The following is a 114,336-nucleotide window of genomic DNA, read 5'->3' on the forward strand; positions in this document are numbered from 1 at the left end:
GGTAATACGGTGGCATCGGCTTCTATTGGCATAATCATTGCGTTCATATGCCTCGCATTTTTTGCCTATTTCATCTACCATGTCGCCACATCCATTCAGGTCGGCAAGCTGATTGAGAGGCTTGCTGACGATGCATTGGATGTGATTAAGAAGGAAAAAGAAAGGTATGAGCAGGATGACCGTGTATCCCTGCTGCAGGTCCGGCCGTCGGTTGTCATTGAAGCAAAGGCTGTAAAGGCCAGACGGTTTGGCTATATTCAGTATATTGATGAAGGCATGCTGATGGAGCATGCCGCTGAACAGGGAAGCATCATTGAGGTTCTCAAGCCAATCGGCCATTTTGTTACGGAAAAACATGATCTGCTTTGTGTCCACAATCAGGAAGAAATACCGGAAGGCCTTGAGGATGCTGTTATCGTAGGGACAGAGCGGACCACTTATAGTGATGTGGAATTTGGCCTGCAAAAAATTGCTGAGGTGGCCTTGAGGGCGGTATCACCGGGAATCAATGATCCCAATACAGCCATCCAGTGCATCAATTATTTAAGTGTCTGCCTGTCTGCAGCCAGCCATTTAAACGGGGAGGTTAAAGCCATCTCTGATGATGAAGGAAGAATGAAGGTTATCATTCCGCATCGGCCATTTGAAGATCTTTTGAATACTTCCTTCAGGCAGATCAGCTACTACGCGAAAGATGATTTTTCAGTCATGCAGGCGATTTTTAAGGCGCTTGAAGAAATAGGCTCAGGCTGCGGCCCGGCAATACGCAAAACCCTTGATAAGTTCGCAGATTATTTGAAAGAACAAGTAGAAACGGCTGCACTCACCAAAACCGAGAAGGATGAATTGTATAAAGTCTGCCTGGTTGAAGAATGATGGGGGAAAGGCAGGTTTCTCGGCTGCCTGTTTCGAAACTTGGAAAGAATACGTTAAATAATAAAGTTTATGGGGACACAATCCGTAAAAGGATTGGTGTCCCTGTTTTTGTTGCAGCAGTTTCTTGGTTAGCATGACAGGAATTTTCTGAAATAAAAGAAATTATTTGCTAGAATAGATGAAGAGCTTTTTCAACTCATAGGAAGAAATTAACAGAAAAATAATAATACATGTTCTTCTAAAAATAGGATGGAGGTATAATTATGTGGTTTATACTAGGAGCTGCTGCCATAGCAGCAACCTTTATAAATCTTTATATGTATATGACAGGCAAAGATTACAAATTTGCGATGGCAATGGGATTATCACTTACTGCTTTGACACTCTGTGCACAATACAGCGCTGTATCTAATTGGGTAAACAGTGAAGATTGGCCGGCTTTAATGGATGTTGTACCTACTATGGAGAAGGCGTTGTGGGTTTTGACGATTATTTCTATTTTGCTGAATATAGCACCTACACTTCTAGAGCTGAAAAAGAAAAAATAATTACCTATTGCTGTAATTACCAGATTACTAGTCCACAAGGCTGCTTGATTTCGACTTGCAAAAACATCATCAATGCATTTATGAGAAGGGTTGGTTTATATGAATTCATTGCTTCAGATGGGAGCAAATGCAGTTTTAAGTTCTCCAAAAGGAACTGTTACTGTCAACTACGAAATGTCCAATATGATAGATATTTCCTTAACCGCTTTCCTGCTGACTGATTCAGGCAAGGTACAGGGAGACAGCGGGATCATTTTTTATAATCAGCCGAAAAGTCTGTCTGGAGCCGCTGCTCTTATTCCGTCTGTGAATGTGGGTCAGACAAAGGTACATAAACTTGAGTTTGATATGAGTAAACTGCCTGCAGGGATTGCTAAAATAGCCATCACGCTAACCGAGGATAATCATACCGGCTTTTCCAATGTGAGGAATTTAAAGGCGGAGATCAGTGCGGGCGGGGAATTGATTCAATTTGTCCCATCTGTTTTTAAAAATGAAAACGGAATAGTAGTACTGGAATTGTATGTAAGAAACGGCCAGACAAAGGCAAAATCAGTGTGGCGGGGATTCGATTCAGGCCTTGAAGGTTTATGTAAACTTTACGGTGTTGAGGTTGAAGCTGAGGAGCAAAAACAGCCTCCTGCACCTCAAGCTGTTGAAAAACAAGCTTTAAAAGAACCTGCTAAAACACAATCAGTCCCTGAAAAGAAAAGCAGCTTAAATACTCTGCCGCCGATAAGCCTTGAAAAAGCAAAAGGGAAAATAAATCTCGATAAAGGCCAGAAGCCGGTGTTAATTGAGAAAACACCTGAAATTACGGCGACAGTCTCCTGGAAGACAGGGACGGATTATGATATCTATGCTCTGGTTTATACAAAGAATGGCAGGCAGATAGATGTAGCCATGTTCGGGGCCCAGGGGACACCGCCACTCAAGAGGTTTGGCAATGGAGCAGTAGAGCATATGGGGGATGTGGGAAGATTCAGCGGATCCACAAAGAAAGAAGTCATTAAATTGAGGCTGACCAATGATATTCTGGCAGTGGTGCCTGTTGTATATTCAGCTCAGTCAAATGGAACAGGGTCATTCTACAGATACAAGGTATCCATGAGTATTGATAACCATAGCGGAACTTCTGTTACCATTTCCTCCAAGAATGCGAATAATAATGACACGATCTATACCTGTGTGCCCGGAATACTCCATAATACCGACGATGGAGTGATTATAAGCCCATTAGAGCTTTATAGTGCACCCAACTCTGAGTATAGACCCAGACTAGTAATGGGAGCTTCGAATATGGTAGAGGTTTTGATGGATCAGGGGCCGATTAATGATTATAAGTAGGGGAAAAAAAGAGCCAAGGGGTCTGTCCCCGTGGCTCTTACTTAATCGCCTTACTGACCTTCAATTTCTTCCCCTTAACCGTGGCATTCTCCATAGCCTGCAGAACCAGCGATCCTTTCCCATTCAGAATATCAACATATGACATCTGATCATGGATGGTGATGATGCCGATATCGTCTGCTGTGACTCCAGGGATTTTGGCGATGGTTCCGACAAAATCAACGGCACGGATTTTCTTCTTTTTACCGCCGGTAAAGTGGAGCTTCATGATATCCTGGTTGATTCGGGCTGTTTTATTATTTCTGACGACCCGCCTGCCGCTGATTTTTTCTTCGAAGGCAGCTTTTCCGGCAGCAACATCCTGCTGGCTTGGTGCTTCTATGACAGGAATCTCAAAGCCGATGTATCTTTCAATCGCTTTAAGGAATTTTTCTTCAAAAGGTGTGGCAAACGTAATGGCTTTGCCTTTGTTTCCGGCGCGGCCGGTTCTTCCGGTCCGGTGCACATAGCTTTCTTTTTCCATTGGGACATCATAGTTAATGACAAGGCTCACATTATCAATATCAATCCCTCTGGCAGCTACATCGGTGGCCACAAGATAGCGGTAGTTCCCCATTTTAAAGCCTTCCATAACCGCAAACCGGTCTTCCTGCTCCAGTCCGCCATGGAGCCTCTCACTGGAATATCCAGCACCATCCAGTTCAGTGTACACTGTATCAACATGTTCTTTAGTCCGGCAGAAAATGAGGCAGCTGTCAGGATTTTCTGTAACTGTGATGTCTTTAAGGAGCGAAATCTTATCTTCCTGCTTTACTTCCATTAGGAAATGTTCGATCGTCTCAGCGGTTACCCCGGTTGATTCAATCTCAACGTGAACAGGGTCTTTCATATATTCGTGGCAAAGAGCTTCAACATCTTTAGGCAGGGTAGCAGAAAAAACCATGGTCACCCGGTCTGAAGGAAGCTCTTTAATGATGGCTTCCACTTCATCGATGAACCCTCTATTAAGCATCTCATCCGCTTCATCGATGATCAGATACTGTATTCGATCCAGGACGAGCGTTTCCCGGTCGATATGGTCCATAACCCGTCCTGGCGTCCCAACGACCACATGCGTTTTCTGCTTCAATTCTTCCTTTTGCTTTGTAAAAGGTTCTTTTCCGTAGACGGCCGCTGCTTTGATGCGTTTGAAACGGCCGATATTCGTAATATCTTCACGAACCTGAACGGCGAGCTCCCTTGTTGGGGTAAGGATCAAAGCCTGCGGGCTTTTTTCTTCCCATTCAACCATATCGCAGACAGGAATACCGAAGGAGGCGGTCTTCCCGCTTCCGGTTTGAGCCTTCACCACAAGATCCTGCTTTTCCATCGCCAATGGAATGACCTTGCTTTGTACCTCTGTTGGAGATTCGTATTTTAACACACCCAGTGCCCTTTGTATTTCTTCGCTTAAATGATAATCCGCAAAACTTTTACTCATTATTTAACCCCGTTTTTTTGTTTTTTCGTCATATGGATAGAATTCTCTTTAAGAAGTATTGTATGCATGATCAGATATGGTTCATTATACTTGAAAATTGCTGGACAAGATATAAGAGTCCAGCCCCCTCAACTCCGCCCCGCGGAAAGCGAAGTGTCTGGAGCGGAAACCATCAGCCCTCATTAGGAACACAACAACGAATAGAGGAACAAAAAGAGTCAACGTTTACTTAAAGATACTTTATAGACAGTATCCCCTGTAAAAAAGTTCAAGAACTATTCGCAAATCGAAGAATCTATGATAGAATTAAAAAGTTATAGAGGATGAAACGTTCATTGATGTTAGTTAATTAACATTGACTGTACATCCTGTTCTTTCATTTCGTATGAAGCGGGAAGGTTTGCTGGTATTACATAATGCTAAGCTTTCAGCCCACTGTAAAACGGTACATGCAAATGCATGGGGCCTTTTTATAGTGGGCTTTTTTTGTGTTCTCGTTCATATGCCCTTTAATACGGCAGGCTGGTTCTAGAGAGATGGTCCTAAGAGGCAGCCTTATGCCTTATGTATTGTGGACCATAAAGACAATAATTGGGGGAAGAAATATGGCATTTCATAGTTCACAGCAGATCGCCGAAATGGCGGTTGAAGCTGGGGTGAAGAAGGCTACCATGCGGCCGGCGCACACACTCATTTTAGGATTTTTAGGTGGAGCTTTTATTTCTTTAGGTTTCTTATTATATATCCGGGTTGTTGCTGACCTGCCGCATGAATGGGGCACTTTCAGCTCGCTTATTGGCGGAGCCGTGTTCCCGGTAGGGTTGATGCTGATCATTATTGCCGGCGGAGAATTGCTGACAGGCAATATGATGGCACTGCCGCTGGCTGTGATGGCGAAGCGCGCGACGTTTAAGCAGCTGGGCAGGAATTGGCTGCTGGTTTTGGTTAGTAATTTTATTGGTTCAATCTTTGTAGCTTATTTCTTTGGACATGTTGTTGGAATGACGGAAACAGGTGCATTCCTGACTAAAACTATAGCAGTTGCGGGAGCAAAAATAGATCAGGCATTCTGGCCGACTCTAATATCCGCTGTTGGCTGTAACTGGCTCGTTTGTTTAGGCATCTGGCTTGCTTTCGGAGCTGATGATATCGGCGGTAAGATTCTTGCGATCTGGTTCCCGATCATGGCATTTGTTGCCATCGGCTTCCAGCACGTTGTAGCCAATATGTTTATCATTCCTGCAGCCATCTTTGCAGGGAGCTTCACATGGGCTGATTATGCTGCAAACTTTGTACCGGTTGCCATTGGAAATGCCATTGGCGGAGGAGTCTTCGTAGCATTGGCTTACTGGATGGTTCATAAAGATTCTCTTCAATCATCTATGAGAGCAAAATCAAGTATTAAGAAAGCCAGCTGATAATTACTCTTGTTTTTTGGATAGATTTGTTTTTTTACTAAGGAGGCTTTACCGTGGGGGAAAAAGTGAATGTTCTGATCAACGGAACAGCACACCAGGTTGAAGAAGGAACTCGTATTTTAGATTATCTCATGCAGCAGGAAATCGAACATCCGCATATATGCTATTCCGAGGTTCTTGGACCGGTACAGAGCTGTGATACTTGTATGTGTGAAGTGAATGGCAATCTGATGCGTGCATGCTCTACAGTTGTGGAAGACGGCATGGACATTGCCACCTCGTCTGAAATCGCCAAAGGCGCCCAAGAGGAAGCAATGGACCGTATTTTAGAAAACCATCTGCTGTACTGCACTGTATGTGACAATAACAATGGCAACTGCCGTGTACATAACACAGCAGAAATGATGGGGATTGAGCACCAGACGCGTCCGCATCGTTCTAAGGGCTATGAAGTCGATATGTCTCATCCGTTTTACCGCTATGACCCTGACCAATGTATTCTGTGCGGCCGCTGTGTGGAAACATGCCAGGATCTTCAGGTAAATGAAACGCTGACCATTGATTGGGAAACAGGGCAGCCGCGCGTATTATGGGACGGAGGAAAAAGCATCAATGAATCCTCTTGTGTTTCCTGCGGACAATGTGTATCTGTTTGTCCTTGTAACGCATTGATGGAAAAATCAATGCTTGGAAACGCTGGCTTCATGACAAGCATGTCTGATGACCTGCTTACTCCTATGATCGACCTTGTAAAAGCAGTTGAGCCGGATTATCAAACAATCATGGCCGTTTCAGAAGTAGAAGCAGCCATGCGTGAAACAAAGATCGAGAAAACAAAAACGGTTTGTACTTTCTGCGGTGTCGGCTGTTCATTTGAAGTTTGGACAAAAGACCGTGAAATCCTTAAAATTGAACCATCAGAGAATGCGCCGGTCAACAGCGTTTCTACTTGTGTAAAAGGCAAGTTTGGCTGGGACTTTGTCAATTCCCAGGAACGTATCACTTCACCATTGATCCGTAAAGGCGATGTGTTTGTGGAAGCGAGCTGGGATGAAGCTCTTTCTGTTGTGGCCAAAAACCTCGGAGAAATCAAAGATACTTACGGAAGCGATGCATTAGGTTTCATTTCTTCATCTAAGATCACAAATGAAGAAAACTATCTGATTCAGAAGATGGCCCGCCAGGTGTTCGGAACACATAATGTCGACAACTGTTCCCGCTACTGCCAGTCTCCTGCGTCATGGGGACTGCAGCAGACAGGAGGCATCGGCGGCGACTCTGGAACGATCCAGGATATTGCAGGTGCAGGGCTTGTCATCCTGGTAGGCTGTGCTCCGGCAGAAGGACATCCGGTCCTTGCGACACGCATCAAGCGTGCGCAGAAGCTACATGGCCAGAAACTGATCACAGTGGATGTGCGCAGGCATGAAATGGGTGACCGTGCCGACTTGTTTGTACGTCCAAAGCAGGGTACTGACTTTGTATGGCTTTCCGCTGTCACAAAGTATATGATTGACCAAGGCTGGCATGATGCGAAATTCATCACAGAACATGTGAATCAGTATGATGAGTTCTTGAGCATGATCGAGTCTTATACACTTGAAGAAGCTGAAAGCATTACAGGCATTTCTGTTGCAACATTAAAAGAAATGGCTGAAATGATCCGTGACGCAGATGGAACAGTCGTCTGCTGGGGAATGGGTGTAACACAGAATATCGCCGGCTCCCACACTTCTGTTGCCATTGCGAACCTTCTTCTGGCAACTGGAAACATGATGCGTCCGAATGCTGGTGCCTATCCATTGCGCGGACATAATAACGTACAGGGTGCTGCCGATATGGGAACGATGCCTAATATTTTCCCTGGCTATCAGTCTGTGACAAATAAAGAATTACGTGAGAAATTCGAGAAAGCCTGGGGCGTGGAACTGCCTGAAAATCCAGGGCTTGATAATATTGAAATGCTCGGTGAAGTGGATAAAGGCAATCTGAAGGCAATGTTTGTTGCCGGTGAGGATATGGCATGGGTTGATGCTGACTCTAACCATACACAGGCAATGCTTGCGAAGCTGGACTTCCTTGTGGTGCAGGAAATCTTCCTGACAACAACAGCCCAATTCGCTGATGTGATACTGCCGGGTGCTCCTTCTCTTGAAAAAGATGGGACATTTACAAATACTGAACGCCGCGTTCAGCGTCTATACAAAGCATTAGAGCCTATGGGCAACAGCAAACCGGACTGGTGGATCCTTACTCAGCTGGCTAAAAAGATGGGCTATGACTGGAACTACTCTCACCCTAGCGAAATTTTTGACGAAATGGCAAGCCTGACTCCATTCTTCAGCCAGTGCAGCTATGATGTTCTTGAAGGCTGGAACAGCTTCCACTGGGGATCTCAGGATGGATCGAACACACCGCTTCTTTTCCAGGACGGCTTTAACTTCCCTGATAAAAAAGCACGCTTCGGATTGTTTGACTATGTACCGCCTGCTGTATTCCCGGATGAGTTCGATCTATCACTGGATAATGGACGACTGCTCGAACATTTCCATGAAGGAAACATGACTCATAAATCAGAGGGACTGAACTACAAATTCCCTAAAGTGTTCGTTGAAGTATCGCCTGAACTTGCAAAAGAACGCGGCGTAGAAGAAGGCTCGATTGTACGCCTGATCTCGCCATATGGTGCGATCAAGCTGCCGGTCCTTGTAACCGATCGCGTTGTTGGAAAAACGGTCTATGTGCCAATGCACTCTTCAAGCCATGAAAGTGCGGTCAACCTCCTGACTGGCGGTGCGGTTGACGTTGTGACACATACACCTGCTTACAAGCAAGTGAAGGTGCGGATGGAGATCCTCCAGCTGAATGGAGAGAATCCTCTTCCGAAGTACAATCCCCGCTATGCGACACGCACACCGCAAATGGGTCTTGAAATCTACCGCAAGTGGGAACGCGGTGATTATGTACCGCTCAGCACTGTCAACGAACATGTCTTCCCTGGTACCTATGACAGGAGGAATGCCTGATGGCAAAACCGATTAGCATCATTCAAAAGACAGAACTGACAGAAGAACAATTGAAGCAGCAATCCCTGGAGAATCTTCTCTCCGGGATTGCGGAAAATAAAGATTCCCTGCTTGAGACATTGGCTCTCTTGCAGGAATTGCATGACAGCGGGATACTGGATGCTGCCGGAAGCCTTCTGAAAGCAAAAGAGCATGCTGCACATGCTGCAATCGGCCAGCTCACACGCGAGCCTGTCACAAACATGATCAATAACGCAATGGCAGCAGGAGGCATCCTCACCCAGCTTGATCCAGAGACAACAGCCAAGCTGTCAAAAAGCTTGATAGCAGGAATGAAAAAGGCTGAGCAGGGATTAAAAGAGGATAGCAAAATCGGGATTTTTGACTTAATGAAGGCCTTAAAAGATCCTGACATCAACCGTGTGCTCGGATTTGGATTCAATCTATTAAAAGGTATGGGGGAAGGCTTAAAAGAATAAGCCTGAATCCTGGCCCATTCATTTTATAATGAATGGGTTTCCTTTTTTATAACAAACTATGTGTATCAATAGGAGGGACAGATCATGGCAAAGAATCTGGAGCATCAATTCAGTATGCTTGTCCGTGAAATCCGAAAAGAATACGTTGGAAATGGGCCTAAAGAAATAACCACCAAGTTCATTGGCTCCTGGGCTGTCAGTGAAATGAGAGGGAATCTGACCAATGTGGAAAAGTTCATGATCACTTCGGCACAAGGGGAAGATATGGTCCATGAAACGAGAACAAGATTTGTAAAAGAAATCTACAAAAAGCCGGAAGTCCAATTAAAATTTGAAAACCTGATGGACGCCAGAGTGATCAGGCTGTTTTCCGATATTAATATTAAAGAAGATATCGCCATGACTGTATTTGTCTTTGACCGGCCGATTGAGGGGAAACAGGGGAAACAGCTTTGAATTCTGTTCATTTGCGGCGTCATACCAGCTTGTGAATTAGACGATTCATGAATGGCATCTCAGCGTTCTTACAATGAGAGAGATAATCGATTTTCTGCAGAGGTTTATGAATGACAATTAAAAGAAATTATAAAGCTTAGAGGCTTTCCAAATGTTGATTGGACAATCGGGAAGCCTCTTTTTATTGTGCTTTTTTTGGGATTGAAGAAGGTACGGCTTTAATTTCTTTATTATAGGCAAATGCCCATTAAGCTAGTAGAATGGAATGGCTGGTTTTTAGTGCTAAGAAATCCTCACGAGGAATAGGCTGATTTATATAGCACAGATCATACTGCGGACATGCGCATAGCCGCTGCAAGGGGGAACATAATGAAGATATTTCTGATCATCAGCCAGCTCATTTATGTTATTTGCCTTATTCCCTGGTTTCCTATCTGGGGCTTGTCATTTATGAGTTTTGACAGTGGGATCGCCCTTGGAAACAGTGCGTTTGTCATAGGCATCGGGCTGTATCCTGTGGCTGTTATTGTGTGTTCCATTCTGGGCTGGGTGCTTCGCGGGCGCAATAAAAGGCTTGCCATCATCTTTAATTCTGTTCCGATGATCTGGATTATCGGTTTTGGACTGCTGATGATCATCATTTGAAGAGCAACTCCATTGAACCGGGATAAAGGCCGTTCATGCAGGCTGCTGCCCGATTAACAAGGTCAAAGGTTTAATAAATAGGAACGAGGTAAAGCCTGCCAGTAAGGGAGAGGTTTTGCCTCGTATTTTATTTTTACCCGGATTATAAGCTGTGCAGGAATGATAAAATAGAGCTATAAATAAATAGCTCATGGAAGGAAGTGCGGAAGATGGATTTCGAAACAGTCATGCAGGAGCTTGAAGCCCTCGGCAAGGAACGGACAAAGAAAATATACCTGTCCAATGGCGCCCATGAGCCTCTCTTTGGAGTCGCGACTGGGGCTATGAAGCCGATGGCGAAGAAAATAAAGATCGATCAGAAATTAGCCGAAGAACTCTACTCGACAGGAAACTATGATGCCATGTATTTTGCCGGCATCATTGCAGATCCGAATGGTATGATGGAGGCTGATTATGACCGCTGGATCGATTCTGCGTATTTTTATATGATCTCAGACTATGTAGTGGCAGTCACTTTGTCAGAGTCAGAGATCGCTCAGGAGGTTGCAGACAAATGGATTGCCAGCGGTGACGAGCTGAAGATGTCTGCAGGCTGGAGCTGCTACTGCTGGCTGCTGGGGAACCGGAAGGACCATGAATTTGAGGAAGAGAAGATCTCCAGTATGCTTGATCTTGCGAAAAAGTCTATCCATGACGCGCCGGAAAGAACGAAATCTTCTATGAGCAACTTCATATACACTGTCGGGCTTTCCTATTTGCCGCAGCATGAAAAGGCGCTCGGGACCGCACAGGAAGTTGGTGTGGTAGAAATGAAGCGGGAAAATAAAAAGAACAGTCTGCTGAATCCATACGAAAATCTGCAGAAAGAAGTAGATAGAGGACGGCTTGGCTTTAAGAGGAGATATGTCAGGTGTTAGGCTATTGCTAAATCCTGCCCAAACCCGCAGAATGTACCTAACAGACTTCTACTAACATAAACTGGATGTGATCTATTGTTTACTGGCATAATCCCGGCTATTCGAAATATGAAAGATTTTGAGCATGTATTGAAGAGGGATCATGAGCATATCATTCTTCTGGAGACGCGCCTGTCGCAGATCGAAAGTGTGGTCAAGTATGCGAAGCAGAGCGGGAAGAAGGTGTTTGTGCATGCGGATCTCGTTCAAGGGCTGAAGGTGGACGAGTATGGGATTGAATATCTGATCAATAACGTGAAGGTGGACGGCATCGTCTCTACCAGGGTTAATGTCATTTCTTTGGCGAAAAAGCACAATGTCATTGCGATTCAAAGACTGTTTGCACTGGACAGCCATGTACTGGAGCATAATGTCAGGATCAGCCGCAAAGTCAAACCGGATTATATCGAGGTTCTGCCCGGCATCATCCCGGGCATCATGGAAGAAATTCATGAGAAAACAGATATTCCGCTGATTGCAGGGGGACTCATCCGTACCGAAGAGGATATACAAAGTGCTTTGAATAACGGAGCATCTGCCGTCACCACCTCCAATCGGGATTTATGGTGACAGGGCCTTTTTCCTTATTTTAAAATAGAACATTGTTCAGAAAATTGTCGAATTATGTTGACAACGTTTTCATTTGAATTTACACTAGGGATAAGTTAATAACCCGTGACGAGATGAGGAGACACATTAAATGCCTTGAATTCAGGATTCAGGGGTGTTTAATGTGTCTTTTTTGTCTTTCCGATCTGGTTATTTAGGCAATATATCTTGAATATCAATAGGTTAAAAGGGGGATATGAGATGAATAGAGTAAAGAAGCCGGTCGTCTTATTAGTGATTTCTTTGCTGTTAATTCTTGCTGGAAGCTTTGGTGCTTCCCAGTTTAATAGCTCGAGCGGGGATGTGGATGTCTCACGCATTTATTTTGATACACCAAGAGGGGAGCTTTCAGGTCTTCTGTATAAGCCGGATGGTGCAGATCAGGAAGCAAGGCCAGCCATCGTGGCTACGCACGGCTACCTGAACTCTGCAGAAATGCAGGATGCACAGGCTATCGAAATGTCAAAGAGAGGTTACGTAGTCCTCGCCTTGGATCAGTATGACCATGGCCATTCAACAGGCACAATGGAAAAGCCGGTTCCATTCTTCTCCTTCTGGCCGCATGCGATCTATGATGCTGTCCAGTATATGTATGATCAGGATTATGTCCTGAAAGATGAAAACGGCAATGGCATCATTGCAGTTTCCGGCCACAGTATGGGCGGTTTCTCTTCCACCCATGCCGTCATGCTGGATGAAGTGGATTTCCAGGAAAGCGGCATCAGGAAAATCTACAGCTCCCTTACAATGGGGTCTGACTATCAATGGCTGAAGTCTCTCGGCTATACTATAGAAGATATCAACAACTCTTATGGGCCCAGGCCTTCCGGAAAAATTGCCGGACAGTATGATGAATTCTTTTTTGATGCAGAAGCAGCAGCTGCCGGTACGCCTGTAGTGAAGAAAAACTATGCTGCAACAGAAGAAGGCATGAGCTTCCTGGGCAACCCGGAAAAGCCTGAGGCTGGGAAAGTGTATAAGGTGAACGGCGGAGAAAGAATCATTTATCAGCCAAATGAGACACATCCTTGGAATCATTTCTCCAAAACGTCTACAGGAGATGCCATCGATTTTTATGATAGGGCATTTGCCGGCTATAATGGTTCATTAACAGTGGATAGTGATGGGCAGACATGGATGTTTAAAGAGTGGTTCTCTTTTGTCGCCCTGATCGGATTCTTCCTGCTGTTTGTGCCAGTTGTGTCCTTATTATCAAGGCTGCCGTTCCTTAACAGCATCTATACCGGCAGGCCAGAGCCGCTTCCTGCTCCAAAGACAAACGGCGCGAAGCTGGCAGGTTTGATCCTGATCGTAGTCGGGGGGCTTTTCCCTGCCTTATTCTTCTCCGCACTATATGGAGGAGATGTCTACGGAATGAGATTACTAAGACAGATCAGTATGATTTTCATTGCCCTGTCTGCCATTGTCCTGATTTCTTCTTTTGTGAAAAAATCAGAGCGCAGCATCAAGACAGTTTCTGCTATCATGCTCGTTCTAAGTGTGATTCAATATATCTATCTAAGGCTGCAGGATAAAATGCTTGCCACAACAGAGCTTTTTGGCGCCCCGACTGTGAATCCAGTTCTGTATTGGGCGATCAATGTGGCAATCATCACACTGATGATGATGGTCGGCTACCATTATGTTGCGAAAAAACCTGAAGGTGCTGCCATTAAGAATTATGGCGTGAAAGCAAGCGTCAAGTCAGTTATTGCTTCGCTTGTCACTGCCATTGCAGCTGTTGCGATCGGCTACGGGGTTCTTTATCTGATGGATGCCCTTTTCCAGGTAGACTTCCGCATTTGGACATTCGCTGTAAAAACATTCGAAGGCCAGCATCTGGCAGCACTGCTGAAATATGCACCATTATTCCTGATCTACTACTTTGTTGTCGGCCTGTCCGTCAACATGAATACAGCGACTGTGAAGTATAATGGATGGAAAGGCTATCTCATTTCTGTCTTCCATTTCATCGGCGGGCTTGTTCTTTACCTGGCCTACCATTACGGCTTGTTGTTTACGACTGGAACGGCCGGCTATCCGGGCGAATCGCTTTCTTCCATCATTGTAATTGGCCTGGTGCCAGCCCTTCTCGTAGCGGCGCTGTTTAACCGCTACTTCTATAGGAAAACAGGAAATGTCTATGTGGGCGCCTTCATCAATACTTTGCTGATGACACTGATCACACTGGCAAACACAGCGCTTTACACGATCTTTTAATAGTCTGCAAAATATATAGAGAGCAAGGGGCCTATCTGCCCCCCGCTCTTTTTTATCAAGCGGAGGGAGGAATATCTATGGGGAAATACATCTTGGCACTTGATCAGGGCACAACCAGTTCCCGTGCCATATTATTCGATAAAAACGGTGAGATTGTGGAAACGGCTCAGCAGGAATTTGAGCAATTTTTTCCAAAGCCAGGGTGGGTTGAGCATGATGCCAGCGAAATCTGGACCTCGATCCTTGCCTGTATGGCATCCGTCCTGCGGAAGGCTGATGTGGGACCGGAGGAAATAGCGGGCATCGGCATCACGAATCAGCGTGAAACCGCGGTTGTCTGGGATAAGCACACGGGGAAGCCTGTTTACCATGCCATCGTCTGGCAGTCCCGTCAGACAGAGCCTATTTGCCGCGACCTGCGGGAGCAGGGATATAATGATCTGTTCAATAGTAAAACCGGTCTTCTTCTGGACCCTTATTTTTCAGGTACAAAAGTAAAGTGGATTCTTGATCATGTGGAAGGTGCAAGAGAGAAGGCAGAAAACGGCGATCTGCTGTTTGGCACCATTGATACTTGGCTGGTATATAAGCTTTCCGGGGGGAAGGTTCATGTGACTGATTATTCCAATGCCTCCCGGACCTTGATGTACAATATTTATGATTTGAAGTGGGATGAAGAGCTTCTTGACATCCTGACTGTACCAAAAAGCATGCTTCCTGAAGTCCGCCCATCTTCTGAAGTGTATGCCCATACAGTGGACTATCACTTCTTCGGGCATAATGTCCCGATTGCGGGCATCGCCGGCGATCAGCAGGCCGCTCTGTTCGGCCAGGCCTGCTTTGAAAAAGGGATGGCGAAGAACACTTACGGAACCGGCTGCTTTATGCTGATGAATACCGGTGAAGAACCTGTTAAATCGAGCCATGGGCTGCTTACGACGCTTGCATGGGGCGTGGATGGGAAAGTTGAATATGCACTTGAAGGCAGCATCTTTGTAGCGGGGTCGGCCATCCAATGGCTGCGCGACGGCATGAGGATGATCGACAGTGCTTCAGCCAGCGAGCAGTATGCACTGAGGGTCGATTCTACAGAAGGCGTCTATGTGGTCCCTGCCTTTGTCGGACTGGGGACACCGTATTGGGACAGCGATGCCCGCGGTGCGGTTTTCGGCCTGACCAGGGGGACGACAAAAGAGCATTTTATCCGGGCGACCCTGGAATCGCTCGCCTATCAGACAAGAGATGTGCTGGACAGCATGGCTGCAGATTCCGGTACAGAGGTGAAATCCCTGCGGGTAGACGGCGGTGTGGTCAAAAATAACTTCCTGATGCAATTCCAGAGCGACATCCTCGGCGCCCCTGTAGACCGCCCGGTTGTCAATGAAACGACCGCACTGGGGGCTGCTTTCCTAGCCGGCCTGGCTGTATGCTACTGGTCCAAAAAAGAGGAAATCACAGCACACTGGAAAAAGGACCGCACTTTCACGGCAGAAATGGCCGAAGAGACGCGCGAAGAACTCTATAAAGGCTGGAAAAAAGCTGTGGCGGCCACCCGTGAGTATAAATGAAGTCAATTTCCATAATGTGCCACAAAACGATTGGAATGCTTTAATTTTCAGCTTTATTATGGTATACTAAAAACAAGTTAATATATTTGGATGGAGAACTCGAGAGACCACATCGCTCTATTTTTCGGCAACGAAAAGCAGGGCTGATTTGTGGTCTCTTTTTTTGTTTTTCGGGTATGGGACTTATAGAGCTTAAAAAACAAGACAGCTCCTCATAGGCTGGAGCCGGGCTGAAACATGAATATGATGATCCTGAAGGGACTGATTTGATGAAATTCACCAACTTACAAAGACATGATATAAAGGGAAAAATACAGAAGGGGCCATTGGACCTTCTTGTCATCGGCGGCGGGATTACAGGCGCTGGAATCGCGCTGGATGCCGCCCTGAGAGGGATGAAGGTGGCTGTCGTTGAAATGCAGGACTTTGCTGCCGGTACATCCAGCAGAAGCACAAAGCTTGTCCACGGCGGACTGCGCTACTTGAAGCAATTTGAAATTGGGGTTGTCGCAGAAGTCGGCAAAGAGCGGGCCATTGTGTATGAGAACGGGCCGCATGTCACCACACCGGAATGGATGCTGCTTCCGTTCTATAAGGGAGGCACTTTCGGACCATTCACAACGAATATCGGCCTGAGGGTATATGACTTCCTTGCCGGTGTCAAAAAGGACGAAAGAAGAAAAATGATGAAGCCGGAAGAAGCCCTGAAGCGGGAACCGCTGTTAAAGCGCGAGGGGATGAATGGCGCAGGTTATTATGTTGAATATAAAACAGATGATGCCCGCCTGACTCTTGAAGTCATGAAAAAAGCGGTTGAAAAAGGGGCGTTTGCACTCAATTATATGAAAGTCACTGATCTTGTCTATGAAAACAGTGCAGTGGCAGGTGTGAAAGCGGAAGATCTGACCGATGGAACGGTACAGGAAATCCGGGCAAAGAAAATCGTCAATGCAGCAGGCCCATGGGTAGACACACTGAGGGAAATTGACCATAGCAAAAAAGGCAAATCGCTGCAGCTGACGAAGGGGATCCATCTTGTATTCGACGGCAAAAGATTTCCGCTGAAACAGGCTGTGTACTTTGACACGCCTGACGGCCGCATGGTCTTTGCCATCCCGCGTGAAGGCAAGACTTATGTAGGCACCACAGATACGGTCTACAAAGGGAATATTGCCCATCCAAGAATGACGGTGGCAGACCGGGATTATGTCCTTGGTGCGATTGACTTCATGTTCCCTGATGTGAAGATCACGGCTGATGATGTGGAATCAAGCTGGTCCGGATTAAGGCCGCTGATTCATGAAGACGGGAAATCACCTTCTGAAATCTCGCGCAAGGACGAAATCTTTGTGTCGCATTCCGGATTCATTTCCATCGCCGGCGGCAAACTGACAGGCTACCGGAAAATGGCGGAAAGCATCGTCGATCTAGTGGCAAAGCAGCTGGGTGAAGAAGATGAAGCAGACTATCCTAAAACAGCCACGATGCACCTGCCAATATCGGGCGGCGATGTGGGCGGTTCTGAAGGATTTAAGTCATTTATGACAAACAAAGTGAGCGAAGGAAAAGAGCTGGGCTTGACCGAAGAAGCAGCAAGGAAGCTTGTTCAGCGCTATGGCTCCAACGTGGACATCGTCTTTGATATCTATAAAAACGGCAAAGAAAAGGCTTTGGCAGAAAATCTTGATCCAGTCGTCTACGCGGGCTTAAGATACAGCATTGACTACGAAATGGCCTACAAGCCTGCCGACTTCTTCATCAGAAGGACAGGGGCCCTCTTCTTTGACATCGGGTGGGTCCGGGAACATAAGGATGCTGTGATCATGTTCATGAAAAAAGAATTCAGCTGGTCAGAGGAACAGGCAGCAGCTTACACAGAAGAGCTGGATGTACTGATTTATGAGGCCTCACATCCAATTGAAAAGGAAGAATTTTAAATAGAGACCAAAAAGGGCCTGGTCCCAGCTTAGTAAAGCTGGGACCAGACCCTTTTGATTTTTCGGCAAATCAATTAAAGGCAAATTCCCTTTTGACATGATGGCGCCCTATAGGCACTACAGATGGGCATCCTGCAACAGGGTCTTCTACAACCGTACAGTGAAGGCCGAAAATATCTTCGATCAATTTGCTTGTAATAACCTCTGATGGCGCTCCCTCTGCCACAAGCTTTCCTTTATCGAGAGCAAAAATATGGTCTGCATAACGGGCAGACAGGTTGATATCATGAAGGACCATGACGATTGTCGTTCCGTGCTTCCGGTTAAGGTCTGTCAGCAGGTCGAGGATCTCGACCTGGTAGGTGATATCCAAGTAGGTTGTCGGCTCATCCAGGAACAGGATGTCAGTCTGCTGTGCCAGCGCCATGGCAATCCAGACACGCTGTCTTTGGCCGCCTGAGAGTTCATCGATATGGCGGTCGGCAAATTCAGTGATCTTCATCAGCTCCATGGCTTCAGCAACAGCTTCATAATCCTTCTTAGTCCAGCCTTTCAGAAAAGACTGGTGCGGGAATCTTCCGCGTCCAACCAGGTCTGCAACCGTTATTCCCTCAGGAACAATCGGTGTTTGAGGAAGAAGCCCGAGGACCCGGGCCAGCTGTTTTGGCGGAATTTTATGAATGGGCTTACCCCCCAGGGTAACCTGCCCGGAATCAGGTTTGATCAGCCTTGCCATTGTTTTGAGCAGGGTCGATTTACCGCAGCCGTTGGCACCGATGATGATGCTTATTTGGCTGCTGGGAATGCTGATGCTTATATCATGCAGGATGGTTTTCTGATCATATCCGGCAGTGACTCCTTCAGCCCGGAAATCATGTGTCGGTTTCATTATAAATCACCCTTTCGATTCATTCGGATCAGCAGGTAGATCAAATATGGGGCACCGATAATGCCTGTGATCACACCTACAGGATATCTGGCATCGAATGCGAACTGTCCGATAAGGTCTCCTGCCAGTACTAAAATGATGCCGACAAGGCCTGCCGGGACGATGCTAGAGAATCCAACCCCCACCAGCCTCTTGGCAATGGGCCCGGAAAGGAACGCGATGAATGCGATCGGTCCTGTGGCCGCGGTAGCTAATGCAATGATCAGCACTGAACTGATGATGAGCATCAATCGCGTCTTATTGGTATCTACCCCGAGTGAGGTGGCTGCCTGTTCCCCAAGCTCCAGCATATCCAGCCTTTTCCCGAGCATCATGATGATGGGGGCAAAGATCAGGACTGTAATCATGAGCGGATAAAGATCTTCCATTTTCGCCCCGTTCAGGCTCCCTGTCAGCCATCTCATGGCAGCAGGGAGGTCATTCTGCTGGCCAATCAGCAATAAGTAGGATACGGCAGCATCAAGCATGGCCTGGATGCCGATCCCGATCAGGATTAATCTGCCTATTGAGAAAGAAGAACCTTTTGATAATAGAAAAATAACAGCCACTGCAGTAAGCCCGCCGATAATGGATGCGATGGAAACAAAGGTATCGCTCGCGTGGAGGACGGTGATGCAAAAAACCGCAGCGGCGCTGGATCCGGCTGTTATGCCGATCACATTCGGGTTTGCCAGGGGATTGCGGAGCATCGTTTGGAAGACATGTCCCGCAGCGCCAAAAGCAAACCCTGTAAAAACACCTGCAATCATTCTCGGGAAGCGTATGGTGCCCACTGCAAATGAAGCGCCTTTTACTTTTTCGCCCATCAGCACGCTGATGACATCTGAAACAGGATAAATCGTGTTTCCCAGCATAAGCATGGTCCCGCAGAGGGAGAAGGCGATCATGGCAAGAAGCGAAGTGACAAGAACAAACCGGCGTCGTCTCTTTAGTCTGCCCATCATAATAAGATTCATGGATTCATTCATCATAACGCACGCATTTTCGCTTTCATAGTAATTAAGATCAATATAGGAGCCCCGATAAAGGCTGTAACAACACCGACTTCAAGCTCTCCCGGACTTCCCAGTACCCGGCCGCACACATCTGCTATGGTTAAGATGGCTGCGCCTGAAAGAGCAGACATCGGGATGACAAACCGCAGATCCGGGCCGATGACGAGCCGGATCAGGTGTGTGGCCAACAGGCCGATAAAGCCGATGGGGCCTGCCAGCGCTGTCGCCGCACCGCATAAAAGGACGCCGCCAAAGGCAGCGGAAAGCCTGAGGGTTCCTGTCCGGACTCCCAGCCCCTTGGCGGCTTCATCACCTAGTGCCAGTGCATTCAGTCCTGGAGCTGTAAAGACGGCAATCAGCAGTCCAATAATAAGAAAGGGTATGAAAATGGAGACAGAGTTCCAATTTCCTGCCCCGACACTGCCCACCTGCCAGAATCTGAACTGATCCATCACGTTGGAGCGGGGAATCATAACCGCCATCACAAGGGATGATAACGCAGCACTTGTGGCAGCACCCGCTAAAACGAGCTTAAGGGGCGTGGCACCGCCACTCCCCATTGAACCAATTCCGAATACAAAAATGGCAGTTATGAATGCACCAGCCAATGCAAGCCAGATATACTGGCCAGCACTGCCTATATCCAAAAAGGAAATTCCGCAGACAACGAATAAGGCTGCCCCTGTGTTGACTCCCAATATGCTTGGGTCTGCAATTGGATTGCGGGTGACCGACTGCATGAGGGCACCGGAAACTCCTAATGCCGCTCCGCACATTAAGCTGAATACAGTCCTGGCAATTCTTTGGCGCACCACATTTGCTCCATGGCTCTCTGCTTCCGGATGGAATAAGCCGTCCATCAGATCATTCCATCCCACAATGCGGGATCCAAAAGCAAGTGAAGCCAATACGCATAAGCCGAGCAGGACCATAGAAAGGACCAGCACCATGATGAAATGCTTCGGCAGATGCAGCTGCTTATTTTCTGAAACGGAAGTATGATTCATTTTACTGAACTTTGCCTGCAGCTTCTGAAAGCAATGTCAGATACTCGTCAATGGAATATTCAATCGAGAGCGGGCTCGGTGTACCTGCTGCTGCAAGCGGAGTGTTATCTCCGATGATGACAACAGAGCCTCTTTCTACTGCAGGGATTTTTCCAAGGATAGGATCAGCCTGCAGGGCTGCAAGAGTTTCATCATTTCCATAAGATACGATAATTTCAGCATCGTTCAGCATATCTGCATTTTCGGCACTTACTTCGATATAGAAGCTGTTTGGATCAGTCATTTGGCTTGTGAGACTTTCAGGATATTCCATCTCCAGCTCAGAAAGGAATGCACCGCGCGGATCTGCTGGAGAGTAGATATAAAACTTGGACAAATCAGAAGCATCAAAGCTTACGAATGCAGCCTTCTTCCCTTTGACCTCCGGATGTTCGCTCACTTTATCTGCAATCAGTTTTTCTGTATCGGCAATCAGCTGCTTGCCTTCTTCTTCCATGCCCAAGCCCATTGAATTATAGGTTACTTGCTCGCGCCATGAGGCCACCCAAGGGCTTGTCTGATAGGCAACAACTGGGGCAATTTCGCTTAGTGTATCATATTCTTCCTGAGTGATGCCTGAGTATGCGGCAAGGATCACATCAGGGCTTACATCAGCAATGGCTTCGAAATCAAGGCCGTCAGTATCCTGGAAAATAACAGGGGTATCGGCATCAAGTTCTTTCAATGCATCCGCTGTCCAAGGCAGCATCCCGCTGTCATCCTGAACACCATAGTTTGCAGCAGAGAAGCCTACAGGCACCACGCCTAGAGCAAGAGCGACGTCATGGTTCGACCATGCAATCGTAGCAACGCGCTCAGGTTTTTCTTCTATAGTAGTTTCGCCAAAAGCATGTTTGATTACGATTGGATACTCAGCAGAAGCTTCTTCGGATTCAGCCTTATCTGTGTTGGAATTCCCGGCAGATTCTGAGTTTCCATTTGATTGATCATCTGAACAGCCAGCTAATGCAAAAGTCAGCAAAGCGATCAGGAATGTTGTAAAAATAGAAAATCTTCGTTTGGCATTCATCTTGTTTTTCCTTCCTTCTCTGAACGTAATTGATAATAATTATCACTATCATTAATTTATATGGTATGGATGATGATGTCAATAGAATATTTAGAATTCAGAAAACTGGGAGGAACATTGTATAGCAGGCACAGTTGATTCAGGATCCTGTGACTTTGCTGTGCTTTTAGGATTTTTCAAAAGGCAGCTTGCACCCATAGCATGCGCTGTTGGGCTTCTAGTTATGATGAAGGGCTGCATAAAGCGGCAGCCGGCGGTTTATGCTTAATTTCTATTGAAATGGATGAGGTTTTTGCCGATATTATGAAGCAGGATGAAAATAGCAATAGGCTGATTTTCTAGGCTGCCATGCCTCTTCTTAAAAAGGGACTGGCTGGAGTGAAGCTGACGGGAGTGAAATAGTATTGAATAAGTGGATTGCAGGGCTGGTGCTGATCCTGGTTTTTTTGGCCATCGGAATGTTCATCAATGAAACGGAGACAGGGACTTCCCCGAAAAAAGTTCTATATGTGTCGCCGGACGGCAGCGACAAAAATTCGGGAAGCAAGCAAAAGCCTTTAAAAAACATACAAAAGGCAGCTGATTCAGCAGAGCCGGGAACTGTCGTTTATGTTAGAGAAGGTATTTATAAGGAGCAGGTTGTTATCAGGGAATCCGGATCCAAGAATGCGCCTATTATGATTAAGTCATATAAAAAAGAGAAAGCAGTATTGGATGGAACAAGCCTTAAGGCAAACGGGGACAACCAAGGTCTGATATCCATCCATAATAAAAGTTATATTACGATTGACGGGTTTGAAGTCAGAAACTATAAAACAGCGGAAGAAGATTTGGTGCCGATCGGCATCTCTGTCAGCGGCAGCGGAAAGGGTATCCGGATTTTGCGGAATCATGTTCACCATATTGAGACGCTACATGAAAACGGCAATGCCCACGGGATTGCAGTCTATGGAACAAAGGCGCCGGAAGCTTTTGAAGATATAGAGATCACGGGGAACCTCGTAGAGGACTTAAAGCTTGGCTGGAGTGAAGCAATTGTATTAAACGGGAATGTGAGCCATTTTAAAGTGACCAAAAATATCGTCAGGCAGAGTAATAACATCGGAATTGATATGATCGGATATGAAGGAACATCGCCCCGGGAGGCTTATGACCAGGCCAGGAATGGACTTGTCAGCCATAATACCGTCTGCGGGATATCGAGCTACGGCAACCCTGCATATGGCCCCCATTACACAGCCGGCGGCATTTATGTGGATGGAGGAAAGGATATAACAATTGAGGAGAACCGGGTCTATCAGAATGATATCGGCATCGAAGCAGCCAGTGAACATAAAGGGAAGTCGACAAGCGGGATAAGTATCCGCAAAAATATAATCTTTGAAAATAGAAGTGCCGGCATTGCCATAGGCGGGTATGACGAGGAAAGAGGCAATACGGTTAAATCCAGCATTACTGATAATGTACTGTATAAGAATGACAGGGAATATCAGGATGGCGGGCAAGTGCTCATTCAATACAATACAAAACATAATACAATCAAGAATAATATCATGGTTGCGGGTGAATCGGGACTTTTGATCAGCAGCCCTTTCAGGAAAAGTGAAGGCAACAGCATCAACCATAATATGTATTATGTTAGCGGCGGAGAAAAGAAAACACGTTGGATCTGGGAAGAAAAAGAGATCTCCGGATTCAGTGAGTATCAAAAGAAAAGCCGGCAGGACGGCAATAGTGTGTTTCAAAAACCGGAATTTATAGATGAAGGAAAGAAAGACTTCCGTCTGGAAAAATAGGCCTGCACTGCAGGTTTTTTTATTTTGCTTCCAAGCAGCACTTAGCATCTATGCAATGACCAATCATCAGATGCGGCCCGGAAAAATGGCATCGGGCACCTGGCAATGGGGCTCCAGTCTTGGAAGAAGGAACTTGGATGCCAGGACCCGAAGTTAGGGTGTTGCGCATACGTATGCTAAAATACTGATAGAGGGTTATTTTATACAGATCAGTTATTGTTTACAGGAGAAATAAGGGGGGATTTGAAATGAGACAGGATCAATTCTTGCTTTATGATCATAAAAAACAGATCAGTCTAAAAGCGGAGCGGGCAGCATTCTATCTGCAAGGTCAGATAATTGAAGCGTTCAGTGAAAAGAATGAAGTTTATTATCTTATCTTTTATAAATATCATTTCCTGTCAGCGGTGAAAACCACGAAACTCCGCCGCCATTCTTACATTGAGCACGCCTTTAAAAAAGGCATAGTCTTCGAAAGTCCCCACCCGCTTATTAAAATACTGCTTTCTTCTAATCACCCTTGCCAATGCATCAGCTTTAAGCAGCTGCTAAAAAAGCTGGAAAGGCAATACACCCCCCAGGAAAAGTCATTTATTCTTACCTTTTTCGAATCACTGATACCCAAAAGGGATCTGTTCAATGAAATTAAATCCGTCTATTATGAATACCGCCGCAATGGAGACTATTTTTCAGGCTATCAGATGATCCGCCTGATCATGGAGTTTGCCCCAAAAACGAGTCTGGCTGTTTCGCATAGCAATGATATGATCTTCAGTAAATATGCCTGGCAGTACAGTGAAAAGCCTGAGAAACTGTTTGCCAAAGATCCCATCTTTGCAGAAAAAACACTCTATTCCCAGAGGGAGGACGAAGTATGCTTCCAGCAGCTTATTGACCGGCTGGAAAAAGAGTCCCGCTGGATGGACCTCATCGCCTTATCCATACAAAAACTCATAGCGTCACCTTCACCTGACTGCTATGCCCATCTTTTAAGATTGCTAGCTCAGCATACAGAAATAGATTCCCTCCACATTCAAGAGTCCTTATCTTTTCAATTGCCTGCCTTCCTTCCATTGCAAAAGGATCTATTAGAAAAATATATACAAAACCATGCTGCTGATAAAGTTTTCAAACTGATGAAAACCAATGCTTTTCAGCTGGATGATTCTCAGATATATGCCGTTGGGGAAATGCTGGAAGAGTGGGAGCCGGACACTCAGCCTGTCCAGCCTGAACTGCTGTATCCCCTCATCAAGCGATATATCAGCAGATTCCCTGAAAAAGCTGACAAGCTCCTTAAAAAGTTTGTCATATCGCTGCTGAATACTCATGAGCTGCCATATATCCAAAATTGGCTGAAGCCATTAAAAGACAAGAATAAGAAGCTGGCGATAGTTGAAAAAATTGATATGATGCAAAAGCTTTATGAAGATCCCGATGATATGCAGCAGCTTGGGGAGCTGTATTTTGAACTGAGCCAGCTGGATAAAGCGGTTGAATGCTTCAGCTGGGAAATGGAGCTGAAGCCCGCTGATCCGAGACCTCTGCAATGGCTGGCGAAAACCTACCATGAAAAAGGGATGGACTACGAATCAGATGCCTATCGCCAGCTGTGTATCCAGCTCCAGAAAAGGGCTTGAACCAGCCAGTGCCTGCCGCTGATCCCCTAATCCAAAAAGGTGCCTGCCCCATCAGGGGGCAGGCACCTTTTTGGAGAGCATCTACTCTTCCTTTTTTTCATCCTCAGACTTTGTCAGTTCAAAGATCTCCCTTGATTCAAAAAGATCGATGACTTTGTTGAGCCAGGTATAGTATTCAATGGCGTAAGTGATCTTTTGAAGATGGTTTTCGGCTTTCTTTACCGTTTCATCATCTTCTGTATGTGATAGGACTTCTTCGAGGTCCTTAAGTGATCTAAGCGAGGCATCCAGGTTCATCTGGGTTCCTTTTCTCCATTGCGTACAAAAGCGATCGATGAAATTCTGGTACCAATCCCCTTTGACCTGGTATAAATCTTTTCTTTCTCCTTTTCGCCAGACCTTTTCAACCATATTTAATTCCAGCAGGGTCCTGACACCAGTGGACATACTGGTTTTGCTCATTTCGAGCTCTTCCTTCAATTCATCCAATGTCATGGGTTTATTTTCAAAATAGAGGGTTCCATAGATACGCCCGATAGAGGCGGGAACTCCGTATAAATGCATGTTTCTCGCGACAGATTCAATGACTCTCTCCCGTGCCTGTGCGACCAATTCTTCGTTATGCATGATACACCACCATTCTAGTCACAAATGAGAGGATAATTATGCTAATCCATTCATCTTGATTCATTTTAAAGTTTGAACCCACTAAAGTAAAGTAAATGCAAGTTGAGGAAAAGGGAGCATATCAGAAGAAATCTAAGAATAAGATAATTTAGTACGTACAGTTCAAACTGTACGTACTTTATTGATGGAATTTGATGGATTTATAGGTTTGTTGTATGCAACTAAAGTCCCTTATACTTTTTAAGTACGCTGGAAAAACAGTTCGATTCGACAGAAATCGTCATGTATAAACAAAGTTTAGAGGTGGATTTATGGCTGAAAAGAAAATAAGCGTCCAAAACGTTACGAAAGTCTTTGGTAAATCGCCCCATCAGGGAGTCAGACTCCTGAATGAGGGGAAATCAAAGCGGGAGATACTTGAAAAGACTGGAATGACCGTCGGTGTCAATAAAGCGAGCTTCGATGTGTATGCCGGGGAGATATTCGTCATTATGGGATTATCCGGGAGCGGAAAATCCACATTGGTCCGGATGCTGAATCGGCTGATCGACCCAACCGATGGAGAAGTACATATTGATGGAAAGAACATCGTTAAGCTCAACCCCCAAGAGCTGCGGGAAGTAAGACGGAAGAAACTGAGCATGGTATTCCAGCGCTTCGCATTATTCCCTCACCGAACTGTTCTCGAAAATACTGAATACGGCCTTGAAATCCAAGGAGCAGAAAAGTCCGCATGCAGACAGAAGGCAATGGAGTCATTAGAGCTTGTCGGCCTTAAAGGATATGAAAACAGCTATCCGAGCGAACTGAGCGGCGGTATGCAGCAGCGTGTCGGCCTGGCCCGTGCCCTTGCGAACGACCCTGACATCCTGCTGATGGATGAAGCGTTCAGTGCGCTCGATCCATTGATCCGCAAAGATATGCAGAACGAATTGCTTGAACTGCAGGAAAAGATGGAGAAAACGATCGTTTTCATCACCCATGATCTTGATGAAGCTCTCCGCATCGGCGACCGAATTGCTCTGATGAAGGATGGGAACATCGTCCAGATCGGTACGCCTGAAGAAATCATGACAAACCCTGCCAATGAATATGTGGAGCGGTTTGTTGAGGATGTTGACCTCTCGAAGGTCCTAACGGCAGAGCATGTCATGAAACGCCCTGAAATGGTGCGCATCGACCGCGGTCCGCGTGTGGCTGTGAAGGTCATGAAAAATGAAGGGATATCCCATCTGTTCGTAGTTGACAGCAAGCAGAAGCTCCTCGGCACCGTCACAATCGAAGCTGCTTCAGCTGCCGTCAAGAACCAGCAGACCCTAGAAGAGATCCTCATTACTGATCTCGATTCCATTAAACCGGAGACCCTTCTCGTAGACTTGTTCGAGCAGGTGGCTACGGCTGTACTTCCGCTGCCTGTCATCAATGAGGAAGGACGGCTCAAGGGAGTCATTGTAAGGGGCGCTGTACTTGGTGCACTTGCAGGGCTGGAGTCTGATCTTAATGCAGATGTTCAGGGAAATGAGGTGGAAAGCATATGACATTTTTGCCGAAGCTTCCGTTAGCCAGCTGGGTAGATAGTGCGGTCAGCTGGATCAAAGACATTCTGGGCCCGTTCTTTGACATCCTGACAGATGGAATCGGAGCAGTTGTTGAATTCTTTGTCATGGTATTGGAATCGATACCGGCACTGCTGCTGATTTTGATATTTGCAGGCTTGGCCTGGTGGGTAAGCCGCTGGACGATAGCATTATTTACCGCTATAGGTTTATTGCTGATTGATAATCTCGGCTATTGGGATGGCACGATCGATACGCTTGCCCTTGTCCTGGCATCGGTCATTATATCGATCATCATAGGAATTCCTATTGGAATCTGGATTTCACAAAGCGACCGTGCGCAAAGCATCCTTACGCCGATCCTTGACTTTATGCAGACGATGCCGGCCTTTGTATATTTGATCCCGGCCATCATTTTCTTTGGGATCGGGGTCGTACCAGGTATCATTGCTTCCGTCATCTTCTCGATGCCGCCAACGATCCGATTGACCAATCTCGGAATTCGCCAGGTGCCGGAGGATCTTGTAGAAGCATCTGACGCATTTGGCTCAACGCCAAGCCAGAAGTTATTCAAGGTTCAGCTGCCATTGGCAATGAACACCATCATGGCCGGAATCAACCAAAGCATCATGCTTGCTCTATCCATGGTTGTTATCGCATCCCTTGTAGGTGCGCCGGGACTGGGTGCAGATGTGTACCGTGCCGTGACCCAGCTGAAAGTCGGTACAGGTTTTGAAGCTGGTCTCGCCATCGTCATCCTGGCGATCGTGCTTGACCGGATTTCTCAAAATATAAGAATCACTAAAAACTAAGGGGGAAGTATCACAATGAAAAAATTGCGTATGGCCGGGTTGGCTTCAATCCTTGCATTGTCTGTCGGATTGGCTGCCTGCGGAAATGATTCTCAAGATTCAGAGGAAGGCAGCACGATCGGTGATGGAGTGGATTACAAAATCACTGGCATCGAGCCTGGTGCCGGAATCATGTCGGCAACCAATAAAGCATTGGAAGAGTATGATAATCTGGAAGACTATACACTGGTTGAATCTTCTTCGGCTGCTATGGCTGCTGAGCTGGACAACGCCATCAAAGATGAAGAGCCTATCATCGTAACTGGCTGGACGCCGCACTGGATGTTCGCTAAGTATGATCTGAAATATCTGGAAGACCCTAAAGGGATCTACGGTGAAGCAGAGAAAATCGAAACCTTCACACGCAAAGGCCTGGAAGAAGACCAGCCAAGTGCTTACAAAGTGCTTGACCAATTTTTCTGGACAAATGATGATATCGGTGAAGTCATGGTTGCAATCCAGGAAGGGACAGATCCTGCCGAAGCTGCTGACACATGGGTGAAAGACAATAGCGATAAAGTAGCCGAGTGGACAAACGGCGCAGAGGAAGTAAGCGGGGAAGATATCTCACTTTCTTATGTGGCGTGGGATTCTGAGATTGCAAGCACCAATGTAGTAGCGAAAGTGCTCGAAAGCATCGGCTATAATGTGGAAATGGTTCAATTGGATGCAGGCCCAATGTTTACAGCTGTGGCCAATGGCGACGCAGATGCGACCGTTTCCGGCTGGCTGCCGCTGACACATAAAGACTATCTTGATCAGTATGGCGACGATATGGAACGCCTTGGTGAAAACCTTGAAGGCGCGAAAACAGGACTTGTCGTTCCTTCTTACGTGGAAGCTGATTCAATCGAAGACTTAGATTAATGAGGCGAGAGCCGGGGATGATCCCGGCTCTTTTTCTGTCTGCGCCACTTTAGAAGTTTGAGGGGTTCAGCTGCTTTACGTGCAAAATGCAATGGAAATTTAACGGATTGAAAGTGGATGTACATAATAGAGGCATATCCCTGGATATGTCTCTTTTTCTAGCAATAGCAGTCGGACCAGAACCCGTTTTTACAGTCGCACTCTTTAACAGACAAGCAATTAATAGTGCCTTGTCCAAGCACTCCCCCTCTCCTTGCATATTTTATAAGGAAGGAGGATGAAATATTATGACTGAATTCATCGTAAATCCGGGCCAGCGCATTCAGGATTTTATTGATGGAGCTGAGCCTGGAGATATTATTACTGTGAACCCTGGTACCTATGAGGAACCAGATATTACAGGTCCGACACTGATCAGGATTGATAAACCGCTGACAGTAAGATCCAGTGGAGGGCCTGAAGTGACGTTTTTGAATGGAAACAGTGAAGAAGAGCGTAATATTGTGGTGGAGATTTCTGCAGCCAATGTGGTTCTTGAGGGCTTTACGATCACAAATCCGCTTTACAGCGGTTCCGCGGAAGCTGTTGGAGTCAGGACCCGATTAATAGACCAGGCTGTTGCGCCGAGTGATGTGGAGATTCGCGGAAACATCATCAGGGAAATTGGAACACCGGCCCGGCAGGCAATTGAAGGGACATATGGAATCAGGACGAGTGCGATAGAAAGGCTTCGGGCAGCTGATAATGAAATCTCTGAGATCAGGCATGCGAGTGCCTCTGCACCGGCCATTGGCATTTCTATTGAGGGCACCTCTCAGCAGCAGCTTGCCAATGACGTAACCCTTGAGGGTAACCGGGTTTACAATATTCAAGCCCTGAGTGAAGAAAGTACTGCGGTCGCTGTGAAAAGAGAAACGGCAAATGTCCTTGTACGGGGGAATAGAATTGAGGCACCTGAGGGAGGTGCTGCCAATGTGAAGAGAGGCATCGCGACAAGCCCGGAAGTAAGAGGCCGGGTAGAAATCGCGGAAAATGCCGTTAAAGGGGCCACTGATGCCGGAATGAGGCTCGGAAGCCCGGCAGAACAAGTGGTGACAAGGAACGAGATTCTAGAAAACAGAATTGGCATCTTCGTCGAGGCTACTGCAGTGACACCGCCAGTGATTCAGCTAAATACATTCAGCGGCAATGAAGAGTGGGGGTTATTCAACGCCTCTGCTGTAACTGTCAATGCGGAAAACAATTACTGGGGACCTGCCGGGCCGAACACACCTGGCGGGGATGACATCGGAGGGCCGGGCCCGGTTGAGTTCATTCCTTTCCTGCGGGTGCCGCCTGGAGTGCCGTTCGTTACTACCGGGCCGATTGCCAACCTGCCCTCAGCAGGCCGGCCGATTAGCCAGCTGTATGTTGTAATTGAGAACGTCAGTGACACGGAAGAAACGGTCAGGATCGAGGGCTATTATCTGACTGACACCCAGAATCTCTATGTGCTGGAGCTGAACCCGCTTGCGCCGGAAAGCTCACCGGGCTCCACCATCACAAGAACCTATTATGCCAACTTTGATTTATTTGAACTCAGGTTCTTCCCTTCCAGTGACAGAGTCCTGATTTCTGTCTGGGGACTGGACCCCGATGGCCAGCTGGCCGGAAAGCTGAGCCTGGTAAATAATGAATTGACCAGGTTCAGCTAAGGAAAAATTGAGCCGGGGGGACAGGTCCTCTGGCCCGTTTGGGCCAAGGGACCTGTCCCCCCGGCCTGTCACCATTTTGTGTTACCTTTTCCTCGCTCCTTCGTTTAATAAGTGAACGAATAAAAGCGAGGTGGCAGTCCATGTTAAATTACTTATGGCTGGATCACTGTTCCCCAATTCTCGGACAGCTCCCGGCACCGTTCAAGTCCTGTGCGATCCTGCTTCATCCCTTTGTCAGGATGCCTGCCGGCTGGACAGCGGCACAGCCTGATTCAGAGGACGTTTTTTTAAGTGGAGAAGAGGCCCTGGAAAAAGGCCAGCCTGTACCATGGCAAAAGGTGATGAAGGACAGCGGGCTGAATTCACTTGATGAACTGGCACTCGCCCTGCAGACGGCGATTGTGGGATTGAGGAAAGAGTATGCACGGAAGGATTTAGCCGAAGCTCTGGATAATTATATGGATCCGGACCTTTATTTGCCGCCAGAGGACCAGACATCTGTATTTCTGTTGGGGAGTCTGTTGAATGTTCTTGGGTCAAAGCAGGCGGAAAGCATTTATTATTCCAGCCCCATCCCGTTGACAGAAGGTCCATGCCGTTAAAGGAAGCTGCTCCTTTAGGGATTCTCGGGCTTTCAAATGCGGAGCTGATCATCACCGATCAGCAGATGGATTACCTTTTATGAGTGTAATAGATTCTTTCATCACACTGTTTCTGGCCAAAGAGACTGATATAGAGCACATCATCCGGTCCAGCAAATGGGAAGCTATCATCTGCGGCAATAATACCTGCTTGAATTGGTACCTCCAGGAAAATCATACCTGACATAGTGCCCAGGACGAAGGATTGACAGATTATTTATATAGTTGTAGACTATTAGAGAAAATTAAATAAGACCTCACTTTACCAGTGAGGTAGAGGCGCGGTGTTTAACAGTCTTTAGCGAAGCTTGAGAAGCGATGATGCTAGGGAGAAGGAAATATCGCCGAAGCGGGCACATATATCTCAGTATGGCCTGCTGGGTCTGCAGTTAAGAGCTGCAGGACTGTCTCAATGGGCTTCCCGGCTTATTGAGTTGTGCTATCTCATTTAGGGAAAAAAAGAGGACTTATGGGCATATGTATATAACGACCTAAGTTAATCTTAGGTCGTTTTTATTTTGTTCTCATCATACAAATATAGGGGGAGAAAACATGAAAAAAGCTTCATTATTTTTAGCGGGTATGCTTTCGGCAGTCCTTTTGCTGGCCGGCTGCGGATCAAGCACAAGTTCAGGTTCAGATTCAGGGTCATCGGAAAGTGATACGTTCAAGGTTGGCCTGGAGGCAGGCTACGCTCCGTTCAACTGGACGCAGAAAGATGATTCCAATGGCGGTGTAAAAATCAAAGGCTCTGCTGAATATGCGGGCGGCTATGATGTTGAAATTGCTAAGGAGATCGCTGACGGGCTTGGCAAGGAATTAGAAATCGTTAAGACAGAATGGGATGGCCTTGTGCCGGCGCTGACGTCAGGCAAGATCGATGCCATCATTGCGGGGATGTCGCCAACGGCAGAACGCAAAGAGACGATCGATTTCTCTGAGAACTACTATAACTCCCAGCTTGTTATGGTCGTGAAAAAAGGCGGAAAATACGAAAACGCGACTAGCCTCAATGACTTTAACGGAGCTAAAATCACAGCTCAATTGAATACATTCCACTATTCCGTGATTGACCAGATCGATGGTGTGTCCAAAGAAACAGCGATGGACAATTTCCCTGCGATGAGGGTTGCATTGGAATCCGGAATCATTGATGGATACGTGTCTGAGCGTCCTGAGGCAGTCAGTGCTTCTGCTGCCAATAACAATTTTGCGATGGTTGATTTTGAGGAAGGATTCGAAACTTCCGAAGATGATACAGCAATCGCTGTCGGTCTTGAAAAGGGCAGTGAACTCACAGAGCAAATCAACGAGATTCTAAAAGGCATTTCAGAAGAAGAGCGTACCACTATCATGGATGAAGCCATCCAGAACCAACCAGCAGCACAATAAGAAACGCATAGAACCGGCTGTAAGCTTACAGTCGGTTTTATGATGAATATAGAGGGGGAGAAAGATGAGCTTCGATTGGATCGTTAGAATCATCTCTGAAAACTGGCCGATGTTCCTTCGGGGAGCTGGGATCACGCTTCTCATTTCCTTGATCGGAACCATCATCGGAGCCGGCATTGGCTTATTGGCGGGAGTGGTCAGGACCATCCCGGCACCAGAGCGCGGACCCAAAAAAATCTTGCTGAAGGTGATTAATTTCGTCCTTTCAGTATATATCGAATTTTTCCGCGGAACACCAATGATTGTCCAGGCGATGGTCATTTATTATGGGTCTGCTTTGGCATTCGGCGTTGACATCAATGTCCTGGCAGCGGCCATCATCGTTGTATCCATCAATACAGGGGCCTATATGGCTGAAATCGTCCGAGGCGGAATCGTTTCCATTGATAAAGGGCAGTTTGAAGCAGCCCAGGCCATCGGGATGAATCATTATCAGACGATGTGGAATGTCGTGCTCCCGCAGGTCATCCGCAATATCTTGCCGGCAACAGGCAACCACTTTGTCATCAATATCAAAGACACATCTGTCCTTAATGTTATATCAGTATCGGAACTATACTTTATGACCAAATCAGTAGCAGGGAATAATTTTAGATACTTTGAGTCATTCTTTGTGGCATGCGTGATTTATTTTGTCATGACATTCATTGTTACAAGAATCCTGCGTTATTTTGAACGGAAATTAGACGGCCCTGACAATTTCGATTTGCTGGGCAAAGGTGAAAATAATCTGTAAGGGAAGGGGGAGCGGCTATGGAAAAAGTCATTGAAGTTCAGCACTTAAGCAAATCCTTCGGCACAAATCTGGTATTGAAGGACATTGATTTTTCAGTCAGAAAAGGAGAGGTGGTCACGATTATCGGCTCCTCGGGATCCGGGAAATCGACCCTCCTTCGCTGCATTAACCTGCTGGAGAAGCCAAGCGGCGGCCAGATTATCTATAATGGCGAGAACATCCTTGACGATAAGCATGATATTTTTGCTTACCGCCAGAACTTAGGGATGGTGTTCCAGCAATTCAACCTCTTCAATAATCATAATGTCCTGAATAATTGTGTGGTTGGCCAGGTCAAGGTGCTGAAACGCTCTAAGGAAGAAGCGGAAAAAGTCGCCATGAAATATTTGAAAGTGGTGGGCATGGATCAATATGTCAATGCCAAGCCAAGGCAGCTGTCAGGCGGGCAAAAGCAGCGTGTCGCCATTGCGCGGGCACTGTCCATGGAGCCTGATGTGATGCTGTTCGATGAGCCGACATCGGCCCTTGACCCGGAGATGGTGGGAGAAGTCCTGAAAGTCATGAAGGAACTGGCCGGTTCCGGTCAAACGATGCTGATCGTTACCCATGAAATGGAATTCGCTAAAGAAGTATCCGACCGCGTCGTCTTTATGGACAAAGGAGTCATTGCGGAAGAAGGAAGTCCTGAACAGATCTTCAATAACCCTGATCAGGAGCGGACCAGGGAATTTTTGAAGCGGACATTGAAAGTGTAAAAGAGCCGGGGGGACAGGTCCCGTGGCCCGTTTTGGGCCATGGGACCTGTCCCCCTGGCTTATCTTTTTTGTATAGCAGGATTTCGCTTATGGAGCGGTGAATATACAGAAGATGCCGGCCAGAGGAGTGCAAAGGGATGGAATACGAAATCATCAAAGCAGGAGCGGAGCATGAGGAAGCGCTCCTGAATTTATTGCAGTTTTATATTTATGACTTTTCCGAGTTCATCGATGCGCATGTTGGGGAGAATGGGAGATTCAGCGAGTATCCGCTGAGCGGCTACTGGACGGAAGAGGGCCATTACCCATATATAATCAAGCTCAATGAGCGCTATGCCGGTTTTGTGCTGGTGACAGAAGACAGCCAGTCTCTTTCCATCAACGAGTTTTTTATTTTTAAAAAATACCGCCGGGAAGGCCTTGGGAAGCAGGTGGCGAAGGATATCTTTGGGCTGCATAAAGGCAGGTGGGAGATTTTCCAAATCGAGAAAAACAAGCCTGCCCAAGGGTTTTGGGGGTGTGTGATAGATGAATATACAAACGGGGAATTTATGGAGCGGGAGGATGAGCATAAGCGGGTCATACAAGAGTTTGTCAGCGGAACAAAGCAAAATACATAAATGCAGGGGGATATGATGGTTTCTTTAAAAGAAATAGACAGACATAATTTTTTTGATGTGATTGATTTAAAGGTAGCTGAAGAGCAGAAGTCATTTGTCGCGACGAATCTGTTCTCGCTGGCACAGGCGAAGGCATTTCCAGAGTGCAACTGCCTGGCAATCTACCATGAGGAAAAGCTGGTAGGATTTACGATGTACTGCATAGATTTTGACGATAAGGAATATTGGATCTACCGATTGATGATTGATGCCAAATATCAGTCCCAAGGCTATGGGAAAGCGGCGATGGAGAAGCTGATTGAGCTGATCAAGGAGGACAAGGACCACCAAGTGATCTATTTAAGCTTTGAGCCGGAGAACGACCGGGCGAAGGAAATGTATGAAAAGCTTGGATTTGAGGCTGACGGCCGGGTGATTGATGGGGAGATTGTTTATAGGCTGGGTTATTAAGACGGAGTTGGGCCGGGGGGACAGGTCCCTTGGCCCATTTTGGGCCAGAGGACCTGTCCCCATGGCCTTTGAAAGGTGGAGAATCAAGCATGGACAGGCGTAAGGGAATACTTCTTGTTATGACGGGCGCGATGTTTTGGGGGATTGGCGGTACAGCGGCCAAGAAGCTTTTTCAGGATTTTCAGATTGATGTGGATTGGCTGGTGACCGTCCGGCTGCTCATTGCAGGGGTTTTGCTTTTGGCCGTCCAATACTTTGCAAAAGATCGTGCCCAGATCCTTGGTGTGTGGAAAAAGAAGAGTTCGGCTCTTCGTTTGATTATTTTTGGTCTGCTCGGAATGCTTGCTGTCCAATACACCTATATGGCATCGATTGAGCATGGAAATGCCGCGGTGGCAACGCTTCTGCAGTATTTGGCCCCTGTGATGATCATCTTATACCTGGTCCTCCGCAAACAAACGGTGCTGACGCGGGGAGATTTGCTGACCATCGCTTTGGCTTTGTTCGGAAGCTTCTTCTTGCTGACGAACGGCTCCATCTCGCATTTATCTGTGCCGGTGCCAGCGGTCGTATGGGGAGTTTTGTCCGGGGCGGCTTTGGCCTTTTATACGCTGTATGCTGTGCCGCTGCTTAAGGAATACGATTCCCTTGTCATTGTCGGATGGGCAATGGTGATTGGCGGGCTCGCGCTGAGCTTTGTCCATCCTCCCTGGCGAATGGACAGTCAGAGCTTAACGGGTGAAGCTTATGTGTATTTAGCCTTTGTGGTCCTTTTTGGGACGATGATTGCATTTTGGTTTTATATAGAAAGCCTGCAAATCCTGCATCCGAAGGAAACCAGCCTTTTGGGCAGCGTCGAGCCGCTTGCGGCTGTTCTGACAACCGTATTTTGGCTGAAGGAGCCTTTTGGTGTCTTTCAGTGGGCGGGTACGGCCTGTATTATTGGGATGATTTTATTTATTGCGCTGAAAAAAGAGCCTGCTGAGGGGAAGATGCTGCCGGGTGGAAGAGAAGAGCCGCTCAGAGTAAGCTAGGGGTTCTATCTGACCCTCCAAAAGGGAGAGTCGCAAATATATAAAAAAACTCGCAAATATATCCAAAAACTCGCAAAGATAGGCTGAGGGTAGGCCGGGGGAAAAGATCATCTGGCCACCCTGATGCAAGGGACCCGACCCTCCGCTTCAAAAAACCTATAAAAACTGGTTTAACTGTTATAATATCCGGGTATAAGTAAATGTTTTTTATTCATATAGCACATAGTAGGGGGATGTAGTAATGAGTATCAAACGAATCTTGAAGGATGAGTTAGTGCAATTTATTAACAACCACGGGGAAGAGTTTGAAAACAAATTGCTGTCTGAAGCAGTGAATGTTTCTGGGAAGATCAATGAGATTTTAAATAAGGGGAATATTGACCTTCTAAAAAATGCGAGGAAGTTAATTTACTTTATTGTTGACCACAATGAAAGCGACCTTATCGCATTTGCTCAGGAAGAAGGGGTTGCCTGGGCAGGGCATTCTTTAACTCTTTCTTTGAAACTGGAATGGGTCCAGGCCATAAGAAGAACAACTTGGCACATTATCGGCAGCCTTAATGAGGAAAGAGATGAGAAGATTCCAGCTTCAGATTTTTTTGAGTTGGAAAAAGCGGTGAATGACCAGATTGACCAGTTTCTTAACAATTTCTTCTTAAGCTACTCAAAATATAAAGATACAATGCTTCTTAAACAGAGGGAAACGGTTGAACATTTATCTGTACCTATTATACCGGTCAGTGAAACGGTTTCTGTCCTGCCTCTGATTGGATCGATGGATACGTACAGAGTTGAAATAATAGAAGAGAAGGTTCTAAATGAAATTGCAGCTACAAGGATCCAGACACTTGTTATTGATCTGTCAGGCATTGCCATGATGGAAAAAGATGTGATGGATGATTTTGAAAAGGTCCTGGCAGGAGTGGGCATGATGGGTTCAAAGGCCATTCTTACCGGGCTGAGGCCGGATCTTGTCAAAAAGATGGTCCGTGCCGGTATCCGCTTTGAGAAGGGTGCTGAAACAAAGGGGACGCTTCAAGAGACGTTAAAGGCATACCTGAAATAATCGACAAAGCAAGGCCGTTGAATCGGTCTTGCTTTATTTTTTTATCAAAAATTCCACCCCTCCGCTATGATGACTTTCTAAAAAAAGGACATAATATTTGCGAGGTGATTGGATATGAATAAGGAAAATTTCAAACTGACATCTTCTGAGATCGGTTCCTTGTGGGGAGAGTACATAAACGGAACAGCGGTTGATATAGTGAATAGATATATGTATTCCATTATTGAGGATGAAGAGATTAAGAGCATTTTTAATGAAGCGATCATGATATTCGAGCGGCAAAAAGCAAAATTAAAGGCGTTTATTGAGAACGAAGGTTTTCCTGTTCCTATTGGGTTTAACCAAACCGACCTGTACCCAGGTAAGCAGAGGTTGTTTACAGACACATTCTGCCTGAATTATTTAAATATCATGACTACACATGGACTGCTGGGGCACACCACATCATTAGGCATTTCGGTAAGGAAAGACTTAAGGTTATTTTACGGCGAATGTGATGAAGATGGGAAACAAATGTATCATCAAACTGTTGATTTATTGCTTGAGAAAGGACTTTTCCAAAGGGACCCGTTATTTTATCCAGAAGGACAGCCTAAGTATGTCACAAACAAGGATTTTAAGGATGGTTTTTTCGGCAATGGCAGAACGCTTTCGGCACCGGAGGTCATCAGTATTTCTTTGAACATCAAAAAGAGCATTATGGCCAAAACTCTTTCGATTGCTTTCAGTCAAATTGCCCAGTCAGAAGAGGTAAGAAAGTTCTTAACCAGTTCTGAGAAGACTGCCGATGGCCAGATCAAATCTCTTTCTAAGATCATGCAGGCGGATAATCTGCCGGTGCCAAAGTCCTGGGAAACAGAAGTTACTGTATCAACGGAATCGCCTTTTTCCGATAAATTAATCATGTATCATATGGGATTCTTATTTCAAGCCGCCCAAAATTACCATGGTGCTGGCCTGGCTTCTGCAATGAGAACCGACCTGGTCACTACGTACGAAGCAACCATTCTGCAAAACCTGGTGGTTACAAAAAACTGGTTTGATATTATGGTGAAAAACAAGTGGCTCGAACAGCCTCCGCTGGCACCGAATAGAGCAGAAATGGCGAAGCGGAAATAGCTTAGAATGCCCTACGATCAGATAGGGCATTTTGCTGTTGAAGGCATCTTATAAAGCCTGAATGAGGGGAGGTAAGAAGTGAGCTGACGATAGCTGAGGTGAGATTCAGCGGGTTTGCCCTTTGCAATCTGCGCGGAGTATACACTGTATTTGGTGCCTGGTCCCGACTTTTTCTAAAGCTTGAAGCATTGGGGCCATACATCATTTTACTTAAATTTTAGTGATATCTAATATGATTTTGCTGACATATCACATATGGAGACACCGAGCTGGCCGGCAGCTCCAAGTATAAGCCCAATAATAGATTCTTTCGGAGAACCAGCAATTAAAATCACTGTAAAAAAATCAGATGATTGCTGAACTTATCTGTAATACCACATTAAAACCTCCTCTTTCCGGATTTTACCCTTCCGCAATTAGAAGTAAAGGCCATCATGTTTTTCTATTTGAAAAGCGCCAAGGATCAATATCTGAAGCCAATCTATTTCTATACCGCCCAATAATTTGGTAAACTTTCCGGTATGTGATAAGTGAAAAATATGCCAATTGGAGAAGGTGATTGAGATTCAACCAGAATTTACTTTAATGAGCATAGTTATTGTGATTGTACTCGGTATGTTTTCGCAGTGGCTGGCGTGGCGGATTCAGTGGCCATCCATCGTAATCATGACGGTTGCCGGGCTTTTAATTGGCCCGATATTCGGCCTTGTCAATCCGCAGGAAGGGCTGGGGGAGCTGTACAGCCCGATTATCTCTCTTGCTGTTGCACTGATCTTATTTGAGGGCAGTACGAGCCTTGATATCCGCGAGCTGAAAGGCATTTCCAAGTCTGTTTTTCGCATTGTAACACTTGGAGCACTCATTGCCTGGATCGGCGGTTCTTTAGCAGCCCACTATATTGCCGGGCTGGATCTTGAAATTTCCTTTATCATCGGCGGATTATTTGTAGTGACCGGGCCTACAGTCATCATCCCATTGCTCAGGCAGGCAAAATTGTCTGCCCGCGTCTCTTCGGTTCTGAAGTGGGAAGGAATCATTGTAGATCCAATTGGTCCTTTACTGGCCTTATTTGCTTATGAAATTATCAAAATTACCTTGGATGGACCTTTTCAGTTTAAAGATTTCATTCCGTTTTTTATCGAGGCCCTCCTGGCGACTTTAATCGGTCTTGTAATAGGGCTGCTTGTCAGCTTCCTGGTGAGCAGAGGATTGTTCCCTGAATACTTGAAATCACCGCTGATCTTTTGCTTTGTCCTGATTTGCTTCACGCTTGGCGAAGGGATCATGCATGAGACTGGGATGCTGGCTGTAACAGTCATGGGACTGACGCTTGCCCGGACGAAGAAGCATGTCCATTCAATCGGAAGCATCGGCCATTTTATGGAGAACATTTCGGTTATGCTGACGTCCACTGTCTTTATATTATTGACGGCCTCTTTGACAAGAGAGACGATTATGGACGTTTTCACGTGGCCGATCATTTTATTTGTCATCACTATGCTGTTTCTTATCAGGCCGGTGTCTATCTGGCTTTCCACAATCGGAACAGAGCTGACACTGCAGGAAAAAACACTCGTGAGCTGGATTGCGCCAAGGGGAATCGTTGCCTTGACGGTTTCAGGGTATTTTGCCGCTTTATTAATAGAAGATGGCTATTCAAATGCAACGATACTAACGCCGCTCACCTTGGCCCTTGTTTTTATTACGGTGTGCGCCCATGGCTTTTCCATCGGTCCGATTGCCCGGAAGCTGAAATTGGCAAATCCGGAGTCTTCAGGCGTCCTGATGGTGGGGGCGAGCAGTTTCGCGATTGCCTTCGCTAAGCATTTGAAGGAGATAAACGTTTCCGCCCTGATCACAGACACGTCCGCTGACCGCCTCTTCCTTGCAAAAAGGCTGGAGATTCCGACCTATCAGGGGGAGATTCTTTCCGAGCACAGCGATTTCGAAATCGACAAAAGCCCTTATAATTTCCTCCTGGCTATGAAAGGGAATGCAGCCTATAACGCGCTTGTTTGCCAAACCTATCTTCCTGAATTCGGATATAACCATACCTTCTCGCTGCCGACAGCAGAAAGGAAAACCGAGCATAAGGAAATCTCCACCGCGTTCAAAGCACATCTGCTGTTTGGAGAAGAAGCGACCTTTACTGAGCTGAACAGAATGGTCAATATCGGCTATAAACTGAAGACAATTGAAATTGACAGCAAGCAGACAGTGGAAAAAGAAGAAACGGAAACGGACAGAATTCCGCTATGCGTAAAAAGAAAGAACGGCAGCCTTGTTTTTTTCACCTTCAGCGAAAAGCCTGTACTAAATGAGGGAGATTTGCTAGTGGTGTTAGAGCAGGGGGAGAAAGAATAAATATAGGTGCCTGACCCATTCTGAGCTGTAAAGCAGCGTGGGCCAGGCACCTTTCCTATTTTTTCAGCAGCAATCAGACCAGGGTTTCAGCACATTCTCTTTTGTTCAAAGTAATCTTCCCCTTTGATAGCTTGATCGTAATGTCAGATTTCTCAGCAATATTCTGGTCATGGGTTACAACAATCACACATTTCCCTTCGTTATGAGCCAAGTCCTTCAGCAGGTTCACAATTTCGTTTGCTGTGTTTTCATCCAGATTTCCTGTCGGTTCATCGGCCACAATCAGATCAGCTTCGCAGCAGAGTGCCCGGGCAATCGAGACACGCTGCTGCTGGCCGCCGCTTAGTGTCAGCACTTTCTGGTGTGCCTGCCTGCTGGAGATGCCGACACGCTCCAGCATATTCAATGCGAATTCTTTTTTATTCTTATGGCTTGCCCCTGTGATTTCCATTGCCGTCATCACGTTTTGAAGCCCTGTCATATAGGGAAGCAGATTGTAAGATTGAAAAACAATGGATACATACTTATTGCGGAATTTCGTTAGCCCGATTTTCTTTATATCCTTCCCCTCATATACTACCGCTCCCTCTTTGGGAACATCCAGGGCGCTGGCGAGCGCAAGGAACGTCGTTTTTCCTGAACCGGATGGGCCGATGATTGTGTAAAAAGCCCCCCTCTCAAAGCTGACATTGATATTGTTAAGGATCATATGCTTTTTATTCTCTTGTTTGTACCAATAACTAATATTTTCAAATTTGAGTAAAGTCATTTTGTCTCCTCCATCCTTTAATCCTGTCTGCTCAATATCGTTTTAGGCTGAAGACGCAAAACCGTTAAGGATGGCAGCAGGGCAGACAGGGCTGCAATCAGAATGCCAATCATTGCAAGCATGGCAAGATCTTCTGCTGTGACGCTTACGTCCAATTCCTGAATGGTTTCAGCCTGCTCTGATTGAGCTTCAGGCATACCCGGCATTCCGCCGCCAAAGCGCATCCCCCCGCCGCGGAAGGATTCAGGTTCTGAGGTTTCCGCAGCTGACTGCAATTCCTGATTCAATAGCTGGTCGCTCACTTCTTTGGCCACGATATTGCCGCTGAGAGTAGCAATTCCGAGGGAAAGCGCCGCAACGAGAAGAATCTCAGCGATGAACTGGCCGGCCATTTTCCAGCGCCGTTCACCAATTGCCAAAAGGACGCCCATCTCATATTTGCGTTCACGAATCGACATCATCACAATCAGCCCCAAAATGATGGCACCTGCAATAGAGACAAGATAAACAATATTATTTGAAAAGCTTGCTACGTTCTCGATTGGCCCGACCATCTGCTGGTACAGCTGATCATTTGCATCAAGTTTAAAGGTTTCAAAATCAATGCTGCTCTCCTTTTTCGCCTGTGCGACAAAGCTTTCCATATCAGCAGGATCATCAATATAGTAAGTGGCACTGTCAATGGTCCCCTCATAGCCGCTGCCTTTAAGTGCAGCAGCATTGGTATAAGGCACATAAAGCTTGTTATATGGAATCATGGCAGTAAAGTCCATGCCCTGGTCAGAGCCTGTGGAAGCTGTTTGATAGATACCTTTGATTTGGAGCTCGAGTGTGGCCGAATCATCTCTTGGATTGGCCACTGCAATGGAGTCGCCCACCTTCAGTCCGTTTTCCTCTGCAAGAGTCTGTTCAATGAGAACAACGTTTTTTCCCAGGTCGTCTTCCGTAATATGTTCACCCTCGATGATTGAAGCAGTGCCGTCCATGAATTCCGCAGTGGAATCAGTAAAGCTTACTCCCTGAAGGCTGACGTCTCCCTGGGCCATCCCGCCGCCCATCCTGCCGCCCGGAGCAGCTGATTCTGTGGTGCCTTCTTCTGTTGTTCCTGACTCATTATTTGTGATTGGTTCAAAGCTTGAAGCAAGGGCGGTAGTAGAAGAATAGAAATTATAGCCTTTGATTTGTTCATATGAGGTCAGTTCTTCTGCTGCTTCTGCAGGAATCGGGGCAGACTGGAATCGCATGCGTTCTCCGTTCGTCTGCTGGGACTGCATCTGCTCGCGCATCTTTTCCATATCGACCTGCAGGGTGACGTTAGCGCCAAGCTTCTGCCGGGCAAGATCGCCCGATTTTTTGGCGGCAGTCTGAATGGATAGGCCGGCCAGAACCAGGACGCAAATGACCGTGAAAACAAAAATTTGCAGCAGGCTTTTACCTTTCCTGGCTTTCACGCTTAAAAAAGACCTTTTTAAAAAGTTCATACATTTCTCTCCTTTAGCCAAATTGGGTACAAGGCTAATCTTAAGAGGAATTTATGGCAAAAATGTGAACGAAGTATTGCCTAAAAAGGAATAAAAACAGGTGCCTGGCCCCGTATTGCATATCAGCGGGGAAGGCACCTGTTCTATTTCCGTTTCTTAAGGTAAAAAGCAATAGCGATGGCAGCTGCCAGCAATAGAAGGGTGAGGAGGACATAAGGAACCAGATCCATCCAATGAGAAGGAGCCTCATGGGCAAAGACTGCTTTTCGCCATTCATTGTCCGCAATTTCAACAGCTATGCCCTCGTCAGTTGGCAGATCCTTTATCTCAAAATAATTTGTACCAATCTGATATTCATTGGAAGCATTCCCGTAGTATTCTCCCGTCATGTCATCAGGGCGGGTTTCTACTTCGCCAATATTCTCTCCGATTAGGCTTTCCGGCACGTTTTCATCTGTCACTTCATAAACATTTCCATCCCAGACGACGAAAGGGTAGGCCCAGCTTAATGCCTGGGCGGAAGCTGCGAAAATTATCAAAACGAATGGGAAAAGCAGCAGAGTTCTTTTCATCATCACATCTGCGGAGCTTCCATCCCCATCATGGCCCATTCCTCTTTGGCTGGGCCATAAACACCGGGAACCGTTAACCCGGCCTGGCGCATAAGGATGGTCATTTGCCCGCGATGGTGAATTTGGTGCTGGATGATGAAGAATAACAGCTGGCCGTTTGACATTCTTTGGCCGAAGAAGTCTTTTTCTTCGCTGAGAGTTTTATCTGTCCACTGCTCCTTGACTGCATGAGCGAGAGCGCTGCTCGCTTTTTGGTAGATATCAGAAATGAATTTGGCTGATTGGGGGACCGGATAGTCTTTGGCGGGTGCCTCAAAAGCCAGGCCGGTTTGAGAGGCCATTACACCGATTGCTGTTGCCGTATGCCAGGCAATCCTTCCCAGTGTCCAGTTCTGGGCTGTGACCTCCTGGGACAGGGATTCATCTGTCAGCTGGTCGAGGACCTTCTGTGTTGTATGTACTTCATAGTTCCATAGCTTTAAAAAACCATCCAATGTCTGAAACATCTTCATTCCTCCTTGCTTCAATTCTTCACCAATATATTCCCTGTCTGAAGAGAATTACCTGTTTTTTCAAGGAAATACTTTTGGTGTAATTGAAATGCTGCTGATGATGGACTTTTTTACAGAGTTGTAAAACGGTTTGCCTGCCCTGTAAAGATAATTAGGATGATAGGTGCGAAAAGCCTGGGGATGCAAAGATCCTCCCTTTAACCTTGCTAGTTTTCCAGCAGGTTCATGAGCGAGTGGATGATAGGTCAAATTCGGCCACTCGGCTTTCAGGTATTGGTCATATCGCGGTCCTGTGAAAAATAGAACCACGTCAGGCTTCAGGATCTCCAATTCTTCCCTGATCACAGGGAATGCTTCCTTTTGAATAGCTACCAGACTCTTCTTGGGAGCGCCTTTGCTGTTTTCCTTTCCTAGCTTGATAAGATTATTCCAGACTATCTCGACACGCTTGTCCGGGTAAGCTTCTTTTATATCCCCGGTATAATCTTTTACCGTGTTCCAAAAAGGCCCTCCATAGCGGAAGCACTTCCCCTCGCCAAAAAACCTGGAGTAGGTCCCCAGCAGCTCCTCTATGGATTTAGAGCCCAGGCTGCCTTCCCATGTATTCGTTTCCTGGCCCAAGAACATTACTTTTAAGTCGGCTTTTTGATATTGTTCCTCATCGTTTATTTTCAGAAGAAGAGGGTTGCTGAGATTGTTTCCTTCAAGAGAAGAGAGCATGCCTGGATAATATTTTTCGTATAAGTTATAAAGCTGTTTGTTTATCATCATATTCCCTTTCTTTTTTATCATATATGGATGACTTTACCACAAATTAGGGGCAGATGAAGGGTTGGTTAATTATCCTGCTTGCAAGGAGCATATTCTAAAAGGAGTTATGAGGAAATCATTAGGCACTGCTCACTTCAGCTCGGAACTTGAGCAGAATATCCTAATAAAATCTTACTTTTAACAAAGGATAAAACATGCCATATGTCCTGTTTCCTGCAATTTACAATCACTTAACAGAATATCACAAGAAAATTAATACATCCTCATTATGCTGATAATTAGAAACTATCAATTAAAGGGGGATTTGAAATGAAGAATCATTTGAGGAATAAGGTTGCCGGGATTTCTGTGGCTGCGGCTGTTGCGTTTTCTTCTCTGGGATTTGCTGTAAACAATCACCTGGCTGAGGCAAAGGACAACAAGAAGAAAGAGCCTGCCAATGTCATTATGATGGTCATGGACGGGACAAGCGCAGGGGCCACTAACCTGGCGAGATGGTACAAAGGCGGGAATCTGGCGATGGATGAGATCCTCATCGGGGGGGTGCGCACCCATTCCGCAGAATCGGCAATCACGGATTCTGCACCTGCTGCAACGGCTTTAGCGACAGGCAATAAAAGCAATGACAAGGTAATCGGGCTTCTGCCTGCACTGGTGAATACACCGGGTGTCTCTCCAGTCAGCGAGAAGGATGCCCACAGACCGGTGGCCAATGTGCTCGAGGGGGCAAAGCTGGCTGGAAAGTCGACAGGAATCATTTCCACATCTGAAATTCAGCATGCAACGCCTGCAGGATTTTCATCACATGCGGCGCACCGCAGCAATTATCAGGACATTGCCGAGCAGCAGGTATACCAGGGCATTGATGTAGTCCTTGGCGGAGGCAAAGAATCTCTGGCACCAGGAACAACCAAGAATGCCCGCGTTGATGGCGAGAATCTATTGAATGTGATCAGCCGAAACGGCTACCAGTTTGTCGAGACAAAGGAAGCCCTCCTAAAATCGAAATCAAATAAAATCTGGGGCTCATTTGCGCCTTCCGCAATGGCCTATGACTTTGACCGAAAGGCTGCAAAGAGCAGCCAGCCTTCTCTGGCTGATATGACGAAAAAAGCGATCACAACGCTGGACAAGAACAAAGAAGGCTTCTTCCTGTTTGTTGAAGGAAGCAAGGTGGACTGGGCAGCGCATGCCAATGACACCGTCGGAATTCTTAGTGATGTACTGGCATTTGATGATGCAGTGAAAGAAGCCCTCGATTTTGCGAAAAAAGACGGCAACACAATGGTCATCGCAGTCAGTGACCACGGAAACAGCGGAATCACAATGGGGAACGTCAACACAAACAGCAATTACCCGGAAATTCCTGTATCAGCTTATATCGACCCGCTGAAAAAAGCGTCCATGACACTTGAAGGGGCTTTAAGCCAACTGAAAGCAGACCGCTCAAACATGGAAAAAGTGGCCGGCCTGTACGGATTGGATAATCTGACAAAAGAAGAACTCGATAAATTGAAGGCGTCCGCAAACCTGCAGTCTGATATGGCCAAAATGCTCGCAAACCGCGCGAATATCGGCTTCTCCACTGGCGGGCATACCGGCGAGGATGTATTCTTGTACGCATATGGACCATCAAGGCCTTTCGGATTGATCGATAACACTGATATTGCTAAAGCAATGGCAAAGCATATGGGCTTCAACCTGAAATCCGTTACAGACAAGCTGTTCGTCAATGCGAAAGAGTCGTTTGAGAAAAAAGGCTACAAGACCCGCATTGATGTAACAGATGCGAACAACCCGGTCTTTATCGCAGAAAAAAGCAAGACAAAGATCGAACTGCCTGTGAACAAAAATATCGCTCATATCGTACAGAACAACAGGATTGTCACGAAAAAACTCGATGGCGTCACGGTCTTTAACGGAAAAGATTTCTATGTTTCCGAAAAGGCTTTGAATCTGTCTAAATAATGGTACAAGAGGTGCTTCCCCGGGGAGGCGCCTTTTTCTTTTTGTTAGAGAAGGAAAACGGAACGGTTGACAAACGACCCGTTCGCTACTATTATATAAAAAATATTGCTGTATAATTTCATACCAAGCTATGAATGCCATGGGTCGTGCTGTGGCAGGAGCAGCTTCTGGAGAGACCGCGGGTTTCCGCGGCGCCGAAGGGTTCACCATCTCAGGCAAAAGGACAGAAGAGTATTGGATATACATTTGGCATGCTTTATGACTTGCCTTTATATTCGTTATTCTGATGATCAGGAGATTGGGGATTCCCCAGTCTCTTTTTTTATTGCAGTAAAACTTTGTGTTCAATATTTCACATCTAAGGGTCAGACCCCATTTTAAGAGGAGGAATCAGGAATGGCACAGCAGGAGTTAAAAAGAGATTTAGCCAATCGGCATGTACAGTTGATCGCGATTGGCGGCACGATTGGGACAGGGTTGTTCCTTGGGTCCGGAAAAGCGATCCAGCAGGCCGGCCCGTCCATCATCCTTGCATATCTGCTCGTCGGAACCGCCTTGTTTTTTGTCATGAGGGCACTTGGGGAGCTGCTCTTATCAAAAGCGGGCTATCAATCTTTCACAGATATCGCCGAAGATTATCTTGGGCCGCGGGCAGCTTTTGTGACAGGCTGGACCTATTGGTTCTGCTGGATCATGACCGCGATGGCCGATGTAATCGCAGTCGGCGTCTATGTTCAATACTGGTTCGACATCCCGCAATGGGTGCCGGCCATCATCTCCCTGATTATCCTGCTCGGATTCAACCTGCTGACGGTCAAGCTGTTCGGGGAGCTGGAGTTCTGGTTTGCCCTAATAAAAGTAATTACGATCCTTGGGCTGATCGCAGTCGGCATCTTCCTGCTGATCACCGGATTTAAGACCGATGCGGGAACCGTTTCGCTGAGCAATCTCTGGGAACATGGCGGAGCATTCCCGAACGGGGCGGCAGGATTCTTATTTTCCTTCCAGATGGTAGTCTTTGCCTTCGTTGGCGTGGAACTCGTTGGCGTTTCGGCAGCGGAAACGAGCAGCCCGCAGAAAAATATCCCGGCTGCCATCAATAAGATCCCGCTCCGCATCCTGTTTTTCTATGTAGGCGCCCTGATCGTCCTTTTGTCGATCAATCCATGGACAGACCTGAATGCAGCAGAAAGTCCCTTTGTGAAAACCTTCAGCCTCTTCGGGATCCCGGTTGCAGCTGGAATCATCAATTTCGTCGTCCTGACTTCAGCCGCATCTGCCTGCAACAGCGGGCTGTTCTCAACGAGCCGGATTCTGTTCAGCCTAAGCAAAAACAATCAGGCACCGGCACGTCTGAACAGGCTGAATAAGCAGCATGTACCGGCCAACGCTCTGTGGCTGTCTGCCCTGGTCGTATCAGTGGGGGCTCTTTTAAGCAAGCTCTTGCCAGGACAGGCGTTTGCCATTGTGACCACCATCAGCGCAATCTGCTTCATCTGGGTATGGGGCGTCATCCTGATCTGCCATCTGAAGTATAAAAGAACGCGCCCTGAGCTGCATGCGGAATCTGCTTTCAAGGCGCCGTTCACTCCATTAGTGAATTATCTCGTTCTCGCATTGTTTGCGATGATCCTCCTGATCATGCTGATTGCCGAAGAAACAAGGCCGGCGCTCCTGCTGACGCCTGTGTGGTTCCTTCTGCTGTATGTAGTCTATTTTTACAGAGGGAAGAAGAAGAAGGAAGAAGTGCCTGCGGTTAAAGGAGTACATTAAGATGGCCATGATTATCTCCCTGAATTATGCTATAAAGAAAGGGCATAGAAATCAGCCAAAGGAGATTGAATGATGGAGCAAGAATTGGTTCTATGGTCAGACAGGATTTCATATTTAACGCCTGTCGGCCCGACAGACAGGCCGATCCTGATGGCTGTCTCGGGGGATAAGCATACCTTAATGATAGATGCCGGCAATTCTGCGGCACACGCAAAGCTATTTTTGGAAAAATTAAAAGAAGCGGGTAGGCCGGAGCCAACTGTGGCAGCCATTACCCATTGGCATTGGGACCATATTTTTGGGCTTGAATCCCTGGATATCCCGTCGATTGCCTCTGTTGATACAAGGGTGGAGATGGAAAAACTGGTCCCATTTAAGTGGGATGACCGATCACTGGACGAGCGGGTTGAGGAGGGAATTGAGATCCAGTTCTGTGCGGATGCGATCAAGGAAGAATTCCCGCAGCAGGAACGGCCTATCCGGATCAGCCTGCCGGACATAACATTCAAGGATGAAATGACGATCGACCTTGGCGGCATCACCTGTGTCCTGAAGCAGGTGGGCGGAGACCACGCCCCTGATTCGGTCATTATTTATATAAAAGAAGAGCGGATGGCCTTTCTGGCCGATGCGACTGCGCCGAAGATGTATGCGCCAACCTGGCGTTTTACGGCCAAGGCAACACTCGACATGCTTGATAAAATTGAGATGTTCAATGCGGATACGTATATCTCCTCCCACTGGAAGCCTATTACAAAAGAAGAATACCAGGCGGAGGCGAGTCTGCTCCGGACTCTGTCCCACTTAGTGGCAGCGTACGAAGGCGATCAGGACAAGATGAAAAAAGGTCTTGAAGCGTTTTACGGCCGGCCGCTTACCAATGAAGAACAAGAAACGCTCATATACTTTGTGAATGGTTTTATAGGATAGGGGGATGAAGATGGCGAAAAAGAGATGGCTGGTGATCCTGCTGCTTCTATTAATTGCAGCAGGCGTATTGGATATCCTATTTGAGGGGCTGTTTTTTCAAATGCTGCCCGATTCAATCCAAACTAATTTAAGGGACATGCTTTAAGCCGAAAGGATGAGAAGATGCTGAAGGAAGTGTGTGTAGAAAATCTGACACTGATTCCCGAGAAGATCAGTAAAGGCGCCCAACGCGTGGAGCTGTGCGATAATCTTTCGGTCGGAGGGACAACCGTCAGCCATGGTGTTGCCGTGAAGGCAATCGACTATTGCCGCAGGCATAATGCGGGAGTCATGGCGATGGTGAGGCCGCGGGGCGGAGATTTTGTCTACAGAGTGGAAGAAATCGAGGTTATGAAGGAAGACATTATTCATCTTAAGCAGCTCGGCGCAGATGGCGTGGTGTTCGGCTGCCTGACGGAGGATGGCTGGATTGATGAAGGGGCTATGAAGGTTTTATTGGAGCTTGCAGAAGGGCTGGAGACTGTCTTTCATATGGCGTTTGACCATATCCGGCATGACAGGCAGCTGGAGGCCATAGACTGGCTGGCGGAGCATGGTGTGAACCGGATTCTGACGCATGGCGGGCCATCTGAGTCTGGAATCCTTGAGAATCTGCCGCGTCTTCAGGAGTATATGGAACACGCTGCAGGCCGGATTACGATCATGCCGGGCGGCGGGATTACGGATGAAAATCTTCCTGAGATTGCGGCAGAGCTGGATATTCGAGAGATTCATGGGACCAGGATTGTTGGGTAAGTGCAAATTAGTGGGAGGGAGGCCGTGCGGAACGGTCTCTTTTTTTGTGCCCGCAAGATGGGCAGGTTGCAAATATATGGTGAAAGTCGCAAATAAAAAGGTAAAGTTTCAAATATCTTCCAGGAGTCGCAAATATCTCCCGAGACTCGCAAATAAGCGTCTGGAAATTCCTTCTGCCAGTTAAAAAAATCCCCTCGCAAACAGATAATGCCCTAACCAAGCATTCCCTTCTGAGGAATGTTGACAAAACGTCAACACTCTCTGTAATATTGATAGAAGTGATATAGCTAGAAAGGAAAGAGAGCATGGCAGAGAATAGCAAGGAAATTGGCGGGCTTCTGAAGGGGCTGCTGAAAGAGCGCTCACTTTCGATGAGAAAGCTGGGCCAGCTGGCGGGGATCGATCCAGCAGTGATTTCGAAGATCGTCAACGGAAAGCGCAAGGCGACCCCTGAGCATCTGCAGCGGTTTGCCGAGCATTTGAACGTTCCGATCTCCAGATTATATGAGGCCGCTGGCTATCCGCTCGGCCCCGCGCCAGAGCGCAATGACTCGATTGGCCAGATTCAGGATATCCTCAAAACGGCCCACCTGATGGACGGGGAATTCCGTCTTGAAGATGTGAAAGAAGAGCTGGCAAAATATGAAGAGCTTTCACAGACAGGGGAAGGGACCGGGAGGATTCTCAGCCAGTTTGATGAGAAGGTCAAAAAAGTGGCAGGCATGGGACCCTTTATCCAGCAGCTGCAGGAAATGTACGAGAAATTCTCCTTGAAAAAAGGCACGAAGACGGAGCTTGCCCTGATGGGAGGCGCTCTACTTTACTTCATTGCCGCTGTTGACTGCATCCCGGATTACCTCTTTCCGGTCGGATATTTAGACGATGCCGTGGTGATCCATTGGGCCATGAACGCCCTTCCGATGAAAAAAACAAAGACTATATAAAGGATTGGAGATAACATGAGCAGACTAGCACGCAATAAAAAGAAAAAACGCGGATGGAAAGTATTCACTGTTCTGCTGCTGCTGATTGTGGCAGCCGGCGGCTATTTCGCCTACCAATACCAGGCGGGTGTGGACATGGCTGACCCGGTGAAGGCGAAGCAAAAAGAAGAGGATATTGAGTTCAATGGGGTGAAAAGCCTTGATGATAAGATCAACGTCCTTTTGCTTGGAGTCGATGCACGTCCGGATGAAGAAAAGTCACGCACAGACTCTATCATGGTCGCACAATATGACCCGAAGGAAGGAACGGCCAAGGTTATTTCCGTCATGAGGGATATCTACACAGAAATCCCAGGCTATAAAAATTACAAACTCAACACTGCATTTTATCTGGGCGGACCGGACCTGCTCCGCGAAACGCTGAAAAATGATTTTGACCTGGATATTGAATATTATGCCCTGATCGACTTTAAAGGGTTTGAAAAAGTGGTTGATGCTCTTGCTCCGGAAGGGATTGAAATCGATGTAGAGAAGCAGATGTCCGCTAATATCGGTGTCTCCCTCGAGCCTGGGCTCCAAAGGCTGAATGGGCAGGAACTGCTTGGATATGCCCGCTTCCGCAAAGATGCCGAAGCTGATTTCGGACGGGTCCGCCGCCAGCAGCAGGTCATCAATGCCATGAAGGATCAGCTCCTGAGTGCTAATGGCGTCCTTAAACTGCCTAAGATGCTCGGCACCGTGCAGCCCTATATTCAGACAAACCTTAAGGGTGCAGACCTTCTCGGCTTAATGAAGAGCCTTGCCCTGAAGCAGCCGGAGACAGTGGAGACTCTGACCGTTCCTGTTGAAAACTCATATACCAATGAAAGATATGATGGAATCGGGCTGGCGCTCGATATCGACTTTGAACAAAATACAGAAGCCATCCAGGCGTTCCTGGATGGAGAACCAGCCAGTGTTCAAACCGGCACAACCGCTGAATAAAGAAAGAGCTGCAGCCTTCCTGGGGGGAGTGCTGCAGCTTTTTTGCTTTTACGGCTAATCGTTGCGATTTCCCTCATGGTATGCTATGTATGAAAGATATAAAAGAACGGGTGATGGAAATGAGTATGAGAATATTATTTATTGCCCCCTATCAGGCCATGTCGTATTTGATAGAGCAGTGCAGGGTGGAAGCGGGGGTGGATGTGGATGTAAAGGTGGCGAACCTCGAGGAGGCGGTCCCGATCGCTTCACAGGCAGAGCGGGATGGATATCATGTCATCATCAGCCGCGGAGGGACAGCCAAGAAGATTGAAAGATACACCAATCTCCCGGTCATCGATGTACATATTTCCGGCTACGATATGCTTAGGGTGCTGACGCTCGCCAATGATTTTCCAGGGAAAAAAGCGATTGTGGGCTTTTCGAATATCACTCTTGGGGCGAAGACGATCACGGATATTTTAGAGATTCCGACAGAGGTGTATACGGTTGATCAGGCGGAAGAAGTGGATATGCTCGTACCTCAATTAAAGGAACAGGGCTTCAGGGTCATCATGGGGGATGTGGTCACCGTCAATGTGGCCGATCATCATGGTCTGGAAGGTATCCTGATCCAGTCCGGGAAGGAAGCCATCTTTGATGCTTTCCAAAGGGCAAGCAGTGTTACGGCATTATTTCAAAAGAAGCAGGCAGAGATTGAAATGCTCAAAGCTGTACTCGGAAAAATGAGCAGCGATTTCCTTATATTGGATGATGATAAGAAGACTGTATTTGAACAATGGGAAACGATTGATTATTCATCGCTTCCGTTCAATCCCCAGTCCATCATATCCCAGCAGCAGGATGGAGAGATCAGCTCCTCAATCATTGAAGGCGAAGCCGGGGACAAAATAAAGGTGCAATCTTCGCCATTGATGGTTCAAGGGACGCGGTATGATCTCCTCACCTTCAGCAAGCTTCAAAACGAACGGCCGGACAGTTCGGGGCGGCTTGAATCTGTTGCCCAGTCCCCTTTGATCATTCATGAAAGCAAGCTTATGCGGGATTGCCTGCAGAATGTCGCAAATCATATAAAGAAGAACAAATGGAATTTGATTGGCGAAAAAGGGACAGGCAAACGGGACATGGCCCGCTATATCCATCATCAGAAACAGCAGGGGCAAGGCCTGCTGCTGATGGTTGATGCTGCTGAAGCGGCCCTCGGCAATATCCAGCTCGATGGGGATATATCGACCGTCTATATTACAGACACCAAGAATCTCGAGCCTGCCCAGGTGAAGAACCTGATTGAACGGGCACAAGATTGGAGCGGGAGCGGGAAGACCATTATTATCTCCCATGAAGAGGAGGATTCTTCTTTTCATAGCTGGCTGTTTGACGAAAGTGGAACACGTATCTATCTGCCTGCTCTCCGGAACCGCAAGGAAGATATCAGGTCGATTACGGCTTACTTCATCGCCGAGTCCCATCAGGAGCGTGGCACATCTCCGATCAAGATAAAGGAAGACGCCTTTCAGCTGCTCGAAACCTACGGATGGCCAGGCAATATTTCTGAGCTGAAGAGTGTAATCTTCGATGCGGCCGAAAACGAAAACGGCTACGTGCTGCAAAAAGAAACAATCAATGGGTTGTTGGAACAGAAACAGAATGAAGAAGCAATCCTGCCGGGGGAATTTTTGGAAGGCACACTAGAACAAATCGAAAAAAGAATCATCCAGGAATGCATGATTCAGGAAAACTTCAATCAAACTAAGGTGGCAAAGCGACTCGGGATTAACCGTTCCACCTTGTGGCGCAGGCTTAAGGATTAATTAAGCCTGTTTTTTTATATATAATTGTTTGAAAATGCAACGATTTATAGATTATATCTAAAAACGCATCACTTTTTTCGTGAAATCCATTGCAAAATACAATGAAAACGATTACTATAAGTTTGTAAACGATTTCAGTTTGTTTTAAATTTCAACAATGATAAAGGGGATGCTATACTATGAGAATAAAGGCAGGTCTAGAAAGAATTCCCGGCGGCATGATGGTTGTTCCACTGTTGCTTGCTGCCACTATAAATACATTTGCTCCAAATCTACTCAGAATCGGCAACTTTACTGAAGCATTATTTGTAAACGGTGCCAGCACGCTGATCGCATTGTTCCTCTTATGTACAGGGGCTCAGATTAATGTAAAATCCTTCGGGGTTTCCGTCGGAAAAGGTGCCACACTGCTTGCAACCAAGTGGGCAGTTGGTGCAGTCGCAGGTTTGATCGCTTATATGTTTGCCGGTGATAACGGATTATTCCTTGGACTTGCTCCAATTGCTGTCATCGCCGCGATGACAAACAGCAACGGCGGTCTGTTCGTTGCCCTTGTAGGACAATACGGCAGCAAAGAAGACCGTGCGGCCTACTCACTTTTGGCTTTGAATGATGGTCCGTTCCTGACAATGGTTGCCTTATCCATCTTCGGTGCCATGGGCTTTGTAAATGGAATGTTCTCTTTCCAATCCTTCATCGCCGTTCTTCTTCCGATCGTGGTCGGAATGGTGCTTGGAAACCTGGATGATGAGATGCGCACTTTCCTTGATAAAGGCAGCTCTATGCTGATTCCTTTCTTCGCCTTCGCGCTTGGTATGGGAATCGATTTCGGCGCTATCGTTAATGGCGGTTTGACAGGTGTTGTTCTCGGCTTCCTGACTGTGTTTGTAACAGGTACTGCCGGCTACTTCGTTTTCAAGGCATTGAAATGGAATCCAATCGTTGGGGCAGCGGAAGGGTCAACAGCAGGGAATGCGGTGGCAACACCGGCTGCGATTGCAGCAGCAAGCGCAAGCTTTTCCCAGTATGCTGATCTGGCGACAGTTCAGGTCGCAGCTTCCACAGTAACAACCGCAATCCTTCTGCCATTGTATATCGCCTTCCTCGTGAAGCGAATGGAGAAAAAAGGGTATGATTTCAGCAAAGAGGTTAACCGATAAAACTTTCAATGATTATAGAAAAATAGAAGAAATTCCAGCAACTAAGGGTGTGACTGCAATGCAAACAAAAATGGGAATTATCGCTGATGATCTGACCGGCTCAAATGATTCAGGTGTTCAATTGGCGAAAAAAGGATTCAATTCCACCGTTGTTATGGATATCGACATCAATGTCCACTCTCATACAGATGTGCTGATAGTTGATACCGACAGCCGCGGGAAAACGGAAGAAGCCGCATACGAAGCAGTGTCAAAAGCTGCTTCTCTTCTTTTTCAGCAAGGGTTTAATCATGTCTATAAAAAGGTCGATTCCACCCTGAGAGGTAATATTGCGTCCGAGCTGGCGTCACTGGCTGATGTGTACCAGCCGGAGGCGGTAGTGGTTGCACCTGCATTCCCGAAGCTGAACCGAACGACGCTTAACGGGAAACATTATGTAGACGGGCAGCTTATTACAGAAACGGAGTTCGGGCGTGATCCGAAGACGCCTGTAATTGAAAGCTATATACCTGATCTGCTAAAGGAGACCGTCAAGAATAAAATCATTCTGCTGAATGCTTCCCTGCTGAGGGGACCGAAGGATGAAGTCTTTTCTTTTATTGAAAAAGAGCTCCGTTCAGGAATTGCCTGGTTTGTCTGCGATGCGGAAACGGAGGCCGACCTGGAGCGGATTGCCAGGATCTTTGCCAGCTTAGAGAAGAAAACAGTCTGGGCAGGTTCAGGTGGATTGATTGACTATCTTCCGGAAGCATTGCAGCTTGATCCAGTTATCGGGCAGCAAAGAGAAGAAATCTCAATCCGGCAGACATTAATTGTCTCGGGAAGCTTATCCCAAGTGACGAAAAGCCAGCTTGAGAGTCTGCAGCAGGCTGAGAGAAGCTATTTTATCGAAGTAAATCCTGTTGATTTAGTAAAAGATAGCCTTAATATAGACAGCCTTTTGAAAGAAGCAGGAAATGCAGAGGAAGACAGCCAGTTTATCCTATACGTCAATTCTTCGGAAGAAAACCGGATGCTGGCGAAGGATGCGGGAGCTGCGGAGAATCTTACCGCCAACCAAGTCAGTGAAAGGATTGCCTCTGGTCTTGGGAAAGCAGCCCGCATCTTCCTGGAGAAGGCAGATAAGATTGACGGCCTGATTTTAACTGGCGGGGATACAGCAAAAGCTGTATGCCAGGAGCTGGGTGTAAGTGAAATGGAGCTTCTCTCCGAAGTGGAGCCGGGACTGCCGTTTGGCAGGATCAAAAGCGGCGCCCGTAACTACTGGGCTGTAACGAAGGCCGGCGGATTCGGCAAGGAAGATTCTTTAATGAATGCGGTAAATTATATGATTGAAAGGGTTGAGAAATGTGAATCAAAATAAACCAACAGTAGGCATCACAATGGGAGACGCAGCGGGAGTCGGACCGGAAATTATCCTAAAAACGCTGGCAGATCAAGAAATCTACCAGATCTGCAACCCGCTTGTCATTGGGGACCGTAAAATCCTTGAACGTGCTAAAGGCTTTGTGGACAGCCAATTAACGATCGAAACAGTGAACGAACAGGATTTGGAAGGGCTGGACTACCAGCTGGGCACTGTCTATTGCCTGGACCTGGATCTATTGCCGGCCGACCTTCCTGTAGGGCAGGTATCACCTGAAGCGGGACATGCTGCATTTGAATTCGTCCGGACAGCGATTGAGCTTGCGGAGCAAAAGAAAATTGCTGCCATCTGTACAGCTCCTTTGAACAAGGAAGCGATGCAAAAAGGCGGACACAAATATCCCGGCCATACAGAAATTCTGGCAGACCTGACAAACACTCAGGATTACTCTATGATGCTTTCCGCGCCTAATCTGAAAGTCATTCATGTCACCACACATGTCGGCATACTGGATGCGGTGAAAATGATTAATCCTGAGCGTGTCTACCACGTCATCAAGCTAGCGCACGAAACATTGACAAAGGCGGGCATCGATTCACCGAAGATCGCTGTCTGCGGAATCAATCCGCATGCCGGTGAAAATGGATTGTTCGGCTATGGCGAAGAAGAAGAAAAGGTCATCCCAGGTGTTGAAAAAGCACAGGCGGAAGGAATCAATGCTATTGGCCCGCTTCCTGCTGACACACTGTTCTTCCGTGCTGTACGCGGCGATTTCGATATCGTCGTTGCCATGTACCACGATCAGGGCCACGGTCCTGTGAAGGTGCTCGGCCTTGATGCCGGCGTGAACATCACCGTCGGGCTGCCAATCATACGGACAAGCGTCGACCATGGCACAGCCTTCGATATCGCCGGCAAAGGAATCGCTGACGAGAAGAGCCTGGTGGAGGCGATGAGACAGGCAGTGGAATTAGCGCCTAAGTCAGTTTGATTATAGGCAGGAAAAAAGCTTGGATGCGAGGGCATCCGAGCTTTTTTTTATTATGCCTCTTTTACAGCAATATGGCTGTTAAATGTATAAGAAAGTACAGCCTAGGGGTTTCGCAGCAAGCAACATTTAGCCCGGGCTATCTTGATATCCTCCCAACAAATTTTGATTTCCAAAGGCCAAATCCTATCAAAGCACCAAGCATATTCAGAATATAATCATCGATATCAAAGCTTCCTCTTCTCGTAATAACCTGTATGATTTCTATCGTTATAAGCATGGCCGTCATGGAGACTGTAAACAGGATTATGCTATTCATTTTCTTTGTAAAGAAAGGAAGATAAACACCCATTGGCATTAACAAAACAAAATTGCCAAGAAGGTTTTTAATAGGTATATCTATGTTCATCCTTCCATCCGATAAGGCTTGAAAATACATGCTGATTGTTTTGAAGGGAATGAAATTTGAAGACTGCCTTATATAGTCTGTTAATGACATGCCGTCCCAGGCAAATCCCCTCGAACCTAAGAATAATATGGATGTTAACACAAATAAGTAAACTATGAAGCTTACGCTAAAAACAATCTTGAGTGCCTTTTTCATTTTTTCCTCCGATGAAACCTTTTTACATTCTCACACTATTAGACGAGAGAACGTGCTGGCTGGTTTTCAACTTCTTCTGAGATGGCTAAATTGAAATGAAATAGCCTTAGGAAGTATGAGCTCCTAAGGCTTTTGTTTGGCACATGCCACGTTTTCGATAACCGATAAAGCAGGATTAACCAGCTAATTGTCCAGCAGCCACTTCTTTCCGGTGCGCCATCCTCCGATAAACCAGCGCCACAATCAGCGAAGGCACCGTACACACCAGCATCCCGAGGAAGGCATATCTTGGCTCAATCTCATACAGGTATCCGCCAAAGATGGTGAATACTGCCGTGCTCCAGCTGAGGGCGAGCGCAGAGTAGATGCCCTGGGCGATCGGGACATCCTTCGGCGGGATGTACTGGATCATGTATTTCATGAATGCATAATGCCCCATGGCGAAGGAGAGAGCGTGCAGCAGCTGCGACACCGAGAACATCGCTACATTCGGGAAGGCGAACACAAGGATCCAGCGAACGGTGCTGCCGAGAGCCGCTAGTGCCAGCAGGGAACCGGGTGAAACATTGCGGAAGACGCGGTCGGCGACAAGGAAGAACAGGATTTCTGCGACGACCCCAATATTCAGGATCGCTCCGATCATGTATTTCGGCGCGTCGATTTCCTGCAGAAAAATGTAGCCATAGTTGTAATAAGAGGCATGTGCCGCCTGCAGCAGGATGACGATCACGAGCACAATCCCGAAGTGCTGGGCCTTGAATGGCCTCAGCAGCGAGCCTCTGCTCCTGGCGTCCGCCTTTGGCTTCTGGGACAGCACATCAGGAGCCTGCATCATCCCCAGGCAGGTTAGCATAAATACACCGAATAGCAGCCCCCAAAGAATGAAGCCGTCCCCGAACCGGCCAGTGAACATCGTCAGGATCAGACCGCTGATAATGAACCCCAGAGATCCCCATGAGCGGCTCTTCCCGTAATTCTTCAGCTGCTTATGCTGCACAAGCACACCGGCAGCCGTGTCCATCGCCGGCATCAGGGTCGGATAAAAGAAGTGCAGAAAAAGAACTGCAGCAAGCAAAGTCGAATACGAATCAGCCGGGATGCAAAGCAGCAGGATAACGAAAGTCCCGATGCCCATTCCATTGATCAATACCTTGCTGCTGAATTTCCCTGACAGATAGGGGAAGGCAAACAGTGTTGACAAGCCGCGCACTACAAGCCCCAGGCTCATAATCAGGCTAGCCTGGCCAACCGTCATTCCCTTTGTATGGATCATCCATCCGGTCCAATAGGGAAGAAAGATCCCCCAGGTAAAAAAGAAACTAAAAAATTGTCTACTCATCCAGCGTTGTGAATTCATCGTTCATTCCTCCAATGATTGCATCATACCAAGAGGAAAAGTAAAATAATATGAGATATCTCATATTTTGAGGTTGTTTTGAGAGAAAAAGGAAGCGGGGATGCAAAATGAAAAAAGTTCAGCAGAAAGAAAAGCAGCGTCACCTTGAGAAGCACAGCATTGCCCATCTTTTCTCATTTCCTATCGAAGAAGGCATCGAAGTCCACGAATACCAGCGCGACGAATGGATCATACGCGAAGGTATGCGCCCTGATTACCTCTTTTATGTTATCGAAGGAAAAGCCAAAATTTACATCACCTATCAAAACGGCAAAGTCTCTCTCATCAATTTCATTAACACTCATGACTATATCGGCGAGATGGAGCTTTTGCATGAGGTCTACTACACAAAAGGCATCCAGGCCTCCACCCGCACCATCTGCTTTGCCATTCCCCTAAACCAATACCGTAATCAAATGCTCGAGGACACGCTATTCCTGCGTGAACTCACCAAATTCCTCAGCCTCAAAGCCACCAATATGGCTGCTAAATACTCCCAAAGCCTCGCCTTCCCGCTCGAAAACCGCCTTGCAGACTTCATCCTGCAAACAGCGGACGGGGATTTTTATAAAGAGAAGCATGTAACCGTCTGCGACTTCCTCGGAGTTTCCTATCGGCACCTGCTGCATGTACTCGCCCAGTTCTGTGAACAGGGATACCTGCGGAAAGAAGGAATGCGATATCTAGTTGAATCCCGGGGAAGGCTGGAGGAATTGGCTGGCGTTTTGAGGAACCAGGGGGACGGGTCCCTTGGCTCTTTTTAAGAATGGGCCAGGGGGTCTGTCCCCCTGGTTTTTATGTTCCATGTGAAACAATCCTGCTGGGCAATTTTGGTGGTAAGAGCAACTTTGCAACGAGAAGTCCTTTTGCAATCAGTAACTGGATTTTTTCCTCTTATCTGGATACCTTATAAAGATAGGAACCGTTCAGGGTGAGGTGAAGTTCATTTATGTTATCGAGGCGGCATGTGGTATTTAATTTATCGATCATTATGATTCCTTGGTTTTCGCTGCTGTTTATCGGTAAGCGCAGCTTCAAGCGATATGGAATTGCAGGCGCGATCATCAGTATATTTGAGATAACGAACCATCTTTATGGACGTCATAAAAAGTGGTGGAAATTTTATGATCAGCCTAAATCATTTATAAGGGATGAATTGCCATTTGATATAGGTCCTTATATGCCAGTTTCTCTGTGGATCCTTAAATATTCATACGGCAATTTTAAAAAATTCATCCTGCTAAATGCTCTTTTTCATGTGGTTTTCGCATGGGTTTTCCTGCCATTTCTCAAGAAGGTAAAGATTGTCCGCCTAACTCGTATCAGCTATTTCCAGTTCTTTCTCTATATCCACTATAAAGCGTATTTATTGTATGCTTTACAACATTTAATTGAGAAGATGCGTTTTAGCCGGTAGAATCTTGAAAGCTGGCGCGGCACTGTCTTAAGAGGAGGTTATCCGTTTGTCTTTATCACACTGCTAAAAGCCTGTTACCAATGAGGGGGACAGGCTTTTTTTTATATGGTAAGAGAAAGTACTTTCCACTAAATGGTATAATGATGTTAAAAAAACAGGGGTGCGGAATGGGACATAATCTCATCAACGTAAAGGAACGGATGGATTATTATCAGGTAAAGGGGCTGAGTCTGGCGCTGATTGAAAATGGCCAGATCAGCAGGCTGGACCAATATGGGCTGTTGGAAGTGGGAACTGACAATGCTGTGCAGGCAGAATCTATATTCAATGCCTGCTCAATAAGCAAGTTCCTGACAGGAATGCTGGTGATGGTGTTAGCGGAACGAGGGGTTCTTCATTTGGATGAGGATATCAATCACAGGCTGCAAAGCTGGAAGGTTCCTGATAATAGGGTCACTGTGGAAAAAAAGGTCACCCTGCGCCAGCTGCTCAGCCATCAATCAGGAGTGGTGGATCCGGCGGGAAGTTTTATGGAGTTGGGTTTTAGAAACGAAGCATCCTCAATGGCTGAGCTGCTGGAAGGAAAAACAGCATATTGCAGTGTCCCCATAGAGGCGGCATATGTGCCAGGGAGTGAATTTCATTACTCAGATGCCGGCTATTGCATTGTGCAGCTGCTGATTGAAGATGTGACTGGAAGATCATTTGAGGAGCTCGCATATGAGTTGATTTTTGAGCCATTAAAAATGGAGAACAGCTCTTTTCCAAGGATGATTTCGGGTAAGAATTATGCTTGCGGACATGACAAAAATGGACAGTTGATTGAGGAAAAGTACTCTGTTTATCCATATCCAGCGGCATCTGGGCTATGGACAGCCCCTGCTGAATTAGCCGGGCTGGTTATTGAGTTGATGAATGCAATAAATGGTGAGAGCAAAATAGGTCTCTCTGCAGAGAAAGCAAAGGAAATAATCCAGCAGCAAGGCAAAGACTGGGCAGGTCTGGGTGTGTTTTTAGACGGATCGGATAAAGAGCTTGAAATCTCCTCTCTTGGATGGGGAGTCGGCTTTCAATGTATGATGGCTGCTTATCCATATAAGGGGGCCGGCCTTGTCATCATGATGAATACGGACTCGGGGGTTCATCAGATGAAGGGGATTATTGGGGAGATTTATCGATCTTTATTTTGAATCAGTAGGCTGCTTACGGCCTTTACATACTTAAAAAAGGTGCCTGTACCCAAATTGGGGACAGGTTCTTTTCATTCACCGGCTCCAAGAAGGAAATCCACCTCTCCCTGCCGAAATAGAGCTTTAAGCGGAAAATGAAAGTGAGGATGACAATGCTTGAAGTCTATAATCGCTTAGACGAATTCACCAAAATGCATGATGAATTTATTCGCGGCTGGAGCCATGCTATGAACTCAGGGGATACATCCCTGGCAGAAAAGATGGCCGATGATTATTATGTGGCCTTTTTCAATGGCGGGAATGAAAAACCAGTCTTTTTTACGAAGCGAGCAGCGGTAGACGGCATGAGACAATCGATCCGGCACTTTCGGGGTGCGGAGAAGAGGTTTGAGAACAGGGTCATCAGACTAAGAAATAACGAAAATGCTGTCGTGTTTTATGAGCAGTTGATTGTGAAGGATGGAGAGGTACTGGCAAGGTTGTTTACCAATTGAAAATTGGGGCCTGATTAACGGAGATGGATGGTTATAAGGGAGATAGAAGAAGCAGTTAATTAGCCAACAGCATTTTATAGTTGAAAGGGGAAATCATTTTGAAGCAGACATTATTGGTGATTGATGCCCAGCAGGCATTGATTGATGGAAGTCATGGTGAGAGCAGTCCGGTTTTTAATAAAGAGCAGCTGATCCGAAATATCAATCTGGTTATTGGCAAAGCAAGGGAAAAGGATATTCCGGCTGTATTTGTCAGAGACCTTGATATTGCAGGTGGGGAAGGAGAGGGATTTCAGGTCCATAATGGAATTGAAGTTCCTGAGGATGCGGTAACTTTCAATAAGACGGCCACTAATTCTTTCCATGGGACAGGGCTCTTAGAGCATTTGCGTTCCCAAGAAATTGAGCATCTTGTGATTATGGGCTGTGCTACGCAGTATTGCATTGACACTGCGGTCAGGACGGCCACAGTCAGCGGATTTGATGTCACTTTAGTGGGGGATGGCCATTCAACAGCGGACAGTGACGTGCTGCCGGCCGAACAGATCATCAAGCACCATAACAAGACCTTGCATGGCCATTACAATGTAGAGCATTTCTCCGTTGTCAGGAATGCCGAGGAAGATCTGTTCAATCCTATTCATGACTCGCATAGATAAGAGCCAAGGGGACAGGTCCCTTGGCTCTTTTTGAGGTTGGGTCTAGGGACCTGACCCCTTGGCTCGAGTCAGGCCATGGGACCTGACCCCCTGGCTCACAACAGCTTCGAGCGCTCAGAAGGAATTGCAGATGGATAGTGGAGGTTAAAGTATGGGTGTTAGCTATTTGCAAAACTGTAAGAAATGCCATGCTCCATTCAACTGGCGGAAAAAATATCGTATTTTATGGAGAGAAGTAAACCAGCCAGTAATATGTGACAACTGTGGCTCTGAACACTATGTAACATTAGGGGGAAGGCTGGTAAATACTTTTTTGGCAATAGGGTCATTGACTATTTTTGCCGGTATCATAGCTCCCTTTGACAACATTTATTTAGACCTCGGCGGTGGAATTCTGCTGGCCTTTTTAGGTTCACTGCTGGTTCCTTATCTTACAATATTAAAAGTTGATGGTGAAAGTTTGTATTCAAACTAGAGAAAATTTTCTTTATAAATAAAGCCAACGGTTCGATAAAGGGGTGGTTGTTTGGCCAAAAAGCTTAGCGTTTTGTTCATTTTACTGGTTTTCGTATTATCTGCGTGTTCTAGCTTCAAGAATGCAGTCGGCGGATGTCCGGATGCAGAGATATCCTGGGTAGATGTAGTGATGATAAATGGCATTAAATACGAGGGTGAAGATGAAGGGTTATCGGAAGGAGAAGCTCCGGAAAAAGGGCAAAAAATAGGCGAAGTCAGGTATATGTTAGCAGACAACGCCTGTTCCAATCATAAGCTGAGAAATGGTGATGCTGCATTTCTTCCTGTTGGGACAGAAATTTTTCAAATTGCCGGGTACAGATCTGATTTCAGAGTGCTTGCGGGTAATAAGGTTTATCAAGTCAGTGAAAACAAGAAAGCGAAGACAATCTCAGAACTATTAGATATAGAAGGCAAGGTGAAGAAGATGAGCCTTGAAAGCGACTATGATGGCAGCCACGTATCTGATTTTACTGAGCAGGAAACAGAGGATTTTATGGAAGGCTTTCTTGCGCTGGAGTATGTAGGTTATGATAAAGTTCACAAGAAAATTAACAGTGAAAATAGAGTGTTTTTGAGGATCCACCTTAAGGATGGTTCGTCTTTTAGCTTCGTTTATTGGCCGGAAGAAAACGTATTGAATACGGGTGCTTTTGGGACAGAGGAAATGAAAGAAATTGTGCTTGGCAGGAAAGGGATTGAGGAATAGCGGGAAGGCTTTGAGCCATGGGGACAGGTCCCTTGGCTCTTTTTGAAACTGGGCCATGGGACCTGTCCCTGTGGCTCTTTAGGGAGGGGTATGAGTAATCCGAATCGAATTAAGATTAAAAATTAATCTAAGTTTTTATTGTTTCTTATCGTAGTCGTCGGCCTCTCATATCTGTTAGTTTATAATTGCCGAATGGATTTGACCTTATGTTACAGCAGAAAGATAGTATCACCATAGTTTAATCTATTTGGAGTTGCAAAGGACATTTCAACTGTATCATTTCCTGAAGAAGAGGTATGGAAACTCCAGGAGATCGCTTACGAAATAAATAGACAAAAAGAATTCCTATGGTTACTTTATTCTGCTCTCGGAGTATCTCTGTTCCGCTTATCTCTAAGCTGCGAGAGGAAATGAACTTTTGGGAAAGCAATCCTAGATAGTAATTTTATTTTTGCTGTAGTATTGCCGGTATACTTTATTAGTAATTCAATAAACAGGATACAAAATATAATCTCCTGAATAGGCACAATTGGAAAAGGTGCCTGATCCCGGCATGTGCTTAAGCTTACAAGTATGTGGGATCAGGAACTTTTTGTAAGGCACTGAAAATTAACGTCTTTTCGAGAGATGAGCCAAGGGACCTGTCCCCCTGGCTCACCGAATCAACCCCCCGCTCCTGGCCTTCTTCACCCATTCCGGATACTCCTGCATCAGCAAGTCATAAAGCTCTTCTTCCGCTATCGCCTTCGGGTCTTCGACGCTGAAGAAGTCGGCATTGTCGAGGTAGCGACCGTCCATGTTATCCAGTTCTTCGAGGAAGGTGAAATCTGATTGGAACATGGCCTTGAAGAATCCGCGCCTGCCTTTCTTTTTGCTTGCGTCGCGGTTGGATTTGCCGATGGCCATGAATTGCCAGAAAATCGGTTCGTAGGAAGAGTTCTGAATGTGATTCCGCGTTTCACGTTCATCAAAGGTGGCGCCATCTGTTACAAACATGACATATACCGGCATATTACGGGCTTCCGGACTGGAGCGTTTTCCTGCAGATCCGAAATAATGCTGGCGAATTTCTTTCATTACCTTCCCGTAATAGGTGCCGCCTTCGAGCGGATACGCCTGGTTCAGCCTGTTTACAAAGCCATTAAAATTATCGATGGTCAGCTCATCGGCATGATGGGCATTTTGGCCGAACAGGAAGATATCAATCGAGCCATCGTCATCGAACCTTGTGCCAAGTGCCAAAATCCGCTCGGCAAATTCCTGGATCTTCCCGGAACGGTACAGGCCTGCCATGGAGCCGGAAATATCGAGGCATAATGCCACCTTGGCGCTATGGTCCTGAAGGCCTGCCTTTTCAAGGGACACTTTCACTTTTTTCGAGAGATCGAGAATTTTTGGCGCCTTCTGCTCCATCTTCTTTTCCAGCATGACTTTTTTGCTGTTGGCGGGGTGCTGTGCCGGAGTCGGCTGGGCCGGCGTTGCTTGTTGGGCGTGAGGCGTGGCTGGTGCTATTTCTGGCACCGGCTGCTGCGCCGGTCCGCTCTCATCTTCGGCCACTTCTCCGCCAAAATGCTGAAGGAGTGCGGCCAGGCCTCCATCAAATCCTTTTCCCACCGAGGCAATTCGCCAAATATCCTTCAAGTATAACTCGCCAATTATGATTGCTTTTTCATTTTGAAAATCGCTGCCTGTGAAGCTGTACTGCAAAATGGGCTGTCCGTCCGCTTTCACAGTGAGGGTACCGGATGAAACCAACGACATGGTACCTTCTCCATCAATTGCTGCCGTAAACACTAGGTTCTTTACGGATGGATGCAGCTTGTCCAGATCGATTTCATATGTACCAGCTCCGCTGCTGTGGGCTTTCATGCTAATTTCCCCGGCAGGTGACTGAAGCTGATTATAAAAGATCATATATCTATCATCTGAAAGCTTTTTATCTCCATCCAAGCCGAAGCATGTAACATCAACCTCCATCCCGGACTGAACCTCAACTGCAACCTCCAGCTGTTTAGAAGAACTAAAGTCATCAAGCTTTGCTCTCTCACCGCGCACTAATAGTCTCATAGAAAAACTCCTTTTAATCTCTTTTTCTGTATTTTACACATTGTGGCAATTCATTTCCATTGTGAGCCAGGGGGACAGGTCCCTTGGCTCCTTCTTGAAAGCAGGTCCCGGTGAACTCTCCAGTGGCCTCCTCTGAAACTTTCAGCATACTAAAACGTATGTAATAAGACATTTATTATGTGGGAGGTGCTTTTTATGGTTTTTCATTCAAAAATAGATGCTTTTTTTACTAGTTTAATTCTGGCTGCGGTGCTCGTGATTGCTTTTGTCTCATTCTTCCCATTATTCATTGAAGGCGGCACTCAATTGCCAGCGGTTCTGATACTTGCTTCAACTTTCCTGTTAGTGACGGGTTTTATTTTATGGACTGCTTTTTCGGTTAAATATATTTTCTATAAAGATTACTTATTTATAAAAGGCGGGCCGTTTAGAAGCAGGATTTCTTACGAAAATATAATAAAGGTATCTCCTGCAAATGATATTTTTACTGGATACAGAATACTGTCATCGAGGGATGCCCTTGAAATTTTCAACAAAACAACAGCCTTCGGAAGTATAAAAATTTCTCCAAAAGAGAAAAGGGAGTTTATTGCTGAGTTAAAAAAGCGATGTCCCGGCATCACCATACAAGATTGAAGGAGCCAGGGGGACAGGTCCCTTGGCTCACTTTTTGAAGTAGGGCCAGGGGACCTGACCCCTTGGCACTTTCCCCATACCCTAACGTTAGGAAGGTGCATAGTGAATTATTATAGAGTGACAAAATATGATCCTCAAAAAAGGGATGCATACGGCAATTATCTCGATGACAGCGAATGGACTAGTTTTTCAGAGGTAGGCACCAAGGTCGGTGAAGAGGAATACTTGCGTACTGAAACAAACTATATTCAAGCCATCACTGCTTTTATGGATGAGGCGGGAGTGGACAGACTTTATGTTAATGCTCTTGAGATGTGGACGGAAGCGGCAGCGGTCCAGGAGAAACTGCTTTTCCTCTCAGATATCTGGATAGGGAAAGCCGTCCGGAAAGAAGAAATCACGGAAATGGCGAGGTTAACCTTGAGGGAAGCTGTCTGGTGTAAATTAAGCTTCAGAAAAGAGTTTTTTGTTCATTTTGGTTATGACTATTATATGTTTATTGGTACGAATAAGGATTGCCCCCAAGCCCGGAGGAATGTCCTGGAGGCGGGGCTGTTTGTTGAGGAGTTTCGATCTCCGTATTTAGCTTGAAGAGTAATTTTATAAAAAGGTGCCTGGTCCCTCTTTGAAGTATGAGGGGCCAGGCGCCTTTTTTGTAAACAAAAGTTGATATTGAATTTATATTAGAAATTTATAATGGGGAGCAAATAATAAAAAGGAGGCTATGTAATGAAAAGATGGCTGACCCCTATTACAGACTGGGTATCAACAAAACGGGGGATGTGGATCACAATCATAGTCTGGCTGGTACTGATGATAGCTTTAAGTGCCGGGCCAAAGCTTGGCGACTATAAAGTGAGTAATTTCCAATCACTCCCTGATGAGGCGGCATCGATAATTGCTGAGAATAAGATAGAGGAGTTATTTCCAAATGAGCAGGGAACCCCTGGAATCCTTGTTTTTCATAATAAATCCGGTGATATTCAATTAGATGAAGTCAATGAGATTGTGAAAGGAATTCTTGCAGAAGATATTAAAGGGATTGATCGAATCGTTGATATCAGCAAGCTTCCTCCCCAGGCAATGGAAGGGTTCATTTCCGTAGATGAATCAACGGTAATTGTCCCGATGGAATTGGAAAAAGGTCTTGGAAGCAAGGATTATTCAGAAATTAACGATAGAGCATCAAAAATCGGCAATGAAATTGCGGATATATTAGAAAGCACAAAATTCTATATTACAGGGCCAGCGGGAATTGCAGGAGATACAACGAAGCTGTTTGAACAGGCAGATGTCGTGTTGCTGCTAGCAACGATTGTGATTGTATTGGTGCTGCTGATTGTCATTTATCGTTCGCCGCTGCTGGCGTTCATCCCGCTGCTGGCTACGATCATCGTCTACCAGGTGGTAAATCAGAGTGTTGCACTGATGGGGGCTGCCGGGCTGGAAATCAATAACTCGACGACTTCCATTATGAGCATCCTGCTCTTCGCGGCTGTTATTGATTATTCTTTATTTGTGTTTTCCCGTTATCGTGAAGGGCTTAATGAAGTGGAGAGTAAATATACGGCGATGAAAAATGCCATGCGCGCTACGGGTGAGCCAGTCTTTTTCGCGGGCGGTACAGTGATGGCCGCCATGCTGGTCTTATTTTTCGCTAATTTCCGTGATTATCAGAACTTTGCCCCGGTATTCGGGCTGGCCATGTTCTTTATTATGCTTGCTTCCATTACGCTTGTACCTGCGTTATTTACCCTATTTGGACGTAAGGCGTTTTGGCCGAAGGTGCCGAAATATGGGGATAAAAAGGGTCTGAAACACACGTTTTGGAAATCGATTGCAAGGCTGGTGGTCAGAAAACCATGGATTAGCGGCGGTTTGACAGGGATTTTCCTGGTTGTGACAGCAATCAATGTGATGAACATTGAGTTTGAATTCGATACAGTGAAGAAGTTCCCTGAAGATTTGCCGTCCCGAGTCGGATATGAAATTGTGGAGTCCCAGTTTGATAAGGGAGAGCTTGCTCCTTCTACTTTGCTCATTGAAAGCAGTGAGTCCCTGTCGAAGGAAAAGACGGACGAAATCAAAGCAGAATTGGAAAGTCTGGACGGCATCGCATCAGTCCGGAAGGATGGACAAACTGAGGATGGCAATGCTTTAAAGTTGAGTGTGGCTTTATCGATGAATCCCTATTCAAGAGAGGCAATTGATTTTATGGAGAATCTCCAGGAGTCATCACCAGAAATGCTCCGGAATCTTTCTATTGACGGGGAAGCGTATTATGGAGGAGTTACGGCAAAGCTGGTTGATGAGAGAAATGTAAATAATAAAGATATTGTGATGATCATGATCCTTGAAACGGTCTTAATTCTGGGTCTCCTAATAGCCCTTACCCGTTCTATTAAAATGCCTATTTATATGGTGGGGACTATCCTGCTGTCATATGTTTCTGCATTGGGACTTGGAAGCTTCCTGGTAGATGTTCTGTTCGGTTTCGATGCGATAAGCACCCGCGTGCCTGTTTATGCCTTTATCTTCCTGGTGGCATTGGGAGTGGATTATAATATCATTCTTGTTTCCCGTTTTATGGAGGAAAGAAAGGCCCATGGTGTAAAAAAGGCCCTGGAAATTGCCATGACCAATACGGGCGGAGTGATTTCATCTGCTGGTATTATCCTGGCTGCCACCTTTGCGGCCCTGACAACGATGCCGATTGCTGATTTATTCGTATTTGGCTTTATGGTCGCAGTCGGTATCCTGATGGATACTTTCCTGGTTCGGGGAGTGCTGCTGCCAGCTTTGATATTAGCATTTGAGAAAGATCATCAGACCTCTCATAATAATCAATAGCACAATGGCGAAGGCAGTCCGCCGTATTCGCCAATAGGAGGTCCGTTCATGAAAATCATGGTTGTAGATGATGATGTCCATATTCAAAAGCTTGTTTCCATCCATTTGAGCCGGAAAGGGTACCAGGTAGTCAAAGCGAATGATGGAGAAGAAGCTTTGAAGATATTAGAAGGGATGAACGTTGATTTAGCGGTGGTCGATGTGATGATGCCGGGAATGGACGGGTTCGAACTGACGAAGATTTTGTCAGAGGATTATGATATACCTGTGATTCTTTTGACGGCAAAGGGACAGCTGGATGATAAGGAGCGGGGCTTCTTGTCCGGATCGGAAGATTATATTGTTAAGCCCTTCGAGGTGAAGGAGCTGTTGTATCGTGTAGCTGTTGTCCTGCGGAGGATGGAGCGGACAATGGAAACAGTGATCAAGGCGGGGAATATGGTGCTGGATCGCAAGAACTTTGAGGTGATGATCAATCAGGAGACGATTCTTTTTCCGCTGAAAGAATTTGAATTGCTGAGCATTCTTGCTTCCCGCATTCCAAAGATTGCCCCGCGGGCCTTATTGATTGAGCAGGTATGGGGAATTGATTATGAAGGAAGCGAACAAACACTGAATACCCATATCAATCGGATCCGGGATCGCCTCAGGAAACATGGGGCGACGGTTGAGATTCAAACCGTGAGAGGGATTGGCTATAAGCTGGAGGCTATCGGATGAGGACGCTGTACCGGAAGTTTGTCGCTGCTGCCCTCTCGATCCTGGCTATCAGTATTATCACCGGTTTCTTCCTGGCAAACTGGGTATACACGGCCACGACCAAGCAGAAGATCGACAGCCAGAATGTCGAGATTGCAGAGGAGATCGTCTCGAGCATCGAAGGAATGCCAGGCCACCAAACTGCCCTGATATCCTATTTGGAATCGGTAGGGAAGCTGGGATATCAAGTGCTCGTGTTGAATGAGGAAGGGGAAAAACAGTTTTTTGGAGAGGCGTTTTCGAAGACAGATCTTCCAGGGGAAGCCCGGAAAGTATTGGATAAAAAAGAGATTTATCACGGGATGAGTGACGATTCCAGCCAATCCTTTATGATGGGCCACTTTTCTAATGATGTAGGGAATACGGTCGGGGTGCCGTTTACTTCTGATGGCCAGCAGTTCGCATTGTTTATCCGCCCAAATAATAAACTGCTTTTCTCTGATATCCATATGATTCTTGCCTGGTTCATTCTGGCTGTTTCGGTCGTCAGCATCATCGGAATGATTTGGTTTGCCAAGCATCTGATCCAGCCGATTACACAGCTGACAGAGGCGGTCAAAGAGTTGACCCGTGAAAACTTCCATTATGACCTGACGATCAATCGCCGGGATGAAATTGGCCAGCTTGCACAAAGCTTCACCACCATGCAGAGGCAATTACAGCATAATGATGAAGCCCGGAAATCCTTCATCAGCAATGTATCCCATGATTTCCAGTCACCGCTTATGAATATTCAGGGATATGCCGAACTTTTGAAGTCAGATGTGAATGAGACTGAACGGGTACAGTATTTGGAGATCATCAATGATGAATCAAAGCGGCTTTCTCATTTGACCAAACAATTATTGATTATGACCTCTTTGGATCAAAACGCGTACCCTATGAAGGTATCAGAGGTGCGGGCAGATAAGCAGATTAAACAGGCAATCCGCAGGTATCAATGGCTGATAGAGGAAAAAGAAATAGAAGTCTCGTATAATCTCGAACATTGTGTATTCAAATATGATGCCGAGCTGATGACGAATGTATGGGATAATCTCATGACCAATGCCATCAAGTACAGCAGTCCGGGAGACAGCATGTGGATTGGTTTGGAGAAAAGAGAAACAGACCTTGTGATTACATTTAAAGACACGGGGGCAGGGATGTCGGAGAAAGAGATGGATCAGATCTTTGACCGTTTTTATCGTGTTGATTCAGCGAGGAAGAAAGGAGGGACCGGCCTCGGTCTCTCGATCGTCAAGCAGATCATCGACCTGCATGATGGGAAAATCAGTGTTGCGAGCAAGCCTGGTGAGGGGACGGTTTTCACAATCACCCTTCCAGTTATATAAAAAAGCATAGTGGGGGAGAGGAAAATGGAACAAATCTGGAGTCTGCGGTTAATTCGATTTGCTGCCATCTTTGGCGTCATTGGCACTTATTTGGGGTCTCATATGGCAGGTCAGATGGATTATGCCCTCAGGCCGGTCCATGCGCATATTCTGCTGGTCGGCTGGCTTTCCGTATTCGCATGGGGAATATTCTATAAAGCTTATAAGATTAAATATAAAAAGCTGGTAGCCATCCATAGTATGCTGGGAATGGCGGGAGCATTGGGATTGACCGCAGGCATGTGGATGTACAACTTAAATCCCTTTCAGCTGAATGAAACATTTGTCATGGTCTTTTTCATCGTGGGCGGCACACTGCTCCTGCTGGCATTTTTATTATTTGTCGTTATTACCTTTATGGTGGAGAACCACGGGGACAGACCCCATGGCTCTTTTTGAAGCTTGGCCACGGGACTGTCCCCGTGGCCTTTGTTTTAATCGTAAATAAAAGCTTTTCCTTGTTCACGCAGCTTTTTTAAAGAGGCTAGCATATGATTTATTTCTTCGTCGGAATGTCTTTCCCATGTGCTTAGTTCTGCTGTTATTTTCAAAGGGGATTTAGACCTGTAAGAGCGAGTCGGATTGCCGGGAAATCTTTTGTCAGTTAAGTTTGGATCATTTTCAAACTCACCTAATGGTTCTACAATATAAATTCTTTCTTTTGAAGAGGATGCTGCTAATTCAGCGCCCCATTTGGCAGCATCCAATGTTGCAGTAAAGTATATATAATTTGATTTTTTATCCTGGTAATTTGATATGTGCTGCGGTTCTAATAAATCTCCAATTTTTAAGGCTGCTTTCGTGCCATGAAAAAAAGGTCCGTGATCTAAGACAGCTTTTTTGTCACTCATACGGATACACCTCTTATTTTAGATTTGTGATAACAGTATATTACTTGAACACCAAAATAAGAAGAGCCAGGGGGACAGGTCCCTTGGCTCTTTTTGAGGATGGGCCAAGGGACCTGTCCCCTTGGCTCCACTGCGGCCTTTCCTTTATGCTATAGTATTCTGGTATTCTAAAGGAACGGAGTGATCGTATGAATTCGACAGCAAAAGAAATTATCTTGATTATTATCGGATCCCTGTTCTTTGCACTTGGGGTGAATCTGTTCGCAATCCCAAATGAGCTGGGCGAGGGCGGCGTGACGGGGATCTCCATGACCCTCTTTTATGTATTGGACTGGTCCCCGGGCTACACGAACTTTGTGATGAACGGGATTCTGCTTGCCATCGGCTATAAAGTGCTTAATAAGCGGGTGACGTGGTACACCTTGCTTGCCATCTTCTTTACATCTGTATTCCTGCACTTCACAGAAGATATGGGGCGCTCGCTGGATATCATGCTGGGTACGGTATTCGCTGGTGTATTCATTGGCATCGGCCTTGGAATCGTGCTCCGATCCGGCGGTACGACGGGCGGGTCGACCATTGTTGCCCGCATGCTCAACCAGCGATTCGGCTGGGCCGTGAGCACGACCATGTTCGTGTTCGACATTCTCGTTGTTCTCGGATCGGCCTTTGTCATTGGGATTGAAAATACCATGTACACCGGGATCTCCATCTACATCAGCACCAAAATTCTTGATTATCTAATCGACGGCTTTGACACCCGGAAAGCCGTCACCATCATCTCCCCCTATACTGAGAGCATTGCTGAAAGAGTCAGCGCCGAAATGGACCGGGGAGCCACCATCATTAATGCACGGGGCCACTACTCCAAAGAATCCAAGGACATACTCTACGTGGTCATAAACAAGCAGGAGCTCTTCCTTCTCAAGAAGATGATCCAGCAGATCGATGAAAAAGCCTTCGTCGTGGTGCATGATGTGCGGGATGTGTTCGGTGAAGGATTTACATTTCCTAAAACATGAGCCAAGGGGACAGGTCCCTTGGCTCTTTTTTCATTTGAGCCGCGGGACCTGTCCCTGTGGCCCTGTTGTTTCCGTGAGGATGAATTTAAGGTCGATCAGATTGAACTGAATTTAGGTCCATATTATTCGGCATACAATGAGGTGCTAATCCGGCATACTAAACCATCTGGCGAACTTATTCCGGTTATGTATCAAGCGATAAACATATACTCAGAAATGCTGAACGTGACAATGCAGTAGTAAAGTATTTTATAAACATAAAGATCTATCAACAAAAGAATTGCTAATAAGGCTGGTTGAACTTTTCCCAACCGCAGGCTACGGAGATTTACAATCTATAGAGTTAATAAAAAACCAAGGGGACAGGTCCCTTGGCCCTTTGTGAAGCTGGGCCATGGGACCTGTCCCCCTGGCTCATTCAACAATGCTTTTTTCAATGATAAGATACGTACTATCTGCTATCTGCTGATAAGTAGTGTCATTCGGATGGAAGACATCGCTGGACAGGTCGCGTTTGGCATCAATGACGAGATTGAAGGTATCGACGACTTGAATGCCGTATTTCAAGCCCAGTGTGCGGGCTGATTCATTCCATTTTTGTATGATAGAATCGAATGATTCTCCGTCTGGTGATTGCTTGAATGGATTATACAGCCCCGTATAGAGGGTGACGGCATCGGGATTGATTTCGCGAATGTTTTTAAAGACTTTTTCCAGGTTGGGGATTTCGGTTTCCAGGATGCCGAGCGCGGTCTCTTCTGAATAATTGCTGAAGATTTCCCCGCTGTTAAACAGGTTGTTTCCCCCGATTGTAATAGTAATGATTTTGGCCTCTTTAAGCGTTCTCTGGACTTCCTTTTGTTCCAGCTGCTCCAGCAGGTCCTCGATTCTGGCGCCTCTTATGCCAAGGTTCTGATAGCGTTCAACGAGGTTATTCTCTTTGAGCTGATTCCCGGTCAGCGAGACAAAGCCTTCACCTTTTGATGAGCCAACACCTCTTGTTAATGAATCTCCGAGTGCAATATAAGTGTCGCCCGGGGTAGCAGGCGCTTCTTCTGATTTCGCCAATATCTGCGCCTGGGGAGGATTGGTAATATCCATATAGGCGCTGACAAGGCCGTAGCCAAACAGAACTGTCAAGCCAAGGGATAGTGTGATAAACAGCGGCCATTTCCATTTTTTCATCGTTTGACCTCTCCTTCTATCTTGATTGTATCAATCTTTTCCTTTATTGAGTATTCAAAAGAGTCACTGCCTGATTTTTTCGCTAAAATAGAACTTAGGGTGATGCTATGAGCGTAAAACCAACTGTTAGATTGGAAAATGTAACGAAAATCATAGGAAAGAAGACGATTATTGATCAAATATCATTTGAGATTTATCCGGGGGAAGTATTTGGGTTCCTGGGTCCAAATGGCGCCGGAAAAACGACTACCATCCGGATGCTTGTCGGACTCATCAAGCCAACGTCCGGGAAGGTTGAGATCTGCGGCTTTGATGTCGGAAAGCAATTTGTGAAGGCGATGCAGCGCCTCGGTTCCATCGTCGAAAATCCTGAGCTGTATAAGTATTTAAGCGGCCGCGAAAACCTGCAGATCTTTGCGCGGATGCTGCCTGGAGTCGATGAAGAACGGATACAGGAAGTCATTGACCTGGTTGATCTGACAGCAAGGGTTGATGATCAGGTGCGGACCTATTCGCTGGGTATGCGGCAGCGCCTGGGAATTGCACAAGCCCTGTTAGGCCGTCCTGATGTGCTTATACTGGATGAGCCTACAAATGGCTTGGACCCTATGGGAATAAAAGATCTTCGCACATTCATCAGGAAGCTGGTCGATGAAACAGGTCTTTCCGTTCTTGTATCGAGTCATATTTTAAGTGAGATTGAACTGCTGGCCGATCGTGTGGCGATAATGAGCCACGGGAAGATTGTAAAGACCGGCAGCGTAAGCGATCTGGTCAATTCCCTGTCATCAGGTGTGGACTGGAGAGTCAGTGATTCTTTCCGGGCGCTCGCCATTTTGAATGAGTCTCCCCATGTCCAGGCTGCAGAGCTGTACGATGACCATACAATCCACACGCTTATGGACGAAAGTAAAACTTTCATTCTGAATGAAGCCTTATTGAAAGCTGGTATTGAGGTATGGACAATCGAAAGAAAAGTGCAGACATTGGAAGACCTATTTATTAGTTTGACAGGAGGCGATCATATTGTCTAATCCGAATATGGCGGGCCTGGTCCGCAATGAAGTAATGAAAATCGCCTCCAAAAAACGCTTGCCGGTTGTCATACTTATTTTGATCATTCTGGTCTCCATGTTTACATACGCACAATACCGGGAGATACAGGAGAAAATTGAAAAGCAGGGCACTCTGGACTGGAGGGTGGACCTGCAGCAGGAGATTGTCGACCGGCAAAACCGGCTGGCATCAAGCGGAATCCAGGACGAGTTCAGGGAGTTCCTGGAATTTGACCTCAAGCAAAAGCAATATTATCTCGACAATGATATCAACCCGAACTATCCCGGGGCCCCTACGTTTATACGAATCTTCTTCTCACAGGGACTTACACTTGTCCTGCCATTATTCATTATTATCATCATGGCTGATATCGTGAGCGGGGAGTACAATGACGGCACCATCAAAACCTTGCTGTCCCGGCCTGTCAGACGGTGGAAAATCCTGATGGCCAAATGGCTGACCGTTTTGCTGTATACATCACTGCTTATGGCGGCAACGGTGATTGTCTGTTATGCCGTGTCAGGACTCATACTTGGCTATGACGGATGGACAGCCCCAATATTAACCGGATTCCAGGTTTCGGCCACTGGCGAATTTTCAACAGAATTCATCCATACCCTGCCGATGTGGGAGTACTTGCTCATGACAGTCGGGCTTGCCTGGGTGGTAACTGCTGTGGTTGGAACCATCAGCCTCATGATCTCTGTGCTCGTGAAAAACACAGCGACTGGAATAGGCGCGATGATGGCGGTGTTAATCGCCGGCACCCTGTTGAGTTCCATCGGGTCGAGCTGGACAAGCTCCAAGTATCTGGTGAACCTGAACTTTGATCTGATCAACTATCTGGAAGGCCAGGCACCGCCGATAGAAGGAATGACACTGCCATTTTCATTGATCATCATTGCCGTATGGACGGCTGCCTGCCTGGCTGTGGCATTTTGGAACTTTACTCAGAAGGATATGTATTAATGAGCCAAGGGGACAGACCCCTTGGCTCTTTTTGAGACTGGGCCGGGGGGTCTGTCCCCTTGGCTCCCCTTGGTTCCCCTTGGCTCCTAAGCTCAGAAAGATTAACTGGCATTCTGAACCAAGGGGACAGGTCCCGTGGCCCATTTTGCTGAGAACCGAGAAACCCTATCCATGTGGCATCTAGTCTAAAGAAGGGAGAGAAATTTATTGAGTGATAAACTTTACAATCTCATAAAAGTAATTTGTTTGGCAGTTATCGCCTAATCCAGTGTAATGATTGCGTTGGAGCTTATGAATATTAGACAGATCCTGCATTCGATTGGCCATTAGGTCCCAACAGGTTTACGGGCGAGTGTATAAGCTGGTTAGCAGAGATAATGCTGTAGAAATCGGGGTAGCTGTTGCTAATGGCCTGTTTGGTAATCAAGGAAGAACTATGGGTGACGATTGCAATTATGATAGCGAAAAAAGGTGAAATTACGGGTTGTCCATTTGCTGCCAGCAAGGCGGCTTTTTTTTATACCGAAAAATAAATGACCCAAAAATTGGAAACCTTTAGAGCTTGTGTCCGTATAAATTAGTCAAAAGAAAAAGGCGGGTGGTTTTTTTGGAAGTTATACAAACAAAAGATTTAAAGCCGAAGTATTTTGCTCTTGGCCTGATATTAGCCGTCAGTTGTTTGCCAATCAGTGTTTTAGGCGTTAATGCAATTCAGAAGTTTTATTTTCAGCCTGATTATCATCTGTTTTTCAGTACACCTAAGACAGCATATCTCCTGTTTATCATCGGATATTCCATCCTCTTTGTTATTCTGGCTTTACTTTTAAGTATAGCCGATTCAAAGTTTAAGCCTCTGCTGATTCTATCCAATATCCTCTTATCTGCGATTGCAGTCTTCTTCCTTTGGCAGTCCTTTCAAACCCATTCTTATCTGACCGAGGAGGGGTTAAAGGTAAAGGCGCCTTTTGCCCGCGAACAGAACTTTGAATGGGACAGCATTCAAAAAGTCACACAAATAAGCAAACACGGAGTTCCCTACAGATTAGAGTTTCATATAAAAGATGCCGGGACATACAAATTTGACCTGCAAAGTGAATTTATTGTGAAGAGAAGCGCCTTTTATTCGCTGCTTGCTGAACAGAATGTTGAAATTGAAAGCAGGCAGCCGGATTAAGAAGCAGCCTTAAGGTTCATGGCTGCTGCTGGGCCAAAAGGTGATCACAATTTTATGCCGGCCGGGGTGCCGGATGGTCAGCTTAGGGAGAAATAAAGAACAAAAGAGAGGGGATTTCCATGGAAAAAATCTTAGTGAAAACAGGAATCTATTCATTTATTATTCCATTTTTTATATTGGTGGCTTTTATGAAAAGGGTAGATGAAAGAACCAATTTGGAGGGATACACTTCAACTATCGAAACGCCATACGCAGAATACTTCTTTACTATATTCCGCTATTCTGTGATTGTTTCCCTTATTGCGGTAGGGGTGACATTTGCTTACTTGATGTCAGAAAAGAAAAAAGAAAATGAAGAGGAGCAAGGGAAGTGACCTTTCGCCTTGTCTGCTATTTAAGCAGGACTTATTAACGTTTTGGTGAAATTCTATACTGAATCAGCCATTAAAAGGAGGACAGGAATGAACCGAACTGAATTTCTGTTAAGGATGCTTGATACTACCTTCAACAAGGAGAACTGGTATGCGCCATTGAAGCCTGCCATAGAAGGGCTATCCGCTGAACAGGCCAGCTGGAAGCCGGAAGGGGCTGCGGTAAAATCCATATGGGAGAATGTAAACCATCTTATCTATTACAAAGAGAGACTTGCGGCGAATCTAGCGGGACGGGAGTGGACTCGAAATCTTGATGGTGATGAAACTTTTTCTCTCACCGGCCAAGTAAATGATGAAAAGGATGGAAAGCAGTCATAGAACGGGCAGAACTGGCCCATCACAGCGTAAGGAAAGCAATCATCCGGATTACGCCTGAAAGGCTTGAACAAAATGACCTTGAAGAAAAACTCTTAGACATCATGCTGCACGATGCTTACCATACCGGGCAGATTATTCAATTAAGGAAGATGCAAGGAACCTGGCCTTCTCAGCGCTAACAGTGGGCCAAGGGGACAGGTCCCTTGGCTCTCTCCTTAAAAATGGGCCAAGGTACCTGTCCCCATGGCTCAAAAAAAAATCTTTTAAATAGTTGTTGACTTCCATTCCCAATATATGATAAATTTATCTCGAATTAAAGATAATTTATTTCGGAATAAACATCGCAGCTTATTTTTTTGACAACATGTCTCGAATTCGAGATAAATAATAATTATATTTTGGAGGAGATTTTAAATGGCAAAGTGGACAGTAGATCAATCGCATTCAGCAGTAGGTTTTGAAGTGAAGCACATGATGGTTTCAAAGGTGAAGGGTTCTTTTGATTCTTATACAGCAGATGTGGAAGCAGCAGATTTGACAGATCTGACAACAGCTTCAATCGCATTCACATTCGATGTTGCAAGCATTAATACACGCAGCGAGGACCGTGAGAACCACCTGAAGTCAGCTGATTTCTTTGATGTTGAAAACTACCCGACGATTGATTTCAAATCAACAAACATCGTAAAAGACGGCGATGATTTTAAAGTAACAGGCGATTTAACTATCAAGGGCGTGACAAAGCCGGTCACTTTTGATGTAGAATACGGCGGCAAAGGAACAAACCCTTGGGGTGTTGAAGTATACGGCTTTGAAGCTGAAGCAAAAATCAACCGTGAAGAATTCGGCCTGACTTGGAACGCAGCACTTGAAACTGGAGGCGTACTTGTAGGCAAGGATATTAAAATCAAAGTGGAACTAGAAGTAAATCCAGCAGCATAATTAAGAGTTGAAACGGAAGAGCTGCCGGTTAAAGGAGAAAAACGTATGAATGATAAGTTGAAAGCTGTAACGGTCATACTACGTGCTTCCCAAGCCATTCAAGAAGCGATTCGCAAAGATGCAGCCAACTACGACTTGAATCCTACGGAATTCTCTGTTCTTGAGCTCTTATACCATAAGGGTGATCAGCCTATTCAGATGATTGGCAGGAAAGTTTTGATCTCGAGCAGCAGCATTACCTATGTGGTGGATAAATTAGAGCAGAAAAATTATGTGAGGCGCCAGGGGTGCCCAGAAGACCGCCGGGTCATATATGCGGTGCTGACAGCTGAGGGGAAGGCTTTGATGGATCATGTCTTTCCCCGGCATGAAAGCAAAATGGGTGAAGTGTTCGATGAGTTAAGTGCGGATGAAGTCAATCAAACGATTGATTTAATGAAAAAAATCGGCTGCAGGGCAGAACGCATTTAATTTTTTTTTGAAAACATATCTCGAATTCGAGATATGTTGAGCCAAGGGGACAGACATATTGGCCCAAATGAGCCGAGGTACCTGTCCCCCAGACTCTGGAGATATGTTGGAAGGGGAGCTATTCTATGGGTTTTTTAAATAAACTATTTGGAACAAAAAAAGAGGAGGAAGAGACAATGACAAAATTAAACATTGGTATCATTCTAGGTTCTACACGTGAAGGACGGGTAAGCCCGCAAGTAGGTGCGTGGGTGAAAGAAGTAGCCGACAAGCGCGGTGACGCGAACTATACCATCATTGATATCGCTGACTACAAGCTTCCATTGCTTGGCGAAGCGGGCGCAGATGCTTCTGGGGCTGCTGCATGGTCAGAAATCGTTGCCGCCCAGGACGGATTCATTTTCATTGTGCAGGAATACAACCACTCTATCACAGGCGCACTGAAAAATGCACTGGATTACCTGCGTGTTGAGTGGAACAATAAAGCAGCCGGAATCGTTTCTTACGGTTCAGTAGGCGGGGCGCGAGCTGCAGAACACTTGCGCGGCATTCTGGGTGAATTGTCAGTAGCTGACGTCCGCGTACATCCGGCACTGTCTTTATTCACAGACTTTGAAAATGGCAATCAGTTCAAACCAAAAGAAGTACAAGAGGATTCAGTCAATCAAATGCTGGATCAACTGATCCCTTGGTCAACAGCTCTTTCCACAATCCGCTAAGCGGCGGCAGAGTCTATTATATACAGGTGCAGCTTCATGCACCTGTATATATCCTAAATATAAAAAAGGGGTATAAAGGTTGAGCAGATCCTGATCAAGCCAATTGATCGATGTGCTCAGAAGTTATACGGCGAAAAGGGGAGCCAAGGGGACAGGTTCCATGGCCCAAGTGGGCCGAGGGACCTGTCCCCCTGGCTCAAACTGAAAGGAGAATATATATGAAAAAAGAGACAATGGGTATTCATCATATTACGGCGATTGTAGGGCATCCGCAGGAGAATCTAGATTTTTACGCAGGGGTGCTGGGCTTGCGCCTGGTCAAACAGACAGTGAATTTTGACGATCCGGGCACATATCATCTTTATTTTGGAGATGAAGGCGGGAAACCTGGGACTATCATCACCTTCTTCCCATGGGCCGGTGCCCGCCAAGGGGTTATTGGGGATGGCCAGGTTGGTGTGACATCATATATGGTTCCAAAGGGTGCCATGAGGTTCTGGGCAGAAAGGCTCCAGAAGTTTGAAGTTCCTTTTACAAAAATCGAGCGCTTTGGTGAGCAATACTTGGCATTTGATGACCCTCATGGGCTGCAGCTTGAAATTGTGGAAAGAGAAGAAGGGGAAGCGAACGCATGGGAATTCGGCGGCATTACTCCTGAAGTGGCGATCAAGGGCTTTGGGGGCGCGACGCTGTTATCGGCGGAGCCTGCAAAAACTGCTGACCTCGGCAATATCATCGACCTGAAATTGACTCCGGCCGGCCGCGGCCAGATGGGTGTCGGAACGGTGCACCATATCGCCTGGCGGGCAAGTGATGACGAAGATCAGCTGAGCTGGAGAAATTATATTGCTGAGAATGGATATGCTGTCACCCCAGTAAAAGACCGAAATTATTTCAACGCGATTTACTTCAGGGAGCATGGGGAAATTTTATTTGAGATAGCGACAGATCCTCCAGGCTTTGCACATGATGAATCACAGGCTACAATGGGAGAGAAGCTGATGCTTCCCGAGAAGTATGAGCAGTTCAGAGAGCAGTTAGAACATAGTCTAATCCCGATTAGTGTAAGAGAATTAGATTAACTTGCAAAGGAATGATTCAAATGCTTTCCATCGATCCTGTCAGCCTGCCGGAAAGAGAAAATTACAAATTTCTCATCGGCAGCATCATCCCTAGGCCCATTGCTTTTGTGACTACCCTCTCAAAGGGTGGTGTGGTGAACGGTGCACCATTCAGCTATTTCAACATTGTCTCGGCCAACCCGCCCATGATATCCCTATCCATCCAGCGTGCGCAGGGAAGGCAGAAGGATACAGCCAGAAACATTCTCGAGTCAAAGGAATTTGTGGTTCACATCGTTGATGAGCTCAATGTCGAAAAGGTCAATCAGACAGCGGCCAGCCTTCCTCCTGACCAGAGCGAAATAGAGGCAGCAGGTTTTACAGCAGAGGCAAGCGAAAAAATAGCAGTACCTGGCGTAAAGGAAGCAAAAATCCGGATGGAGTGCGTGCTGGAACATGCCCTGGAGTTAGGTGGTACAGACTCATCTGGTACCGACTTTATCATCGGGAAGGTTGTACAATTCCATATAGAAGAAGATCTATATGACAAGGGACGAATCGACCAGAAGGGGCTTGCTGCCGTCAGCAGACTGGCTGGGAATGATTATGCCAGGATTGGCGAAGTTTTTACGATAGAGCGGCCTGAATGATAATATATAAAATTACTGGAACCCTAATAATATTAGGGTTCTTTTTATGCGTGCAAACAATTGAATAAAGCATATTAGTCGAGAAGCAGACATGCAAGGTGAATAGGATGCTGGCCTAAAGCAGCCATTAGGGCAATTTGGATTAATCCATTTTGATTATATAGGAAATAATCTCTTTTATTGTGTTTTTTCCAGCACTAACAAAAGTGTAAACGTTACAAAAAGAGTCTGTATGATGGTCTTCAAATTTCACAGTTCCATTAACGGATGCTGTTTTACCATGTGTAATGATATTTAATATTTCCACCTCAGTTATTTTTGGAGCAGCCTTCAAAGTGTTAGCGAGCTCTTCAAGACCTTGTATTGAGTTATCATTTACTATATTCCAGCAAATATCGTCACTTGCGTGTTCAGAAATAAAATGAAAATCGTTAGTAGCAGCAGCCATTATGAAATCATATAGAAACTTCTTTTTAGGTGCATTTCCACAATCTGCAGGGGCTGTTATTTTTATGCCTTGATATTCAGTGTGCATCGTTCCCATATGTCTCAGCCCCTTTTTATTCTTTTTCAATTGCCTTCCAGGGTGTGGCCGCCTGAAAATTATTTATTGAAAATAAACGCTCCCGCCTAAATTATCCTTCGTACTTTCCTTTAATGCTGAGGTGTTTATACTGCGCCCTTCCCTGCTGTAGTGAAAATCAATTAATTTCCCCAAACCTAAGAAAAAGGCTCCGATTGCCAGCAATATGATCCATAAAGGCATTACGCCCACCTCCTTTATCTATATATTAACATTTGTTGCCTGCATATACTTCTATTTATGTATTTTACTGGAAAATAATGAATGATGTTCTGATCAAGGTTTCTGTTATGCTCGCAATTTATCAATAAGGCAGGAAGTCAGGAAATTGCGGCGAATTAGTCATTATCTTATCAAAGGAGTGTGGCAAGTATGCCTCATGCTATTGATCTGCTGGCCGACCAGTTGTCAGCAAATGCGAATGATCCGAGCTGGTATGTTCCTTTTTCAGAAGCTGTTGAAGACTTATCAGAAAAAGATGCTTTTTGGAAGCCGAATGAGGAGAGCAACAGCATCGCCGAATTGGTCCAGCATCTTATTTATTGGAATGAAACCTGGCAAAAGAGGTATCAAAAGGGTCACGTCAATGCAGTTGCGCCAATTGGGAGCAATGATGAAAGCTTTGGGATACCGGAAAATAAAACATTCAGTGATTTAAAGGAGCGGCTGTTAGAGGTGCTATTTCAGTGGCAGGATCTGCTTTCCGAGGAAAAGCTGGAAAGTGAAGTGGAAGGGTTTCCTGAATCGGCAGAATGGTGGGCTATTATTGGAAATCTATGCACGCACAATGCGTATCATATTGGGCAGATTGTCTATGTACGGAAGCTGCAGGGCAGTTGGAGGCATAGTTAGTTTTTATCGGAGTCGAATGTAAAAAAGACAAATCTAATTTGAGAAAAAGGAGGAGGTTTTCATGCTCTTTATGCTCATCGTCAAAGCCTCAAAGAATTCGGAAGGACGTAATCTTCCCAGCCCTGAACTAATGGAAGCCATGACGAAGTACAATGAGGACCTAGTTAAGGCAGGTGTAAGGGTTATGGCGAAAGGCCTTCATCCCAGTTCAGATGGGATGCGCATTTCTTTTCCGAAACCGGGAGAAGATCCGGTGATTACAGAAGGTCCATTTGCTGAAACGAATGAATTGATCGCCGGATTCATTTTGATTGATGTGAAGTCAAAGGAAGAAGCCATCGGTTGGGCTAAGCGGATGCCGGACCCGCAGGGAAATGGGGAAGGGCAAATTGAATTTAGGCAGGTGTTTGAGTGAGGTGCGAGTGCAGGTCAAGGGGACGGAAGCTGCTGAGGCGATTATATGAAACTTGACTTTTACCAACTGGATATAGTGGACCAGAGGCAGTTAAAGTTTGCAGTAATAAGCGCCATCTACAAAGGAAAATGGGTGTATGTCAGGCATAAGGATAGAACCACATGGGAAATTGCAGGAGGACATAGAGAATTTGGAGAAAACATGGAGGGAACGGCCCAAAGAGAGTTATGTGAAGAAACGGGCTGTATAGATGGCGAGTTGATCCCAATATGTGACTATTCATTAGGCGATACGGCTGTTAAAAAATACGGAAGGCTATACCTTGGAGTAATAAGGGAATTGGGCCAGCTGCCTGCTTCAGAAATTGATGAGATCAAACTGTTTGAGGATTTACCCGTAAACCTTACTTATCCGGAAATCCAGCCGAAGCTGTTCGAAAAGACATTGGCGTTTATAAAACGCTATGAACAGTGATATACAATCAGGTTAGTTCCGTTAAGTAAGCTGAGCAGCTTCAGCTTTTTACCGCAGCAATATTTGGATAAAAAAGGAATTCTCATATTCTCTCTAGAATCTATATATAAATCAACTATAGGAGCACCTGATATGCACACAATACCTAAACACATTATTGCGGTTTCGGCGCTTATTGAAAACGAAAAGAATGAAGTGCTGCTGGTTAAGGTCCAATGGAGAAAGGATACCTGGGAAATGCCCGGGGGCCAGGTGGAGCTTGGGGAGCCGCTTGATCAGGCAGTCGTAAGGGAAGTTCTTGAGGAAACCGGACTGCATATCAAGCCCGTTGGCATCACAGGTGTTTATTATAATTCGACCAAGCAGATATTATCTGTTGTTTTTAAAGCATGGCACATCAAAGGGGAAATCAAAATCCCGCCTGAAGAGATAAGCGAAGCCAGGTTTGTGCTTTTAAATGAACACAATATTGGCCAATACATAACCCGGCCTCACATGAAATCACGGACACTGGATGCGATGAAAGCGAAGAATATCGTTCCTTATGAGACTTGGGAAATGGATCCTTATAACTTGGCAGGAAGGCTATATTGACCCTCTTTTTTTGCGAAGACAACCTGAAAAATTAAAGGAGCACCCCTATGATTCATTGGTTCCGCCACTTGCCCCAATTACATATGAATTCCTCTGAATGGACCCCTTTCATACAGAACAGCTGGTTCCGGGAACATTTTATGAAATTTGCTTATTTACTTCAGATTGTTATGTTTTTGGTGCCTGGCCTCATGGGAGGGCTGTTTACTGAATTACCCCTTTATATGCTCATTCTAATTGGAATTGCTGTCTTTATTGTTCATGAACTTCTGCACATTATCACCGTATATAAAGAAGGTGATATAAGCCTGACATTCAGCGGAACATTTTTTTGGCTGAATACCAATACCATACTATCAAAAAGAAGATTCCTGGTCTTTATGAGCCTGCCGTTTATAGGGTTGTCAGTGGTGCCAGCCATAGTGGCTCTTTTCGTAGCAAGAGAAATGCAAACGCTTCTCTTATTTGTAAGCTGGATTAATTTCATCATTTCAGCTGCAGATATCATTAATTCTTTCTTAATAGCAATCAAGCCGAAAGGCGCAGTGTTCTGCAGGGGGTATTACCGGATCGTTCAGATGAGGGAGCAGATTGTAGATGTAAGAGATTAAGACAGCTGGTGCAATCTTCAAAACCAACTGCAATCCGCGACCTATAGGAGGGATAGAATGGGTTTACTCATTACATTCATGAGCATATGGATCTTCACCTTCATGTTTGCAAGGCTGTTTAGTTTAGTTGGCGGCAACTGGAGCTTGTTTGCTAAAACGTATTGGCAAAATGACATAGTCATCTGTTTTGGACAGTCTCTCCTCATTACGTTATTGCTTGAAATGATGTAATGTCTGGGAATTTTATGCCATAAATATCTGGAAAAAATAATAAGCCAAGAGAATCATATCCCTTGGCCAATCTATATTACTGGTAATGTTTCAGCATCATGGGAGTATAGGAATCCAAGGGCAGGGGTCTTAAAGAGAGGGTCGTGTCATAGGAGTAAATATGGCTGCTTTGTGCCAGCTTAAGGCATTTATACATAGCTTTTCCGCCAACCGCATTTGCTGAATGAACGGTTATATGGTCTGCAGAGAGTTTTTCCCTGACCATAATTTTGACCAGAAGCATACCGTTTTCTCTTTTGCTTTCCAGGTCATGGTCCAGTGATAAATGGCCAATTTCATAGGTGCGGAGAAGTTCTAAACATTCCACAATTGTATTCACATATACGAATCCATCCGGCGGTTTCCTATAGTCATCTAAGAATACATTGATTTTTTTCAAATTTCGCCCCCTTAATAAAGAGTGACTAAGAAAAGTTTCTTGTCCTTCATTAAAACCATAACACACCTTTCATGTATAGGTTAACATTCTTTACTATGGCAGCCAGTTAAACTACTAACGTAAACTCGACTGTTTTTACTAAATACTGTTACTTTGGCCTTGCCTCATTCGTATATTCATATATAAGAGCCCATACATACTAATCGCCATGTTAGGACGGGAGCTTTTCTGTCTGCGATTTTCATTTTTAGGGGGGGATATAGTTGGATATTAAATTTTCAAACAGGCCGAAGATATTTACTTTAGGGTTAATCTTTGCATTAGGTTGGCTTCCTCTGGGCTTTTTAGTCTTGATGTTTTATCAAAAAATAAATATATTCCCGGATACTGTTTATTTTCAGGATACGCCGAGTAAAGCTTATATGGTAAATATAGTGGGCGGTCTGCTTATAACAGCAGGTGTTCTGCTTTTCTTGCTTGAGAAATTGTGGATAAAGGCTATTGGTGTGCTTGCCATATTGATTGCATTTACGCTTATATTTGGTGCCCTTCATACATACACCTATATTGATTCAACAGGGATTCACACTGCACCGCTGGAGGGATTTAAAGAAGAAGTAACTCTCTGGAATGATATTAATCAGGTTGTCATCGTCCTTGATAAGGGCGAGCCCGAACAGCTGGAGTTTGAAAGTGAAAATGACACGTTTATCTATACATTAAAAGAGTATATGCCCAGAATGAAGCTTAGAGAATGGTTAGATGGCATTGGGGTTAAATATAGCGAGAGGAATATGTGACGAATCACATTTCTTTGCATACAGTCATTTGATCCGGTCTGAATACTTGAAAGCAGAAGCAGCTGCCATCCAGGCGGCTTTTCTTGTTTCGGAAGGTACAGGTGTCTGGTCAATATTGGTATATTATAGTAAGGGCATCTTAAGAGGGGGAAATACGATGGAAAAAAAATTAAGGGCCATGCTCGTTTTTCCAGGGGTGTTATTAGTCTTATTCGCATTGAGCAATGATAGATACAGAGAGCTGATATACATCGGCTATATCTTACTGTCGTTAAATCTGATCATTCTGGGCATCCAGGCCTTCAAAGACAACAAAAAATCCACGTTTGCTTATGCTATTACAGCCATATCACTTTTAACCATTTTTCTTTCACTCAAAATGTTATTGTAATAACGGAATTTAAGCAGCAGCCAGGGGAGCTTTTTTTACCAAGAGTGGAGGTTCAGCTTAACTCATGAGTATTGTGCATATCAGAAAAATGGATGCTTCCAATGAATGTGAAGTCAGGAAGATCAAACTAAAGCCCGGACAGGAAAAATTCATTGAAACTGTTGATGAGTGTTTGGAAGAAGCAGGTACATACAGTGAATGGCAGCCAGTGGTTATATATAGTGATGAAGAAGTGATTGGTTTTGCCATGTACGGCTCTTTTGGACCCAACAAAGATACATGGATTGACAGAATCATGATCGATGAAAGATATCAGGGCAAAGGCCTGGGGAAATTGGCGATGTTAAAACTGATTGATATCGCTTCAAGACAATATGATGTAAATGTTATCTACTTAAGTATCAAAGAAGAAAACAGGACAGCTTATCGTTTATACAAAAGTATCGGTTTTGAGGATATGAACGAAATAGATCCTCAGAATGGAGAGCTTTTATTTAAGTATACAGTTTGAGTAAAAGCTGCTCCCTGCTTATAGGCATAAGGGCAGGTCTGCTGTCCCTGTTTTAAAGGAATGGGCCAAGGGACCTGTCCCCTTGGCTTTTTTTAATTTTAGAAGGGTAAGTTATTGACAGTGAAAAATAATTTGTGGTATTATTAAAAATTTGATTAAAATATACATGTGTGTTAAGATTAAGGAAGTTGCGATATGGAGGGGATTATTTGTTTCAAATTGACGATAATGTTGTTTATCCGATGCATGGGGTAGGGATCATTAAAGCGATAGAAGAAAAGGAAGTTTTAGGGGAAAAACAACAATATTATGTCATTAAAATGTTGGTCGGCAATATGGAAGTTATGATTCCTGCAGGTAAGATAGTGAATTCAGGTATACGTCCTGTTACTGACATCATTGCATTAAAGCAACTTATGAATATTTTCCAGAATGGGGAAACAGATAGATTACTGCCCTGGAAGCAGCGATTTAAAGTGAATACGGATAAAATAAAAACAGGGAAAATTCAGGAATGTACGGAAGTTGTACGCGATTTAATGCGTATGAAGAAAGAAAAAGCACTTAACACAAGCGAAAGACAAATGTTGAATAACGCACATGAAATTTTGATCAGTGAACTGGGATTAATGAAAGGAATCACTGAAAACCAAATAAAAAGTTTCTGTTAAAGCAGCCTTAAAATATCCTTAATCAAAGTAAGGCTGCCAAGACACTCAACTTCTCCAACTCACCATTAGAAAATTAACCTCTTTTGTTATTTCTGCCGTCATCCATTTCAATCATTCATATTTCTACGACAAAGTATCTCCATACAACTCGATAAAATTGTCCCTAAAGTTTTTGGCAAATCCTGATTCACACTGGCACGGACACGGAGCCGTAAGGATGAAAGAGAGGCAGGGCTTTCATTGTTTTGGGTATATAAAAAAGAGATAATGGGACAGTTTTACTGTTCCATTTATAAAGGGCGGGTACAAGGAAAACTGGCTATCCGACCCGCAGGCAAACAAAAAAACCTCTGAATCAGAGGTTTTTTTGCAATTCAGAATTCAATTCTTTGTCAATCGCTTTGAGTGTTGATTCTATCGTATAAAATGTGTCAACAGCCTGTGTATGGGCATGTGTGACTTCAAATAGGTTTTCTTTATAGCATACATACAATACCGGCTGCTGGTTGTCATCATTGAAAGTTAATGAAATTTCACAGTTAGGGTATTCCTGTATGGTAGTTAACATTGTTCTCATGTGATCTAAAGACATATAGTCTCAGCCTCCTTCCACTATGGGGGGAGGTGACTAAGTAAAGTCTCGTAGTTCCCAACATATTTAAATAATTGATAATAAGTATAACATACTTTGTGCTTTTATCCAGAAAGAGGAGCCAGCTGGTAAAAGAAGGAATTGTTCTGCGTGTTAGAGAAGGTATGTAAGGCAGAAAAAAGGAGTGTGTTCATGAAAAGAGTAGATGTAGTCTATTCACTTATCTTTGATGAAAAACAGGAGAAGGTATTGGTTGTTAGGAATTTTAAATATGATAATTGGTCTCTGCCGGGCGGTTCGGTTGAAGCAGGGGAAACCTTATCACAGGCAGCTATTCGGGAAGCAAAAGAAGAAACAGGCCTGACGATTGAGGTTGATGACATAATTTCTGTAAATGAAGCGATGATGAAAAATCATGATCATCATGCCGTTTTCATTACATTCAAAGCAAGAGTCATAAGCGGCGAGATCAGTATACAAGATACTGAAACGATAGCAGAAGTAAGATGGGTAAGTTTAGAAACTGCTGATGAAATGATGCCATATCATAAAAATGGGATCAGGTATTTGCTGGGTCAGTCAGCTCCCTATGTCTTTCAAGGGGAAGTGCGGTAGTTTAAGGGAAGGAGACAGAGAGTGTGTCCTATCATATAAGAGTTAAAGCAGGTGCAGTCATTATCGAGCAGGGCAAAATTCTGCTGACAGAATATAGCGATCCAAACAGGGGTATCTTGTATGATTTTCCTGCAGGAGGTGTGGAGCCTGGCGAGACTATAACAGATGCTGTTAAAAGAGAAGCTAAAGAAGAAGCGTGCATAGAAGTGGAGGTCGGCCCATTGGCCTTTGTCTATGAATATGCACCGCATTTGAATGGCGAAAAATATGGGCCGGTCCATACCCTGGTGATGATGTTTGAATGTACTAAACTGAGCGGCTCGGCTGCAAGGCTTCCAGAACAGCCAGACCCTAATCAGACGGGCGTTAAGTGGATAGCATTATCGCGGCTTGGAGATATTCAGCTCTATGCAGACATAGGAAAGCAAATTCAGGATTATGCCATACATAAGAGGAATATTGATTTGATTGAGGAGCAGCGTCTTTAATAAGCTGAGGAATCATTACAACAGGAGATATGGTGCAGGTCTGTGGGCTGAGCCAAGGGACCTGTCCCCTCGGCTCAAAAATGAGGAGGCTTTCTAATGAGCAACTGGTGGTATAGTTTATATTTCGTAATTTTAGGAGTTGTGTCTTTTTTCACGCGGGAGATTGTAACTTTTATCATGCTTGGTTTTATATTGTTGAGCCTGAATAACATCAATAATACGCTGAAAAAAATACACGATAGTACTGATAAAACGGTTCAAGAGAAGTAGCTCTTTTTCAAAAAGCACTCTAAATTAGGGGCCTGTCCCAGGTTTGTAAATGGTACTGAAAGCTGGGAAAATCCTTCTTTTAGTGGATCTGGGCCAAGGGACCTGTCCCCTTGGCTCGAGGAAGGGCTGCCCATTATCTATGACTGGTCAGACAGCTCTTTGTCACATCCTTTCTTAAGCGTCACTGTGTTTTTAAATGAGGCAGCCGAACTTTTTTCTGAAGAGTTCGCGGATGAATTGCTGGAAGCGTACTTAAGCTGCTGGGCAGAGTGGGGTTTAGAGGAAGACCTGCGCAAAGAGTACCTGAACGTTCAAAGAATTGCGCCATTATTTGGCTTGGCTGTCTATCAAAATGAAATCTTTCCTTTTTTCCAAAAGAATTGGGATAAGAATCGGATCATCCAGGAATATATTCAGTTATGGCTTGATGCGTAAGATACACCTCCGCTATAGTTCTGGTGAAAATGTATTCTGATTTTTACCTAAAGTAAATAAAGATAGGAAGTTGGGGGGCTTTTATTTTGGGTCCTAATAAAAAGAAAACAGAAGTTATGTGGGCAGGGATCGGTTTAGCATTGGGTGGCAGGTGTTGGGGCGATACTTGGAATCGTGGCATACAATCAGCAATGGCTGGGCTGACAATAAATACGTAGAAAGTATATAGAGAGTGTCTTTTTCCCATTTAAACAATCATTATGCAGAAGGAGGTACGGCCCTGCTTATGAACTTAGATAACTTTCAGATTCTTGAGGTGTCAAAGGACCACATTGGAAGATACCTTAAATTGAAGGTAGAGCTTCCTGATGGTGACAGTGTAATCCGATGGGGATTGGATGAGTTTACATACAGGCAAATAAAAGAGGTTGTATCTAAGAAGTATTTTGATTCACTTGCTATCGACTATCAATATGAAATGGTAACCTGTGTCGGGACATACAAGGAAAGTCTGAAGGAGCCGCCCGGTTACAGAGGGACAATCAGATGTATCCAGGGAAATCGTGCAGCAAGAATTGAATTTTCTTGTTCGTCGAAGTTTGCTGGAAATATGGAATGGTTCAGGAAAGAAGTGAGCGGAGTGGAAGATATAGAGCATTTGCTTTGGGAGAAATACCTTTCTTAAAATGAACAATTTTTAGGAAGGTATTTTCAGCAGCCTATTGAAATATAAGAATGGTGATTCTGCCAATTAAATTTAGGTGAAGAGGTGTGAGGATGATTAAGTCGATGTATCCGTACTTAGTAATGAACGGGAATGGTCAAGAGGCAGTGAGTTTTTACAAAGATGCTTTAAATGCAGAAGTGGTTTCCGTCCAGACGTTTGGTGATATGCCTGACAACCCGGAATTCCCTTCCCCGCCTGAAGTAAAGGACCGGGTACTGAACGCTCACCTGAAGGTAGGGAATATGGATTTAATGCTTTCTGACACATTTCCTGGCCAGCCTTACCAAATTGGTTCCCAGGTGACGATTGCTCTTATCGCAGATGAATTAGAGCAGACGAAGGGGATATTCGCTAAGCTTCAGGATGGCGGGAAAGTGGACATGCCGCTCCAGGAGACTTTTTGGAGCCCTTTATATGGGCAGGTTAGTGATAAATTTGGTGTGATGTGGCAGATTTCTGCTGCGGCTAAGGACTACTAATGGTGGGGGGGTTCCTGAAATTAAACCGCAAGGAGCGATGTTATGAAGTTTCTGCTTACTTCTGGCGGCGTTAATAATAAGAGCATAAACGATGCACTTGTCGATATGCTGGGCAAACCGGTCGCTGACTCAACGGCCTTATGCATCCCAACCGCCATGTATGGGCACCCCTGGGTCGGCCCCGGTGTCAAAGCCTGGGAGTTCATCAGCGGAAGTCCCGGTAATTCCATGGTCGATCTGGGCTGGAAGTCGATCGGTGTGCTGGAGCTCACAGCTCTCCCAAGCATCGATGAAGACCGCTGGGTGCCGCTTGTCAGGGAGACGGACGTCCTGCTGGTGTCAGGAGGGGACGCCCTCTACCTTAGCCACTGGATGCAGCAGTCAGGACTGGCAGACCTTTTGCCGTCCCTGCAGGCAGTCTATGTGGGAATGAGTGCCGGAAGCATGGTGATGGCACCTAACATCGGGGAATACTTTGTAAGCTGGACTCCGCCCGACGGTGGTGATGCCGCGCTTGGACTGGTCGAATTTGCAATGTTTCCGCATCTGGACCACGAGATGCTTCCGGGAAACACCATGGCTGCCGCAGAGAAATGGGCCGCCGGGATGAAGGGGCCAGCTTATGCAATGGATGATCAAACGGCCATCAAAGTGGTTGACGGAGCAGTGGAAGTTGTTTCTGAAGGGCAGTGGAAACTGTTTTCTAAGTGATGTCGCTCCTGCGCCAAAAATTTAAATAACAGCTGCCAGCCAGGCGGCTTTTTTTCTTTTTGCAAAAATGGGCAGCCAACAGCTTGAATGTACTTGACAGACAACGCTAATCGGTAATACTATATAGTTAGTAATAAGTATTACTGAATACCGGTTATACAGAGTACTGAATATTTAAGTGAGATATAGACGGGGGTAAAAGGAATTGGAAAATATCACAGAAATGCTTAAAGGGGTGCTTGAGGGCTGTGTGCTTGAAATCATCAGCCGCGGTGAAACTTACGGCTATGAAATCACGCAGCAGCTCCGGCAGCTCGGCTTTACTGAGGTGGTTGAAGGGACTGTTTACACCATTACCATGCGGCTGGAGAAAAACAATCTCGTGGATATAGAGAAAAAGCCCTCAACTGTGGGACCGCCGCGAAAGTTTTACACCCTCAATGAAGCCGGCCAGGAGAAACTCAAGGTGTTTTGGGAAAAATGGGCCTTTGTCTCGGAAAAAATTGATGAACTCAAAAATAAACCAATCAAAAAGGAGAATGCAAAATGAGTATATTTGAAAAAATCATCGGCAGCCTGGAAGACAAGCGGGAATGGAAAGCGATGGAGGCGCGTGCGAAGGGACTTCCAAGCGAGTACACTGCCGCGTATAAAGCGATCCAGAAATATATGTGGACTGCAGGAGGCGGTCCCACTGATTGGAAAGACACCAAACGCATCTTCAACGGCATTCTCGACCTTTTTGAGGAAGGGGCAGCCGAAGGCAAGAAAGTCACTGACCTGACTGGTGAGGACGTGGCTGCTTTCTGTGATGAGCTGGTGAAGGATGAGAAAACCTGGAATGATAAATACCGCAAGAAGCTGAATGATACCATTGGGCGAGGATAAAGGCGGAAATATAACGATTGAAAAAGAATACCTACTGAATAGTCAGGTGTGAATGGATGCCTGCTATTCAGTATTATTTTTAGACAGGTAATAAGTAATACTGATTACCAGTATAACTAAGTAGTGGCTTTTGCCAATTTAAAAGGGAGGAATTTATATGAACCATTCAGCGATTTCTGTTAAAGGGTTAACAAAATCCTTTAAAGACAAGAAAGTTTTAAAGGGGGTGGATTTTGAGGTGAGTCGCGGCGAAATTTTTGCATTGTTGGGTTCCAATGGGGCGGGCAAAACAACGACTGTAAACATTCTCTCGACGTTAGTGAAGGCAGATGATGGTAAAGCGGATATTTGTGGTTTTGATGTTCAGCGCCAGCCGGGGCATGTCCGCCAGAGAATCAGCCTTACCGGGCAGTTTGCAGCTATAGACGGCATGCTAACCGGGCGGGAAAACTTAATGATGATTGCTGGGCTAAGGGGAGTATCCGATCCAGCAAACGTCGCCGGCCATCTGCTTTCCAGATTCAGCCTGACTGATGCGGCAAGCATCCGTGCAGATAAATATTCCGGCGGGATGAAGCGCCGGCTTGACCTCGCTATGAGCCTGATTGGGAGGCCTGAAGTAATTTTTCTCGATGAACCGACCACAGGACTTGATCCCGAAGCACGGATAGAAGTGTGGAATACCGTCAAGAAGCTTGCCGGAAGCGGCACAACTATTTTGCTGACGACCCAGTATCTGGAGGAGGCCGAACAGCTGGCCGACCGCATCGCCATTCTGCATGATGGAAAAATCATCACCATTGGAACCCTTGCTGAACTTAAGGCGATGTTTCCGCCTGCAAAAGTGGAGTACATTGAAAAGCAGCCGGCATTGGAAGAAATATTCCTCGCGATCATCAGCAAAAAAGGAGGAGATGGAAATGAAAAGTAACACAGGGGTCCTGCTGGGACGTTTAATGCGGAATATTATGCGCAGCCCTGACACAATTGTCACGGTGGCCATTACGCCGATCATGATGATGCTGCTGTTTGTTTATGTTTTTGGTGGAGCTATAGAAACGGGAACGGAAAACTACGTGAATTATTTACTGCCAGGTATTTTGCTGATTACGATCGCATCGGGCGTCGCTTATACATCCTTACGTCTCTTTAATGATGTGAAGAGCGGGCTGATGGCCCGTTTTGTCACTATGCCCATCAAGCGATCATCTGTATTGTGGGCACATGTGCTGACTTCGCTGGTCTCTAATGCACTCGCTGTTGCAGTTGTCATCCTTACTGCATTCTTAATGGGCTTCCGCCCGCATGCTGATATCCTTGATTGGTTCACCGTAGCCGGTATACTCCTGCTGTTTACCTTGGCCCTGACATGGCTGGCGGTCATTCCGGGATTGACGGCGGGATCTATGGAAGGGGCCACAGCTTATTCATATCCTTTAATTTTTCTGCCCTTTATCAGTTCTGCTTTTGTCCCTACCGAAACCATGCCCAAAGCAATTCGCATTTTTGCTGAGAACCAGCCAGTGACTTCGATTGTCAACTCGGTCCGTGCCCTCTTATATGATGGCGCTGCCGGGAGCGGGATCTGGACTGCACTTGCCTGGTGCCTTGGCGTTATGATCATTGCTTATTTGATTGCCGGTAAAGTCTTTAGACGGCAATTGCGGTAAGAAAAGGAGGAGGCTCTTTCGTGGTGTCTGAGCGGAATTTGATTATTTGGCCCAATAATCTGCCAACTCTGCCAATTGTCCTCAACGGTTGACTGGAGCTCATCTGCAAACTATTTACACAGCGGCTTCTTGGCTTCCAGCCAGTCTGACACTATATTCAGCTGCCGATCCGGCGGCTTTTTCTTTATAACCGCCCAACAAAGTAAAAATAGATGGTACCATGAAACAATAGTGTTCTATTGTTCCGTATAAGGGAAAAGAAAAGGAGGGGGACCGGTGAAGAATACAGCCAGGCTATCTATATTGATGGCAATCATGACCATTCTATTATACGGATGCTCTCAAAAGGAAATACAATATTATTCAAATCCAGATGTTGCTTTGCTTCAAGATAATAATCGTGTTCAAAAAGGTGACTATCAGCTGTCCGTAGCGGATGATCAATTAATTATAGACAGCAAAAAGAAAAAGTTCGAGGTTTCTTTACCTGAACATCACAGCAGTATTCAAAGTTTTCATTTTTCATATGATAATCGGTATTTAGCTTATGATGCTGTCGTGGGTAACGCTGTTAAAATTTTTGTCGTTGACTTAGAAACGGGTGAAAAGGTCAATTTGTCCGAAACGATCGGTTATAAGTATGACTACAATGGCTACCATTCATCCTGTGGAATTGCCTGGGCGCCTGACCAGAATATAATCGCCTTTATCGGTGGATATAATGATTCAGCCCGAATAAATATTTATCACTTTGATATGGATGAGGAACTTCAGGCTCCTGCAGGTTCACTCATTTTTAATGATATATACGGTGTCAAATGGGATGTTACAGGGAAATCCATCTATTATACTGCTGATTCACTTGAGAATGAAAATATGTATGGACTTTATCAGACTGAAATCGAATCAAAGGGCAGGTTAATTGGCGGAAAAGTGGAGAAGGTTTCTGAAATAGACAAGGATGAATATAAGGAATGGGTGAATAATTCGTAAAATAAGAAGGAAGAAGCTTTACATATAGACATAGTAACGAGCATAAACAGCTCCACCAATTTTTCATGATACTGGTCAATGGACAATCAGCCGTCTGCCCTTCGCCGCCGGCAAGTCGAGCTGTGCTACGATCTTATGTTAAATTATATTAGTTTCCTGAATGAAAAGAATTAAGACAGAATTTTATATCCGTTAACTGATGCGATGCCTCATCAATGAGGGTCGCTTTTTTTTGTGTAATTTCCTTGGTTATCATTAAGAAAATTAATTTTTATAAAGTTAAAATTGAATTATTTAATAAAATACATATTTTTAATAAAAATTATAAATTAACTATTTAAAAAATGAAAATCCTGGTGTATGATTTGATTAACTAAAAGAAAGGAGCATGGTATGGCGTATCCTTTACTCACTAATTGTCCTGTTTGCACAAATGCGCTGACGATCACCAAGCTGCAATGCAGCCATTGCCAAACCACCGTAGAAAATGAATTTGAGCTTTCCAAACTGGCGGCTCTCGGTCAGGAGCAGCTGTACTTCATTGAGATTTTCCTAAAAAGCCGCGGAAATATCAAAGAGGTCGAGAAGGAGCTTGGCATCTCCTATCCGACTGTCAGAGGCAAATTGGATGAAATCATCACTGCTCTTGGGTACTCCACTCAAAAGAAACCTGAAGTGGATAAGAAAAAGATTGTATCAATGCTCGAAAAAGGCGAGATTTCAGCAGAGAAAGCCATTCAGTTATTGAAGGAGGGAGAATAGGCCATGAAAGATGAAATTTCAAGGGTCTTAACGCTGGTGGAGGAAGGAAAGCTTGATAAGGAAAAAGCAGGTGAGCTGATCAATGTCCTGCAAGGCAAAGATCAGCCAGAGCTGGTGGCGGTGAAAAAAGAAGTGCCTTATGGTAATAAAGTGCTGAAGATCCGTGTGAACTCCAGTGAAGGCGATAATGTAAATGTAAATTTGCCGATCAACCTGGTCAAGGCTGTCCTGAGAGTAGGGACCAATATTGCTGAAAGAATTCCTGAGGCAGCCAAATATGTGAAGGATATAGATGTCGACCTGCTTATTGCAGCGATTGAAAATGAATTGGACGGACAAATCGTTGACATCATCTCGGCCAATGGCGACAAAGTGCTGGTGGTGATCGAATAATTATGTTAAAGGTCAAGGTGAAAGCAAAGGATAAAAGGTTTTCCATACCCGTGCCCTATGCCATATTGAACGCAGCCGGTCTGGTTATCACATCCAAAAGGATTAACCGCTTTATCAATAAAGCCATCGAGAAAGACGGAAGTAAGTTTGTTTTTCCTGAAATTGACAGGAAGGATTTAAAGCTGCTGCTGGAGGCCATTTCTGATTACAGAGGGGTTACCCTTGTGGACACGAAATTGAAGGACGGTACTGAGGTAGTGGTGAAGCTTTAAGAGACATCTATCATGTTGTTTTTGCGGCTGCCGTCGAGGCGGCTTTTTTCATTTTTCTTAAATTTTTCCTGCCATCCCCGCCTATTTTTCCAGTATTCCTATGTTTTAACCCCCAAATAAAGGGAAAAAACCTACTAAGCTAGTTAGTTAGATAGTATGTAGGAGGGGGAAATGTGAAGGAACAGCAAGAGAATCTAGAAGCTAAAGATATTACTGTTGTGGACAGTTCGATGGCGAAGAAGTCCATGATGGGGACATCCATCGGGAATGCGATGGAGTGGTTTGATTTTGGTATCTATTCATTTTTAGCAGTAACGATGGGAAGGGTGTTTTTTCCGGAGATTGACCCATCTTTTCAATTAATATACGCGTTTGCCACGTTTGCGGTGGCATTTATTGCTCGTCCGCTCGGCGGTATGTTCTTCGGGATGCTTGGTGACCGGATAGGCAGGAAGAATGTGCTGGCCATTACGATGATCCTGATGGCGGCTTCCACGCTCAGCATCGGCTTGATCCCGGGCTTTGCAGCGATTGGGATCACAGCTCAAATTTTACTATTATCAGCAAGGCTTGTGCAAGGTTTTTCAACCGGCGGGGAATATGCCGGGGCTATGACCTACATAACCGAAACAACTCCTGATAAAAAACGCAGCTTCATGGCCAGCGGCCTTGAGGTTGGAACACTGGTCGGCTTTATTGCCGGCGCCGGCCTTGTTACGCTGCTGACCTTTATGCTTGGCAGCGAGGCGATGACGGCATGGGGCTGGAGAATTCCGTTCTTCATTGCCGCTCCGCTTGGAATCATCGGCTTCTATTTCCGTAATCATTTAGGTGAAACGCCGGCTTTTGAGGCGATGAATGAATCGATTGAAGAGAAAAAGAATGAAAGTGTTACGCTAAAAGAGATTTTTGCCGGACATTGGAGAGCATTATTGACTTGTACGGCGATTGTTATTTTCTACAATGTTATGAGTTATACCGTTCTGACTTATATGCCGTCTTATATGTCAGAAGAGCTCGGGTACAGTGAAGGGAAAGGGCTCCTGATGCTTGTTCTTGTGATGATCGTCATGATCCCGATGGTATTGGCAATGGGGCATTTGAGCGACAAATTCGGACGGAACCGCATTCTGAAAGCCGGCCTGATTGGCGCGGTTGTCCTGAGCATCCCTGCTTTCATGCTCGTCCGATCGGGCAGCACCATGGGCGCTTTCCTTGGATTGCTGATCCTCGGCCTGCTGCTGACGACTATGCAGGGCTCACTGCCGGCAACACTCCCGTCGTTATTTTATACGAAAGTGCGCTACGGGGCACTGGCAATCACGTATAATACAGCAACGTCGCTGTTCGGAGGCACAACACCGCTGCTGGTCGCATGGCTGGTGAGCGTAACCGGCAATAATATGGTGCCAGCTTATTACCTGATGGGCATGTGCCTGTTCGGCATCATTGTGGTCACCCTGTTTGTCAGGGAGACGGCAGGAAGATCGCTTCGCGGTTCTGCACCGGTTGTTGAGCATCAGAGCGAAGTGAAGGAAGTCCTTAAGAATCCGGAGAGGGCCTACTGGTGGAAGAATGAAGGAAGAGCCAGGAAAGGCGCTTTGGGTAAAGGGTTATTGGCTGGATTGTTGAATAAGCATTAAAAAAAAGGTGCCTGACTCCAAACGCATACAAGCTGTGCTTATGGAGTCAGGCATTTTTTTAATAAGGAGGGTGCAAGGGTGAAAACCATGTCTTTGCGATTGATATTTATCATAGTGGGGGCTTTAGTTGGAGGACTCATTGTATATCTTATAAACGGGGAATTTCCACTGGGTGTCCTGGCAGGCTTTGCGGCCGGCGCGGTGATTATTCTTGTTTTAGCTGTGTATAGAAGAAAAGAGTGAGGCGACCTGTCCCGCTGTCCCAAGATACTTAAGAAAGTGGGGGAATGCACCTCATTTATTCCAATAAGCCTTCGCTTCTTTCTCCAGCACCTTTAGCCGTTTGTAGTAATCAGGAAACTCGTTAAGGTGTGCGAGGGCAATTTTTCCAGTGGTGAGGGGGTCATCGCCTGTGACATTCGTTTGGCTGGAGATCTTACCGTGCTCAAGCTCTGTATTTACACCAAGCCAAAATTCATTTAAATCAAACCTGCTCTTAGTAAAATCGATTCCCAGCAGCAAAGCGATGGCAGCTGCTTCTTCTTTGGAAAAAGTCTTTTGCCTGACAGCATGATGGGGATATGGATATCTTACACTATGCCTATGGCCAACGATGAAACGGTGAGAATAAGGATCATGAAAGTACATGTACATCACTCCTAGAGGGCAGATTACGTTAGTAGGCTATGAATTTCAAAGTGAGATGGTGTCTGGCTCCAAGTCTTTTATACTTGGGAGGAGCTTGCTTTTAGAAGGAAGGACAAGGGAACTGTTCCCCCTAGCCCTTAGGTATGTGTTCAAACATATTTCTCCTTATTCAGGAGATAATAACCCTTATGGACTTAAATAGGAGGAAAAGGCATGGAGACTCATCATAATCATATGAAGCTAACCGCCGCAGAATTGAGTTATTTATGGGCTTCTTTCATGGCAGACAGTATGGCGGTTTGTGTATTAAAGTATTTTCTTCGTCATATTGAAGATGAAGATATCCAAAAGCTTGGTTCCCATGCTTTGGATTTGTCACAGCAGCATGTGGAGATCATAAGAGGGATCTTTACAGAAGAAGGCATCCGGATTCCGCAGGGATTTACGGAGGAAGATGTGAATTTAGAGGCGAAGCGATTGTTTTCCGACGTTTTTTATTTGCGCTACATACACAATATGGCAAAGGGCGGTCTTGCCACTTATGGCCGGGTGCTGCAGAATACATGGCGGTCTGATATTCATTCATTCTATTCCAAGTGCTTAACCTCAACAATCGAATTAAAGACCGAGGCCAATGAGCTATTATTGAAAAAGGGACTGAGTGTGCGCCCGCCAAGCATTCCATATCCGGAAAAAACGGAGTTTGTTCATAAGCAGTCCTTTATTCTGGAAGGGCTGGGGAGGAGGGAATCCCTCACCGGGTCAGAGGTGACGAATCTTCATGCAAATATCCAGACGAATCATTTAGGAACCTGTATGGCTTCAGCCTTCAGCCAGGTGGCCAAATCAGATAAGGTCCGGAAATATATATTAAGAGGAAAAGAAGTTTCCCGGAAACATATAAAGGTTCTGAGCCGCTACTTGGAGATGTGTTCATTGCCTGTCCCCATGGGCTTTGACCAGGAAGTAACCGAATCAACCGAGTCGCCATTTTCAGATAAATTAATGATGTTCCACTTTGGCCTGATGATTTATGCCGGAATCGGCAACTATGGAATAGCCATTTCAGAGAGCAATAGAAGCGATCTGGTTATTGATTATGAGCGGTTTACTGGAGAGGTCCTCAAGCTATCTGAGGATGGAGTAAATCTGATGATTGAAAACGAATGGATGGAGCAGCCGCCATTGGCAGCAAATCGCAGGGACTTGGCGAAGGATTGATAAAAAAGAGGTGCCATTGCCCGGAACAGGGGGGCAGGCACCTTTTTTGAGCTGCAGGATCATCCCCTCATAAACCCGCCTTCCGAATGGATAATCTGGCCGGTGATCCATTCAGCATCTTCGCTTGCCAGGAAGGCAGCAAGACGTGCAGTATCATCCGGTGTGCCAATCCGGCCCATTGGAAATTTAGGCAGGAGGTGATTTCTGATACCGTCTGTCATCCACGTCGAATCGGTTGGACCTGGATTGATAGCATTAACGGTAATCCGAAGCGGTGCAAGCTCCTGTGCTAATGATCTCGTAAAAGCAGAAATGGCGCCTTTGGTCGCTGCATAGGCCAGTTCCCCTGGCATTGGGGCTATATCCTGACCGGATGTCATGTTGATGATGCGGCCAGACGGTGAACCTGAGTCTTTAAACCGGCGGGCAAACTCAGCACACAGAAGAAAGGTGGACCTCATATTGACCGAGTAATGAAGGTCAAGTGTGCTTGCATCTAACGATTTATAATCATTATTAACAGAATGAGCGGCATTGTTAACCAAGATGGACGGAGAGCCCAGTCGGCCTGCAGCTTCTTCATAGATGGCCAATGCCGCATTTGCATCTGTCAGATCCACCTTCAGTGCCTCGCAGCGTACACCAATATCAGCAATATCCTGCTGAAATTGTTCAATCCACTCAGCATCAGAATGCCAGTGTGTAAAAAATATATCTATATCCTGTGAAGCCAGCTTTCGGCAAATTGCTGTACCAATTTCATTTTCACTGCTCGCACCTGTTATCAGTGCGGCCTTTCTTCGAGAATGACTCATTGTTTTTACCTCCCAGTATAGAGAACGATTTGATGCTGGCAAAAGAGATGCAGAGTCACCGAAAATAGCACACCCCTTTTACAATTTCTGCCTGGCCGATGGCATGATATGGTTCCATACCAGATCATTAAAATGTTATGAATATTCAGTTGATTAATTGTATCATAGGGTGAATGGGATGAGAAATCTATACATTAAAGAAGCAAAAAGCCGATAAACTAAGCAAAAAACCCGGTTCCAGTAGGGTTGGAACCGGGTTAAATATGATTAAGAAAGGTACATGACTTCCTCATCATTTATAACTATATTATGGCAATTGTGCAAAGCCTTCCTGAATGAACCAGGGGTCTTTCCTGCAGGATAAACACATACAGACAAGATACCTTTTTCGTTGACACTCTTATCGACTATCTGTTCATACTCTGCTAATTTTTCGTAAATCTCCTTGTCTTCTCTCCATTCTACGAGTCCCCAAGTACTAATAGAAGTCTTTTTCTCCAAATGCGGTTCAAGTGTTTTTAAAAATTCACTGACCACAATATGAGGATGGAAATTACCTTGGGCATAATAGAAATCGTAATTATTCATGACTAGCAAGTTGGATAATTGATCTGTGCTAAATTCTTTATGGAGCCTTTCCTGAATCAGGCGAAGATTTCGATCATTTTCAAGAAGAAAGATGAAATCGCCATTCCTGATGCCCGCCGAGATAAAAGAAACGGCATTATTGATATAATTTTCTTCCTGGTTATAAAGATAGCAGATATGTCCGCCATTATTCTTCTTATACTCGTGATACAAATCCACAATTAAACTGTCCATGCATATCTCCTCATCTATAGATGTTTATAACATTGGTAAAAATGAGCAACCCCATACACAGCTAAACAATATCACAGATTATATAATATCTTTTTCACTAAATCCAATTATACAAAACGATTCCTACCTGACAGCATTCCAAACACCATCACTATAGCGGAAATGCCGATCAGTGTAATCAGCGGCATTGTCCATGAATGTGTCAGGTCAAATAAGTAGCCGATGAAAAGTGGTCCGATGGAGGCAAGGATATAGCCGGTAGATTGGGCCATGCCTGATAACTCAGCAGCCTGCCTGCCATTCCGGGCCCGGAGTCCTATGTAGCTGAGGGCGAGCGGAAAGCTGCCGCCAAGTGCGACTCCGATCAGGATGATGCTGATGATTAAGAGAGGGTAGGTGGAACCAATCAGCAGCCCGCAGTAGCCGGCTACTGCACAAAGGCTGAGTGCGAAGGCAATCCAGACCTGTGATTGATATCTGCCTGCAAGGACAGGGATGAAAAAGCTTGCCGGCAGTCCTACCAGCTGGGTAAAAGACAGCAGCCACCCTGCCGTTGTGATGCTGATCCCGTGGCTTTGCAGAATTTCCGGCAGCCAGGAGATCGTAATATAAAACAAGGATGACTGAAAACCCATGAAAAGCGCAAGCTGCCAGGCTAGAGGCGTTTTCCACATTTGCCCGGAAGCTGTCCCGGGATTTGGCATGACGGTGCCAGGATTGCTTTGGTGAGATCTGAAAAGGAAAAGCCATACAGTGAATGCAGCAATCACCGGAATGGCCCATACCGCCTGGGCGCCCTGCCAGCCAAGATTCGCATCGACTGCCAGGGGGACGCTTACTCCGGATGCAAGCGAAGCAATTAAACCCATAGAAGTGGAATACACACTTGTCATCAATCCGAACTTATTCGGAAATTTATCCTTCACTACTGCCGGCAGAAGGACATTGCCGATAGCGATGCCTAATCCGGCCAGAAAGGTCCCGGCAAAAAGAAAAAAGGCCATTGGAATCGAGCGGATAGCAATGCCGGTGAAAAGGGAAAGCAGGCCGATCAGCAGTGTCCGCTCATTAGTCAGGCGCAAAGCGATTTTTGGCACCAGGGGAGACATGAACGCAAATACCAGGAGCGGCAGGCTCATCAGAAGACCTGCACTCCAGTGCGCCAGGCCGACATCATCCTGGATGATTCCCACCAGAGGCCCTAATGATGTGATGGCTGGCCGAAGGTTAAAAGCAACCAGGATGATACCCGCAATAAATAAATACTGCTTGGCTGGATCCATTTTGGCTCTAGGATTCAGCTTATCCATAAAACATTCCTTCTCTCATACCCATTTTTCTCAAGTATAGCATAGCAGGAAGGGGATTAACCGGGTGAGAAGGAGGATTGTTCCAAATTTCTGACAATGTTTCACGTGGAACAAATTTTTTTCGGATTTTCAAAATGCAGGGGAAGCGGGGAAAGTAAGGTTTGTTATATTAATTGGAATTTAAGATTTAAACGCTGGTATTGTGAAGACCTTATAAGGGGAATGGGTGCAATTGCTTGTAATAATAATGCTTGCTCCAGCCCGCGGTAGCAATCCGCTATTTTTTCTGCCCCGCACCAGCCGACTAAGCCATCCATCATAGTATGTGCCATTCTCCCCACCATTACCCCTCCGCACTGGAAGGAAATAACCTGCTGAACACCGTCAAAAAAGGCCATCCTAAAACAGATATTAAAGATGAATATTGGACCGAAGTCATTTACAATAGAGTGGGATTAGCAATAAGATATAACATCAAAAACAAATAGCGAAAAGAAGAGGAATGAGGCAACGATGTCAGTCAAGACAAACGGTTTTCGAATAGAGAAGGACTTTCTGGGGTCAAAAGAGGTCCCTGCACATGCGTACTACGGGATTCAAACACTGCGTGCGGTAGAAAATTTCCCGATTACCGGCTACCGGATCCATCCTGAGCTGATCAAAGCGATGGCGATGGTAAAGAAGGCAGCTGCAATGGCGAATGTGGAGGTCAAGGCTCTTTACTCAGGCATTGGAGACGCGGTTGTCCAGGCGGCAGATGAAATGCTTGCCGGCAACTGGCATGATCAAGTAATAGTCGATCCGATCCAGGGGGGAGCAGGGACTTCTTTTAATATGAACATGAATGAAGTGCTGGCAAACCGGGCGCTTGAAATCATGGGCAGGGAAAAAGGGGACTATCCATACTGCAGCCCGAACACTCATGTGAATATGTCACAGTCTACGAATGATTCCTTTCCTACAGCGATGCACATATCCATTCTCAAGGTGCTCGAGCAGCTGATTGCTTCTATGGAGCACATGCATAAGGCATTTATGAATAAAGCTGATCAGTTTAACCATGTCATCAAGATGGGCCGGACACATCTGCAGGATGCTGTGCCAATCAGGCTTGGGCAGGAGTTTGAAGCCTACAGCCGCGTGATTGAACGCGATATTAAGCGCATCAAGCAATCAAGGCAGCATCTGTATGAATTGAATATGGGAGCAACGGCTGTCGGCACAGGCTTGAACGCACAGCCCCGTTACATTGAATTAGTGGTTGAGTATCTGGCAGATATCAGCGGCCTTCCGTTTAAAGGGGCGGAGCATCTGGTTGATGCTACTCAGAATACAGATTCATATACAGAGGTCTCCAGCGCGCTGAAAATCTGTATGATCAATATGTCTAAAATTGCAAACGACCTGCGTCTGATGGCTTCAGGTCCCAGGGCAGGACTCGGGGAAATCTCCCTGCCGGCGAGGCAGCCGGGATCTTCCATCATGCCAGGCAAGGTTAACCCGGTTATGCCGGAGCTGATCAACCAGACTGCCTTCCAGGTAATCGGCAACGACCAAACCATTTCACTGGCCTCTGAAGCCGGGCAGCTGGAGCTGAATGTCATGGAGCCAGTGCTGATCTTCAACCTGCTGCAGTCGATCACCATTATGACGAATGCTTTCAAGTCGTTTACCGACCACTGTGTCAAAGGGATTGAAGCAAATGAGGACCGGATGAAGCAATATGTAGAAAAAAGCGTTGGCATTATCACAGCCGTCAATCCTCATATTGGCTATGAAGTGGCGGCCCGGATTGCCAGGGAAGCCATCCTGAACGGCGCCCCTGTCAGGGAACTCTGCCTGCAGTATGATGTCCTGACAGAAGAAGAACTGGACCTGATCCTGGATCCGTACGAAATGACACATCCAGGCATCGCCGGTGCTGCACTATTAGATAGAGACTAAACGATCAGGGAGAGATGAAAATGGAAATCGGAATCAGCACATTTGTGGAAACGACCCCTGACGTTAAAACAGGAGAAACTGCAAGCCATGCACAGCGGCTGCGCGAGGTTGTTGAAGAAATTATCCTGGCTGATAAAGTTGGGCTGGACGTTTTCGGTGTCGGCGAGCACCACAGGAAGGACTATGCTGCTTCTTCACCTGCAGTCGTCCTGGCTGCTGCCGCGCCGCAGACCAAAAAAATCCGCCTGACAAGTGCGGTCACCGTCCTGTCATCGGCCGATCCAGTCCGGGTCTTCCAGGACTTTGCCACACTCGACGGCATCTCGAACGGCCGGGCTGAGATCATGGCGGGTCGAGGGTCGTTCATTGAATCGTTCCCGCTCTTCGGTTATGATCTCCAGGACTATAATGAGCTTTTCGATGAGAAGCTGGGCCTGCTCCTGGCACTGCAGAAATCTGAAAAAGTGACTTGGGCTGGAAATCACCGTCCGGCAATTGAAAATCTCGGTGTGTATCCGCGCCCGGTCCAGGATCCATTGCCGATCTGGATCGGGAGCGGAGGGAGCAGTGATTCTGTCATCCGCGCCGGACTTCTGGGACTGCCGCTTGTCCTCGCAATCATCGGCGGCCGTCCGGTGCAGTTCGCCCCGCTCGTACAGCTGTACTACAGGGCTGCAGCACAAGCCGGCCATGACATTTCCAAGCTCCAGGTAGCCTCCCATTCTCACGGATTTGTGGCAGAAAGCAATGAAGAGGCAGCGGACAAATTCTTCCCGCCGACCCAGCAGGCCATGAACGTCCTTGGCAGAGAACGGGGCTGGGGCCATTATGACCGCGGAGCCTTTGATGCGGCACGCAGCTTTGAAGGCGCCCTGTATGTAGGAGATCCGGAAACTGTTGCTAAAAAAATCATCGATCTTCGAAAGAACGTCGGCATTACCCGCTTCATGCACCATGTGCCAGTCGGAAGCATGCCGCATGAGGATGTCATGAAAAGCATTGAATTGCTCGGCAGGGAAGTTGCGCCGATTGTGCGTGAGGAAATTGCCAAGTGGGAAGCAGAACAGAAATAAAAGGACAGAGGGGCATTTTTTGTCCCTCTGTTTCATTCTTTAAGCCGTTTTAAGTATTAAATTTTCTTTTTTAGCCATTGCAATAAAGCTATCTGACGTATACGCTATTTTTTTCGATTACGAATAGAATTCATAAGCCAATTTATAATTCCGGTTAAAATAGTTCCAATAAAAATACAAACTCCAATAAATCCATATCCCATACCGCTCCAGCCGCCGATAAACAGACTGATAATGATAATGGCTATGCTGATTATCATTAAAGCTGAAAAGCCTGCTTTAAGGTACTTGTCTTTCTGTACAGAACCTTTTAAAATTTTGGATGCAGCTGCAAATAAAATGCTGATTCCTAATAATATAAAGATAAAAACTCTAAAGCCTGCCATACCTTCCCCTCCGGAACTAACATATTTTACATTCGGTTGTACTATTATAGTAATTTTCATCAAAAAAGCCACAAAGTTCACAAAACAGCCTTATAAGGAAGGAAAGCCTATTTAGTATGAAGGAAATGATCATTGATTTATTTGAGTCATATACGCATATAGCTTTGGTGCTAAGCCTTATAATCAACATTATCATCAGCCTGCTTGGGGTTGTACCCAGTGTTTTTCTGACTGCCGCGAATCTGGCGGTATTTGGTTTATGGGGAGGAATCGCTGTATCTTTTGCAGGTGAGGCCGCTGGGGCAGCCGTTGCCTTCATCCTCTACAGAAAAGGATTTCGAAGGTTAAAGGACATGCGCGGCCTGTCCCATCCCAAAGTACAGAAACTGTTGGAAGCCGACGGCAAGGAAGCATTCTCCCTGATTCTTGCTCTTAGAATTCTTCCTTTTGTCCCTTCAGGCCTTGTCACTTTCATTGCTTCAATTGGAAAAACCGCTTTTCTCACGTTCTTCCTTGCCAGCACCCTTGGAAAAATACCGGCCATCCTGATTGAAGGTTTTTCGGTATACCAGATTATCAATATGGAATGGGAGTGGAGAATAGCCGCAATCGTGATTACCGCCATTCTGCTCATTTATGTTTCAAGGAAGTTTCGTACCCGGTAAAAACAAGACAAGCCATCTGAGCGCTTGTCTTGTTTTTTTGTCCGGAGAATAGAAAAAGGAAATAGGCCTGCTGCATTGAATATGAATATATAAAAGCACAGATTAGGAGTGATCACATTGGCCATTAACAGCCTAAAAATATACCCGGATTGCCCTATTGTAAAAAGAACAATAGAAGCGGGCGGCATGACGAAACAACAGCTTCTCCAGAGATTGCAGCAAGCCTCTATCCTGATGAACGAATATGGAGAAAGATTGTTTTCTGATGATCTGTTCCCGGCTTCTGCTGAAACATACATGATTGAAACCGTTGAACTGACAGTGGCTGGGCTTGGTTTTCAGCAGGGAGCTCCTCTGGACCGGATTTTTCAAAGAGCGGGTGAACTGGGGCTGGGTTTGTGTCCGCTGGAGCTGGGTCCTTACATGAGGCTGCAGTATCAGGATCAGCCTGAAGGGTTATCCGCAGAATTATCACAGCGTCATCAGGCACCTACCGGCTCCATCACCATTGCTTCAGCCTTACTGACAGATGACCATGATTTCCCGAAGGGCTTTTATCTAAGAAGCATGGACGGCGCCATATGGCTGCGCGGTTATATTGCGGATTACCTGCATATTTGGGATCCCCATGATCATTTTATTTTTGCAGCATCATTTTCAGGAGAAAAGAAATGAAAATGATCCCGTATCACCCGCGCTATGCCTCAGAGACCGTGAAAATGTGGAGGGACAGCAAGGAGAAGGCGATTGGGCAGAAAGAAATCCACAGCTTTGAGGAACATATATATTTTTTAAATAACATTCTAGCACGCCAGTGTGAGATCGATCTGGCATTGTCGGGTGAAAAAGTAGTCGGCATCGTCGCCTATAATAAAACCGAAATCAGCCAGCTTTATATCCATACTGACTATCAGGGTATAGGGATAGGAACAGAAATGCTCAGCAGGGCAAAAGAACAATCAGATGGCCGGCTAACCCTATACACCTTTGAGGTAAATGAGAATGCTCAGCGCTTCTATCAGAAGCATGGATTCAACATTATCGGCCGTGGCTTCGAGAACGAAGAAAATTTGCCGGATATTCTTTATGAATGGGAAAAGGAATCAGGCAGGTGAAATGGATGAAAAACAGGCATTGCCGCTGGCGGTGCTTATTTTTTATTTATATCGGCGTGGTTTTTGTTGTAAATGCAACATAAATAAGTTAGATTTAATTCATGTCAGTACATTAAATATGGCTTAAGGAGCAACTAATGACGGAAATTCTTCGAGAAATAGGCATGATTGCAAGAGCCCTGGATTCAATCAGCAATATTGAATTCAAAGAGCATGGCCTTACCAAAGGGCAGTATTTGTATGTAGTGCGGATCTGTGAGAATCCCGGGATTATCCAGGAAAAGCTGGCCGAGATGATTAAAGTCGACCGGACTACAGCCGCCCGTGCCATTAAAAAACTTGAAATGAATGGCTTTATTGAAAAAAGGGACGATTCTGAAAATAAGAAAATTAAGAGGCTTAATCCAACTGAGAAGGGCAGCAGTGTGTACCCTTTCATCAAGAGTGAAAATGATTATTCCAACAAGGTTGCATTAGAAGGATTCACTGAAGGAGAAGCAGAAGCCATGTTCCATTTTCTCCAGAGAGTCAGAAAGAATGTTGAAAAAGACTGGGAATCTGTGAAAAAAGGAAACAAGAGAATCTATTGACCAATGAAGGAGCGGTTAAAAAATGTCGATGTATTTGAAAAGATGTACCCTGGAAGATTTACACCAGCTGCAGCAGATCAGCATTGAAACTTTCAATGATACCTTTAAAGATCAGAATTCACCAGAAAATATGAATGCTTATCTGGAGAAGGCATATAACTTAGAGCAGCTGATAAAAGAGTTATCCCATAAGTCTTCACAGTTCTTTTTTGTTTTTTTCAATGAAGAGATCGCAGGATACTTGAAGGTCAATGTGAAGGATGCCCAGTCGGAGGAAATGGGCGAGGAAGCGCTTGAAATAGAGCGGATTTATATCAAGAAGTCATTCCAGAAGCATGGGCTTGGCAAATATCTGCTGAACAAAGCGATCGGAATGGCAGAGGAGCAGGGAAAAAAGAAAGTCTGGCTGGGTGTGTGGGAACAGAATGAAAATGCGATTGCTTTTTATCAAAAGATGGGGTTTGTCCAAACAGGAGCCCATTCATTCTATATGGGCGATGAAGAACAAACAGATCTGATCATGGTTAAGGTGCTTCTATAACAATTGGGGTGATATTAGTATGTATGTTCCAAAGCATTTCAGGGTTAATGATGAAAATGAGATTTGTCGTTTTATCGAGAATTACAGCTTTGCGACGCTCATTTCCCAGCACAACGGGGAACCATATGCGACTCACCTTCCCCTGACATTGAAGAAGTCCGAGCATGCTTTATATGGACATTTTGCCCGTCCGAACAATCAGTGGAATACCGCCGGGGGCCAGCAGGTCCTTGCCATTTTTCAAGGCCCTCACAGTTATATTTCACCCTCCTGGTATGAAACGAAAATGGCTGTCCCGACCTGGAACTATGTCTCTGTACATGTATACGGAAAACTGGAGATAATTGAAGATGAATCAGAGATATTCAATACCCTGAATGACTTGACCGTCAAATATGAAAGTCCGGAAAGCCCATATCAATTGGAGCACATAGATCAAGATTTCATAAAGGGGATGAGCAGAGGGATTGTTGCTCTTAAAATAAAGATCGCCAGAATTGAAGCAAAGGCTAAATTGAGCCAAAATCATCCCGTGGAGCGGCAGGGATTAATCATTAAACATTTGGAGCAAACCGGTCAGCATGACGGTCTGCAAATTGCATCTCTTATGAAGAAGAATCTGCAAAAATAGCATTCTCAAATCATGCTGGTTGAAGAGCTGCCTGTTAGTTGTTAAATGATTCTTGGTAATCATTCAGAAACACGAGGGGAATGGGTTTTATGAAAGAAATAATGGCAGAGATAAAGGGCTGCAAACTATATGCCAAATTGATGGGCGGAAACTGCGGGAATCCAACAATCATTATGGACGCAGGCTATGGCGACTATTCAAAGGCCTGGGATCCGGTACTTGAAGAACTCTCAATGCTATCGAGAGTCTTCACCTATGACCGGGCAGGGCTCGGAAAAAGCGAAAGAAGTAACAGCCCGAGAACTAGCCGCGAGATGGTAAAAGAATTAAAACAGCTGCTCACTGTAGCCGCGATTGCCCCGCCCTACCTATTAGTGGGCCACTCATTTGGCGGCGGGAACATGCGGATGTATGCTACGGAATTTCCTGATGAGGTGTGCGGGCTGGTCCTGGTTGACTCAACTCCTGAAGAGTACAGGGAAAGATTCCTACCGTCAATGCCGGAGGATTTTCAGGAAGCCTACAATAAGCAATTCGTCAGGGAAGGCAATTATGATGAGTTTATGGAGAGCCTCCAGCAGCTGAAAGATACGAGGCGCCGGTTAAACGTGCCGCTAATTGTCCTATCAGCCGGGAAGAAGGCTCACTATTCTGCTGAATCACAGGCATTGTGGAACGATATGCAGCGGGAACTGCTGGAGATCTCCTCACAGGGTGAGATGGTAATCGCTGAAAACAGTGCTCATTATATACAGCGGGATGAACCTGAAGTGATTGTGAATGCAGTAAGGAAGCTCATTGATCTGCAATGCTGCGGATAAATACCTTTTGGATGGACATTTATTCTATATGGATGAATGTCCTTTTTATTTTGCGGGCAGAAATATCTGGATAAAAGAGGGGATTGAGTTCTAGTATAGAACTGTTTATATAGCATAAGGAGAGGGTGGATGAACCTAATCAAAAAGCTGGTTTGTGAATCTATTTTCCATTCCTGTTTACTTTTTCTCCTTAACAATGGCAGCATTCTAATCAGACTCCGGTAAGAAGTCAGTTTTAACAGATATCCTGAAGTTCGCTCCATTTTTAATTATAAACCTTATAGCGATGCTGTTCAGTTTAAGAAAGAAAGATATTGATCTGCCCTTAGTTTGGAGAATACTCTTTTTGCCGATTGTGTTGTTTGTAATGCCAGCTATTTCGGCTGCTGTGATCTTTGTGGCTGCGACTGTGTTTTTCTAACCAAGTTTAATGCCTGAAACAAATTAGATTCTTACATATTTTTAATTAGGAAAAGGAGAACTGCAACTATGTCTATTTACCATAAAACCATTGGAGAAGGGGTCCCAATCGTTATGCTGCACGGCTGGACACTTGACCACAGAGTGATGCAGCATGCAATGGAGCCGCTGTTCGAGAAGCAGGACGGCTGGAAAAGAATTTATATTGATTTGCCTGGCATGGGCCAGTCTGAGCCGCTGCCTTCGATCCGAAACTCGGATGACATGCTGGAAGCCGTGCTGCAGCTTTTAGATGAGATCATTCCTGAAGAAACGTTTGCCGTCTGCGGCTATTCGTATGGGGGCTATCTGGCGAGAGGGGTCGCTTATTCAAGGCCGGGTAGGGTCCGGGGTCTAATGCTGCTGGCGCCGGTGGCCATAGCTGAGTCTGCCGGCAGGACATTGCCCCAGCATGCGGTTTTAAAAAAGGACAGCAGCTTGATTTCGAGTCTATCCCCAGAGGACGCTGAAGAGTTCTGTTCCGTTGGAGTTGTGCAGGGTGAGGAAGAATGGGAAAGATTCCAGAAAGAAGTTCTGCTTCCTTCCAGACTGGCCAATGCAGAGTTTCTAGAGAGAATCCAAAATA

The 114,336-nt window shown here is 45.7% G+C and carries 126 protein-coding genes, 3 pseudogenes and 2 riboswitches (2 of these 131 running past the window's edge); of the genes and pseudogenes, 103 read left to right on the forward strand and 26 right to left on the reverse strand.

Annotation, left to right across the window (positions count from 1 at the left end; all coding sequences use genetic code 11):
- The 3 genes from RBB45_RS13455 to RBB45_RS13465 all read left to right on the forward strand — a co-directional run.
- Positions 1–876 carry the 3' portion of a DUF2254 domain-containing protein gene (locus RBB45_RS13455; protein ID WP_224948545.1) on the forward strand. Its footprint begins 375 nt before the window's first position, so only the last 876 of its 1,251 coding nucleotides appear in the window; its start codon lies beyond the left edge, outside the window; its stop codon occupies positions 874–876.
- Positions 877–1,139: 263 nt separating this feature from the next.
- Complete coding sequence (locus tag RBB45_RS13460; RefSeq protein ID WP_009794689.1) at positions 1,140–1,424, forward strand: hypothetical protein; 285 nt, start codon at positions 1,140–1,142, stop codon at positions 1,422–1,424.
- Positions 1,425–1,523: 99 nt separating this feature from the next.
- Positions 1,524–2,771: a TerD family protein gene (locus tag RBB45_RS13465; protein ID WP_009794688.1), complete on the forward strand. Its 1,248-nt coding sequence runs from the start codon at positions 1,524–1,526 to the stop codon at positions 2,769–2,771.
- Positions 2,772–2,808: 37 nt separating this feature from the next.
- Here RBB45_RS13465 and RBB45_RS13470 read toward each other — a convergent pair whose 3' ends face one another.
- Positions 2,809–4,251, reverse strand: a complete 1,443-nt coding sequence (locus RBB45_RS13470) for a DEAD/DEAH box helicase (protein ID WP_180827268.1) — start codon at positions 4,249–4,251, stop codon at positions 2,809–2,811.
- A 605-nt stretch (positions 4,252–4,856) separates the two neighbouring features.
- Between RBB45_RS13470 and RBB45_RS13475 the strand changes: the two genes are divergently transcribed.
- The 10 genes from RBB45_RS13475 to RBB45_RS13520 all read left to right on the forward strand — a co-directional run bounded on the left by RBB45_RS13475 (position 4,857) and on the right by RBB45_RS13520 (position 17,565).
- Complete coding sequence (locus tag RBB45_RS13475; RefSeq protein WP_035402980.1) at positions 4,857–5,669, forward strand: formate/nitrite transporter family protein; 813 nt, start codon at positions 4,857–4,859, stop codon at positions 5,667–5,669.
- A gap of 53 nt (positions 5,670–5,722) precedes the next feature.
- A complete protein-coding gene (fdhF, locus tag RBB45_RS13480) occupies positions 5,723–8,695 on the forward strand; it encodes a formate dehydrogenase subunit alpha (RefSeq protein ID WP_009794685.1) in 2,973 nt (990 codons plus the stop codon).
- The gene (locus RBB45_RS13485; RefSeq protein ID WP_009794684.1) at positions 8,695–9,174 is read left to right on the forward strand and encodes a helical membrane plugin domain-containing protein; all 480 of its coding nucleotides are present in this window, start codon (positions 8,695–8,697) and stop codon (positions 9,172–9,174) included. Before fdhF ends, RBB45_RS13485 begins: the two co-directional genes overlap by 1 nt.
- Positions 9,175–9,258: 84 nt before the next feature.
- On the forward strand, positions 9,259–9,630 hold the full coding sequence (locus tag RBB45_RS13490) for a Na-translocating system protein MpsC family protein (RefSeq protein WP_009794683.1): 372 nt from the start codon (positions 9,259–9,261) through the stop codon (positions 9,628–9,630).
- A 369-nt stretch (positions 9,631–9,999) separates the two neighbouring features.
- On the forward strand, positions 10,000–10,275 hold the full coding sequence (locus RBB45_RS13495) for a hypothetical protein (protein ID WP_022544620.1): 276 nt from the start codon (positions 10,000–10,002) through the stop codon (positions 10,273–10,275).
- A 209-nt stretch (positions 10,276–10,484) separates the two neighbouring features.
- Positions 10,485–11,192 carry a DNA alkylation repair protein gene (locus RBB45_RS13500; RefSeq protein WP_009794681.1) on the forward strand — a complete coding sequence of 236 codons (708 nt, stop codon included), beginning with the start codon at positions 10,485–10,487 and terminating at the stop codon, positions 11,190–11,192.
- Positions 11,193–11,267: 75 nt separating this feature from the next.
- Positions 11,268–11,801 carry a glycerol-3-phosphate responsive antiterminator gene (locus RBB45_RS13505; RefSeq protein WP_022544619.1) on the forward strand — a complete coding sequence of 178 codons (534 nt, stop codon included), beginning with the start codon at positions 11,268–11,270 and terminating at the stop codon, positions 11,799–11,801.
- 240 nt (positions 11,802–12,041) lie between these two features.
- On the forward strand, positions 12,042–14,060 hold the full coding sequence (locus RBB45_RS13510; protein WP_306009750.1) for an alpha/beta fold hydrolase: 2,019 nt from the start codon (positions 12,042–12,044) through the stop codon (positions 14,058–14,060).
- A 77-nt stretch (positions 14,061–14,137) separates the two neighbouring features.
- Positions 14,138–15,628 (forward strand): glycerol kinase GlpK, encoded by a 1,491-nt coding sequence (gene glpK, locus RBB45_RS13515; protein ID WP_306009751.1) that lies wholly within the window; start codon positions 14,138–14,140, stop codon positions 15,626–15,628.
- Between the two features lie 269 nt (positions 15,629–15,897).
- Positions 15,898–17,565, forward strand: a complete 1,668-nt coding sequence (locus RBB45_RS13520; RefSeq protein WP_224948550.1) for a glycerol-3-phosphate dehydrogenase/oxidase — start codon at positions 15,898–15,900, stop codon at positions 17,563–17,565.
- Positions 17,566–17,635: 70 nt separating this feature from the next.
- Here the strand turns inward: RBB45_RS13520 and RBB45_RS13525 are convergent, their stop codons facing one another.
- From RBB45_RS13525 to RBB45_RS13540, 4 genes are read right to left on the reverse strand one after another with little or no spacing between them, the layout of a single operon-like run.
- The gene (locus RBB45_RS13525; RefSeq protein ID WP_101548521.1) at positions 17,636–18,454 is read right to left on the reverse strand and encodes an ABC transporter ATP-binding protein; all 819 of its coding nucleotides are present in this window, start codon (positions 18,452–18,454) and stop codon (positions 17,636–17,638) included.
- A complete protein-coding gene (locus RBB45_RS13530; protein WP_009794675.1) occupies positions 18,454–19,485 on the reverse strand; it encodes a FecCD family ABC transporter permease in 1,032 nt (343 codons plus the stop codon). The genes RBB45_RS13525 and RBB45_RS13530 overlap by 1 nt, the downstream gene beginning before the upstream one ends.
- The gene (locus RBB45_RS13535) at positions 19,482–20,516 is read right to left on the reverse strand and encodes a FecCD family ABC transporter permease (RefSeq protein ID WP_009794674.1); all 1,035 of its coding nucleotides are present in this window, start codon (positions 20,514–20,516) and stop codon (positions 19,482–19,484) included. Before RBB45_RS13535 ends, RBB45_RS13530 begins: the two co-directional genes overlap by 4 nt.
- A gap of 1 nt (position 20,517) precedes the next feature.
- A complete protein-coding gene (locus RBB45_RS13540; RefSeq protein ID WP_009794673.1) occupies positions 20,518–21,585 on the reverse strand; it encodes an iron-siderophore ABC transporter substrate-binding protein in 1,068 nt (355 codons plus the stop codon).
- Positions 21,586–21,989: 404 nt separating this feature from the next.
- Here RBB45_RS13540 and RBB45_RS13545 point away from each other — a divergent pair, with 404 nt between their 5' ends.
- Together RBB45_RS13545 and RBB45_RS13550 are read left to right on the forward strand one after the other, a co-directional pair.
- Entirely contained in the window at positions 21,990–23,381 is a 1,392-nt protein-coding gene (locus tag RBB45_RS13545; protein ID WP_224948552.1) for a DUF1565 domain-containing protein, read from the forward strand.
- A gap of 248 nt (positions 23,382–23,629) precedes the next feature.
- Positions 23,630–25,021, forward strand: coding sequence for a hypothetical protein (locus RBB45_RS13550; protein WP_306009752.1), 1,392 nt, complete (start codon positions 23,630–23,632; stop codon positions 25,019–25,021).
- An 81-nt stretch (positions 25,022–25,102) separates the two neighbouring features.
- Here the strand turns inward: RBB45_RS13550 and RBB45_RS13555 are convergent, their stop codons facing one another.
- Complete coding sequence (locus RBB45_RS13555; RefSeq protein WP_009794669.1) at positions 25,103–25,648, reverse strand: GbsR/MarR family transcriptional regulator; 546 nt, start codon at positions 25,646–25,648, stop codon at positions 25,103–25,105.
- A gap of 311 nt (positions 25,649–25,959) precedes the next feature.
- Here RBB45_RS13555 and proV point away from each other — a divergent pair, with 311 nt between their 5' ends.
- From proV to RBB45_RS13625, 14 genes and pseudogenes are all read left to right on the forward strand, one after another.
- On the forward strand, positions 25,960–27,186 hold the full coding sequence (gene proV / locus RBB45_RS13560) for a glycine betaine/L-proline ABC transporter ATP-binding protein ProV (RefSeq protein WP_009794668.1): 1,227 nt from the start codon (positions 25,960–25,962) through the stop codon (positions 27,184–27,186).
- The gene (locus RBB45_RS13565) at positions 27,183–28,016 is read left to right on the forward strand and encodes an ABC transporter permease (protein ID WP_009794667.1); all 834 of its coding nucleotides are present in this window, start codon (positions 27,183–27,185) and stop codon (positions 28,014–28,016) included. The genes proV and RBB45_RS13565 overlap by 4 nt, the downstream gene beginning before the upstream one ends.
- 15 nt (positions 28,017–28,031) lie before the next feature.
- Positions 28,032–28,922, forward strand: a complete 891-nt coding sequence (locus RBB45_RS13570) for a glycine betaine ABC transporter substrate-binding protein (protein ID WP_009794666.1) — start codon at positions 28,032–28,034, stop codon at positions 28,920–28,922.
- A gap of 287 nt (positions 28,923–29,209) precedes the next feature.
- Positions 29,210–30,616 carry a right-handed parallel beta-helix repeat-containing protein gene (locus RBB45_RS13575; protein ID WP_224948556.1) on the forward strand — a complete coding sequence of 469 codons (1,407 nt, stop codon included), beginning with the start codon at positions 29,210–29,212 and terminating at the stop codon, positions 30,614–30,616.
- Between the two features lie 140 nt (positions 30,617–30,756).
- Positions 30,757–31,441 (forward strand): annotated as a pseudogene (locus tag RBB45_RS13580) (DUF2711 domain-containing protein).
- An 82-nt stretch (positions 31,442–31,523) separates the two neighbouring features.
- Positions 31,524–31,707: riboswitch (Lysine riboswitch) on the forward strand.
- Positions 31,708–31,809: 102 nt separating this feature from the next.
- Positions 31,810–32,649, forward strand: a complete 840-nt coding sequence (locus RBB45_RS13585) for a transporter substrate-binding domain-containing protein (protein ID WP_224948557.1) — start codon at positions 31,810–31,812, stop codon at positions 32,647–32,649.
- Between the two features lie 64 nt (positions 32,650–32,713).
- A complete protein-coding gene (locus RBB45_RS13590) occupies positions 32,714–33,445 on the forward strand; it encodes an amino acid ABC transporter permease (protein ID WP_009794662.1) in 732 nt (243 codons plus the stop codon).
- A gap of 17 nt (positions 33,446–33,462) precedes the next feature.
- Positions 33,463–34,200, forward strand: a complete 738-nt coding sequence (locus tag RBB45_RS13595; protein ID WP_009794661.1) for an amino acid ABC transporter ATP-binding protein — start codon at positions 33,463–33,465, stop codon at positions 34,198–34,200.
- 137 nt (positions 34,201–34,337) lie between these two features.
- Entirely contained in the window at positions 34,338–34,820 is a 483-nt protein-coding gene (locus RBB45_RS13600) for a GNAT family N-acetyltransferase (protein ID WP_224948558.1), read from the forward strand.
- Between the two features lie 12 nt (positions 34,821–34,832).
- On the forward strand, positions 34,833–35,270 hold the full coding sequence (locus RBB45_RS13605; RefSeq protein WP_224948559.1) for a GNAT family N-acetyltransferase: 438 nt from the start codon (positions 34,833–34,835) through the stop codon (positions 35,268–35,270).
- A gap of 89 nt (positions 35,271–35,359) precedes the next feature.
- Positions 35,360–36,304, forward strand: a complete 945-nt coding sequence (locus RBB45_RS13610; protein ID WP_224948560.1) for a DMT family transporter — start codon at positions 35,360–35,362, stop codon at positions 36,302–36,304.
- 241 nt (positions 36,305–36,545) lie between these two features.
- The gene (locus RBB45_RS13615; protein WP_180827270.1) at positions 36,546–37,370 is read left to right on the forward strand and encodes an STAS domain-containing protein; all 825 of its coding nucleotides are present in this window, start codon (positions 36,546–36,548) and stop codon (positions 37,368–37,370) included.
- A 114-nt stretch (positions 37,371–37,484) separates the two neighbouring features.
- Positions 37,485–38,489 (forward strand): DUF3231 family protein, encoded by a 1,005-nt coding sequence (locus RBB45_RS13620; RefSeq protein WP_101548547.1) that lies wholly within the window; start codon positions 37,485–37,487, stop codon positions 38,487–38,489.
- A 585-nt stretch (positions 38,490–39,074) separates the two neighbouring features.
- Positions 39,075–40,853 (forward strand): cation:proton antiporter, encoded by a 1,779-nt coding sequence (locus RBB45_RS13625; RefSeq protein WP_224948561.1) that lies wholly within the window; start codon positions 39,075–39,077, stop codon positions 40,851–40,853.
- Between the two features lie 73 nt (positions 40,854–40,926).
- Here RBB45_RS13625 and RBB45_RS13630 read toward each other — a convergent pair whose 3' ends face one another.
- From RBB45_RS13630 to RBB45_RS13650, 5 genes are all read right to left on the reverse strand, one after another.
- A complete protein-coding gene (locus RBB45_RS13630; protein ID WP_224948567.1) occupies positions 40,927–41,622 on the reverse strand; it encodes an ABC transporter ATP-binding protein in 696 nt (231 codons plus the stop codon).
- A gap of 17 nt (positions 41,623–41,639) precedes the next feature.
- Positions 41,640–43,103, reverse strand: coding sequence for an ABC transporter permease (locus RBB45_RS13635; protein ID WP_224948569.1), 1,464 nt, complete (start codon positions 43,101–43,103; stop codon positions 41,640–41,642).
- Positions 43,104–43,246: 143 nt separating this feature from the next.
- Positions 43,247–43,678, reverse strand: a complete 432-nt coding sequence (locus tag RBB45_RS13640) for a hypothetical protein (RefSeq protein WP_129613097.1) — start codon at positions 43,676–43,678, stop codon at positions 43,247–43,249.
- Positions 43,678–44,181, reverse strand: coding sequence for a DinB family protein (locus RBB45_RS13645; RefSeq protein WP_009794651.1), 504 nt, complete (start codon positions 44,179–44,181; stop codon positions 43,678–43,680). The genes RBB45_RS13640 and RBB45_RS13645 overlap by 1 nt, the downstream gene beginning before the upstream one ends.
- A gap of 66 nt (positions 44,182–44,247) precedes the next feature.
- Positions 44,248–44,958 (reverse strand): uracil-DNA glycosylase family protein, encoded by a 711-nt coding sequence (locus tag RBB45_RS13650; protein WP_129613098.1) that lies wholly within the window; start codon positions 44,956–44,958, stop codon positions 44,248–44,250.
- A gap of 309 nt (positions 44,959–45,267) precedes the next feature.
- Between RBB45_RS13650 and RBB45_RS13655 the strand changes: the two genes are divergently transcribed.
- The 11 genes from RBB45_RS13655 (at position 45,268) to pdxA (ending at position 57,680) form a co-directional block, all read left to right on the forward strand.
- Entirely contained in the window at positions 45,268–46,926 is a 1,659-nt protein-coding gene (locus RBB45_RS13655) for an alkaline phosphatase (RefSeq protein WP_224948571.1), read from the forward strand.
- Between the two features lie 157 nt (positions 46,927–47,083).
- Positions 47,084–47,163: riboswitch (glycine riboswitch) on the forward strand.
- A 159-nt stretch (positions 47,164–47,322) separates the two neighbouring features.
- Complete coding sequence (locus RBB45_RS13660; RefSeq protein WP_224948573.1) at positions 47,323–48,699, forward strand: amino acid permease; 1,377 nt, start codon at positions 47,323–47,325, stop codon at positions 48,697–48,699.
- Between the two features lie 69 nt (positions 48,700–48,768).
- Positions 48,769–49,629, forward strand: a complete 861-nt coding sequence (locus RBB45_RS13665; protein ID WP_224948577.1) for an MBL fold metallo-hydrolase — start codon at positions 48,769–48,771, stop codon at positions 49,627–49,629.
- Between the two features lie 10 nt (positions 49,630–49,639).
- A complete protein-coding gene (locus RBB45_RS13670) occupies positions 49,640–49,774 on the forward strand; it encodes a hypothetical protein (RefSeq protein WP_009794643.1) in 135 nt (44 codons plus the stop codon).
- A gap of 17 nt (positions 49,775–49,791) precedes the next feature.
- Complete coding sequence (locus tag RBB45_RS13675) at positions 49,792–50,424, forward strand: copper homeostasis protein CutC (RefSeq protein ID WP_306009753.1); 633 nt, start codon at positions 49,792–49,794, stop codon at positions 50,422–50,424.
- A 305-nt stretch (positions 50,425–50,729) separates the two neighbouring features.
- Complete coding sequence (locus tag RBB45_RS13680; RefSeq protein ID WP_009794641.1) at positions 50,730–51,368, forward strand: helix-turn-helix domain-containing protein; 639 nt, start codon at positions 50,730–50,732, stop codon at positions 51,366–51,368.
- A gap of 15 nt (positions 51,369–51,383) precedes the next feature.
- On the forward strand, positions 51,384–52,352 hold the full coding sequence (locus RBB45_RS13685; RefSeq protein ID WP_224948581.1) for an LCP family protein: 969 nt from the start codon (positions 51,384–51,386) through the stop codon (positions 52,350–52,352).
- Between the two features lie 119 nt (positions 52,353–52,471).
- Positions 52,472–54,163, forward strand: a complete 1,692-nt coding sequence (locus RBB45_RS13690) for a sigma-54-dependent transcriptional regulator (protein WP_224948583.1) — start codon at positions 52,472–52,474, stop codon at positions 54,161–54,163.
- 179 nt (positions 54,164–54,342) lie between these two features.
- Positions 54,343–55,323 carry a 2-keto-3-deoxygluconate permease gene (locus RBB45_RS13695; RefSeq protein ID WP_009794638.1) on the forward strand — a complete coding sequence of 327 codons (981 nt, stop codon included), beginning with the start codon at positions 54,343–54,345 and terminating at the stop codon, positions 55,321–55,323.
- A 58-nt stretch (positions 55,324–55,381) separates the two neighbouring features.
- Positions 55,382–56,686 carry a four-carbon acid sugar kinase family protein gene (locus RBB45_RS13700; RefSeq protein WP_224948586.1) on the forward strand — a complete coding sequence of 435 codons (1,305 nt, stop codon included), beginning with the start codon at positions 55,382–55,384 and terminating at the stop codon, positions 56,684–56,686.
- A 19-nt stretch (positions 56,687–56,705) separates the two neighbouring features.
- Positions 56,706–57,680: a 4-hydroxythreonine-4-phosphate dehydrogenase PdxA gene (gene pdxA / locus RBB45_RS13705; RefSeq protein ID WP_009794636.1), complete on the forward strand. Its 975-nt coding sequence runs from the start codon at positions 56,706–56,708 to the stop codon at positions 57,678–57,680.
- Between the two features lie 136 nt (positions 57,681–57,816).
- On the opposite strand, the gene RBB45_RS13710 is transcribed toward pdxA, so the two are convergent.
- Positions 57,817–58,281 (reverse strand): VanZ family protein, encoded by a 465-nt coding sequence (locus RBB45_RS13710; RefSeq protein WP_224948593.1) that lies wholly within the window; start codon positions 58,279–58,281, stop codon positions 57,817–57,819.
- A gap of 175 nt (positions 58,282–58,456) precedes the next feature.
- On the reverse strand, positions 58,457–59,638 hold the full coding sequence (locus tag RBB45_RS13715; RefSeq protein ID WP_224948598.1) for an MFS transporter: 1,182 nt from the start codon (positions 59,636–59,638) through the stop codon (positions 58,457–58,459).
- 107 nt (positions 59,639–59,745) lie between these two features.
- Here RBB45_RS13715 and yeiL point away from each other — a divergent pair, with 107 nt between their 5' ends.
- The 7 genes from yeiL (at position 59,746) to RBB45_RS13750 (ending at position 64,662) form a co-directional block, all read left to right on the forward strand.
- A complete protein-coding gene (gene yeiL, locus RBB45_RS13720; RefSeq protein ID WP_224948603.1) occupies positions 59,746–60,441 on the forward strand; it encodes a transcriptional regulator YeiL in 696 nt (231 codons plus the stop codon).
- Positions 60,442–60,626: 185 nt separating this feature from the next.
- The gene (locus RBB45_RS13725; RefSeq protein WP_022544611.1) at positions 60,627–61,094 is read left to right on the forward strand and encodes a hypothetical protein; all 468 of its coding nucleotides are present in this window, start codon (positions 60,627–60,629) and stop codon (positions 61,092–61,094) included.
- A gap of 167 nt (positions 61,095–61,261) precedes the next feature.
- A complete protein-coding gene (locus RBB45_RS13730) occupies positions 61,262–62,284 on the forward strand; it encodes a serine hydrolase domain-containing protein (protein ID WP_224948604.1) in 1,023 nt (340 codons plus the stop codon).
- Between the two features lie 152 nt (positions 62,285–62,436).
- A complete protein-coding gene (locus RBB45_RS13735) occupies positions 62,437–62,778 on the forward strand; it encodes a hypothetical protein (protein WP_224948605.1) in 342 nt (113 codons plus the stop codon).
- Between the two features lie 98 nt (positions 62,779–62,876).
- A complete protein-coding gene (locus RBB45_RS13740; protein WP_129613104.1) occupies positions 62,877–63,437 on the forward strand; it encodes a cysteine hydrolase family protein in 561 nt (186 codons plus the stop codon).
- Between the two features lie 151 nt (positions 63,438–63,588).
- Entirely contained in the window at positions 63,589–63,912 is a 324-nt protein-coding gene (locus RBB45_RS13745) for a TIGR04104 family putative zinc finger protein (RefSeq protein ID WP_224948606.1), read from the forward strand.
- A 51-nt stretch (positions 63,913–63,963) separates the two neighbouring features.
- Entirely contained in the window at positions 63,964–64,662 is a 699-nt protein-coding gene (locus RBB45_RS13750; RefSeq protein WP_129613106.1) for a hypothetical protein, read from the forward strand.
- 654 nt (positions 64,663–65,316) lie between these two features.
- Here the strand turns inward: RBB45_RS13750 and RBB45_RS13755 are convergent.
- Entirely contained in the window at positions 65,317–66,729 is a 1,413-nt protein-coding gene (locus RBB45_RS13755) for a VWA domain-containing protein (RefSeq protein WP_224948608.1), read from the reverse strand.
- A 255-nt stretch (positions 66,730–66,984) separates the two neighbouring features.
- Here RBB45_RS13755 and RBB45_RS13760 point away from each other — a divergent pair, with 255 nt between their 5' ends.
- The 6 genes from RBB45_RS13760 to RBB45_RS13785 all read left to right on the forward strand — a co-directional run bounded on the left by RBB45_RS13760 (position 66,985) and on the right by RBB45_RS13785 (position 72,746).
- Positions 66,985–67,365 (forward strand): PH domain-containing protein, encoded by a 381-nt coding sequence (locus RBB45_RS13760; RefSeq protein WP_253618925.1) that lies wholly within the window; start codon positions 66,985–66,987, stop codon positions 67,363–67,365.
- Positions 67,366–67,467: 102 nt separating this feature from the next.
- Entirely contained in the window at positions 67,468–67,956 is a 489-nt protein-coding gene (locus RBB45_RS13765) for a hypothetical protein (protein ID WP_022544601.1), read from the forward strand.
- A 138-nt stretch (positions 67,957–68,094) separates the two neighbouring features.
- Positions 68,095–70,215 (forward strand): MMPL family transporter, encoded by a 2,121-nt coding sequence (locus tag RBB45_RS13770; RefSeq protein ID WP_306009754.1) that lies wholly within the window; start codon positions 68,095–68,097, stop codon positions 70,213–70,215.
- A gap of 48 nt (positions 70,216–70,263) precedes the next feature.
- A complete protein-coding gene (locus RBB45_RS13775) occupies positions 70,264–70,935 on the forward strand; it encodes a response regulator transcription factor (protein ID WP_306009755.1) in 672 nt (223 codons plus the stop codon).
- The gene (locus RBB45_RS13780; protein ID WP_094767851.1) at positions 70,932–72,308 is read left to right on the forward strand and encodes a sensor histidine kinase; all 1,377 of its coding nucleotides are present in this window, start codon (positions 70,932–70,934) and stop codon (positions 72,306–72,308) included. Before RBB45_RS13775 ends, RBB45_RS13780 begins: the two co-directional genes overlap by 4 nt.
- 24 nt (positions 72,309–72,332) lie before the next feature.
- Positions 72,333–72,746 carry a hypothetical protein gene (locus tag RBB45_RS13785; protein ID WP_022544600.1) on the forward strand — a complete coding sequence of 138 codons (414 nt, stop codon included), beginning with the start codon at positions 72,333–72,335 and terminating at the stop codon, positions 72,744–72,746.
- A gap of 35 nt (positions 72,747–72,781) precedes the next feature.
- On the opposite strand, the gene arr is transcribed toward RBB45_RS13785, so the two are convergent.
- Entirely contained in the window at positions 72,782–73,198 is a 417-nt protein-coding gene (gene arr / locus RBB45_RS13790; protein WP_224948622.1) for an NAD(+)--rifampin ADP-ribosyltransferase, read from the reverse strand.
- Between the two features lie 188 nt (positions 73,199–73,386).
- On the opposite strand from arr, the gene RBB45_RS13795 reads away from it, so the two are divergent.
- Together RBB45_RS13795 and RBB45_RS13800 are read left to right on the forward strand one after the other, a co-directional pair.
- Positions 73,387–74,220 (forward strand): YitT family protein, encoded by an 834-nt coding sequence (locus tag RBB45_RS13795; RefSeq protein ID WP_009794602.1) that lies wholly within the window; start codon positions 73,387–73,389, stop codon positions 74,218–74,220.
- A gap of 69 nt (positions 74,221–74,289) precedes the next feature.
- Positions 74,290–74,605 (forward strand): annotated as a pseudogene (locus RBB45_RS13800) (hypothetical protein); the annotation flags it as partial.
- A 29-nt stretch (positions 74,606–74,634) separates the two neighbouring features.
- On the opposite strand, the gene RBB45_RS13805 reads toward RBB45_RS13800, so the two are convergent.
- Positions 74,635–75,405 (reverse strand): SGNH/GDSL hydrolase family protein, encoded by a 771-nt coding sequence (locus RBB45_RS13805; protein WP_009794601.1) that lies wholly within the window; start codon positions 75,403–75,405, stop codon positions 74,635–74,637.
- A gap of 107 nt (positions 75,406–75,512) precedes the next feature.
- On the opposite strand from RBB45_RS13805, the gene RBB45_RS13810 reads away from it, so the two are divergent.
- The 10 genes and pseudogenes from RBB45_RS13810 to RBB45_RS13855 all read left to right on the forward strand — a co-directional run bounded on the left by RBB45_RS13810 (position 75,513) and on the right by RBB45_RS13855 (position 83,199).
- Complete coding sequence (locus RBB45_RS13810; protein ID WP_022544598.1) at positions 75,513–76,439, forward strand: ABC transporter ATP-binding protein; 927 nt, start codon at positions 75,513–75,515, stop codon at positions 76,437–76,439.
- A complete protein-coding gene (locus tag RBB45_RS13815) occupies positions 76,432–77,430 on the forward strand; it encodes an ABC transporter permease (protein ID WP_224948623.1) in 999 nt (332 codons plus the stop codon). Before RBB45_RS13810 ends, RBB45_RS13815 begins: the two co-directional genes overlap by 8 nt.
- A 607-nt stretch (positions 77,431–78,037) precedes the next feature.
- Positions 78,038–78,604, forward strand: a complete 567-nt coding sequence (locus RBB45_RS13820; RefSeq protein ID WP_148949990.1) for a hypothetical protein — start codon at positions 78,038–78,040, stop codon at positions 78,602–78,604.
- Positions 78,605–78,723: 119 nt separating this feature from the next.
- The gene (locus tag RBB45_RS13825) at positions 78,724–78,978 is read left to right on the forward strand and encodes a hypothetical protein (protein WP_094767857.1); all 255 of its coding nucleotides are present in this window, start codon (positions 78,724–78,726) and stop codon (positions 78,976–78,978) included.
- An 87-nt stretch (positions 78,979–79,065) separates the two neighbouring features.
- Positions 79,066–79,535: pseudogene (locus tag RBB45_RS13830) on the forward strand (DinB family protein).
- A 235-nt stretch (positions 79,536–79,770) separates the two neighbouring features.
- Positions 79,771–80,298, forward strand: a complete 528-nt coding sequence (locus tag RBB45_RS13835) for a YceI family protein (RefSeq protein ID WP_253618916.1) — start codon at positions 79,771–79,773, stop codon at positions 80,296–80,298.
- 45 nt (positions 80,299–80,343) lie between these two features.
- Positions 80,344–80,769 (forward strand): MarR family winged helix-turn-helix transcriptional regulator, encoded by a 426-nt coding sequence (locus RBB45_RS13840; protein WP_009794592.1) that lies wholly within the window; start codon positions 80,344–80,346, stop codon positions 80,767–80,769.
- A 125-nt stretch (positions 80,770–80,894) separates the two neighbouring features.
- Positions 80,895–81,488 carry an NADPH-dependent FMN reductase gene (locus RBB45_RS13845; protein ID WP_009794591.1) on the forward strand — a complete coding sequence of 198 codons (594 nt, stop codon included), beginning with the start codon at positions 80,895–80,897 and terminating at the stop codon, positions 81,486–81,488.
- Between the two features lie 218 nt (positions 81,489–81,706).
- Entirely contained in the window at positions 81,707–82,570 is an 864-nt protein-coding gene (locus RBB45_RS13850) for a ring-cleaving dioxygenase (protein WP_306009756.1), read from the forward strand.
- Between the two features lie 20 nt (positions 82,571–82,590).
- The gene (locus tag RBB45_RS13855) at positions 82,591–83,199 is read left to right on the forward strand and encodes a flavin reductase family protein (RefSeq protein ID WP_306009757.1); all 609 of its coding nucleotides are present in this window, start codon (positions 82,591–82,593) and stop codon (positions 83,197–83,199) included.
- A 142-nt stretch (positions 83,200–83,341) separates the two neighbouring features.
- On the opposite strand, the gene RBB45_RS13860 is transcribed toward RBB45_RS13855, so the two are convergent.
- Complete coding sequence (locus tag RBB45_RS13860) at positions 83,342–83,743, reverse strand: hypothetical protein (protein ID WP_129613117.1); 402 nt, start codon at positions 83,741–83,743, stop codon at positions 83,342–83,344.
- A gap of 63 nt (positions 83,744–83,806) precedes the next feature.
- Positions 83,807–83,965, reverse strand: coding sequence for a hypothetical protein (locus RBB45_RS13865; protein ID WP_165352622.1), 159 nt, complete (start codon positions 83,963–83,965; stop codon positions 83,807–83,809).
- Positions 83,966–84,154: 189 nt separating this feature from the next.
- Between RBB45_RS13865 and RBB45_RS13870 the strand changes: the two genes are divergently transcribed.
- The 6 genes from RBB45_RS13870 to RBB45_RS13895 all read left to right on the forward strand — a co-directional run bounded on the left by RBB45_RS13870 (position 84,155) and on the right by RBB45_RS13895 (position 86,959).
- Complete coding sequence (locus RBB45_RS13870; protein ID WP_101548634.1) at positions 84,155–84,634, forward strand: DinB family protein; 480 nt, start codon at positions 84,155–84,157, stop codon at positions 84,632–84,634.
- A gap of 61 nt (positions 84,635–84,695) precedes the next feature.
- Positions 84,696–85,049: a YciI family protein gene (locus RBB45_RS13875; protein WP_253618910.1), complete on the forward strand. Its 354-nt coding sequence runs from the start codon at positions 84,696–84,698 to the stop codon at positions 85,047–85,049.
- A gap of 45 nt (positions 85,050–85,094) precedes the next feature.
- The gene (locus RBB45_RS13880) at positions 85,095–85,523 is read left to right on the forward strand and encodes an NUDIX hydrolase (RefSeq protein WP_101548639.1); all 429 of its coding nucleotides are present in this window, start codon (positions 85,095–85,097) and stop codon (positions 85,521–85,523) included.
- Between the two features lie 132 nt (positions 85,524–85,655).
- On the forward strand, positions 85,656–86,117 hold the full coding sequence (locus tag RBB45_RS13885) for an NUDIX hydrolase (RefSeq protein WP_101548641.1): 462 nt from the start codon (positions 85,656–85,658) through the stop codon (positions 86,115–86,117).
- A gap of 47 nt (positions 86,118–86,164) precedes the next feature.
- Entirely contained in the window at positions 86,165–86,728 is a 564-nt protein-coding gene (locus tag RBB45_RS13890; protein WP_253618908.1) for a DUF3267 domain-containing protein, read from the forward strand.
- Positions 86,729–86,785: 57 nt separating this feature from the next.
- Complete coding sequence (locus RBB45_RS13895) at positions 86,786–86,959, forward strand: hypothetical protein (RefSeq protein WP_009794578.1); 174 nt, start codon at positions 86,786–86,788, stop codon at positions 86,957–86,959.
- Positions 86,960–87,035: 76 nt separating this feature from the next.
- Here RBB45_RS13895 and RBB45_RS13900 read toward each other — a convergent pair whose 3' ends face one another.
- Positions 87,036–87,398 carry a cyclic-phosphate processing receiver domain-containing protein gene (locus RBB45_RS13900; protein ID WP_129613119.1) on the reverse strand — a complete coding sequence of 121 codons (363 nt, stop codon included), beginning with the start codon at positions 87,396–87,398 and terminating at the stop codon, positions 87,036–87,038.
- Positions 87,399–87,661: 263 nt separating this feature from the next.
- Here RBB45_RS13900 and RBB45_RS13905 point away from each other — a divergent pair, with 263 nt between their 5' ends.
- From RBB45_RS13905 to RBB45_RS13920, 4 genes are all read left to right on the forward strand, one after another.
- Positions 87,662–88,198 (forward strand): HPP family protein, encoded by a 537-nt coding sequence (locus RBB45_RS13905; protein ID WP_306009758.1) that lies wholly within the window; start codon positions 87,662–87,664, stop codon positions 88,196–88,198.
- Between the two features lie 157 nt (positions 88,199–88,355).
- Complete coding sequence (locus RBB45_RS13910; RefSeq protein ID WP_224948632.1) at positions 88,356–88,589, forward strand: hypothetical protein; 234 nt, start codon at positions 88,356–88,358, stop codon at positions 88,587–88,589.
- A gap of 64 nt (positions 88,590–88,653) precedes the next feature.
- Entirely contained in the window at positions 88,654–89,100 is a 447-nt protein-coding gene (locus RBB45_RS13915) for a GNAT family N-acetyltransferase (protein WP_009794573.1), read from the forward strand.
- 209 nt (positions 89,101–89,309) lie between these two features.
- Positions 89,310–89,771, forward strand: a complete 462-nt coding sequence (locus RBB45_RS13920) for a CarD family transcriptional regulator (RefSeq protein ID WP_022544586.1) — start codon at positions 89,310–89,312, stop codon at positions 89,769–89,771.
- 355 nt (positions 89,772–90,126) lie between these two features.
- Here RBB45_RS13920 and RBB45_RS13925 read toward each other — a convergent pair whose 3' ends face one another.
- The gene (locus RBB45_RS13925; RefSeq protein ID WP_022544585.1) at positions 90,127–90,363 is read right to left on the reverse strand and encodes a hypothetical protein; all 237 of its coding nucleotides are present in this window, start codon (positions 90,361–90,363) and stop codon (positions 90,127–90,129) included.
- Positions 90,364–90,555: 192 nt separating this feature from the next.
- Between RBB45_RS13925 and RBB45_RS13930 the strand changes: the two genes are divergently transcribed.
- The 17 genes from RBB45_RS13930 to RBB45_RS14010 all read left to right on the forward strand — a co-directional run bounded on the left by RBB45_RS13930 (position 90,556) and on the right by RBB45_RS14010 (position 100,952).
- Positions 90,556–90,978, forward strand: coding sequence for an NUDIX hydrolase (locus RBB45_RS13930; RefSeq protein ID WP_022544584.1), 423 nt, complete (start codon positions 90,556–90,558; stop codon positions 90,976–90,978).
- A 23-nt stretch (positions 90,979–91,001) separates the two neighbouring features.
- Positions 91,002–91,466 (forward strand): NUDIX domain-containing protein, encoded by a 465-nt coding sequence (locus RBB45_RS13935; RefSeq protein ID WP_224948633.1) that lies wholly within the window; start codon positions 91,002–91,004, stop codon positions 91,464–91,466.
- A 96-nt stretch (positions 91,467–91,562) separates the two neighbouring features.
- A complete protein-coding gene (locus RBB45_RS13940; protein WP_180827273.1) occupies positions 91,563–91,736 on the forward strand; it encodes a hypothetical protein in 174 nt (57 codons plus the stop codon).
- Positions 91,737–91,895: 159 nt separating this feature from the next.
- Complete coding sequence (locus RBB45_RS13945) at positions 91,896–92,171, forward strand: hypothetical protein (RefSeq protein ID WP_148949982.1); 276 nt, start codon at positions 91,896–91,898, stop codon at positions 92,169–92,171.
- Positions 92,172–92,457: 286 nt separating this feature from the next.
- On the forward strand, positions 92,458–92,856 hold the full coding sequence (locus tag RBB45_RS13950; RefSeq protein ID WP_248138070.1) for a hypothetical protein: 399 nt from the start codon (positions 92,458–92,460) through the stop codon (positions 92,854–92,856).
- A gap of 92 nt (positions 92,857–92,948) precedes the next feature.
- Complete coding sequence (locus tag RBB45_RS13955; protein WP_129613127.1) at positions 92,949–93,377, forward strand: VOC family protein; 429 nt, start codon at positions 92,949–92,951, stop codon at positions 93,375–93,377.
- A 42-nt stretch (positions 93,378–93,419) separates the two neighbouring features.
- On the forward strand, positions 93,420–94,088 hold the full coding sequence (locus tag RBB45_RS13960) for a Type 1 glutamine amidotransferase-like domain-containing protein (protein WP_306009759.1): 669 nt from the start codon (positions 93,420–93,422) through the stop codon (positions 94,086–94,088).
- A 205-nt stretch (positions 94,089–94,293) separates the two neighbouring features.
- Positions 94,294–94,638, forward strand: a complete 345-nt coding sequence (locus RBB45_RS13965) for a PadR family transcriptional regulator (protein WP_224948650.1) — start codon at positions 94,294–94,296, stop codon at positions 94,636–94,638.
- Complete coding sequence (locus tag RBB45_RS13970; protein ID WP_224948652.1) at positions 94,635–94,976, forward strand: DUF1048 domain-containing protein; 342 nt, start codon at positions 94,635–94,637, stop codon at positions 94,974–94,976. Before RBB45_RS13965 ends, RBB45_RS13970 begins: the two co-directional genes overlap by 4 nt.
- 157 nt (positions 94,977–95,133) lie before the next feature.
- The gene (locus RBB45_RS13975; RefSeq protein ID WP_224948654.1) at positions 95,134–95,907 is read left to right on the forward strand and encodes an ABC transporter ATP-binding protein; all 774 of its coding nucleotides are present in this window, start codon (positions 95,134–95,136) and stop codon (positions 95,905–95,907) included.
- Complete coding sequence (locus RBB45_RS13980) at positions 95,897–96,646, forward strand: ABC transporter permease (RefSeq protein WP_224948655.1); 750 nt, start codon at positions 95,897–95,899, stop codon at positions 96,644–96,646. Before RBB45_RS13975 ends, RBB45_RS13980 begins: the two co-directional genes overlap by 11 nt.
- A gap of 276 nt (positions 96,647–96,922) precedes the next feature.
- Positions 96,923–97,639: a hypothetical protein gene (locus RBB45_RS13985; protein WP_224948656.1), complete on the forward strand. Its 717-nt coding sequence runs from the start codon at positions 96,923–96,925 to the stop codon at positions 97,637–97,639.
- Positions 97,640–98,032: 393 nt separating this feature from the next.
- Positions 98,033–98,401 carry a DUF2089 domain-containing protein gene (locus RBB45_RS13990; protein ID WP_224948660.1) on the forward strand — a complete coding sequence of 123 codons (369 nt, stop codon included), beginning with the start codon at positions 98,033–98,035 and terminating at the stop codon, positions 98,399–98,401.
- A gap of 3 nt (positions 98,402–98,404) precedes the next feature.
- Positions 98,405–98,794 carry an SHOCT-like domain-containing protein gene (locus RBB45_RS13995; RefSeq protein ID WP_224948662.1) on the forward strand — a complete coding sequence of 130 codons (390 nt, stop codon included), beginning with the start codon at positions 98,405–98,407 and terminating at the stop codon, positions 98,792–98,794.
- 2 nt (positions 98,795–98,796) lie between these two features.
- A complete protein-coding gene (locus RBB45_RS14000) occupies positions 98,797–99,066 on the forward strand; it encodes a hypothetical protein (RefSeq protein WP_224948664.1) in 270 nt (89 codons plus the stop codon).
- A 230-nt stretch (positions 99,067–99,296) separates the two neighbouring features.
- On the forward strand, positions 99,297–100,709 hold the full coding sequence (locus RBB45_RS14005; RefSeq protein ID WP_009794555.1) for an MFS transporter: 1,413 nt from the start codon (positions 99,297–99,299) through the stop codon (positions 100,707–100,709).
- 78 nt (positions 100,710–100,787) lie between these two features.
- Positions 100,788–100,952, forward strand: a complete 165-nt coding sequence (locus RBB45_RS14010) for a hypothetical protein (protein WP_022544582.1) — start codon at positions 100,788–100,790, stop codon at positions 100,950–100,952.
- 51 nt (positions 100,953–101,003) lie between these two features.
- Here RBB45_RS14010 and RBB45_RS14015 read toward each other — a convergent pair whose 3' ends face one another.
- Positions 101,004–101,357, reverse strand: a complete 354-nt coding sequence (locus RBB45_RS14015; protein WP_224948665.1) for a DUF5661 family protein — start codon at positions 101,355–101,357, stop codon at positions 101,004–101,006.
- A gap of 213 nt (positions 101,358–101,570) precedes the next feature.
- On the opposite strand from RBB45_RS14015, the gene RBB45_RS14020 reads away from it, so the two are divergent.
- Positions 101,571–102,578: a DUF3231 family protein gene (locus tag RBB45_RS14020; protein ID WP_022544581.1), complete on the forward strand. Its 1,008-nt coding sequence runs from the start codon at positions 101,571–101,573 to the stop codon at positions 102,576–102,578.
- Between the two features lie 59 nt (positions 102,579–102,637).
- On the opposite strand, the gene RBB45_RS14025 is transcribed toward RBB45_RS14020, so the two are convergent.
- The 4 genes from RBB45_RS14025 to RBB45_RS14040 all read right to left on the reverse strand — a co-directional run bounded on the left by RBB45_RS14025 (position 102,638) and on the right by RBB45_RS14040 (position 105,857).
- A complete protein-coding gene (locus RBB45_RS14025) occupies positions 102,638–103,393 on the reverse strand; it encodes an SDR family oxidoreductase (RefSeq protein ID WP_094767881.1) in 756 nt (251 codons plus the stop codon).
- Between the two features lie 267 nt (positions 103,394–103,660).
- Positions 103,661–104,215 (reverse strand): MEDS domain-containing protein, encoded by a 555-nt coding sequence (locus RBB45_RS14030; RefSeq protein WP_094767882.1) that lies wholly within the window; start codon positions 104,213–104,215, stop codon positions 103,661–103,663.
- A gap of 107 nt (positions 104,216–104,322) precedes the next feature.
- Entirely contained in the window at positions 104,323–105,525 is a 1,203-nt protein-coding gene (locus RBB45_RS14035) for a CynX/NimT family MFS transporter (RefSeq protein WP_129613133.1), read from the reverse strand.
- Positions 105,526–105,689: 164 nt separating this feature from the next.
- Positions 105,690–105,857, reverse strand: coding sequence for a hypothetical protein (locus tag RBB45_RS14040; RefSeq protein WP_306009760.1), 168 nt, complete (start codon positions 105,855–105,857; stop codon positions 105,690–105,692).
- 181 nt (positions 105,858–106,038) lie between these two features.
- Here RBB45_RS14040 and aspA point away from each other — a divergent pair, with 181 nt between their 5' ends.
- Positions 106,039–107,469 (forward strand): aspartate ammonia-lyase, encoded by a 1,431-nt coding sequence (gene aspA, locus RBB45_RS14045; RefSeq protein ID WP_129613134.1) that lies wholly within the window; start codon positions 106,039–106,041, stop codon positions 107,467–107,469.
- 20 nt (positions 107,470–107,489) lie between these two features.
- Positions 107,490–108,542, forward strand: coding sequence for an LLM class flavin-dependent oxidoreductase (locus tag RBB45_RS14050; protein WP_129613135.1), 1,053 nt, complete (start codon positions 107,490–107,492; stop codon positions 108,540–108,542).
- A gap of 104 nt (positions 108,543–108,646) precedes the next feature.
- Here RBB45_RS14050 and RBB45_RS14055 read toward each other — a convergent pair whose 3' ends face one another.
- Positions 108,647–108,928 carry a YesK-like family protein gene (locus RBB45_RS14055; protein WP_165352626.1) on the reverse strand — a complete coding sequence of 94 codons (282 nt, stop codon included), beginning with the start codon at positions 108,926–108,928 and terminating at the stop codon, positions 108,647–108,649.
- Between the two features lie 116 nt (positions 108,929–109,044).
- On the opposite strand from RBB45_RS14055, the gene RBB45_RS14060 reads away from it, so the two are divergent.
- The 8 genes from RBB45_RS14060 to RBB45_RS14095 all read left to right on the forward strand — a co-directional run.
- The gene (locus RBB45_RS14060; RefSeq protein WP_306009761.1) at positions 109,045–109,593 is read left to right on the forward strand and encodes a TVP38/TMEM64 family protein; all 549 of its coding nucleotides are present in this window, start codon (positions 109,045–109,047) and stop codon (positions 109,591–109,593) included.
- A gap of 186 nt (positions 109,594–109,779) precedes the next feature.
- Complete coding sequence (locus RBB45_RS14065; protein ID WP_224948666.1) at positions 109,780–110,268, forward strand: helicase; 489 nt, start codon at positions 109,780–109,782, stop codon at positions 110,266–110,268.
- A complete protein-coding gene (locus RBB45_RS14070) occupies positions 110,265–110,708 on the forward strand; it encodes a GNAT family N-acetyltransferase (RefSeq protein ID WP_129613138.1) in 444 nt (147 codons plus the stop codon). The genes RBB45_RS14065 and RBB45_RS14070 overlap by 4 nt, the downstream gene beginning before the upstream one ends.
- A 137-nt stretch (positions 110,709–110,845) precedes the next feature.
- Positions 110,846–111,298 (forward strand): MarR family winged helix-turn-helix transcriptional regulator, encoded by a 453-nt coding sequence (locus tag RBB45_RS14075; protein WP_224948667.1) that lies wholly within the window; start codon positions 110,846–110,848, stop codon positions 111,296–111,298.
- A gap of 22 nt (positions 111,299–111,320) precedes the next feature.
- Positions 111,321–111,839 (forward strand): spermidine/spermine N(1)-acetyltransferase, encoded by a 519-nt coding sequence (paiA, locus tag RBB45_RS14080; protein WP_022544576.1) that lies wholly within the window; start codon positions 111,321–111,323, stop codon positions 111,837–111,839.
- Positions 111,840–111,858: 19 nt separating this feature from the next.
- Complete coding sequence (locus RBB45_RS14085; protein ID WP_094767891.1) at positions 111,859–112,470, forward strand: FMN-binding negative transcriptional regulator; 612 nt, start codon at positions 111,859–111,861, stop codon at positions 112,468–112,470.
- 80 nt (positions 112,471–112,550) lie between these two features.
- Positions 112,551–113,291: an alpha/beta fold hydrolase gene (locus tag RBB45_RS14090; RefSeq protein ID WP_101548681.1), complete on the forward strand. Its 741-nt coding sequence runs from the start codon at positions 112,551–112,553 to the stop codon at positions 113,289–113,291.
- A gap of 489 nt (positions 113,292–113,780) precedes the next feature.
- Positions 113,781–114,336, forward strand: the 5' portion of a protein-coding gene (locus tag RBB45_RS14095; RefSeq protein ID WP_101548683.1) for an alpha/beta fold hydrolase. The gene runs 236 nt beyond the window's last position; the window shows 556 of its 792 coding nt (coding positions 1–556); the start codon lies at positions 113,781–113,783; the stop codon falls past the right edge of the window.

This window comes from Bacillus sp. MMSF_3328 (assembly GCF_030733525.1).
Lineage (GTDB): Bacteria > Bacillota > Bacilli > Bacillales > Cytobacillaceae > Bacillus_AB > Bacillus_AB infantis.

Coding starts and splice junctions, on each gene's coding strand:
- RBB45_RS13925 (WP_022544585.1), bottom strand. CDS start 90,363: ATGTCTTTAGATCACATGAGAACAATGTTAACTACCATACAGGAATAC.
- RBB45_RS13850 (WP_306009756.1), top strand. CDS start 81,707: ATGAAAAAAGAGACAATGGGTATTCATCATATTACGGCGATTGTAGGG.
- RBB45_RS13675 (WP_306009753.1), top strand. CDS start 49,792: ATGCTGAAGGAAGTGTGTGTAGAAAATCTGACACTGATTCCCGAGAAG.
- RBB45_RS13785 (WP_022544600.1), top strand. CDS start 72,333: ATGGAACAAATCTGGAGTCTGCGGTTAATTCGATTTGCTGCCATCTTT.
- RBB45_RS14055 (WP_165352626.1), bottom strand. CDS start 108,928: ATGGCAGGCTTTAGAGTTTTTATCTTTATATTATTAGGAATCAGCATT.
- RBB45_RS14060 (WP_306009761.1), top strand. CDS start 109,045: ATGAAGGAAATGATCATTGATTTATTTGAGTCATATACGCATATAGCT.
- RBB45_RS13570 (WP_009794666.1), top strand. CDS start 28,032: ATGAAAAAATTGCGTATGGCCGGGTTGGCTTCAATCCTTGCATTGTCT.
- RBB45_RS13500 (WP_009794681.1), top strand. CDS start 10,485: ATGGATTTCGAAACAGTCATGCAGGAGCTTGAAGCCCTCGGCAAGGAA.
- RBB45_RS13670 (WP_009794643.1), top strand. CDS start 49,640: ATGGCGAAAAAGAGATGGCTGGTGATCCTGCTGCTTCTATTAATTGCA.
- RBB45_RS13840 (WP_009794592.1), top strand. CDS start 80,344: ATGAATGATAAGTTGAAAGCTGTAACGGTCATACTACGTGCTTCCCAA.
- RBB45_RS13540 (WP_009794673.1), bottom strand. CDS start 21,585: ATGAATGCCAAACGAAGATTTTCTATTTTTACAACATTCCTGATCGCT.
- RBB45_RS14015 (WP_224948665.1), bottom strand. CDS start 101,357: ATGTACTTTCATGATCCTTATTCTCACCGTTTCATCGTTGGCCATAGG.
- RBB45_RS13470 (WP_180827268.1), bottom strand. CDS start 4,251: ATGAGTAAAAGTTTTGCGGATTATCATTTAAGCGAAGAAATACAAAGG.
- RBB45_RS13745 (WP_224948606.1), top strand. CDS start 63,589: ATGGGTGTTAGCTATTTGCAAAACTGTAAGAAATGCCATGCTCCATTC.
- RBB45_RS13475 (WP_035402980.1), top strand. CDS start 4,857: ATGGCATTTCATAGTTCACAGCAGATCGCCGAAATGGCGGTTGAAGCT.
- RBB45_RS13795 (WP_009794602.1), top strand. CDS start 73,387: ATGAATTCGACAGCAAAAGAAATTATCTTGATTATTATCGGATCCCTG.
- yeiL (WP_224948603.1), top strand. CDS start 59,746: ATGAAAAAAGTTCAGCAGAAAGAAAAGCAGCGTCACCTTGAGAAGCAC.
- RBB45_RS13860 (WP_129613117.1), bottom strand. CDS start 83,743: ATGGGAACGATGCACACTGAATATCAAGGCATAAAAATAACAGCCCCT.
- RBB45_RS13895 (WP_009794578.1), top strand. CDS start 86,786: ATGGGTTTACTCATTACATTCATGAGCATATGGATCTTCACCTTCATG.
- RBB45_RS13660 (WP_224948573.1), top strand. CDS start 47,323: ATGGCACAGCAGGAGTTAAAAAGAGATTTAGCCAATCGGCATGTACAG.
- RBB45_RS13955 (WP_129613127.1), top strand. CDS start 92,949: ATGATTAAGTCGATGTATCCGTACTTAGTAATGAACGGGAATGGTCAA.
- RBB45_RS13645 (WP_009794651.1), bottom strand. CDS start 44,181: ATGTTTCAGACATTGGATGGTTTTTTAAAGCTATGGAACTATGAAGTA.
- RBB45_RS13960 (WP_306009759.1), top strand. CDS start 93,420: ATGAAGTTTCTGCTTACTTCTGGCGGCGTTAATAATAAGAGCATAAAC.
- RBB45_RS13885 (WP_101548641.1), top strand. CDS start 85,656: ATGCACACAATACCTAAACACATTATTGCGGTTTCGGCGCTTATTGAA.
- RBB45_RS13995 (WP_224948662.1), top strand. CDS start 98,405: ATGAAAGATGAAATTTCAAGGGTCTTAACGCTGGTGGAGGAAGGAAAG.
- RBB45_RS13490 (WP_009794683.1), top strand. CDS start 9,259: ATGGCAAAGAATCTGGAGCATCAATTCAGTATGCTTGTCCGTGAAATC.
- RBB45_RS13680 (WP_009794641.1), top strand. CDS start 50,730: ATGGCAGAGAATAGCAAGGAAATTGGCGGGCTTCTGAAGGGGCTGCTG.
- RBB45_RS14005 (WP_009794555.1), top strand. CDS start 99,297: ATGGCGAAGAAGTCCATGATGGGGACATCCATCGGGAATGCGATGGAG.
- RBB45_RS13695 (WP_009794638.1), top strand. CDS start 54,343: ATGAGAATAAAGGCAGGTCTAGAAAGAATTCCCGGCGGCATGATGGTT.
- RBB45_RS13940 (WP_180827273.1), top strand. CDS start 91,563: ATGAGCAACTGGTGGTATAGTTTATATTTCGTAATTTTAGGAGTTGTG.
- RBB45_RS13555 (WP_009794669.1), bottom strand. CDS start 25,648: ATGCATAACGAAGAATTGGTCGCACAGGCACGGGAGAGAGTCATTGAA.
- RBB45_RS13520 (WP_224948550.1), top strand. CDS start 15,898: ATGAAATTCACCAACTTACAAAGACATGATATAAAGGGAAAAATACAG.
- RBB45_RS13990 (WP_224948660.1), top strand. CDS start 98,033: ATGGCGTATCCTTTACTCACTAATTGTCCTGTTTGCACAAATGCGCTG.
- RBB45_RS14075 (WP_224948667.1), top strand. CDS start 110,846: ATGACGGAAATTCTTCGAGAAATAGGCATGATTGCAAGAGCCCTGGAT.
- RBB45_RS13875 (WP_253618910.1), top strand. CDS start 84,696: ATGCTCTTTATGCTCATCGTCAAAGCCTCAAAGAATTCGGAAGGACGT.
- RBB45_RS13930 (WP_022544584.1), top strand. CDS start 90,556: ATGAAAAGAGTAGATGTAGTCTATTCACTTATCTTTGATGAAAAACAG.
- RBB45_RS13530 (WP_009794675.1), bottom strand. CDS start 19,485: ATGATGAATGAATCCATGAATCTTATTATGATGGGCAGACTAAAGAGA.
- RBB45_RS13810 (WP_022544598.1), top strand. CDS start 75,513: ATGAGCGTAAAACCAACTGTTAGATTGGAAAATGTAACGAAAATCATA.
- RBB45_RS13855 (WP_306009757.1), top strand. CDS start 82,591: ATGCTTTCCATCGATCCTGTCAGCCTGCCGGAAAGAGAAAATTACAAA.
- RBB45_RS13715 (WP_224948598.1), bottom strand. CDS start 59,638: ATGAATTCACAACGCTGGATGAGTAGACAATTTTTTAGTTTCTTTTTT.
- RBB45_RS13770 (WP_306009754.1), top strand. CDS start 68,095: ATGAAAAGATGGCTGACCCCTATTACAGACTGGGTATCAACAAAACGG.
- RBB45_RS13755 (WP_224948608.1), bottom strand. CDS start 66,729: ATGAGACTATTAGTGCGCGGTGAGAGAGCAAAGCTTGATGACTTTAGT.
- RBB45_RS13870 (WP_101548634.1), top strand. CDS start 84,155: ATGCCTCATGCTATTGATCTGCTGGCCGACCAGTTGTCAGCAAATGCG.
- RBB45_RS14030 (WP_094767882.1), bottom strand. CDS start 104,215: ATGGACAGTTTAATTGTGGATTTGTATCACGAGTATAAGAAGAATAAT.
- RBB45_RS13485 (WP_009794684.1), top strand. CDS start 8,695: ATGGCAAAACCGATTAGCATCATTCAAAAGACAGAACTGACAGAAGAA.
- RBB45_RS14050 (WP_129613135.1), top strand. CDS start 107,490: ATGGAAATCGGAATCAGCACATTTGTGGAAACGACCCCTGACGTTAAA.
- RBB45_RS13625 (WP_224948561.1), top strand. CDS start 39,075: ATGAGCATAGTTATTGTGATTGTACTCGGTATGTTTTCGCAGTGGCTG.
- RBB45_RS13915 (WP_009794573.1), top strand. CDS start 88,654: ATGAGTATTGTGCATATCAGAAAAATGGATGCTTCCAATGAATGTGAA.
- RBB45_RS13700 (WP_224948586.1), top strand. CDS start 55,382: ATGCAAACAAAAATGGGAATTATCGCTGATGATCTGACCGGCTCAAAT.
- RBB45_RS13525 (WP_101548521.1), bottom strand. CDS start 18,454: ATGAAACCGACACATGATTTCCGGGCTGAAGGAGTCACTGCCGGATAT.
- RBB45_RS13600 (WP_224948558.1), top strand. CDS start 34,338: ATGGAATACGAAATCATCAAAGCAGGAGCGGAGCATGAGGAAGCGCTC.
- RBB45_RS13630 (WP_224948567.1), bottom strand. CDS start 41,622: ATGACTTTACTCAAATTTGAAAATATTAGTTATTGGTACAAACAAGAG.
- RBB45_RS13825 (WP_094767857.1), top strand. CDS start 78,724: ATGGAAAAAATCTTAGTGAAAACAGGAATCTATTCATTTATTATTCCA.
- RBB45_RS13590 (WP_009794662.1), top strand. CDS start 32,714: ATGAGCTTCGATTGGATCGTTAGAATCATCTCTGAAAACTGGCCGATG.
- RBB45_RS13550 (WP_306009752.1), top strand. CDS start 23,630: ATGAGACAGGATCAATTCTTGCTTTATGATCATAAAAAACAGATCAGT.
- RBB45_RS13735 (WP_224948605.1), top strand. CDS start 62,437: ATGCTTGAAGTCTATAATCGCTTAGACGAATTCACCAAAATGCATGAT.
- RBB45_RS13950 (WP_248138070.1), top strand. CDS start 92,458: ATGAACTTAGATAACTTTCAGATTCTTGAGGTGTCAAAGGACCACATT.
- RBB45_RS14035 (WP_129613133.1), bottom strand. CDS start 105,525: ATGGATAAGCTGAATCCTAGAGCCAAAATGGATCCAGCCAAGCAGTAT.
- RBB45_RS13710 (WP_224948593.1), bottom strand. CDS start 58,281: ATGAAAAAGGCACTCAAGATTGTTTTTAGCGTAAGCTTCATAGTTTAC.
- RBB45_RS13620 (WP_101548547.1), top strand. CDS start 37,485: ATGAATAAGGAAAATTTCAAACTGACATCTTCTGAGATCGGTTCCTTG.
- RBB45_RS14000 (WP_224948664.1), top strand. CDS start 98,797: ATGTTAAAGGTCAAGGTGAAAGCAAAGGATAAAAGGTTTTCCATACCC.
- RBB45_RS13910 (WP_224948632.1), top strand. CDS start 88,356: ATGGAAAAAAAATTAAGGGCCATGCTCGTTTTTCCAGGGGTGTTATTA.
- RBB45_RS14090 (WP_101548681.1), top strand. CDS start 112,551: ATGGGTTTTATGAAAGAAATAATGGCAGAGATAAAGGGCTGCAAACTA.
- pdxA (WP_009794636.1), top strand. CDS start 56,706: ATGGGAGACGCAGCGGGAGTCGGACCGGAAATTATCCTAAAAACGCTG.
- proV (WP_009794668.1), top strand. CDS start 25,960: ATGGCTGAAAAGAAAATAAGCGTCCAAAACGTTACGAAAGTCTTTGGT.
- RBB45_RS13890 (WP_253618908.1), top strand. CDS start 86,165: ATGATTCATTGGTTCCGCCACTTGCCCCAATTACATATGAATTCCTCT.
- RBB45_RS13775 (WP_306009755.1), top strand. CDS start 70,264: ATGAAAATCATGGTTGTAGATGATGATGTCCATATTCAAAAGCTTGTT.
- RBB45_RS13595 (WP_009794661.1), top strand. CDS start 33,463: ATGGAAAAAGTCATTGAAGTTCAGCACTTAAGCAAATCCTTCGGCACA.
- RBB45_RS14025 (WP_094767881.1), bottom strand. CDS start 103,393: ATGAGTCATTCTCGAAGAAAGGCCGCACTGATAACAGGTGCGAGCAGT.
- RBB45_RS13980 (WP_224948655.1), top strand. CDS start 95,897: ATGAAAAGTAACACAGGGGTCCTGCTGGGACGTTTAATGCGGAATATT.
- RBB45_RS13690 (WP_224948583.1), top strand. CDS start 52,472: ATGAGTATGAGAATATTATTTATTGCCCCCTATCAGGCCATGTCGTAT.
- paiA (WP_022544576.1), top strand. CDS start 111,321: ATGTCGATGTATTTGAAAAGATGTACCCTGGAAGATTTACACCAGCTG.
- RBB45_RS13510 (WP_306009750.1), top strand. CDS start 12,042: ATGAATAGAGTAAAGAAGCCGGTCGTCTTATTAGTGATTTCTTTGCTG.
- RBB45_RS13805 (WP_009794601.1), bottom strand. CDS start 75,405: ATGAAAAAATGGAAATGGCCGCTGTTTATCACACTATCCCTTGGCTTG.
- glpK (WP_306009751.1), top strand. CDS start 14,138: ATGGGGAAATACATCTTGGCACTTGATCAGGGCACAACCAGTTCCCGT.
- RBB45_RS13465 (WP_009794688.1), top strand. CDS start 1,524: ATGAATTCATTGCTTCAGATGGGAGCAAATGCAGTTTTAAGTTCTCCA.
- RBB45_RS14020 (WP_022544581.1), top strand. CDS start 101,571: ATGGAGACTCATCATAATCATATGAAGCTAACCGCCGCAGAATTGAGT.
- RBB45_RS13640 (WP_129613097.1), bottom strand. CDS start 43,678: ATGATGAAAAGAACTCTGCTGCTTTTCCCATTCGTTTTGATAATTTTC.
- RBB45_RS13970 (WP_224948652.1), top strand. CDS start 94,635: ATGAGTATATTTGAAAAAATCATCGGCAGCCTGGAAGACAAGCGGGAA.
- RBB45_RS14040 (WP_306009760.1), bottom strand. CDS start 105,857: ATGGCACATACTATGATGGATGGCTTAGTCGGCTGGTGCGGGGCAGAA.
- RBB45_RS13865 (WP_165352622.1), bottom strand. CDS start 83,965: ATGCCTTTATGGATCATATTGCTGGCAATCGGAGCCTTTTTCTTAGGT.
- RBB45_RS14065 (WP_224948666.1), top strand. CDS start 109,780: ATGACGAAACAACAGCTTCTCCAGAGATTGCAGCAAGCCTCTATCCTG.
- RBB45_RS13730 (WP_224948604.1), top strand. CDS start 61,262: ATGGGACATAATCTCATCAACGTAAAGGAACGGATGGATTATTATCAG.
- RBB45_RS13615 (WP_180827270.1), top strand. CDS start 36,546: ATGAGTATCAAACGAATCTTGAAGGATGAGTTAGTGCAATTTATTAAC.
- RBB45_RS13495 (WP_022544620.1), top strand. CDS start 10,000: ATGAAGATATTTCTGATCATCAGCCAGCTCATTTATGTTATTTGCCTT.
- RBB45_RS13835 (WP_253618916.1), top strand. CDS start 79,771: ATGGCAAAGTGGACAGTAGATCAATCGCATTCAGCAGTAGGTTTTGAA.
- arr (WP_224948622.1), bottom strand. CDS start 73,198: ATGAGTGACAAAAAAGCTGTCTTAGATCACGGACCTTTTTTTCATGGC.
- aspA (WP_129613134.1), top strand. CDS start 106,039: ATGTCAGTCAAGACAAACGGTTTTCGAATAGAGAAGGACTTTCTGGGG.
- RBB45_RS13655 (WP_224948571.1), top strand. CDS start 45,268: ATGAAGAATCATTTGAGGAATAAGGTTGCCGGGATTTCTGTGGCTGCG.
- RBB45_RS13665 (WP_224948577.1), top strand. CDS start 48,769: ATGATGGAGCAAGAATTGGTTCTATGGTCAGACAGGATTTCATATTTA.
- RBB45_RS13610 (WP_224948560.1), top strand. CDS start 35,360: ATGGACAGGCGTAAGGGAATACTTCTTGTTATGACGGGCGCGATGTTT.
- RBB45_RS13585 (WP_224948557.1), top strand. CDS start 31,810: ATGAAAAAAGCTTCATTATTTTTAGCGGGTATGCTTTCGGCAGTCCTT.
- RBB45_RS13575 (WP_224948556.1), top strand. CDS start 29,210: ATGACTGAATTCATCGTAAATCCGGGCCAGCGCATTCAGGATTTTATT.
- RBB45_RS13635 (WP_224948569.1), bottom strand. CDS start 43,103: ATGAACTTTTTAAAAAGGTCTTTTTTAAGCGTGAAAGCCAGGAAAGGT.
- RBB45_RS13685 (WP_224948581.1), top strand. CDS start 51,384: ATGAGCAGACTAGCACGCAATAAAAAGAAAAAACGCGGATGGAAAGTA.
- RBB45_RS13605 (WP_224948559.1), top strand. CDS start 34,833: ATGATGGTTTCTTTAAAAGAAATAGACAGACATAATTTTTTTGATGTG.
- RBB45_RS14085 (WP_094767891.1), top strand. CDS start 111,859: ATGTATGTTCCAAAGCATTTCAGGGTTAATGATGAAAATGAGATTTGT.
- RBB45_RS13460 (WP_009794689.1), top strand. CDS start 1,140: ATGTGGTTTATACTAGGAGCTGCTGCCATAGCAGCAACCTTTATAAAT.
- RBB45_RS13725 (WP_022544611.1), top strand. CDS start 60,627: ATGTTATCGAGGCGGCATGTGGTATTTAATTTATCGATCATTATGATT.
- RBB45_RS13650 (WP_129613098.1), bottom strand. CDS start 44,958: ATGATGATAAACAAACAGCTTTATAACTTATACGAAAAATATTATCCA.
- RBB45_RS13880 (WP_101548639.1), top strand. CDS start 85,095: ATGAAACTTGACTTTTACCAACTGGATATAGTGGACCAGAGGCAGTTA.
- RBB45_RS13845 (WP_009794591.1), top strand. CDS start 80,895: ATGGGTTTTTTAAATAAACTATTTGGAACAAAAAAAGAGGAGGAAGAG.
- RBB45_RS14070 (WP_129613138.1), top strand. CDS start 110,265: ATGAAAATGATCCCGTATCACCCGCGCTATGCCTCAGAGACCGTGAAA.
- RBB45_RS13535 (WP_009794674.1), bottom strand. CDS start 20,516: ATGAATCATACTTCCGTTTCAGAAAATAAGCAGCTGCATCTGCCGAAG.
- RBB45_RS13565 (WP_009794667.1), top strand. CDS start 27,183: ATGACATTTTTGCCGAAGCTTCCGTTAGCCAGCTGGGTAGATAGTGCG.
- RBB45_RS13975 (WP_224948654.1), top strand. CDS start 95,134: ATGAACCATTCAGCGATTTCTGTTAAAGGGTTAACAAAATCCTTTAAA.
- RBB45_RS13780 (WP_094767851.1), top strand. CDS start 70,932: ATGAGGACGCTGTACCGGAAGTTTGTCGCTGCTGCCCTCTCGATCCTG.